General features: G+C 44.6%; 114 protein-coding genes and 1 pseudogene (2 of these 115 cut by a window edge). 50 read left to right on the top strand and 65 right to left on the bottom strand.

Going from position 1 to position 113,374, the window contains the following annotated elements:
• The 3 genes in view from ACXAGQ_RS18225 to ACXAGQ_RS18215 are tightly spaced (at most 31 nt apart) and all read right to left on the bottom strand, a layout consistent with a single transcriptional unit that may run on beyond the window.
• On the bottom strand, window positions 1–1,560 hold the 5' portion of the coding sequence (locus tag ACXAGQ_RS18225) for a carboxyl transferase domain-containing protein (RefSeq protein WP_475255739.1). Its footprint begins 45 nt before the window's first position; only the first 1,560 of its 1,605 coding nucleotides appear in the window; the start codon lies at window positions 1,558–1,560; its stop codon lies beyond the left edge, outside the window.
• A 9-nt stretch (window positions 1,561–1,569) separates the two neighbouring features.
• Window positions 1,570–2,739, bottom strand: a complete 1,170-nt coding sequence (locus ACXAGQ_RS18220; RefSeq protein WP_475255737.1) for an isovaleryl-CoA dehydrogenase — start codon at window positions 2,737–2,739, stop codon at window positions 1,570–1,572.
• Between the two features lie 31 nt (window positions 2,740–2,770).
• On the bottom strand, window positions 2,771–3,151 hold the full coding sequence (locus tag ACXAGQ_RS18215; protein ID WP_475255736.1) for a MerR family transcriptional regulator: 381 nt from the start codon (window positions 3,149–3,151) through the stop codon (window positions 2,771–2,773).
• A gap of 149 nt (window positions 3,152–3,300) precedes the next feature.
• Between ACXAGQ_RS18215 and ACXAGQ_RS18210 the strand changes: the two genes are divergently transcribed.
• The 7 genes from ACXAGQ_RS18210 to ACXAGQ_RS18180 all read left to right on the top strand — a co-directional run bounded on the left by ACXAGQ_RS18210 (window position 3,301) and on the right by ACXAGQ_RS18180 (window position 10,952).
• Window positions 3,301–4,500, top strand: coding sequence for a thiolase family protein (locus ACXAGQ_RS18210; RefSeq protein ID WP_475255734.1), 1,200 nt, complete (start codon window positions 3,301–3,303; stop codon window positions 4,498–4,500).
• Window positions 4,501–4,513: 13 nt separating this feature from the next.
• Window positions 4,514–6,022 carry a CoA-acylating methylmalonate-semialdehyde dehydrogenase gene (locus tag ACXAGQ_RS18205; protein ID WP_475255732.1) on the top strand — a complete coding sequence of 503 codons (1,509 nt, stop codon included), beginning with the start codon at window positions 4,514–4,516 and terminating at the stop codon, window positions 6,020–6,022.
• Window positions 6,023–6,045: 23 nt separating this feature from the next.
• Window positions 6,046–7,206, top strand: a complete 1,161-nt coding sequence (locus ACXAGQ_RS18200; RefSeq protein WP_475255730.1) for an acyl-CoA dehydrogenase family protein — start codon at window positions 6,046–6,048, stop codon at window positions 7,204–7,206.
• 25 nt (window positions 7,207–7,231) lie between these two features.
• Complete coding sequence (locus tag ACXAGQ_RS18195; RefSeq protein ID WP_475255728.1) at window positions 7,232–8,026, top strand: enoyl-CoA hydratase; 795 nt, start codon at window positions 7,232–7,234, stop codon at window positions 8,024–8,026.
• Window positions 8,027–8,088: 62 nt separating this feature from the next.
• A complete protein-coding gene (locus ACXAGQ_RS18190) occupies window positions 8,089–9,267 on the top strand; it encodes an enoyl-CoA hydratase/isomerase family protein (RefSeq protein WP_475255727.1) in 1,179 nt (392 codons plus the stop codon).
• The gene (gene mmsB / locus ACXAGQ_RS18185; RefSeq protein WP_475255725.1) at window positions 9,267–10,175 is read left to right on the top strand and encodes a 3-hydroxyisobutyrate dehydrogenase; all 909 of its coding nucleotides are present in this window, start codon (window positions 9,267–9,269) and stop codon (window positions 10,173–10,175) included. Before ACXAGQ_RS18190 ends, mmsB begins: the two co-directional genes overlap by 1 nt.
• An 18-nt stretch (window positions 10,176–10,193) precedes the next feature.
• A complete protein-coding gene (locus tag ACXAGQ_RS18180) occupies window positions 10,194–10,952 on the top strand; it encodes an SDR family oxidoreductase (RefSeq protein WP_475255724.1) in 759 nt (252 codons plus the stop codon).
• Between the two features lie 24 nt (window positions 10,953–10,976).
• Here ACXAGQ_RS18180 and ACXAGQ_RS18175 read toward each other — a convergent pair whose 3' ends face one another.
• The 4 genes from ACXAGQ_RS18175 to ACXAGQ_RS18160 all read right to left on the bottom strand — a co-directional run bounded on the left by ACXAGQ_RS18175 (window position 10,977) and on the right by ACXAGQ_RS18160 (window position 13,896).
• The gene (locus ACXAGQ_RS18175) at window positions 10,977–11,084 is read right to left on the bottom strand and encodes a 3-ketoacyl-ACP reductase (protein ID WP_475255722.1); all 108 of its coding nucleotides are present in this window, start codon (window positions 11,082–11,084) and stop codon (window positions 10,977–10,979) included.
• A gap of 105 nt (window positions 11,085–11,189) precedes the next feature.
• On the bottom strand, window positions 11,190–11,711 hold the full coding sequence (locus ACXAGQ_RS18170) for an NUDIX hydrolase (protein ID WP_475256622.1): 522 nt from the start codon (window positions 11,709–11,711) through the stop codon (window positions 11,190–11,192).
• A gap of 50 nt (window positions 11,712–11,761) precedes the next feature.
• On the bottom strand, window positions 11,762–12,811 hold the full coding sequence (locus ACXAGQ_RS18165; RefSeq protein ID WP_475255720.1) for a GGDEF domain-containing protein: 1,050 nt from the start codon (window positions 12,809–12,811) through the stop codon (window positions 11,762–11,764).
• 152 nt (window positions 12,812–12,963) lie between these two features.
• Window positions 12,964–13,896 carry an alpha/beta fold hydrolase gene (locus ACXAGQ_RS18160; protein WP_475255718.1) on the bottom strand — a complete coding sequence of 311 codons (933 nt, stop codon included), beginning with the start codon at window positions 13,894–13,896 and terminating at the stop codon, window positions 12,964–12,966.
• A gap of 455 nt (window positions 13,897–14,351) precedes the next feature.
• Here ACXAGQ_RS18160 and galE point away from each other — a divergent pair, with 455 nt between their 5' ends.
• Complete coding sequence (gene galE, locus ACXAGQ_RS18155) at window positions 14,352–15,368, top strand: UDP-glucose 4-epimerase GalE (protein ID WP_475255716.1); 1,017 nt, start codon at window positions 14,352–14,354, stop codon at window positions 15,366–15,368.
• An 86-nt stretch (window positions 15,369–15,454) separates the two neighbouring features.
• On the opposite strand, the gene ACXAGQ_RS18150 is transcribed toward galE, so the two are convergent.
• Window positions 15,455–16,072, bottom strand: a complete 618-nt coding sequence (locus ACXAGQ_RS18150) for a DUF2238 domain-containing protein (RefSeq protein WP_475255714.1) — start codon at window positions 16,070–16,072, stop codon at window positions 15,455–15,457.
• 88 nt (window positions 16,073–16,160) lie between these two features.
• Window positions 16,161–16,481 (bottom strand): hypothetical protein, encoded by a 321-nt coding sequence (locus tag ACXAGQ_RS18145; RefSeq protein ID WP_475255713.1) that lies wholly within the window; start codon window positions 16,479–16,481, stop codon window positions 16,161–16,163.
• Between the two features lie 484 nt (window positions 16,482–16,965).
• On the opposite strand from ACXAGQ_RS18145, the gene ACXAGQ_RS18140 reads away from it, so the two are divergent.
• Window positions 16,966–18,306: a DEAD/DEAH box helicase gene (locus ACXAGQ_RS18140; protein WP_475255711.1), complete on the top strand. Its 1,341-nt coding sequence runs from the start codon at window positions 16,966–16,968 to the stop codon at window positions 18,304–18,306.
• Between the two features lie 104 nt (window positions 18,307–18,410).
• Here ACXAGQ_RS18140 and ACXAGQ_RS18135 read toward each other — a convergent pair whose 3' ends face one another.
• From ACXAGQ_RS18135 to pdhA, 3 genes are read right to left on the bottom strand one after another with little or no spacing between them, the layout of a single operon-like run.
• Window positions 18,411–19,574: a dihydrolipoamide acetyltransferase family protein gene (locus tag ACXAGQ_RS18135; RefSeq protein ID WP_475255709.1), complete on the bottom strand. Its 1,164-nt coding sequence runs from the start codon at window positions 19,572–19,574 to the stop codon at window positions 18,411–18,413.
• Window positions 19,571–20,554 carry an alpha-ketoacid dehydrogenase subunit beta gene (locus ACXAGQ_RS18130; protein ID WP_475255708.1) on the bottom strand — a complete coding sequence of 328 codons (984 nt, stop codon included), beginning with the start codon at window positions 20,552–20,554 and terminating at the stop codon, window positions 19,571–19,573. Before ACXAGQ_RS18130 ends, ACXAGQ_RS18135 begins: the two co-directional genes overlap by 4 nt.
• On the bottom strand, window positions 20,547–21,635 hold the full coding sequence (pdhA, locus tag ACXAGQ_RS18125) for a pyruvate dehydrogenase (acetyl-transferring) E1 component subunit alpha (protein WP_475255706.1): 1,089 nt from the start codon (window positions 21,633–21,635) through the stop codon (window positions 20,547–20,549). The genes ACXAGQ_RS18130 and pdhA overlap by 8 nt, the downstream gene beginning before the upstream one ends.
• 381 nt (window positions 21,636–22,016) lie before the next feature.
• On the opposite strand from pdhA, the gene ACXAGQ_RS18120 reads away from it, so the two are divergent.
• From ACXAGQ_RS18120 to ACXAGQ_RS18110, 3 genes are all read left to right on the top strand, one after another.
• Entirely contained in the window at window positions 22,017–22,442 is a 426-nt protein-coding gene (locus tag ACXAGQ_RS18120; protein ID WP_475256620.1) for a hypothetical protein, read from the top strand.
• A gap of 183 nt (window positions 22,443–22,625) precedes the next feature.
• A complete protein-coding gene (locus ACXAGQ_RS18115) occupies window positions 22,626–23,012 on the top strand; it encodes a DUF6568 family protein (RefSeq protein WP_475255705.1) in 387 nt (128 codons plus the stop codon).
• A gap of 135 nt (window positions 23,013–23,147) precedes the next feature.
• A complete protein-coding gene (locus tag ACXAGQ_RS18110; RefSeq protein WP_475255704.1) occupies window positions 23,148–24,062 on the top strand; it encodes a cation diffusion facilitator family transporter in 915 nt (304 codons plus the stop codon).
• A gap of 737 nt (window positions 24,063–24,799) precedes the next feature.
• Here ACXAGQ_RS18110 and nagZ read toward each other — a convergent pair.
• Complete coding sequence (nagZ, locus tag ACXAGQ_RS18105; RefSeq protein WP_475255702.1) at window positions 24,800–25,804, bottom strand: beta-N-acetylhexosaminidase; 1,005 nt, start codon at window positions 25,802–25,804, stop codon at window positions 24,800–24,802.
• A 399-nt stretch (window positions 25,805–26,203) separates the two neighbouring features.
• Here nagZ and ACXAGQ_RS18100 point away from each other — a divergent pair, with 399 nt between their 5' ends.
• Window positions 26,204–26,683 carry a DUF1097 domain-containing protein gene (locus tag ACXAGQ_RS18100; protein WP_475255701.1) on the top strand — a complete coding sequence of 160 codons (480 nt, stop codon included), beginning with the start codon at window positions 26,204–26,206 and terminating at the stop codon, window positions 26,681–26,683.
• A gap of 73 nt (window positions 26,684–26,756) precedes the next feature.
• Here ACXAGQ_RS18100 and ACXAGQ_RS18095 read toward each other — a convergent pair whose 3' ends face one another.
• On the bottom strand, window positions 26,757–27,710 hold the full coding sequence (locus tag ACXAGQ_RS18095) for a precorrin-2 dehydrogenase/sirohydrochlorin ferrochelatase family protein (RefSeq protein ID WP_475255700.1): 954 nt from the start codon (window positions 27,708–27,710) through the stop codon (window positions 26,757–26,759).
• Window positions 27,711–28,045: 335 nt separating this feature from the next.
• On the opposite strand from ACXAGQ_RS18095, the gene ACXAGQ_RS18090 reads away from it, so the two are divergent.
• Together ACXAGQ_RS18090 and ACXAGQ_RS18085 are read left to right on the top strand one after the other, a co-directional pair.
• Entirely contained in the window at window positions 28,046–29,167 is a 1,122-nt protein-coding gene (locus ACXAGQ_RS18090; RefSeq protein WP_475255698.1) for an efflux RND transporter periplasmic adaptor subunit, read from the top strand.
• A 2-nt stretch (window positions 29,168–29,169) separates the two neighbouring features.
• A complete protein-coding gene (locus ACXAGQ_RS18085; protein WP_475255697.1) occupies window positions 29,170–32,322 on the top strand; it encodes an efflux RND transporter permease subunit in 3,153 nt (1,050 codons plus the stop codon).
• Between the two features lie 83 nt (window positions 32,323–32,405).
• On the opposite strand, the gene ACXAGQ_RS18080 is transcribed toward ACXAGQ_RS18085, so the two are convergent.
• Window positions 32,406–33,509, bottom strand: coding sequence for a S1 family peptidase (locus ACXAGQ_RS18080; protein ID WP_475255695.1), 1,104 nt, complete (start codon window positions 33,507–33,509; stop codon window positions 32,406–32,408).
• Window positions 33,510–33,835: 326 nt separating this feature from the next.
• Here ACXAGQ_RS18080 and ACXAGQ_RS18075 point away from each other — a divergent pair, with 326 nt between their 5' ends.
• Window positions 33,836–34,660, top strand: a complete 825-nt coding sequence (locus ACXAGQ_RS18075) for a DUF5718 family protein (protein ID WP_475255693.1) — start codon at window positions 33,836–33,838, stop codon at window positions 34,658–34,660.
• A 71-nt stretch (window positions 34,661–34,731) separates the two neighbouring features.
• On the opposite strand, the gene ACXAGQ_RS18070 is transcribed toward ACXAGQ_RS18075, so the two are convergent.
• Window positions 34,732–35,724 (bottom strand): lipid A deacylase LpxR family protein, encoded by a 993-nt coding sequence (locus ACXAGQ_RS18070; protein ID WP_475255691.1) that lies wholly within the window; start codon window positions 35,722–35,724, stop codon window positions 34,732–34,734.
• Window positions 35,725–35,931: 207 nt separating this feature from the next.
• On the opposite strand from ACXAGQ_RS18070, the gene ACXAGQ_RS18065 reads away from it, so the two are divergent.
• Window positions 35,932–36,780, top strand: a complete 849-nt coding sequence (locus tag ACXAGQ_RS18065) for a sulfurtransferase (protein ID WP_475255689.1) — start codon at window positions 35,932–35,934, stop codon at window positions 36,778–36,780.
• A 74-nt stretch (window positions 36,781–36,854) separates the two neighbouring features.
• Here ACXAGQ_RS18065 and ACXAGQ_RS18060 read toward each other — a convergent pair whose 3' ends face one another.
• Complete coding sequence (locus ACXAGQ_RS18060) at window positions 36,855–37,673, bottom strand: phosphate ABC transporter substrate-binding protein (protein WP_475255687.1); 819 nt, start codon at window positions 37,671–37,673, stop codon at window positions 36,855–36,857.
• A gap of 105 nt (window positions 37,674–37,778) precedes the next feature.
• The gene (locus ACXAGQ_RS18055; RefSeq protein ID WP_475255686.1) at window positions 37,779–38,648 is read right to left on the bottom strand and encodes a GGDEF domain-containing protein; all 870 of its coding nucleotides are present in this window, start codon (window positions 38,646–38,648) and stop codon (window positions 37,779–37,781) included.
• Between the two features lie 485 nt (window positions 38,649–39,133).
• On the opposite strand from ACXAGQ_RS18055, the gene ACXAGQ_RS18050 reads away from it, so the two are divergent.
• A complete protein-coding gene (locus tag ACXAGQ_RS18050) occupies window positions 39,134–40,789 on the top strand; it encodes an ATPase RavA domain-containing protein (protein ID WP_475255684.1) in 1,656 nt (551 codons plus the stop codon).
• Window positions 40,790–40,803: 14 nt separating this feature from the next.
• Entirely contained in the window at window positions 40,804–42,252 is a 1,449-nt protein-coding gene (gene viaA / locus ACXAGQ_RS18045) for an ATPase RavA stimulator ViaA (RefSeq protein ID WP_475255683.1), read from the top strand.
• 70 nt (window positions 42,253–42,322) lie between these two features.
• Here the strand turns inward: viaA and ACXAGQ_RS18040 are convergent, their stop codons facing one another.
• Window positions 42,323–43,414, bottom strand: coding sequence for a transporter substrate-binding domain-containing protein (locus ACXAGQ_RS18040; RefSeq protein ID WP_475255681.1), 1,092 nt, complete (start codon window positions 43,412–43,414; stop codon window positions 42,323–42,325).
• 287 nt (window positions 43,415–43,701) lie between these two features.
• Between ACXAGQ_RS18040 and ACXAGQ_RS18035 the strand changes: the two genes are divergently transcribed.
• Both ACXAGQ_RS18035 and ACXAGQ_RS18030 read left to right on the top strand, forming a co-directional pair.
• Entirely contained in the window at window positions 43,702–45,090 is a 1,389-nt protein-coding gene (locus ACXAGQ_RS18035; RefSeq protein ID WP_475255680.1) for an NfeD family protein, read from the top strand.
• Window positions 45,091–45,132: 42 nt separating this feature from the next.
• Window positions 45,133–45,903, top strand: coding sequence for a slipin family protein (locus ACXAGQ_RS18030; RefSeq protein WP_475255679.1), 771 nt, complete (start codon window positions 45,133–45,135; stop codon window positions 45,901–45,903).
• 75 nt (window positions 45,904–45,978) lie between these two features.
• Here the strand turns inward: ACXAGQ_RS18030 and pelG are convergent, their stop codons facing one another.
• Genes pelG through ACXAGQ_RS18015 form a run of 3 tightly spaced genes read right to left on the bottom strand, consistent with a single transcriptional unit; the run spans window position 45,979 to window position 49,607 of the window.
• The gene (gene pelG, locus ACXAGQ_RS18025; protein ID WP_475255678.1) at window positions 45,979–47,352 is read right to left on the bottom strand and encodes an exopolysaccharide Pel transporter PelG; all 1,374 of its coding nucleotides are present in this window, start codon (window positions 47,350–47,352) and stop codon (window positions 45,979–45,981) included.
• The gene (gene pelF / locus ACXAGQ_RS18020) at window positions 47,333–48,877 is read right to left on the bottom strand and encodes a GT4 family glycosyltransferase PelF (protein ID WP_475255677.1); all 1,545 of its coding nucleotides are present in this window, start codon (window positions 48,875–48,877) and stop codon (window positions 47,333–47,335) included. Before pelF ends, pelG begins: the two co-directional genes overlap by 20 nt.
• Entirely contained in the window at window positions 48,864–49,607 is a 744-nt protein-coding gene (locus ACXAGQ_RS18015) for a hypothetical protein (protein WP_475255676.1), read from the bottom strand. The genes pelF and ACXAGQ_RS18015 overlap by 14 nt, the downstream gene beginning before the upstream one ends.
• A gap of 28 nt (window positions 49,608–49,635) precedes the next feature.
• Here ACXAGQ_RS18015 and ACXAGQ_RS18010 point away from each other — a divergent pair, with 28 nt between their 5' ends.
• A complete protein-coding gene (locus tag ACXAGQ_RS18010; RefSeq protein WP_475255674.1) occupies window positions 49,636–49,791 on the top strand; it encodes a hypothetical protein in 156 nt (51 codons plus the stop codon).
• A gap of 12 nt (window positions 49,792–49,803) precedes the next feature.
• On the opposite strand, the gene ACXAGQ_RS18005 is transcribed toward ACXAGQ_RS18010, so the two are convergent.
• Genes ACXAGQ_RS18005 through ACXAGQ_RS17990 form a run of 4 tightly spaced genes read right to left on the bottom strand, consistent with a single transcriptional unit; the run spans window position 49,804 to window position 58,011 of the window.
• A complete protein-coding gene (locus tag ACXAGQ_RS18005) occupies window positions 49,804–51,150 on the bottom strand; it encodes a PelD GGDEF domain-containing protein (RefSeq protein WP_475255673.1) in 1,347 nt (448 codons plus the stop codon).
• A 42-nt stretch (window positions 51,151–51,192) separates the two neighbouring features.
• A complete protein-coding gene (locus tag ACXAGQ_RS18000) occupies window positions 51,193–51,717 on the bottom strand; it encodes a hypothetical protein (RefSeq protein WP_475255671.1) in 525 nt (174 codons plus the stop codon).
• A 30-nt stretch (window positions 51,718–51,747) separates the two neighbouring features.
• The gene (locus ACXAGQ_RS17995) at window positions 51,748–55,254 is read right to left on the bottom strand and encodes a tetratricopeptide repeat protein (protein ID WP_475255669.1); all 3,507 of its coding nucleotides are present in this window, start codon (window positions 55,252–55,254) and stop codon (window positions 51,748–51,750) included.
• Window positions 55,255–55,278: 24 nt separating this feature from the next.
• On the bottom strand, window positions 55,279–58,011 hold the full coding sequence (locus ACXAGQ_RS17990; RefSeq protein ID WP_475255668.1) for a bifunctional glycoside hydrolase/polysaccharide deacetylase family protein: 2,733 nt from the start codon (window positions 58,009–58,011) through the stop codon (window positions 55,279–55,281).
• A 353-nt stretch (window positions 58,012–58,364) separates the two neighbouring features.
• Here ACXAGQ_RS17990 and rlmF point away from each other — a divergent pair, with 353 nt between their 5' ends.
• Window positions 58,365–59,387: a 23S rRNA (adenine(1618)-N(6))-methyltransferase RlmF gene (rlmF, locus tag ACXAGQ_RS17985; RefSeq protein WP_475255666.1), complete on the top strand. Its 1,023-nt coding sequence runs from the start codon at window positions 58,365–58,367 to the stop codon at window positions 59,385–59,387.
• A 60-nt stretch (window positions 59,388–59,447) separates the two neighbouring features.
• On the opposite strand, the gene ACXAGQ_RS17980 is transcribed toward rlmF, so the two are convergent.
• Complete coding sequence (locus ACXAGQ_RS17980; protein WP_475256619.1) at window positions 59,448–61,079, bottom strand: electron transfer flavoprotein-ubiquinone oxidoreductase; 1,632 nt, start codon at window positions 61,077–61,079, stop codon at window positions 59,448–59,450.
• A gap of 155 nt (window positions 61,080–61,234) precedes the next feature.
• Here ACXAGQ_RS17980 and ACXAGQ_RS17975 point away from each other — a divergent pair, with 155 nt between their 5' ends.
• Together ACXAGQ_RS17975 and ACXAGQ_RS17970 are read left to right on the top strand one after the other, a co-directional pair.
• A complete protein-coding gene (locus ACXAGQ_RS17975) occupies window positions 61,235–62,008 on the top strand; it encodes an electron transfer flavoprotein subunit beta/FixA family protein (protein WP_475255665.1) in 774 nt (257 codons plus the stop codon).
• Window positions 62,008–62,937 carry an electron transfer flavoprotein subunit alpha/FixB family protein gene (locus ACXAGQ_RS17970; protein WP_475255664.1) on the top strand — a complete coding sequence of 310 codons (930 nt, stop codon included), beginning with the start codon at window positions 62,008–62,010 and terminating at the stop codon, window positions 62,935–62,937. The genes ACXAGQ_RS17975 and ACXAGQ_RS17970 overlap by 1 nt, the downstream gene beginning before the upstream one ends.
• A gap of 18 nt (window positions 62,938–62,955) precedes the next feature.
• Here the strand turns inward: ACXAGQ_RS17970 and ACXAGQ_RS17965 are convergent, their stop codons facing one another.
• Entirely contained in the window at window positions 62,956–63,918 is a 963-nt protein-coding gene (locus ACXAGQ_RS17965; RefSeq protein ID WP_475255662.1) for a LysR substrate-binding domain-containing protein, read from the bottom strand.
• Window positions 63,919–64,170: 252 nt separating this feature from the next.
• On the opposite strand from ACXAGQ_RS17965, the gene ACXAGQ_RS17960 reads away from it, so the two are divergent.
• The 3 genes from ACXAGQ_RS17960 (at window position 64,171) to ACXAGQ_RS17950 (ending at window position 66,521) form a co-directional block, all read left to right on the top strand.
• Window positions 64,171–65,577 (top strand): MATE family efflux transporter, encoded by a 1,407-nt coding sequence (locus ACXAGQ_RS17960; protein WP_475255660.1) that lies wholly within the window; start codon window positions 64,171–64,173, stop codon window positions 65,575–65,577.
• Between the two features lie 137 nt (window positions 65,578–65,714).
• Complete coding sequence (locus ACXAGQ_RS17955; RefSeq protein ID WP_317520101.1) at window positions 65,715–65,984, top strand: type II toxin-antitoxin system TacA family antitoxin; 270 nt, start codon at window positions 65,715–65,717, stop codon at window positions 65,982–65,984.
• Complete coding sequence (locus tag ACXAGQ_RS17950) at window positions 65,985–66,521, top strand: GNAT family N-acetyltransferase (protein WP_475255658.1); 537 nt, start codon at window positions 65,985–65,987, stop codon at window positions 66,519–66,521. It abuts the gene before it with no gap.
• A gap of 57 nt (window positions 66,522–66,578) precedes the next feature.
• Here ACXAGQ_RS17950 and ACXAGQ_RS17945 read toward each other — a convergent pair whose 3' ends face one another.
• A complete protein-coding gene (locus ACXAGQ_RS17945; protein WP_475255657.1) occupies window positions 66,579–66,995 on the bottom strand; it encodes an SPOR domain-containing protein in 417 nt (138 codons plus the stop codon).
• A 313-nt stretch (window positions 66,996–67,308) separates the two neighbouring features.
• Here ACXAGQ_RS17945 and ACXAGQ_RS17940 point away from each other — a divergent pair, with 313 nt between their 5' ends.
• From ACXAGQ_RS17940 to ACXAGQ_RS17930, 3 genes are all read left to right on the top strand, one after another.
• Window positions 67,309–67,692, top strand: a complete 384-nt coding sequence (locus tag ACXAGQ_RS17940; RefSeq protein WP_475255655.1) for a LexA family protein — start codon at window positions 67,309–67,311, stop codon at window positions 67,690–67,692.
• A 3-nt stretch (window positions 67,693–67,695) separates the two neighbouring features.
• Window positions 67,696–68,997: a Y-family DNA polymerase gene (locus ACXAGQ_RS17935; protein WP_475255653.1), complete on the top strand. Its 1,302-nt coding sequence runs from the start codon at window positions 67,696–67,698 to the stop codon at window positions 68,995–68,997.
• A gap of 125 nt (window positions 68,998–69,122) precedes the next feature.
• Window positions 69,123–69,374: a hypothetical protein gene (locus tag ACXAGQ_RS17930; RefSeq protein WP_475255651.1), complete on the top strand. Its 252-nt coding sequence runs from the start codon at window positions 69,123–69,125 to the stop codon at window positions 69,372–69,374.
• Window positions 69,375–69,446: 72 nt separating this feature from the next.
• On the opposite strand, the gene ACXAGQ_RS17925 is transcribed toward ACXAGQ_RS17930, so the two are convergent.
• The 4 genes from ACXAGQ_RS17925 to ACXAGQ_RS17910 all read right to left on the bottom strand — a co-directional run bounded on the left by ACXAGQ_RS17925 (window position 69,447) and on the right by ACXAGQ_RS17910 (window position 74,519).
• Window positions 69,447–70,397 (bottom strand): YeiH family protein, encoded by a 951-nt coding sequence (locus ACXAGQ_RS17925; RefSeq protein WP_475255650.1) that lies wholly within the window; start codon window positions 70,395–70,397, stop codon window positions 69,447–69,449.
• A gap of 146 nt (window positions 70,398–70,543) precedes the next feature.
• Window positions 70,544–70,867 carry a YdbL family probable chaperone protein gene (locus ACXAGQ_RS17920; RefSeq protein WP_475255648.1) on the bottom strand — a complete coding sequence of 108 codons (324 nt, stop codon included), beginning with the start codon at window positions 70,865–70,867 and terminating at the stop codon, window positions 70,544–70,546.
• An 18-nt stretch (window positions 70,868–70,885) separates the two neighbouring features.
• Complete coding sequence (locus ACXAGQ_RS17915) at window positions 70,886–71,101, bottom strand: YnbE family lipoprotein (RefSeq protein WP_475255646.1); 216 nt, start codon at window positions 71,099–71,101, stop codon at window positions 70,886–70,888.
• Window positions 71,102–71,204: 103 nt separating this feature from the next.
• The gene (locus tag ACXAGQ_RS17910; protein ID WP_475255645.1) at window positions 71,205–74,519 is read right to left on the bottom strand and encodes an intermembrane phospholipid transport YdbH family protein; all 3,315 of its coding nucleotides are present in this window, start codon (window positions 74,517–74,519) and stop codon (window positions 71,205–71,207) included.
• Between the two features lie 388 nt (window positions 74,520–74,907).
• On the opposite strand from ACXAGQ_RS17910, the gene ACXAGQ_RS17905 reads away from it, so the two are divergent.
• On the top strand, window positions 74,908–76,185 hold the full coding sequence (locus ACXAGQ_RS17905; protein WP_475255643.1) for an NRAMP family divalent metal transporter: 1,278 nt from the start codon (window positions 74,908–74,910) through the stop codon (window positions 76,183–76,185).
• 139 nt (window positions 76,186–76,324) lie between these two features.
• Here the strand turns inward: ACXAGQ_RS17905 and ACXAGQ_RS17900 are convergent, their stop codons facing one another.
• Both ACXAGQ_RS17900 and ACXAGQ_RS17895 read right to left on the bottom strand, forming a co-directional pair.
• Window positions 76,325–76,705: a hypothetical protein gene (locus ACXAGQ_RS17900; RefSeq protein ID WP_475255641.1), complete on the bottom strand. Its 381-nt coding sequence runs from the start codon at window positions 76,703–76,705 to the stop codon at window positions 76,325–76,327.
• A 392-nt stretch (window positions 76,706–77,097) separates the two neighbouring features.
• Window positions 77,098–77,955, bottom strand: a complete 858-nt coding sequence (locus tag ACXAGQ_RS17895) for a DUF4344 domain-containing metallopeptidase (protein ID WP_475255639.1) — start codon at window positions 77,953–77,955, stop codon at window positions 77,098–77,100.
• A gap of 231 nt (window positions 77,956–78,186) precedes the next feature.
• Between ACXAGQ_RS17895 and ACXAGQ_RS17890 the strand changes: the two genes are divergently transcribed.
• The gene (locus ACXAGQ_RS17890; protein ID WP_475255638.1) at window positions 78,187–79,083 is read left to right on the top strand and encodes a LysR family transcriptional regulator; all 897 of its coding nucleotides are present in this window, start codon (window positions 78,187–78,189) and stop codon (window positions 79,081–79,083) included.
• Window positions 79,084–79,375: 292 nt separating this feature from the next.
• On the opposite strand, the gene ACXAGQ_RS17885 is transcribed toward ACXAGQ_RS17890, so the two are convergent.
• Window positions 79,376–82,078, bottom strand: a complete 2,703-nt coding sequence (locus ACXAGQ_RS17885) for a bifunctional acetate--CoA ligase family protein/GNAT family N-acetyltransferase (protein ID WP_475255636.1) — start codon at window positions 82,076–82,078, stop codon at window positions 79,376–79,378.
• 139 nt (window positions 82,079–82,217) lie between these two features.
• Complete coding sequence (locus ACXAGQ_RS17880) at window positions 82,218–82,727, bottom strand: DUF2301 domain-containing membrane protein (protein WP_475255634.1); 510 nt, start codon at window positions 82,725–82,727, stop codon at window positions 82,218–82,220.
• 246 nt (window positions 82,728–82,973) lie between these two features.
• Here ACXAGQ_RS17880 and ACXAGQ_RS17875 point away from each other — a divergent pair, with 246 nt between their 5' ends.
• From ACXAGQ_RS17875 to ACXAGQ_RS17860, 4 genes are all read left to right on the top strand, one after another.
• Window positions 82,974–83,480 carry an SPOR domain-containing protein gene (locus ACXAGQ_RS17875; protein ID WP_475255632.1) on the top strand — a complete coding sequence of 169 codons (507 nt, stop codon included), beginning with the start codon at window positions 82,974–82,976 and terminating at the stop codon, window positions 83,478–83,480.
• A gap of 259 nt (window positions 83,481–83,739) precedes the next feature.
• Window positions 83,740–84,732: a D-alanine--D-alanine ligase gene (locus ACXAGQ_RS17870; RefSeq protein ID WP_475255630.1), complete on the top strand. Its 993-nt coding sequence runs from the start codon at window positions 83,740–83,742 to the stop codon at window positions 84,730–84,732.
• A gap of 119 nt (window positions 84,733–84,851) precedes the next feature.
• Complete coding sequence (locus ACXAGQ_RS17865) at window positions 84,852–85,010, top strand: YhfG family protein (protein WP_475255629.1); 159 nt, start codon at window positions 84,852–84,854, stop codon at window positions 85,008–85,010.
• A gap of 7 nt (window positions 85,011–85,017) precedes the next feature.
• Window positions 85,018–85,638, top strand: a complete 621-nt coding sequence (locus ACXAGQ_RS17860; RefSeq protein WP_475255627.1) for a putative adenosine monophosphate-protein transferase Fic — start codon at window positions 85,018–85,020, stop codon at window positions 85,636–85,638.
• A gap of 86 nt (window positions 85,639–85,724) precedes the next feature.
• On the opposite strand, the gene ACXAGQ_RS17855 is transcribed toward ACXAGQ_RS17860, so the two are convergent.
• Complete coding sequence (locus ACXAGQ_RS17855; RefSeq protein WP_475255626.1) at window positions 85,725–86,693, bottom strand: tyrosine-type recombinase/integrase; 969 nt, start codon at window positions 86,691–86,693, stop codon at window positions 85,725–85,727.
• Window positions 86,694–86,863: 170 nt separating this feature from the next.
• Here ACXAGQ_RS17855 and ACXAGQ_RS17850 point away from each other — a divergent pair, with 170 nt between their 5' ends.
• Window positions 86,864–87,244: a DUF3319 domain-containing protein gene (locus ACXAGQ_RS17850; protein WP_475255624.1), complete on the top strand. Its 381-nt coding sequence runs from the start codon at window positions 86,864–86,866 to the stop codon at window positions 87,242–87,244.
• A 60-nt stretch (window positions 87,245–87,304) separates the two neighbouring features.
• Here the strand turns inward: ACXAGQ_RS17850 and ACXAGQ_RS17845 are convergent, their stop codons facing one another.
• Together ACXAGQ_RS17845 and ACXAGQ_RS17840 are read right to left on the bottom strand one after the other, a co-directional pair.
• A complete protein-coding gene (locus ACXAGQ_RS17845) occupies window positions 87,305–87,820 on the bottom strand; it encodes an ATP-dependent zinc protease family protein (RefSeq protein WP_475255622.1) in 516 nt (171 codons plus the stop codon).
• Window positions 87,821–87,908: 88 nt separating this feature from the next.
• Window positions 87,909–88,514, bottom strand: a complete 606-nt coding sequence (locus ACXAGQ_RS17840) for an HAD family hydrolase (protein WP_475255621.1) — start codon at window positions 88,512–88,514, stop codon at window positions 87,909–87,911.
• 117 nt (window positions 88,515–88,631) lie between these two features.
• Between ACXAGQ_RS17840 and yciH the strand changes: the two genes are divergently transcribed.
• The 3 genes from yciH (at window position 88,632) to ACXAGQ_RS17825 (ending at window position 90,638) form a co-directional block, all read left to right on the top strand.
• The gene (gene yciH, locus ACXAGQ_RS17835) at window positions 88,632–88,955 is read left to right on the top strand and encodes a stress response translation initiation inhibitor YciH (RefSeq protein WP_475255619.1); all 324 of its coding nucleotides are present in this window, start codon (window positions 88,632–88,634) and stop codon (window positions 88,953–88,955) included.
• A 574-nt stretch (window positions 88,956–89,529) separates the two neighbouring features.
• The gene (locus ACXAGQ_RS17830; protein ID WP_475255618.1) at window positions 89,530–90,012 is read left to right on the top strand and encodes a phage protein; all 483 of its coding nucleotides are present in this window, start codon (window positions 89,530–89,532) and stop codon (window positions 90,010–90,012) included.
• Window positions 90,013–90,176: 164 nt separating this feature from the next.
• Window positions 90,177–90,638 (top strand): hypothetical protein, encoded by a 462-nt coding sequence (locus tag ACXAGQ_RS17825; protein ID WP_475255616.1) that lies wholly within the window; start codon window positions 90,177–90,179, stop codon window positions 90,636–90,638.
• 31 nt (window positions 90,639–90,669) lie between these two features.
• Here the strand turns inward: ACXAGQ_RS17825 and ACXAGQ_RS17820 are convergent, their stop codons facing one another.
• From ACXAGQ_RS17820 to ACXAGQ_RS17725, 20 genes are all read right to left on the bottom strand, one after another.
• Window positions 90,670–90,849, bottom strand: a complete 180-nt coding sequence (locus ACXAGQ_RS17820) for a hypothetical protein (RefSeq protein ID WP_475255614.1) — start codon at window positions 90,847–90,849, stop codon at window positions 90,670–90,672.
• Window positions 90,850–90,858: 9 nt separating this feature from the next.
• Window positions 90,859–91,017: a hypothetical protein gene (locus ACXAGQ_RS17815; RefSeq protein WP_475255613.1), complete on the bottom strand. Its 159-nt coding sequence runs from the start codon at window positions 91,015–91,017 to the stop codon at window positions 90,859–90,861.
• Entirely contained in the window at window positions 91,017–91,589 is a 573-nt protein-coding gene (locus ACXAGQ_RS17810) for a hypothetical protein (RefSeq protein ID WP_475255611.1), read from the bottom strand. Before ACXAGQ_RS17810 ends, ACXAGQ_RS17815 begins: the two co-directional genes overlap by 1 nt.
• On the bottom strand, window positions 91,586–92,047 hold the full coding sequence (locus ACXAGQ_RS17805) for a chemotaxis protein (RefSeq protein ID WP_475255609.1): 462 nt from the start codon (window positions 92,045–92,047) through the stop codon (window positions 91,586–91,588). Before ACXAGQ_RS17805 ends, ACXAGQ_RS17810 begins: the two co-directional genes overlap by 4 nt.
• Window positions 92,048–92,165: 118 nt before the next feature.
• Entirely contained in the window at window positions 92,166–92,501 is a 336-nt protein-coding gene (locus ACXAGQ_RS17800; RefSeq protein ID WP_475255608.1) for a hypothetical protein, read from the bottom strand.
• A 1-nt stretch (window position 92,502) separates the two neighbouring features.
• On the bottom strand, window positions 92,503–92,925 hold the full coding sequence (locus ACXAGQ_RS17795; protein WP_475255607.1) for a hypothetical protein: 423 nt from the start codon (window positions 92,923–92,925) through the stop codon (window positions 92,503–92,505).
• Window positions 92,925–93,131: a hypothetical protein gene (locus ACXAGQ_RS17790; protein WP_475255606.1), complete on the bottom strand. Its 207-nt coding sequence runs from the start codon at window positions 93,129–93,131 to the stop codon at window positions 92,925–92,927. The genes ACXAGQ_RS17795 and ACXAGQ_RS17790 overlap by 1 nt, the downstream gene beginning before the upstream one ends.
• Window positions 93,128–93,280 carry a hypothetical protein gene (locus tag ACXAGQ_RS17785; protein WP_475255605.1) on the bottom strand — a complete coding sequence of 51 codons (153 nt, stop codon included), beginning with the start codon at window positions 93,278–93,280 and terminating at the stop codon, window positions 93,128–93,130. The genes ACXAGQ_RS17790 and ACXAGQ_RS17785 overlap by 4 nt, the downstream gene beginning before the upstream one ends.
• A complete protein-coding gene (locus ACXAGQ_RS17780; RefSeq protein ID WP_475255604.1) occupies window positions 93,280–93,555 on the bottom strand; it encodes a hypothetical protein in 276 nt (91 codons plus the stop codon). The genes ACXAGQ_RS17785 and ACXAGQ_RS17780 overlap by 1 nt, the downstream gene beginning before the upstream one ends.
• 11 nt (window positions 93,556–93,566) lie before the next feature.
• On the bottom strand, window positions 93,567–94,400 hold the full coding sequence (locus ACXAGQ_RS17775; protein WP_475255602.1) for a major capsid protein P2: 834 nt from the start codon (window positions 94,398–94,400) through the stop codon (window positions 93,567–93,569).
• Between the two features lie 249 nt (window positions 94,401–94,649).
• On the bottom strand, window positions 94,650–96,038 hold the full coding sequence (locus tag ACXAGQ_RS17770) for a hypothetical protein (protein ID WP_475255601.1): 1,389 nt from the start codon (window positions 96,036–96,038) through the stop codon (window positions 94,650–94,652).
• The gene (locus tag ACXAGQ_RS17765) at window positions 96,038–97,069 is read right to left on the bottom strand and encodes a hypothetical protein (RefSeq protein WP_475255599.1); all 1,032 of its coding nucleotides are present in this window, start codon (window positions 97,067–97,069) and stop codon (window positions 96,038–96,040) included. Before ACXAGQ_RS17765 ends, ACXAGQ_RS17770 begins: the two co-directional genes overlap by 1 nt.
• 111 nt (window positions 97,070–97,180) lie before the next feature.
• Window positions 97,181–97,840, bottom strand: a complete 660-nt coding sequence (locus tag ACXAGQ_RS17760; protein ID WP_475256618.1) for an ATP-binding protein — start codon at window positions 97,838–97,840, stop codon at window positions 97,181–97,183.
• 2 nt (window positions 97,841–97,842) lie between these two features.
• Window positions 97,843–98,325 (bottom strand): hypothetical protein, encoded by a 483-nt coding sequence (locus tag ACXAGQ_RS17755; protein WP_475255598.1) that lies wholly within the window; start codon window positions 98,323–98,325, stop codon window positions 97,843–97,845.
• A gap of 24 nt (window positions 98,326–98,349) precedes the next feature.
• Window positions 98,350–98,802 carry a hypothetical protein gene (locus ACXAGQ_RS17750; protein WP_475255596.1) on the bottom strand — a complete coding sequence of 151 codons (453 nt, stop codon included), beginning with the start codon at window positions 98,800–98,802 and terminating at the stop codon, window positions 98,350–98,352.
• Complete coding sequence (locus ACXAGQ_RS17745; protein ID WP_428647254.1) at window positions 98,795–98,962, bottom strand: hypothetical protein; 168 nt, start codon at window positions 98,960–98,962, stop codon at window positions 98,795–98,797. Before ACXAGQ_RS17745 ends, ACXAGQ_RS17750 begins: the two co-directional genes overlap by 8 nt.
• A 13-nt stretch (window positions 98,963–98,975) precedes the next feature.
• On the bottom strand, window positions 98,976–100,634 hold the full coding sequence (locus tag ACXAGQ_RS17740; protein WP_475255595.1) for a rolling circle replication-associated protein: 1,659 nt from the start codon (window positions 100,632–100,634) through the stop codon (window positions 98,976–98,978).
• The gene (locus tag ACXAGQ_RS17735; RefSeq protein ID WP_475255593.1) at window positions 100,634–100,924 is read right to left on the bottom strand and encodes a hypothetical protein; all 291 of its coding nucleotides are present in this window, start codon (window positions 100,922–100,924) and stop codon (window positions 100,634–100,636) included. The genes ACXAGQ_RS17740 and ACXAGQ_RS17735 overlap by 1 nt, the downstream gene beginning before the upstream one ends.
• The gene (locus tag ACXAGQ_RS17730; RefSeq protein WP_475255591.1) at window positions 100,917–101,468 is read right to left on the bottom strand and encodes a 3'-5' exonuclease; all 552 of its coding nucleotides are present in this window, start codon (window positions 101,466–101,468) and stop codon (window positions 100,917–100,919) included. The genes ACXAGQ_RS17735 and ACXAGQ_RS17730 overlap by 8 nt, the downstream gene beginning before the upstream one ends.
• Window positions 101,465–101,701 (bottom strand): hypothetical protein, encoded by a 237-nt coding sequence (locus ACXAGQ_RS17725; RefSeq protein ID WP_475255590.1) that lies wholly within the window; start codon window positions 101,699–101,701, stop codon window positions 101,465–101,467. Before ACXAGQ_RS17725 ends, ACXAGQ_RS17730 begins: the two co-directional genes overlap by 4 nt.
• A gap of 138 nt (window positions 101,702–101,839) precedes the next feature.
• On the opposite strand from ACXAGQ_RS17725, the gene ACXAGQ_RS17720 reads away from it, so the two are divergent.
• The gene (locus ACXAGQ_RS17720; protein WP_475255588.1) at window positions 101,840–102,100 is read left to right on the top strand and encodes a helix-turn-helix domain-containing protein; all 261 of its coding nucleotides are present in this window, start codon (window positions 101,840–101,842) and stop codon (window positions 102,098–102,100) included.
• Between the two features lie 174 nt (window positions 102,101–102,274).
• Window positions 102,275–102,733: pseudogene (locus ACXAGQ_RS17715) on the top strand (helix-turn-helix domain-containing protein); the annotation flags it as partial.
• 148 nt (window positions 102,734–102,881) lie between these two features.
• On the opposite strand, the gene ACXAGQ_RS17710 reads toward ACXAGQ_RS17715, so the two are convergent.
• Complete coding sequence (locus ACXAGQ_RS17710; RefSeq protein ID WP_475255587.1) at window positions 102,882–103,838, bottom strand: trypsin-like peptidase domain-containing protein; 957 nt, start codon at window positions 103,836–103,838, stop codon at window positions 102,882–102,884.
• Window positions 103,839–104,867: 1,029 nt separating this feature from the next.
• Here ACXAGQ_RS17710 and ACXAGQ_RS17705 point away from each other — a divergent pair.
• Both ACXAGQ_RS17705 and ACXAGQ_RS17700 read left to right on the top strand, forming a co-directional pair.
• On the top strand, window positions 104,868–105,020 hold the full coding sequence (locus ACXAGQ_RS17705) for a hypothetical protein (protein WP_475255585.1): 153 nt from the start codon (window positions 104,868–104,870) through the stop codon (window positions 105,018–105,020).
• A 113-nt stretch (window positions 105,021–105,133) separates the two neighbouring features.
• The gene (locus ACXAGQ_RS17700; RefSeq protein ID WP_475255584.1) at window positions 105,134–105,490 is read left to right on the top strand and encodes a TraR/DksA family transcriptional regulator; all 357 of its coding nucleotides are present in this window, start codon (window positions 105,134–105,136) and stop codon (window positions 105,488–105,490) included.
• Between the two features lie 175 nt (window positions 105,491–105,665).
• Here ACXAGQ_RS17700 and ACXAGQ_RS17695 read toward each other — a convergent pair whose 3' ends face one another.
• The gene (locus tag ACXAGQ_RS17695; RefSeq protein ID WP_475256616.1) at window positions 105,666–105,902 is read right to left on the bottom strand and encodes an NUDIX domain-containing protein; all 237 of its coding nucleotides are present in this window, start codon (window positions 105,900–105,902) and stop codon (window positions 105,666–105,668) included.
• A 415-nt stretch (window positions 105,903–106,317) separates the two neighbouring features.
• On the opposite strand from ACXAGQ_RS17695, the gene rpoS reads away from it, so the two are divergent.
• Complete coding sequence (gene rpoS / locus ACXAGQ_RS17690) at window positions 106,318–107,196, top strand: RNA polymerase sigma factor RpoS (RefSeq protein ID WP_475255583.1); 879 nt, start codon at window positions 106,318–106,320, stop codon at window positions 107,194–107,196.
• A gap of 501 nt (window positions 107,197–107,697) precedes the next feature.
• The gene (locus ACXAGQ_RS17685) at window positions 107,698–108,234 is read left to right on the top strand and encodes a YceB family lipoprotein (RefSeq protein ID WP_475255581.1); all 537 of its coding nucleotides are present in this window, start codon (window positions 107,698–107,700) and stop codon (window positions 108,232–108,234) included.
• A gap of 73 nt (window positions 108,235–108,307) precedes the next feature.
• Here the strand turns inward: ACXAGQ_RS17685 and ACXAGQ_RS17680 are convergent, their stop codons facing one another.
• A complete protein-coding gene (locus tag ACXAGQ_RS17680) occupies window positions 108,308–108,601 on the bottom strand; it encodes a hypothetical protein (protein ID WP_475255580.1) in 294 nt (97 codons plus the stop codon).
• A gap of 219 nt (window positions 108,602–108,820) precedes the next feature.
• A complete protein-coding gene (gene chrA, locus ACXAGQ_RS17675) occupies window positions 108,821–109,966 on the bottom strand; it encodes a chromate efflux transporter (RefSeq protein WP_475255578.1) in 1,146 nt (381 codons plus the stop codon).
• A 336-nt stretch (window positions 109,967–110,302) separates the two neighbouring features.
• On the opposite strand from chrA, the gene ACXAGQ_RS17670 reads away from it, so the two are divergent.
• Window positions 110,303–111,229, top strand: coding sequence for a LysR family transcriptional regulator (locus ACXAGQ_RS17670; protein WP_475255577.1), 927 nt, complete (start codon window positions 110,303–110,305; stop codon window positions 111,227–111,229).
• Window positions 111,230–111,495: 266 nt separating this feature from the next.
• Window positions 111,496–111,888: an OmpA family protein gene (locus ACXAGQ_RS17665; protein ID WP_475255576.1), complete on the top strand. Its 393-nt coding sequence runs from the start codon at window positions 111,496–111,498 to the stop codon at window positions 111,886–111,888.
• Between the two features lie 34 nt (window positions 111,889–111,922).
• On the opposite strand, the gene ACXAGQ_RS17660 is transcribed toward ACXAGQ_RS17665, so the two are convergent.
• Complete coding sequence (locus ACXAGQ_RS17660; RefSeq protein WP_475255574.1) at window positions 111,923–113,032, bottom strand: 1-acyl-sn-glycerol-3-phosphate acyltransferase; 1,110 nt, start codon at window positions 113,030–113,032, stop codon at window positions 111,923–111,925.
• Window positions 113,033–113,305: 273 nt separating this feature from the next.
• Between ACXAGQ_RS17660 and ACXAGQ_RS17655 the strand changes: the two genes are divergently transcribed.
• Window positions 113,306–113,374, top strand: partial view of a hypothetical protein gene (locus ACXAGQ_RS17655; RefSeq protein WP_475255573.1) — the beginning only. Its footprint extends 615 nt past the window's final position; 69 of the gene's 684 nt are visible here — the first part of the coding sequence; it begins with the start codon at window positions 113,306–113,308; its stop codon lies beyond the right edge, outside the window.

Raw genomic sequence — 113,374 nt, 5'->3', positions numbered from 1 at the left:
TTGGCTTGCATGCAACGCTCTACCAACGATATAGCGAGTGTCTCGTGGGTCGATGATGCCGTCGTCCCAAAGCCTGGCACTGGCGTAGTAGGGCGACCCTTGCTGCTCATAGAGTTCACGAATAGGCTGTTTGAATGCTTCTTCGTCTGCATGGGTCCATTGTTCGCCTTGCCGTCGTTTGTTGTCTCCGTTTACCTGAGCCAATACCCCTGCTGCTTGCTCGCCGCCCATCACTGAGATCCGTGCGTTCGGCCACATCCACATCATGGTAGGGCTGTAGGCGCGGCCGCACATGCCGTAGTTCCCGGCACCATAGGAGCCGCCGATTATGACGGTGAACTTTGGGACATCAGCACATGCCACCGCCATGACCATTTTGGCTCCGTGTTTGGCAATACCTTCTGACTCAAGCTTCTTGCCAACCATAAAACCAGTAATATTTTGAAGGAATAATAGGGGGATTTTTCGCTTGCAGCATAATTCGATGAAATGGGCACCTTTTTGTGCTGATTCAGAAAACAGGATACCGTTGTTGGCCACTATCCCCACTTTCTGGCCATAGATATTGGCGAAGCCGCATACCAAGGTTGTTCCATACAAGGCTTTGAATTCATCGAATGCAGAATCATCGACAATTCGGGCAATGACTTCTCTAACATTAAATGGTGTGCGCAAATCGGTACCCACAATGCCAAACATTTCGTCAGCAGGATAACGTGGAGCCGCTGCGGCTTGATCCAAAGGCGCAAAAGAAGAGAGGCAGCAGCTTGCTAATGCTTGCCTTGCCAGCTCCAATGCGTGCTGCTCATCATTGGCAAAATAGTCGGCAACCCCAGATGTTTTACAGTGGACATAGGCACCACCAAGTTCTTCTGCGGTGACGACTTCGCCGGTAGCCGCTTTTACAAGTGGTGGGCCGGCTAGAAAAATAGTGCCTTGTTCTTTGATGATGATAGAGACATCAGCCATCGCTGGGACATAAGCTCCGCCTGCGGTGCAAGAGCCCATCACAACCGCAATTTGCGGAATGCCTTTGGCGGACATTCTGGCTTGGTTATAGAAAATACGGCCGAAATGATCACGGTCGGGGAACACATCGGCTTGATGGGGCAAGTTGGCACCGCCAGAGTCGACAAGATAGATACAAGGAAGGTGACATCGTTCGGCAATTTCTTGTGCTCTGAGGTGCTTCTTTACTGTCAGAGGGTAATAGGTTCCCCCCTTTACGGAGGGATCATTGGCCACCACCATGCATTCAATCCCTTCAATGCGGCCAATACCAGCAACGATGCCTGCACATGGTATCGATTCAGCGTAGACATCCCACGCCGCAAATTGACCTACTTCAAGGAATTCACTGTCAGCGTCCAATAGTGATTGAATCCTCGATCTTACAGGCTGTTTGCCTTTCTCTTGTTGCTTTTTATGTGCGTTGGCACCACCGCCGAGTTTTATGGCTTCAATATTTGTCTGCAGTTTATCGACAACTTCGGCCATATTTTTGTAGTTGTTAGCGAAAAATGTGTCATCTCGATTGACTGTCGACTTAATGATTGCCATTTCCTTTCCTTATTTAGATTCCTCGAAAAGCTCGCGTCCAATTAACATTCTGCGTATTTCAGATGTGCCAGCACCGATTTCGTAGAGCTTGGCATCACGGAGCAGCCGGCCTGCTGGAAACTCATTGATATAGCCATTGCCCCCGAGTAATTGGATTGCATCTAGTGCAAGTTGAGTGGCCAATTCTGCGGCATATAAAATGACACCAGCCGCATCTTTGCGGGTTGCTTCGCCACGATCACAGGCTTGAGCAACGGTATAGACATAGGCACGGGCAGCGTTGGTTCGGGTATACATATCAGCCACTTTGGCTTGGACTAACTGGAATTCGCCGATTGAGCGGCCAAACTGCTTTCTGTCATGCACATAGGGCAAAACGAGATCCATACAGGCTCTCATGATCCCTAGCGGCCCGGCGGCGAGGACGACACGTTCGTAATCCAACCCGCTCATCAATACTTGCACACCTTTATTGAGGTCACCGAGTAGGTTGTCCGTAGGGACGATACAGTCATTAAACACCAGCTCACAGGTGTTGGAGCCACGCATGCCGAGTTTGTCGAGCTTTTGGGCATGGCTGAAGCCGGGAAGCTGTTTCTCTATAATGAAGGCCGAGATACCGTGTGAGCCTGCATCCGGAGCGGTTTTTGCGTAAACAACAACCGTATCGGCATCAGGGCCATTGGTGATCCACATCTTGCTACCATTAAGGACGAAGTGGTCACCTTGGTTATCCGCCTTGAGCTGCATACTCACCACGTCGGAGCCTGCATTGGGCTCGCTCATTGCCAACGCGCCAATATGCTCACCACTGATCAGCTTTGGTAGGTATTTGGCTTTTTGTGCACGGGTACCATGGCGGTAAATCTGATTGACGCAAAGGTTAGAATGGGCGCCATAACTTAACCCGACAGACGCTGAAGCGCGGCTTATTTCCTCCATGGCGACCACATGGGCAAGGTAACCCATATCTGCTCCACCATATTCTTCACTGACCGTGACACCCAGCAACCCCATTTCACCCATTAATGGCCATAGGTGATTGGGAAACTGATTGTCTTTATCGATGTCTGTGGCTAAAGGGAGAATAGCTTGCTCTGCAAAGCCATTAACTTGCTCCCGAAGCATGTCAATGGTCTCACCTAGGCCATAATTTAAAGGGGTGAAGCTATCTTTCATAAGCGCTCCAGTCGTCGAGTTTGGGCTCGTATTATTCGCCAGGGGATTGGGACTTCAGCGCTTGATGGCATCTGTCCTTGGCAATTTGAAGTTCAGTCATCACGACATTGATATCTTCAAGCTGACGTTGCAGGGCCGCTTGCTTGGTATCAATGATGATGAGCATTTTATTGAGCTGTGAAGAGCTTTGGTTTGTGTCGTACAAATCAAAAAGCTCTCTTATTTCAGCCAGGGAAAATCCCAGCCTTTTGCCTCGTAAAATGAGCTTGAGCCTGATTTTATCGCGGCGATGGTAAACCCGGGTGCTGCCTTGCCTTTGGGGGTGGAGTAATCCCACATCTTCATAGAAACGGATGCTTCTGGTGGTGATGTCAAATTCTCTGGCTAACTCGCTTATTTTGAACGTTTCCACCTTGCTTTGCCCCCAATCTTAGGTAATGGCTTCACAGCTGCAATGTGTATTAGAGTTGTTTCTTAACGTTTACGTAAATGTTAGTGCTATGCTTACGTAAACGTCAAGAAATCGCCTGCAGAGATAGAGCACACCAAGAGGGCTTTGTTATGAGTAAGGAAGTGTGGGTCATCGCGGCAAACCGTACACCTATAGGTAGTTTTCAAGGAGAGCTATCGTCACTAAGTGCTTCCGAGCTGGGTAGTGTGGCCATCAAAGGCGCATTACAGCATTCCGGTCTTTCGGCAGAAATGATTGATGAAGTATTAATGGGTCATGTATTGCTCGCCGGCTGTGGTCAGGCACCAGCAAGACAGGCTGCACTAAAAGCGGGTATTCCAGAAAATATCGGCTGTACCACCATTAACAAAGTGTGTGGCTCCGGCATGAAAACCGTCATGTTAGCCCACGATGCGATTTTGGTTGGAACCAATCAAACGGTGGTAGCGGGCGGTATGGAGAGCATGAGTAATGCCCCATACCTGCAAAGCAAAATTCGCTCAGGTTTACGATTGGGCCACAGCACCTTGCACGATCATATGTTCCTCGATGGCTTGCAAGATGCTTATGAAGGGGATCTGATGGGTGTCTATGCCCAGAAGATAGCCGATGAGCGCCATTACACACGCCAGAGCATGGATAAATGGGCGGTTAAATCCGTCGAGCGTGCATTGATTGCTCAGGAGCAAGGTTGGTTCGAAAGCGAGATTATTCCCGTTAAAGTGGAAAACCCGATGGGGGATGTGGTTGTTAGCCGGGATGAACACCCAAACGAAATAAACCTCACCAAATTACCCGTTTTACGCCCAGCGTTTGCTGAAGGCGGCACGGTAACAGCGGGTAATTCTAGTTCTATTTCCGATGGGGCTGCAGCGCTTATTTTGATGGATGGCGATCTTGCCAGGCAGCAAGGGCACAAACCATTAGCTGTTATTTCGGCGCATTCAAGCCATGCCCGTGCTCCGTCGGAATTTACTATCGCGCCTGTATACGCCATTCGCCAGTTATTGGATAAGCTCGCCTGGTCGCCAGAACAGGTAGATAGCTGGGAGTTAAACGAAGCCTTCGCGGTGGTAACTCAAATTGCGACCAAAGAGCTGGGCATAGACCCTGAGCGAGTCAACCCTGACGGTGGTGCTTGCGCCTTGGGTCACCCCATTGGTGCGAGTGGGGCAAGAATTATCGTTACCTTGATCCATCGTTTGAACCGGTTGCATAAGAGCATCGGACGCCCGGTTAGAGGTATAGCTTCGTGCTGTATTGGTGGTGGGGAAGCGACGGCTATTGCCATTGAGGTCGGTAACAAATAAGTGAGGGGCAGATATGAACGATGCAAATCCTATTTCTCCTGTTCCGCTGTATATCAACGGAGAATTCGTTAGCTCGTCATCTAATCAATGGATTGAGGTGACTAACCCTGCAACCAACGCCGTTATCGCTAATGTTCCATGTGCGAATGAATCTGAACTAGAGTCGGCTATTTCCAGCGCGGGTGCAACTTTCAAGCAATGGAAAGAAGTACCGGTACCCGAGCGTGCCCGTCTGATGTTGTCATATCAGCAGTTATTAAAAGACCATCATGATGATCTGGCGAAGCTGCTTTCCAGTGAAACCGGCAAAAATTTTGCTGATGCTAAAGGCGATGTCTGGCGCGGGATTGAGGTGGTGGAACAAGCAGCCAATATTGCCAACTTGATGATGGGTGAAACCGTTGAGAATGTTGCCAGTGATATAGACAGCTACTCTTTGATCCAACCGCTTGGGGTGTGTTGCGGTATTACCCCGTTCAATTTCCCGGCAATGATCCCTCTATGGATGTTCCCGATGGCGATTGCCGCGGGTAATACCTTCGTCCTCAAACCGTCAGAGCAAGTTCCTTTAACAGCCATGCGTCTAGCTGAACTGTTTGAACAAGCCGGGGCGCCGAAAGGCGTACTGCAAATTGTTCACGGTAGCAAAGAGCAAGTGGATTATCTGCTGGCACACCCAGAAATTCGCACCATATCATTTGTCGGCTCAGTACCCGTTGCGAAGCATATCTATCAAACCGGCACTCAGCACCTTAAACGGGTTCAAGCGTTTGCTGGGGCAAAGAACCATATGGTGGTTATGCCAGATGCCAACATGGATCAGGTTGTCAATCACTTGGTTGGCTCTTCGGTTGGCGCTGCGGGGCAGCGTTGTATGGCGATCTCGGTTGCTGTGCTGGTAGGTAATGCCAGTGAAATTATTCCTGAATTAAAAGCAGCGATGCAAAAAGTCAAACCGGGTGTATTCGATGATAGTAATGCAGCGTACGGACCATTAATCAGCCCAGCCGCTAAGCAACGTGTGCTTAACCTTATTGAACAAGGTAAGCAGCAAGGTGCCACCTGTGAAGTTGATGGTTCACATTGTCAGGTAGATGGCTACCCAGATGGTAATTGGTTGGGACCAACCTTGTTTAGTGATGTGTCGACGGATATGGCGATTTACCAGCAGGAGATCTTCGGCCCCGTACTGGTATGTATTGCCGTCGAAACCCTAGACGAAGCAATTACCTTAATAAACAACAACCCTTATGGTAACGGCACATCTATTTTTACGGCCTGTGGTGCGGCGGCGAGAAAATTCCAGCATCAAATTCAAGTTGGCCAAGTGGGGGTCAACGTGCCGATCCCGGTTCCTCTACCTTTCTTTTCATTTACTGGATGGAGAGGCAGCTTTTATGGTGATTTGCACGCTTACGGAAAACAAGCAGTACGGTTTTACACCGAGACCAAAACGGTGACTGCACGCTGGTTTGATGAAGACATTCCTGACGGGCCAAATATGACCATACACCTTCGCTAAAGAGCCTTTGATAAGGAGCTGATATGGATTTCTCGTTGACAGAAGACCAACGCGCCTTTGCTGATGCCGCTAATCAGTTTTCACAAGACAAACTCGCCCCAAATGCAGCCTTGTGGGATGAAAAGCAAACCTTTCCCAAAGACGTACTCAAAGAAGCCGGCGAAATGGGATTTTTAAGTCTGTACGTCCCTGAAGAGCATGGCGGCATGGGGCTTCCTCGGTTGGATGCCTCCATCATTTTTGAACAGCTCGCGATGGGCTGCACTTCAACGACAGCCTATATGACTATTCACAATATGGTGTCGTGGATGATAGCCAGTTTTGCTTCTGATGAAGTCAAACAACAGTATTGCCCGTTGCTGGTTACAGGAGACCGCTTGGGCTCCTATTGCCTGACAGAAGCGAATGCAGGATCCGATGCCGCTTCCCTGGCAACGACAGCAACAAAGCAAGATGGAGATTATGTGCTTAGGGGAGCGAAAGCGTTTATCTCTGGCGCGGGGGATACCGATGTCTTGGTTGTGATGGCAAGAACGGATATCAACCAAAAGGGCGCATCAGGTGTTTCGGCTTTTGTTGTCCCAGCAAATGCCAAAGGGATTAGCTATGGGCGTAAAGAGCCCAAATTAGGTTGGAATAGTCAGCCGACCAGAGCTGTGACCTTTGATGATGTTCGAATACCGACTAGCCATTTACTTGGCAAGGAAGGCGATGGTTTTAAGTTTGCAATGAAAGGGTTGGATGGAGGCCGGATCAATATTGCAACCTGCTCAATTGGTACTGCCCAGCAGGCGCTAGACCAAGCTATCCAGTATGTGGGCGAGCGAAAGCAGTTCGGTGAAAAATTATCGGATTTTCAGTCGGTACAGTTCAAGCTTGCAGATATGGCAACTGAGTTGGTTGCAGCCAGGCAGTTAGTGCGTTACGCCGCCTATCAGCTGGATCAAAAATCACCAGAGGCGACGGCTTACTGTGCAATGGCTAAGCGGTTTGCTACCGATGTAGGCTTTAAAGTCTGTGACCATGCCCTGCAGCTCTATGGTGGCTACGGCTACATCAAGGAATACCCGCTAGAACGCTACTTCCGAGATGTCAGGGTGCATCAAATCCTAGAAGGCACCAATGAAATCATGCGGCTCATTATTGCCCGCCGGGTACTCAGTGAAGGCTGCCGACTCCTTTAATTGCTTAACAAGAGGGATAGACCTCATGTCAGACCAAGCTAACTCAGAGAATGTCATCGACGTTGAAATAAGTGGCCACACTGCCGTTTTGACCATGAATAACCCACCAGCCAATACCTGGACAAAAGAGAGCCTTAACCTTCTCAGGAATACAGTGCTTAAGCTTAATGAGGATAAGGCAGTTTATGCACTGATCATTACTGGGCAAGGGGAGAAGTTTTTCTCTGCTGGTGCGGATTTAAACCTGTTTGCTGACGGAGACAAAGCGGTTGCTTTAGGTATGGCGCAGGCATTCGGTGAGGCTTTTGAAACCCTGAGTCAGTTTCGCGGGGTATCCATTGCTGCCATTAATGGTTACGCCATGGGGGGAGGCTTAGAAGTCGCTTTGGCTTGCGATATCCGTATCGCAGAAGCACATGCGAGCTTGGCATTGCCTGAAGCAAAAGTTGGGTTATTGCCCTGTGCGGGTGGGACTCAAAACCTGACTTGGTTAGTCGGTGAAGGCTGGGCAAAACGGATTATCCTTTGTGGAGAAAGAGTGACGGCGTCACAGGCTTTGGAAATCGGCTTGGTTGAAGAAGTGGTGGCGTCAGGCCAGGCACTGGAGTGTGCACGACAAATGGCAAGTGATGTCGAAAATCAGTCTCCGTCATCAGTGACAGCGTGCAAGGCGCTTATTCAAAATTGCCGCCATTCTCCATTGACGCATGGCTTGGTTAAAGAACGTGAGCTATTTATGAGGCTTTTTGACACAGAAGACCAAAGCGAAGGGGTGAACGCTTTTTTAGATAAGCGCAAACCTGAGTGGAAGAACCGCTAATAACGAATAATTAGAGGCGCTTTACAAGTTTTAGGGGAATTTACAAGTTTAAGGGGAAGAAGATGTCAGGCATGGTAAATATCAGGGAACTTGATTGCGGTGGCGGGCTCAAGTTTGGTGTGGCGGAACTAGATAATCCCGCATCTTTAAATGCACTTACTTACGAGATGTTGGTCGAGCTGAATGAGGCACTTCGCCATTGGCAGGATGATCATAATATTGTTGGTGTTGTGATCCATGGCGTAGGTGATAAAGCCTTTTGTGCGGGTGGGGATGTCAGGGCGATGTACCACGTTATGCATGAGGCAAAGTCTTCTAAACATCCTGATAGTAAGTTCCATGCAATTGGCTATTTGACGGATTATTTCACTGTTGAGTATCAGACTGATTATCTCATTCATACCTATAGCAAACCTGTCATTGTATGGGGGCAGGGGATCGTGATGGGGGGCGGCATTGGGTTATATATCGGTGCAAGCCACAGGATCAGCACCCCGACGACAAAGCTTGCTATGCCAGAAATTAGTATTGGCTTATATCCTGATGTGGGTGGCACTTGGTTCCTTAATCATTTGCCGCAAGGCGTAGGCTTATTCCTTGGGTTAACAGGGGCAACCGTTAATGCCACCGATGCGCTTGCCTTGTCGCTGTCAGAGCATATTTTATTGCCAGAGCAGAAAGCAGCACTTTTCGAAGGCCTTCAAGCAATGAGCTGGGAAGATGTGGAACCACACCAAGGTGTGACTGAGCTGCTCGAACAACTCGGCAAGAAAGCCATGTACTCACACCCAAGTAATGAGCTGATACCGTTTTTGCCGGCTATTCAATCAGCTTGCCAATATGGGTCTTTATCGGAGATCTACGACCAAATTCAAGCCATGGCTGAACCCGTTGATGAAGGGGAAGGAAAGTGGCTGAGAAGGGCAAAGCAGACGCTAAAAGAAGGGAGCCCTATCACGGCTCATATTTGTTACCGTCAACTCACTCAATTCCATTATGAATCGTTGGCTGATTGCTTCAGGCTCGAATTGACTTTATCTGTTCGCAGCGGAGAGTTGGGTGAATTCTATGAGGGCGTTAAATCTCGGCTCATTGAGAAAACTAACCAACCTGAATGGCTCTTCCCTAATATCGACAGTGTTGACCCTGCAGTGATTGATACTTTGTTTACCCCACTGTGGGCGGATAATGAACACCCGTTATATCGTCTGGGTCTTGATGATTCACTTGAAGGAGCATAATGATGAATATTGCTTTTATTGGTCTTGGCAACATGGGCAACCCAATGGTGTTGAACTTGCTCAAAGCCGGTTGTCAGGTGTCAGTGTTTGATATCAATACCGCAGCGGCAGAATCATTGAAAGCTGAAGGCGCATCGGTTGCCAGTACCATGGAAGAATGTATCAAAGGGGCAGAAACGGTGATGACTATGTTGCCAGCAGGCGAGCATGTCAGAGCGGTTTACCTTGGCGAACATGATGGTGGTATTGGCTTGCTGCGAATGGTTGATGAAGGCACTTTCCTTATCGATTCATCCACAATTGATCCGGCTTCTGCACGGCTGGTGGCCCAAGAAGCGCATTCCAAAGGGTTTGAATTTGTGGATGCACCGGTATCTGGTGGTGTCGCTGGGGCGCAAGCAGGGACACTGACCTTTATTGTTGGAGGTACGGAAAATGGTTTCAAGCAAGCGCAAGCTGTATTGCAGTTTGTCGGCAAAAATATCTTTCATGCCGGTAAGGCGGGTGATGGGCAGATGGCGAAGATTTGCAACAATTTGATGTTGGGGATCTTAATGTCAGGCACTTGTGAAGCATTGAGCTTGGGTATGGATAACGGATTAGATCCCAAAGTGTTATCAGAGATCATGCTACAAAGCTCAGGCCGTAACTGGGCGCTGGAACTCTATAACCCATGCCCGGGAATTATGGAGAAAGCACCTGCTTCGAACCAATATCAGCCAGGGTTTATGGCTAAGTTAATGCTCAAAGATTTAGGTTTGGGGCTGGAAGCTGCAACAAGCAGTCAATCGCCCATTCCTATGGGGACGCTAGCCCGTAATCTATATGCTTTTCATAACGCGGAAGGAAACGAATTAAAAGACTTCTCTAGTTTGTTTGAGTTTTATCGCAAGCAATCGAAAGAATAATTGCGACTGGGGGGATATATGGATTTAAAACAGAGTGTGATTGCCATTACTGGTGCAGGGCAAGGGCTTGGTCAAATGATGGCAATAAGTTTGGCACAGGCTGGTGCCGATCTCGCGTTGATTGATATGAATGAAGACGGACTGCATGAAACTAAACAGCAGTGCCAAATGCTCAGTGCCAAAACATTAACTTATTTGGCTGATGTCACTCATGAGCAGCAAGTCATCGCGGTGTTTGAAAATATCATGGAGGACTTTGGCCAGCTTAATGGCTTGGTAAATAATGCTGGGGTGCTGAGAGATGGGCTACTGGTTAAAGCCAAAGATGACATCATAGAGAAAATGTCTCTTGAGCAGTTTTCAACCGTCATGGATGTCAATGTCACCGGGACATTTCTATGTGGAAGGGAAGCTGCCGCTAACATGGTAAAAGCGGGTAGCCATGGTGCAATCATCAATATATCTAGTGTCGCAAGAGCAGGCAATATTGGACAAACCAACTACGCAGCATCAAAAGCGGCGGTTGCAACAATGGCCGTTTGCTGGGCGAAAGAGCTTGCTCGTTATGGTATTAGAGCTGCTGCTATTGCGCCAGGAGTGGTAGAAACAGCGATGGCAACGCAGTTAAAACCTGAGGCCATCGAAAGGCTCAAATCTATGATACCGGTTGGTCGTATGGGAGAAGCGAGCGAGATAGCCCACGCCGTAAAATATATCTTTGAAAATGATTATTTTACTGGACGTGTACTAGAAATTGATGGTGGTATGCGGATGTAGCGGCCTTAAAAATGAGTATGTTGCTTAAGGACCATAAAAGAACACAAATAGCGCCATGCCACCGCCAATAACGAACATTAGCATTGCAACAATCGAAGCGAACTTGTTGAGAAGTGAAAAGAGTTTATTCATAGCTGGCATCATCATAAGAATGTAATTGACAGCAAGATGCCACAGCTAACAGAAAAATGCGAGAGCGCATTATTGTTAGTAATGTTTCATTACAATTCGCTAGGCTTATGTAGGCAAGAGACCCATAGCCTGAAGCTTGAGGAAAGCGGCTAATGTCTTGGCGTCTTTTATCTCGTTTTCGGCGACTTTGCTGAGAAATTCTGCCGGTGTCATTTTGACTACCTCGATAACTTCGTCATCGTCGCATTGTGCTTTGCAAGGCTTAAGCATTGTCGCTAAGAATAAATACTGTACCTCGTCACAGAAACCGGGGACAGGGAAAAGCTCACCGAGGTTATGCCAATGTCGGGCACTCAATTGCGTTTCTTCAGCCAGTTCACGTTGAGCGCAGCCTAAAATATCTTCATTGCTTTCCAGTGTGCCGGCAGGGAACTCTAGTATCCAATCCATAATCGCGGGACGATATTGGTTGAGCATAATTAAATTACCTGCCTCATCAATAGGCACGATGATCACCGCTCCTGGATGTATGACGGTGGTAAATTCAATTTCTCTCCCATCGGGCAAAGTGTGGCTAGATTGTTCAACTGAGAAACATTTCCATTGGCAAAGGGTTTTTGTTGTCATCATTTACTACCCGTTTTATATGTGCTGCTAGTGTATACCCAAGTGCTTTGTCAGCCGATCGCAATTTGATCCTTGCCCCAGTTTTTTGCCCGAAGTAGGGCGCTGTCGGCTTTGATGTAGTCGAGGCTGAAGTTCTGGTATTCAACTAATGTTAGGCCAATACTCATTGTGACCGAAATTTGTTTTTCATTTTCAAATTCTAGCTGCCAGTTTTTAATCTCTTGTATAAGTTTCAAGGCAATGCCTTCAGTTTCTGCTTGCGAAGTGTCAGGCAAGAGCAGGCAAAACTCGCCACTCCCCATGTGCGCTAAGCTATCTGCAGGATTAAGGTGTTGCTTTAGGTACTGCGACACCATGATGAGGATCTGATCACCGACGTCTAAGCCAAACCTATCATTAATGTCTTTCAGCCCATCAATATCAACAAGCACTAGGGAAAAATCTTTCAAATAGCGGTTACAACGATAGGCTTGGTGAAGGTATTGCTCTTCTATACCTTTGCGATTGAGCAAGCCGGTAAGGAAGTCTGTTTTTGCAGTGACCTTTACACGGTTAATGGCTTCATTGCGATGCTGAGCCAGTAAATAAGCCATCACAAGTACCATTGCGTAGGCACTGATGTTTTGTAGTGCTTCGTTTATCTGAAGGTGTTTTTGAATATATTCCTCGGCACTCATGGCAACGTAGTACAAACCGAATAGTAAGCTATACCAACAAGCGTATTGGTGCCTCAGGGTAAAAAAGCACAGTAATGGGATAGTGAGTGCGATGGTGTTGTTTAGCAGGTTGGGACCATCGGTATAAAATCCGTAGATACAATTGGTTGTGGTGTAGATTATGAAAAGCCAGATGAATAAGCGTGGGCTTTCATAGCGTTTGTTCAATGACGTTAGAAGTTGGCAGAGCACGGCACCAGCAAGAGCTTGGCTTGTGAGCCAGAGGGATCCGGTGGCAACGAAATAGGAAAAAGCAATGATAAGAAAAATGATGCCGGCAACGGGAAAGAGAATGGATAGCTGCCTTTTAAGCGTTTCTTTGCTTAGCTCGATATAGGCGTGATTATTTGATTGTAATTGGTGGCTCTTAAAAACCATAGTCATGGTAGAAGGTTATCCCTAGGTAAAGCAAATATCCAGTCAATACGCAACCGTGCGCATTGACTGGGTTAGCTTAATAGAAGGTGAGAACCCTGTCTAATTTTTTATCGAAAAAAATGTAATTAATTGATCTGTGATAATCCTAGCTTGTGTTATTAACTAATGAATATTTTCAGTAGTTTAGTCACCATGTCCGGTTGTTCATTTGTAACGCCGTGTGCTGTTTCTGGTATCACAACAAGCGCCGAATTTAAGTGTTTGCTTAATGCGACACCACTCTTGAGGGGGAAAATTTCATCGCTATCTCCCCAAATCAGCATGGATGGTGGAAAGCTGGAGGTGTTTGCTCCGGCAATTCGGGCTCTATCGTCAACAAGTGATTGTATTAATTTCTCTTTTTCTTTTTTGTATGGGGAAAAATAGCTGCTGTATATCTGATTGGCGACAAAATCAGGCATTTTTTGCGGCTCATAGAAAACATGGTCGAATAGGCGCCTGACTTCATCGCTATTGTTCGGGACAAAAAGTTGCTCTGGCTTCTCTACACCAGCCCTTAAACACAGTTCATTAAGATCTGCATCGCTGAATAGGGGGCCGGGACTGGCAATAATGACACCTTTCTCCACTCGTTCGGGTTGCATCATCATGTTATACGTAATGAAACCACCATAGGAAATGCCGGCAACATTGACTTTGTAGATATCTAGCACATCAAGTAATTGCCAAATAGTGTTTGTTTGCGTTGTCAGGTTGGGGGGACCCATGCTGTAAGACTGGCCAAACCAAGCAAGATCAGGAGCGATAACACGGTAATGTTTGCTTAGCTCAAGCATTTCCTCTTTCCAGGTCGCGACTGCGGTTCCACCAAAACCGTGGATCAACAGCAAAGGTTTGCCCGAGCCGCCAACCCAGTATTTAAGTTGCCCACCTTCTTCCAGGCTTAGGGTGTGCTCTTGGAAGCCTTGGGCATATAGTTGGTCGTGGTCGTGGTTTTCTTTCCATTGCACCAACTCACAACCGTTAAGCATCAAGAGTGCAAGGAATAAGGTAATAAACTTAATCAATTGGCGGTTTAAATGCGCGCGCATGAGAACTCCTCCATCCCCAGTAATTTTAACAAAATTATTATACGCTGTTTTATTGCCGCTTGTAGTATACCCAAGCTACCTCAAGGTGCGGACTTCAGAGGGGTGCCAGCGCATTCAATACAAGGCGAAGGTTTGCAGGAATGGCACTCCCTTTCAAAAAGCTTCAACGAAGTAGTGAATGTGCTGACACCCTCCCGAAGGGCGAGTTTTCTAAGCTTATATCTCGCGTTATTGTTTATTGATTTAGAGCCGCTAGATGTTCAAAACAATGCCTTGTCTATAAGCTTATAAATTCTCGCTGAATATGCATCTTGAGGTTGCTTGGGTATAAAAATTATTGCTCGCAAATTGCACATGTAATGTGATCCTTGCTTTATTTTCCAGATGGTTATGATACTTTATGCCCAGTTTAACTAAGATTGTTTGAGTAAATCCTCACTCAAAGGGAGAAAAGCATGCGAGTTCTCGTCACCGGTGGTATGGGTTACATTGGCAGCCACACTTGTGTTCAGATGATTGAAGCAGGTATGACGCCAATCATTGTCGATAACCTATACAACAGTAAGAAAACAGTATTGGCTCGAATTGAAAAGTTGACGGGTGTTACTCCAGCATTTTATCAGGGCGATATTCGTGACCGTGCCTTCCTTGATAAGGTTTTAGCTGAAAATGATGTGGAATCGGTTATTCACTTTGCTGGGTTAAAAGCCGTGGGTGAGTCAGTAGAAAAACCGCTGGAATACTATGATAACAACGTTCACGGAACATTGGTGCTCGTTGAAGCTATGCGTGCAGCTGGTGTGAACAGCTTGATCTTTAGCTCTTCGGCTACTGTTTATGGCGATCCGGCGAGTGTGCCTATCACTGAAGACTTTCCTACGAGTGCGACCAATCCATATGGCCGCAGTAAGCTGATGGTCGAAGAGTGTTTGACCGATATTCAAAAAGCACACTCAGAAATGAGTATTACTCTATTGCGATACTTCAACCCGGTAGGTTCGCATCAAAGCGGTGAGATGGGTGAAGACCCGCAGGGTATTCCAAATAACCTGATGCCATTTATCTCTCAGGTCGCTGTAGGCCGACGTGAGTACCTGTCTGTTTTCGGTGATGATTACCCAACAGTAGATGGTACCGGTGTGCGTGATTATATCCACGTGCTTGATTTGGCAGATGGCCACTTGGCAGCTTTGAATCACAAAGGTAAAGAAGCTGGTCTGCATATTTATAACCTTGGTACAGGTAATGGCTTTAGTGTGTTGCAGATGGTTAAAGCCTTTTCTGCAGCTGCGAATGTTGAGGTAGCATATCAAATTGCCCCGCGTCGCCCTGGTGATATCGCAGAATGCTGGGCAGATCCGGCCAAAGCGAAAGCTGAATTGCATTGGGAAGCAACACGTACCATTGAAGATATGACTGCAGATACTTGGCGTTGGCAGTCTGCTAACCCAACAGGTTATCCAGACCTATAATCTGATAGGTTGATACAAAATCGATGATAAAGAAGCCTGCTAAAAGCGGGCTTCTTTATACATGAACTAGTAGGCGTTTCATTTTCTTATTCAGACGGTTGTGTATCAATCTGGTAAGGCTTGACGATATGAAAGAGCAACAAACTAGCGATTGCGCCAAGTGTATCCATCAACATATCTTTTTGTGCGTCCCAGATATCTCCTTGGCTGCCGAGAAACTCTATACCAGCATCACCACCGGCTAGGGCTGCATACCACCATTCAATAATTTCGTAGCCAGCCGCGATGGCCATAATCGTTGCTAGGGCAAAAATAGTCGCCACAAAAGGTTTGCAATGACCCTTGCGAACCATGAACTCAGCAATTGGAAATGCATAAAGGCCTATCGAGAAGTGCGCAACACGGTCGAAATTATTTCGCTGGGAACCAATCAAATCGTTAAACCAATTAAAAGGAACATTGGAAAAGGTGTAATGGGCACCTATGGTGTGAAGAGCCATCCAAATTGCAATCAGGATGTAGGCAGTGTTAGAAAACTGGAAAAAGCGATAGGTAATGAGCAAAGGGGCTAGGATCAGAACCACCGGAATGATTTCCGCCAGCCAGACATCCGGGAACACAGGATTTAAGCCAGACCAAATGATGATCAGGGTGACAATCACAAAAGCTGTGGTAGGTATGGCATGGCTACGAATTTGTGTCATTAATTCAGTATCCTACATGAGGGGATCTTTTCTGAAGGTTAGCACAAGAAAGGTGCTGAAAACTGAACCGATGGCTAGTTCATATGGCTTAATCCAAAGTAGCATTTTCGTTAACCCGCTGTAGGGCTGCAACTGCGGTTTCGAGTCTGGCTACACAGTCCTCGTAATATAAAGTGATTTCAGCAATTCCACGGCTTTTCGGTGGTGACTTAAGTTCTATATCTGGCTTTCCAGTCTCGATGATTAAAAAACGGTGCTTATGTGCCAACTCGCCAAATCTTGATTTGGCAGCCATTAGGCGGCGTTGAGTAAAAGACTGCTTTGGCCTACCAGGATTGCGTTTTTTTCTTTCGGCAGGCTCAAGTACCTTTTCTAAAAGGAATTTTTTCCAAGGCGTTTCGGTTTTCATCGGCTTCATTTCTATGGGGTTGTCGTTGCTTGGGATATAGGAGCGTCCAAGCTAAATGAAACGGCAGAATGTGTGTAGGTCATTTTGCGACAAGTGATAGCGATGATGAAAAAGCCCCATGCGAGAAGCAGGAATCTCGCATGGGGGTAACCCAGTAAGGTCAATACCCATAGAGAGCTCATGGGTAAACAATATGGCGCAAAGAAACTCCTTGTTGCGCACATGGATGTTTTACCTATGCTGATGAGGTTATAACAGGTCATTTAGCGACAAGTTTCGCTGTTTGACAGTCAGTGACAGGTGTCACTGCAGGTAGACAAGGGTATCTTTATGAAAAGGCAATAAATCTATACCAATTAGGTGCTAGTGATTTGAAATGTGGTATAATGACCAGCTAACCAAATTTAGCACTGTGTGATTACTGTCACACAGGCTTGAACTGTATTATTCTTGCTCATAGTTGGGCAATTACCGGAGCATCACTTTGCAATTTAACGATCTTGGATTAGACCAGCGCCTGATTAAAAAACTTCACCATTTGGCGTTCGATAAACCAACTGAAATTCAAAAAGCAGCAATCCCTGTTGGTCTTCTAGGCAAAGATATCTTGGCCTCGTCAAAAACAGGTTCTGGTAAGACACTGGCCTTTTTGTTGCCAGCTATGCAGCGTATGTACCGTAGCAAACCATTTACCCGTCGTGATCCCCGTGTGTTGGTTTTGACGCCGACCCGTGAGCTTGCTAAGCAGGTATTTGCTCAGTTGCGTACTCTGAATGCAGGTACGCCATATGACGGTGCGTTGATTGTCGGTGGTGAGAACTTCAACGATCAGGTGAAAGCGCTACGCAAAGACCCAATGTTTGTGATTGCAACACCAGGCCGTTTGGCTGATCACCTAGAACACCGCAGCACATACCTAGATGGTCTGGAAATGCTTATCCTTGATGAAGCAGACCGTATGCTTGATCTTGGTTTTGAAGCTCAGCTACGTCGTATCCATGAAGCCGCTAATCACCGTCGTCGCCAGACCATGATGTTCTCGGCAACACTGGATCACACAGATGTTGTGAATATTGCGAGCGATATGCTGAATGCGCCAAAGCGTATTTCAATCGGCCACTCTGCTGAAGAGCACACCGATATCACCCAGCGCTTTTTCCTTTGTGATCACCTAGATCATAAGCAAGCTCTACTGGACAAGGTTCTGGAAACTGAAAACTACAACCAGATGATTATCTTTACGGCGACCCGTGCAGATACCGATCGTCTGACCAATGAGCTGAATGAGCGTAAGCTGAAAGCGGTTGCCTTGAGTGGTGATATGAACCAGACGCAGCGCAACGCAATTATGAGCCAGTTCGAGCGTGACTGTCATAAGATCTTGGTCACAACCGATGTTGCATCACGTGGTTTGGATATCGAAAAAGTCTCCCATGTGATCAACTTCGATATGCCTAAGCATGCTGAGGAATATGTTCACCGCATCGGTCGTACTGGCCGTGCGGGTAACAAAGGTGACGCAATCTCTTTGGTTGGCCCTAAAGACTGGAAGAGCTTTAAAAACGTTGAAGCTTTCCTACAGCAGTCAATTAGCTTCACGACTATTGAAGGCCTAGAAGGTAAGTTCAAAGGCTTGAAACCTGCGCCGAAGAAGAAGTTCACTAAGAAGAAACCGACTTCTGCGAAGCCAGTGGCTAAGAAGACTCAAGATAAGCCACAGGCTAAGAAGAAAATGGATAAGCGCTTCTACGACAACATGGCTGTAGGTGACAACGTCTTTATTCCTAAAAAGAAAAAGCCTGCTAGTCCATCAGCAGAAGACTAATACATGCTATAGCTAAATCAACACAGGTTGTTTAGAGCTGCTTAAATAGTGAAAATGCCAGTCACAGACTGGCATTTTTTTCGTCTAAACCAAGTGAAAAGATGTTAAACGGACGGTTGTTGCAGGTGGTTGACCAGCGCTTTTACAAACCTTGCGGCTTCACCACCTGTACAGGCTCGATGGTCAAAAGTCATAGATAGAGGTAAGACTTTGACGGCTTTAACATTGCCGCTGTCGAGAACTAATTTTTCGATGATCCTTCCCGCGCCAATAATCGCTACTTGGGGCGGAGTCACAACAGGTGTGGCATAGATCCCTGCGATTGCACCAAAATTGGATAGGGTGATGGTGGCATGTTGGAGTTGCTCGCGGCCAATCTTACGTTCGCGGATACCTGCAACGGTTTTATCCACCCATTGCCGGATACCCTTGTTGCTGTATTCATCAGCATGCCTTAATACGGGGACATAAAGGCCATGTTTACTGTCTACCGCAATGCCTATATTGACTGTGTGATGTAAACAGCGGGTCATGGTTTCTGCGTCAAACCATGCATTGAGGGCGGGTTCCGCTTGGCAGGCATCGACAATCGCTTGAACTAGGCGGCAGGTAATGTCTTGTTCAGGTAGCCATAGGGCAAGGCTTGCTTCCTCAGTAATAGTGACAGCGGCAATGTTGTGATGAGATTCGGCCATGGCTCCCACCATGGTACGACGGGCGCCTTTGAGTACTTCCGTACCGGGTAGCTGTTTGTCACAGGCATTATAGACATCGCTATCAAGGATGACGCCATCCGGGCCGCTACCTTTAATCGCATTGAGGTCAACGCCCAGCTTTTGCGCAAGTAGCCTTGCAGAGGGCATGGCGCTTAATGGGTGCTCTTTATTTTCTTGATGGGTGTTTCCTACCCAAAACTCATCGACATTGATGTCGTGGCTCTCATTCGCAACAGTACCCACGACAGTGGCTGCGTCAGATTTTTGCTGTTTGATTTCTTTTGATGACGTTGATTTAGTTACCTTCATTGAGGTGGTGGACTCTTCAATCTCCAACAATAAACTGCCGATCCCAATGACATCGCCTGCTTCCCCAAAACGGCTAACAATGGTGCCGCTATATGGGGCAGGAACCTCGACTGTGGCTTTGGCTGTTTCTACGGTGAGTACGACCTGGTCGACTTCGACATAGTCGCCGATATTGACATGCCACTGTACAATTTCAGATTCAGCTAACCCTTCGCCTAAGTCGGGTAAGTTAAATGATTTCATTTCCACCCCTCCACTAGCGATTTCGCTGCATCAACAATGTCATCTTCCTGAATCATAAAATAATCTTCGTTACGGTAATAAGGCATGATGGTATCAGTGCCAGTAACGCGTCTAGGTGGTGCTTTTAAAAGGCACATAGCTTGTTCAGATACTCTCGAGATTATCTCTGCACCTACACCACACGTTTTGCAGGCTTCATGGACAACCAGTAGTCGCCCTGTTTTTTCGAGAGACTTAATGATGGATGCCATATCAAGTGGTTTGATAGTGGCCAAGTCTATCACTTCAGCTTCGATTCCTATTTCCGACAGAGCTTGAGCAGCTTGAAGTGATTCAACAACACATGCCCCCCAAGTTACCAAAGTAAGATCACGGCCTTTTCTTAATGTGAAGCAAGTATTGAGTGGCAAAGCCTCACCATTGTCGACAACGTTGGACTTCACCGTACGATAAATTCGCTTTGGTTCAAAAAACATAATGGGGTCGTTGCTTCTTATTGCTGCTAGCAACAACCCATAAGCCCGCTGTGGCGACGACGGGATAACAACACTAAGGCCAGGTACATGGGTAAATAGTGCTTCAACACTTTCTGAGTGGTGCTCCGGTGCGTGGATACCACCACCAAATGGTGCCCGGAAAACGGCAGGGCAGGTTAAGCGACCCCGGGTACGGTTTCTGATCCTTGCCGCATGGCATACCAGGTGTTCCATGGCTGGGAAAACAAAACCTTGGAATTGAAACTCAGCCACAGGGCGCAAGCCCTGGGTTGCCATACCTACTGTGACACCACCAATTAGGGCTTCAGCAAGCGGCGAATCAATGACACGTTTACAGCCATATTTCTCTTTTAAGCCAACCGTTGCCCTGAACACGCCGCCGTTATCGCCGACGTCTTCACCCAATACAACAACACTTTGGTCATGGGCCATTTCGTAGTGCAATGCCATGTTTACGGCATCTAGGAGGGTGATTTCAGCCATGGCGGCCTCCTTGCATACGCATTGCCTTGTTGATGATGTTGTCTCGTTGGGCCAATAAATCTTCGCTGAGTTCTTCATACAAGAAATCAAAGGCAGACTCCGGGGCTTGCGGTGTCATATTGATGTATTTCTCAACGACTTTTTCTATAACTTCCTTGCAGTGTGCCAGCCAATTTTGATCATCTTGCTCAGACCATACGCCTTGTTCGGTGAGGAAAGTTTTTAGGCGTTTAATTGGTTCGTATTCCCATGCTTGCTGGAGCTCATCGTCACTCCGATAGCGAGAGGCATCATCAGCGGTCGTATGATCACTCAGGCGGTAGCTAACGGCTTCAATTAAGGTGGCACCTTTGCCTTTTCTGGCGTGATCTAACGATTTGGCTACGATATCGAACATAGCCACGACATCATTCCCGTCGACTGTAATACCCTCGATACCAGCACCTTTGGCTTTGTCAGAAAGTAATTCTGCGCCGCATTGAATGGAGCGGGGTACCGATATCGCCCATTGGTTGTTGTTTATCACGAATACCAGTGGAATATTCCAGGCTCCGGCACAGTTTAAGGATTCGAGGAAGTCCCCCTTGGATGTCGCACCATCGCCACATGTCACCAGAGCGACTTGGTGGTTACCTTGGATTTTCAAAGCAGCGGCTACACCCACTGCATGGGTACATTGTGTGGCAATCGGTACACAGAACGGGAGATCTTTACAGGGGCTATCATCAGGTGAAAAATCGCTGCCGCGTTCGTCACCCCCCCAATATTGAAGGTTTTTCTCCATTCCAATCCCTCGTGCCCACAAAGCAGGTAGGTCACGGTAGTAAGGGATAAAAACATCAGATTTTTTTAGCGCGCGGCCAACAGCAATACCAATTGCCTCTGACCCAAGATGAGAAGGGTATGTCCCTAATTTGCCCGTACGCTGCAGGGCGACTGCTTTGTTATCGTATGTACGGGTTAATACCATGTCACAATAGAAGCCTTTCAGGGTTGTTAAATCAGCCCATTCAGGAAGCGGATTAACCAACTTACCGCGATGATCGATGAAACGATGCATCGGCATAGCCAGAACATTCATCGTTAGCTCCTTCTGGTGCTGCCTCAAATGAGGCGGACAGCAAATACAGAACGTGCCATAGAAAGTGGGGTTGGAGTCGTTAGTGTGTCAGGCAGCGTTCAATAGTACTAAGTGTAATCAAATTGTTAACATTCGCAGGTGGTCGTTTTTGTTGGGGTAGTAAACTTATCGGTACACCTGATTGATTTGTCAGTAAGAAGATTTCGAGACGATTGTTTTAGTGTTAAGACCTCGCCAATATATCCATCAGCCCTTTATCAAATCGCACATACTTAGCTTGCAGGGTCACATACGGCTGCGGTACAGCTCATGAATAGGCTGGGTTGCGGAAACGTCATTAATGAGGGCTTTTACATGAAATGGTATAGCAGCTTGGCAGCAATGATTGTGATGTCAGCTTGTTCTTCTCAGGCGAATGTCAGTGAGATAAGCCAGCAAAAAAGCCAGTATATTCAGAATGAGTGCTATGCAAATGAAGGCAGCTCGCTAAACGATGATTTCAAATTATTTATGAGTAATCGCCAAGAGGAACTGGGTGGTTTACGCGCCTCACTCAGTGATGAAAACTACCAACAGCTTGACTACGCCTTGAATCACTTCGTGACTTATTGGGAGGAACTCCAGACAGAACGCAATGTTGCCTGTGAGCAACATGCCACTTGTGAGTTCATTAAAATCAAGACCCCATCTTTGCAGGCAAATAATGAGTTTTGTGACGGCACAGACTTTGAGTACAGCGTGAGTAGAGCGAAAATAATTAACTTTTTCAGTGATATAGAGCGTTTGGAGCTCCAACAGAACCCTTGAGTTTCATTAGCGGTCATTGCCATTGCGTCTGCATCATAGCGCCAATGATGGTGTCACAACCCACACTTCGATTTTGAGTGTCACCGAAAATAATCTCTGCTAATATCCGCCATTTCTACCCTAGAGCAAAATGAAATGGCTTCCTTTTCTATCCAATGCCCCCACTGTAAAAAGTCCACATCGATGTTTATTCAATCGCTATCCAATACCGTCAAATGTGAGCACTGTACTAAGCCTGTTTTAGATGGGCAACCGGTAGAGGCAGATGCTAAGTCATTAGACAAAATCATTAATTCGCCTGTGCCCGTCATTGCGGTGTTTTGGGGAGATAACTGTACGCCATGTAAAGCATTCAAACCCATAGTGGCTAGAGTGGCTAAAGAAATGACAGGTAAGCTTCGTGTTGTTTTGGTGAACATAAATAAAAACAGGATTTTATCGTCAAAATATCGTTTACGTGGTGTGCCAACGACAATTGCGTTCAAAAAGGGGCGCCAGCAAGCCGTTCTTAACACAGCTTTACGCAAAAATGAGCTATCGAAGTGGCTGTCAGAGTCATTATCAATTTGATCACAAAAGTGTAACTGTGCTAAAGGTATAGTGTAGCTAGATGTTTGTGAGCTATCTATACAACCCAACCGAGCAGTTTTTCACATAAGGCTGCTTAAAAATCAATCCTAATGACAAAATGAAGAGGAGGAATTTATGGCTACTAGCCGTAAAATTAGTAAGGAGCGTTTAGCGCTGAAATTATCCCTAGCTGGTACGGTTGTTCTGTCCTCGCTAGGTATTGGCTATGGGTTATATGTTGGATCCAATGCCATTTTGCTAGACGGCATGTTCTCCTTACTTAGTATGGGTATGACAGGGTTAAGTATATATACCGCTTACCTTGTATCCAAACCCGACGATCAATATTTCCAATTCGGATATGCGCACATTGAACCGTTAATCAACGTCGTCAATGGCTTGCTCATCTTACTCACATGTATGTTTGCCTTTTTTAGTGGTGTGCAAACCATTGTCAACGGCGGCCACGAGATTGTACTGGAGCATGCAATTTTTTATGCAGTGCTTTCAACAATTTGTTGTTTTTCTATCTATTTTACTGAAACTTATATTGCTAAAGCTGAGCAATCAGAGTTGGTAAGGGTAGACTCACAAGAATGGCTCATCGATGGCATTTTGAGTGCGTCAATTTTGGTCGGTTTTATCATTGTGATGATCTTAGATCATTACGGCTATTCTCAGTGGAATCGGTACGTTGACCCGATTTTGGTCTCTGCGTTATCACTTGCAGCGGTTGTTCTACCAATCAAGGTGCTACGACGTAATCTTAGGGAGGTGCTGCTGGTAGCCCCTCAGGATGATGTTCAGGAGAGTGTTGACCGTGTCATTGCTAAGCTGTCTAAACAATATCACTTTGATGACTATACCCACCATTTTGCAAAGACAGGCCGACAGTACGATCTTGAAGTGAATATTCTTGTGAAGGACGATACGTACTGGACAACGAAACGTCAGGATAAGATCAGGCTATTACTTTGGGAGGCTTTGTCTGATGAGCTAGGGGATACCTGGCTATCCGTCAGCTTTACGGGGCAGGCAAGGTGGCTCTGATAGGCATTCTTCAGAACTTTTATCTGCAAAAGGGCGGTAATTGCCCTTTTTTTTCTGCATAAATAAATATTTCCAATTATCCTCATACTAATAACTATATCTAATCTGGAGTGAGAAAAATTATAGCCAAAAATATTCTGGTTATTACGACCTTTTCACCGCAAAATAATCATTAATTCATCAATAAAAGAGTGAATGGCAAGCGTAGTGTACGTTACTAGGATGAACTCGTTTCTTAAGTTTCTGTTTTTAAGTAATTTTTATAAAATGAAATGTAATGTTATGTCTTGGTTTACATGCAACTAGCACGAATATTATGCAAACTTTTTAGTGCATTTTTTGTTCTGTTGGGGTATCTTTTCCCCAGTCTAAAAATTGCTTCTAGGTTTAGTGGTAATCTTTAGACTTACAGGCTGCATTTAGGTGCAAAACGTATTCACACATTTAGATAAATCATAGGTTTATGTGACAATGGAAACATTACTGGTTATTGCTTTCATCATTGGTGGCTTCTACATTATTTGCAGAGAAAAGAAGAAATGTACCAAGGAAGTTGATTACTCTCGAGACTCTTTATAATTCATATTTTTAATAGAGTAATCTGCTGGTTTTTAGATGTTGCCAGTCCATCTAGCTATTTTTAACATAGCGCAGATAACTAAATCGCCCATATATTATTCTGCATCTAATTGATGCACTAAAATATAGGGCGATTTTTGTATCTAATAAACAAACGGTTAAGCTTGTTTATCTAACCATTCATTACGTAATCGAGTGATACGCTTTTCAGTTTCTTGCCATTTCGATGTTTTGATTAAGTCGCGGTATTCGCCAGTCGGTTTTTTGCAAAGCGATTCAAGTAATGGGACTTGTGTCTGAGGCAGACCATCTAATGCTTCAATAGCTCCTTGGCGGTTGTTACACAGTAACACCATATCGCATCCAGCTCGCTGAGCAGCAATCGCTCGTTCGCTGTAGTTACCCAGTACGTCAGCTCCCTTCATATTTAGGTCATCAGAGAAAATAACGCCCTTGAACCCTATATCTTCGCGAAGAACCTGTTTAAGCCAGTAGCTCGAGCCGCTTGCTGGTGAAGCATCGTAGTGATTGAAAATTACGTGCGCTGGCATCATCGCATCAAGAAGCTTCGCTTCGATCAAAGATTTGAAAACGGTCATATCGAGTTGCTTGATATTGTCACGAGGGTCAACAGGTGTCTCGAGATGAGAGTCAGCAATAACACCTCCGTGGCCAGGGAAGTGTTTACCTGTTGCTGCCATGCCAGCTAATTTCATGCCTTTGATAAATTCGGAGGCATACTGGATAATTTGCTGCGGATCATCAGAAAACGCTCGGTCCCCAATCGCTTTGCAGTCAAAACCTAGATCTAATACTGGGGCGAAGCTAAGATCGATATCCATCGCGAGCAGTTCAGCGGCCATCAGCCAGCCGCCATCATAAGCTAAGGATTTACCCTCATTACTTTGGGCAAAAGCTTTGGCTGGTGGCAGTAAAGTAAACTCATCACGGAAGCGCTGAACCCGGCCGCCTTCTTGATCGACAGTAATAAGGAGAGGGCGCTTTGCCGTATTGCGGATTTCCTTTGTCAGGGCGCGAAGTTGTTCACGGTCATGGTAGTTACGTGCGAAAAAAATAATCCCACCTACGGTAGGGTGTTGGATGATCTCGCGATCTTCTGCATCTAGCTCATAGCCAGCCACATCAAGCATCAGAGGACCCATGGAATCTCCTTACGGATTTTATCTAATAATTACAACCAGATAATTATGCCCTATATTCAGGGATTACCATACTAAACACGCTTAATTATAGAGAAATTTGACTCACTATTAGCAAAGCAGCACCTTTTAGCTGGAACGATATGCAAATACACCTTTTGCCTAGCAGTCAGGCATTTTGTTTCCATATGGAAACATTGAGTTTTGTAATGGATTGCATTGAAAGTGGTTATCATAATGTGATGTCTTTAGGTGGCTGATAATTAACAATTAAATTGGTGGCTCATATTTGCCTTGAATGTAATGGATGCTTATTACATTAAAATTGTGATCAAAAGCACTTTAATGTATTCGTTTGTTCCTTAAACTGTTTCCTTAACAGTCCAATTAAGGAAATGAAAGATGTCTACCTTGGTCGCTATTGCTATTACAACTGGAATTCTCTCAGGGATATGGGGATGGGTTGCCGTATCGCTCGGTTTACTAAGTTGGGCAGGTTTCCTCGGCTGTACGGCATATTTCGCTTCCCCAAAAGATGGACTAAAAGGGCTATTGTTGAGTCTGGCAACCACTATGAGCGGTGTTTTCTGGGCAATGGTGATTATCCATCTATCAACTTCAGTAGGTATTGAGATCATTGGGTATGTCATTACCGCAGTTGTTGCTTTCTTAATGTGTGTTCAGGCTAAGCAGGCGTGGTTGAGTTTTATCCCCGGTACATTTATTGGCTCTTGTGCAACCTTTGCTGCAGCTGGTGATTGGCAGCTGGTAGTGCCTTCCTTAGTTGTGGGTGTTGTCTTTGGCTATACAATGAAGGCGTCAGGCTTGTGGCTGCAACAAAAAATGGCTAAGCCTGAATCGAGACTTGCGACAGCTGAATAAACGCGATATTAAATTATAAAAAGCCGCATTAGCGGCTTTTTTTGTTTATGAACAATTGGTTATAGGTATTGGGTTACAGGCAAGGAACATAAATGCCGTTGAACTCTTCAATAAATGGTTTCAGGCAAGAAGCAGCTTGTGACTTTGAAGATAGAACACATACCCTTAGGCCTTCTTTTAACAGGTGTTCTATCTGAGCTTTTAACGAATCTTCATTATATGGCTCGCGATCGGCATCTCGACGGCATAAATCGACAAAAGCATCATCAGCGCCTTCCAAGCTATTTGCTTTACCAGGGTAGAGTACAAACTCCGCCTGCTGCATTAGGCGTAATGCTTTCAGCGTCAGCATTTCTGTCTCTGTGCCTGTTTCAATCAAATACAAAGCCGCCTGTGGTTCTTGGTTGTACTTGAGAAGTTCGACAAAGACTTCTTCGAGATCTTTCTTCGTTTTGGCTTGTTCAACAGCCGCATGGCGGAAAAACATTTCCCAGAATTTACGCCTTTCATCAACGGTCGAAAAAGTCTCTTTAATCCGCTCTCGTTGTTCACCTGCATAACTGGCAAGCAGTGATAAGTTATGCGGGAGCTGTGTTTCCAGTTTTTCCCGTAGGTAACGGACGAGTACCGGAGAAGCCCCACCACTTGATACGGCAACCTGAATTGGACTTCTATCGATCATCGAAGGGGTAATGAAGTCACAGTAGTCTTTATCATCGACGACATTGATCCAGATACCCAAATCAGTCGCATCTTGATGAACTTGGTGGTTTAGCGAAGGGTTATCCGTTGTTGCCCAAACTTGATACGCACCCATAAGGTCACTTTTTTCGTAGGACTTATTTTTCCAATGAATATGACCGTTGTTTGCTAATGTAGCTAAATGGTTGTGCAGCTTGGGCGATATAACAGTGATGGATGCGTCAGCTTTGCGCAATAAGTCAACTTTTCGACAAGCAACTTCTCCACCTCCTATAACTGTTACTTTTCTTTGTTTTATAGAGAGGAAAATCGGGAAATAGTCCATATTAGTTATTCTTTCTAGGTATATCTGCTTTCTCTAAGTCACTGACTTGTAGTGATATCTTTTTCTCGCTACTATGAAAACACAAATATATAAGGTTTGAAATAATTTGAAACACTTGCTTGGTAAAAATGTTTCAATACACATAACTGTTCAGCTTGGATTAAAGGCATAATGCTAGTTTATGCGAACTATAATGTTAGTTTTTTTTGAAACCTTAAATAACCTCAAATTACTCTGATTTCATTCGAATGATTAATCATTTAGCGATATCCTTAGTGATTGAATATAACAAATTTTAAGCGTAGTTTTTACATAAATTTAAGATGGTCGGCAATATGAATAAAAAACTTATGATAGCGACACTGATAAGCACGAGCTTGCTTGTTGGTTGTGGCGATAAGTCGTCTGGTCAAGCGGGGGGAATGGTCCCACTGGTTGCAGTACAACCTGTCACTGTAATTGATTACCAACAGGGGAAACAATTTGTTGGTAGGACTGAAGCAATTGAAGATGTGGCCATCACAGCTCAAGTTTCAGGCTACCTTAAAGCGCGTTCGTTCAATGAGGGTGAGGTTGTACAGCAAGGACAAGTCTTGTTTGAAATTGAGCCTGCTGCATATGAAGCGCGTGTAGCAAGTGCTGTTGCTGCAATCGCCCAAGCTGAGGCGACATTACAGCGTGCAAACCTGGATTGGAAGCGTGGTCAAAACCTTTTGCCTAAGGGCAGTATTAGCCAATCTGAATTTGACCGCCTAACTGCTGAAAAGCTGAGTGCTGAAGCACAGCTTAAATCAGCCAATGCCCAGTTGAAGGCTGCAGAAGTTGATTTGTCATTTACTAAGATCACCGCACCATTTACTGGCCGCATCAGTGATAGCAAAGCCAGTATTGGTGATCTTGTCTCGCCAAGCTCGGGTGTATTAACCACACTGGTTAGCCTTGATCCAATGCAAGCCTCTTTTAACGTGAGTGAGCGTGAGCGTCTAAACCTAGGTATCGATAGCCTAGACGGCGCAGGCGAAGGCCAGGGCGATGTCGAAGTTGTATTGACGCTGACTAACGGCAAAGAATATAGCGAGCTAGGTAAAGTTGACTTTATCGGTAACCGTATCGATCTTCAGACCGGTACCATTGCCATGCGTGCTAGTTTTGCTAACCCAGAGCAATCTCTGCTTCCTGGCCAGCATGTTCAAGTTTTCCTTCGCGAAAAAGAGCCAGTGAAGCGCATTGTGATCCCTCGCCGCGCTGTTCAAAGTGATTTGGAAGGTGATTTTGTTATGGTGTTGGCTGACGAGAATGTTGCCGAGCGTCGTAATGTTGTTCTTGGTCCACAAACTGAGCATGGCATCATCATTGCTGAAGGTATCAACGATGATGACGTTGTAATGACCAAAGGTCTTCAGCGTGTCCGTAACGGTGTGACAGTCCGAGTTGAAGAAACAGGGGCGCAAGAGTAATCATGCTAAGTCGCTTTTTTATCCAGCGCCCTAAGTTTGCGCTGGTCATTTCGATAATTCTGACACTGGCAGGTGCGATAGCCGTACTTAACCTGCCTGTGGCTGAATATCCAAAAATCAGTCCACCGTCGGTGGGTGTAACCGCTTTTTATTCTGGTGCAAGTGCCGAAACCGTTGAAGAGGCGATAGCCGACCCGATTGAAGCATCGGTCAATGGTGTAGAAAACATGATCTACATGTCTTCTAAGAGTGCCAACGATGGTTCATATAACTTGAACGTGACCTTTGATATCGGTACCGACCCTGATATGGCACAGGTTAACGTTCAGAACCGAGTTTCACAGATCGAGTCCAAGCTGCCTGCGGAAGTACGTATGGTAGGTGTAACGGTTAAAAAACGTTCGCCTGACTTGCTGATGGTACTTAACTTCTACTCACCAGACGGTAAGTATGATGACCAGTTCCTGATCAACTACATTAACCTAAATGTTAAAGATCAGCTGGCACGTGTGACGGGTATCAGTGAGGTTAACGTAATCGGTGGTGGTGAATACGCTATGCGTGTTTGGCTAAACCCTGAGAAAATGGCCAACCTGAACCTGACAACCTCTGATGTCAATGCCGCGCTTTCTGAGCAGAACGTTCAGGTAGCAGCAGGTCAAGTCGGTGCAGCGCCTTACAATAACCCTCAAGAAGTGCAGTTTAACCTCGTAACCAAAGGCCGACTACAGACTGTTGAAGAGTTCGAGAACGTGGTTCTTCGTGCCAACAACGATGGCTCTATGGTTTACCTGAAAGATGTGGCACGTGTAGAGCTGGGTAAGAAGTTCTACAGCGGTAACGGTATGTTCCGTGGTCAGGATGCTTCTATCGTTGCGCTAAACCTTCAGTCCGATGCCAACGCACTGGAAAGTGGTAAAGCGGTCATGGACTTGCTTGAGCGCTTGAGCGTCGACTTCCCTGAAGGCATGGAATACGAGACCAGTTACGATACAACCTTGTTCGTTGCTGAATCTATCAAAGGTGTTGTAGTTACATTGATTCAGGCCATCTTGCTGGTAATCGCCGTAACATACATGTTCCTGGGTAGCGTACGTTCGACTTTGATCCCGGTTGTTGCGATCCCTGTATCGCTTATCGGTACATTCGCTATCATGCTGGCGGCTGGCTTTACGATCAACACTGTGACCTTGTTCGGTTTGATACTGGCTATCGGTATCGTGGTGGATGATGCGATTCTGGTTATCGAGCAGGTCGATACCAACATGAAGCGCGATCCAAGCCTGACCCCGGCAAAAGCGACGCTTATTGCGATGAAGGAAGTAACCGGTCCGATTGTGACTTCAACGCTGGTACTTCTTGCGGTATTCGTTCCAGTTGCCATGCTGCCTGGTATCACCGGTATTATGTATCGTCAGTTCGCACTAACGATTTGTATTTCGGTAATTATTTCTTCTATCAACGCATTGACGCTTTCACCAGCACTTTGTTCGCTAGTGCTTAAGCAGGGCGGTGGTAACACTGCACGTTGGTTCGAAGTATTCAACCGTGGCCTTGAAAAGGTAACCTTGAAATACGGCGCCATTGCTGGCTTCATGGTTCGAAAAGTTACACTACTAGTGACTTTCTTCGTACTTGCAGTTGGTGCGGTAACTTTCCTATCGAAAACAACGTCAACGGCGTTTGTACCGACGGAAGATAAGGGTATCTTGCTGGTTAACGTACAGCTACCTGACTCGGCCTCTTTGTCCCGTACTGAAGAAACCACAATAAAGCTCCAGGAAATCCTAGCTGACGAACCGGGTATTGAAGGTATTACGGTAGCAAACGGCTATGCATTCATGACTGGTGCGGCAGCCTCAAACGGTGCGTCTCTGTTCATTAAGTTGAAAGACTGGGATGAGCGAAATGCAATGGAAGGGGATCACTCATCGTTTGCTATCTCGAACCGTGTGAATGGCCGAGCAGCAATGGAGCTTCCAGAAGCGATTGTCTTCGCTATGGGTGCACCAGCAGTACCAGGCATGGGGGCGGCTGATGGTTTCGAATTTGTACTTGAAGATACCTTGGGCCGAAGCCGTACAGATCTTGCCAATGTTATGGGTGAAATGATCCAGGCTGCCAACCAGCAACCTGAAATACAATTTACCTTCAGTACATTCCGTGCAAACGTACCGCACTACTACATTGATGTTGACCGTGTTAAAGCTAAGCAGCTGGGTATTCCGCTAACGGAAATCTTCCAGACGCTACAGGGTAACCTTGGCTCAATGTATGTGAATGACTTCACTCTATACGGTAAGAACTTTCGTGTAACAGTACAGGCAGACAGTGACTACCGTGATGGTCTAGATGCACTACAGCGTTTCCATGTCCGTTCATCTTCAGGCGAGATGATCCCGCTAAGTACCATTACTTCGGTCGAGCAAGTGTTCGAGCCAGATGTTGCATGGCGTTACAACATGTACCGTTCAGCGGTTATCCAGGGCAGTCCAGCACCGGGTTACTCAAGTGGTGATGCGATTGCGGCGATGGAGCGCGTTGCTGCTGAAGTGCTTCCACAAGGATACCAGTACGAGTGGACAGGTATGGCTTATCAGGAAGTTAAAGCGGGTAACCAAGCTATCTATGCATTCGCGCTAGCACTTGTGTTCATCTATCTGTTCATGGTTGCTCAGTACGAGAGTTGGAGTATTCCGCTTGCGATTATCTTGGTGGTACCTGTAGCAACATTGGGTTCATTCTTGGCACTGGCAATGACGGGCACACCGCTGAACTTGTATGCTCAGATAGGTCTGGTTCTGTTGATTGCGCTTGCAGCTAAGAACGCCATCCTGATTGTGGAATTCGCCAAGATTGAGCGCGAAGATAATGAGTTGGATATCGAACAGGCAGCGGTACGCGGTGGTAAGCTGCGTTTTCGTGCGGTAAACATGACCTCGTGGTCATTTATCCTAGGTATTCTTCCTCTGATCTTTGCAAATGGTGCTGGCCACATCAGTCAGAACTCCTTGGGTATCTCCCTAACCGGTGGTCTGTTGTGTGTATTGTTGGCAGGTACTTTCCTAATTCCTGGTTTCTTTGCACTGGTACAGCGTCGTCGTGAGAAGTTCCATGGTGGATCAACCAAACTGATTCCGCTTGATGAGGAATAACTTGGTGTAGTAATACCAAGTATCAAATAAAAGCTCCCAGTGATGGGAGCTTTTTTTATGGTTAACCGATTACTGCTTGTAGGTTACAAAGTTTTACGACGCAGCAAGGCGAGGGCAGTCAAGCTAATCAAGCCTGACAGTGGTAGGCTGCCGCCACCGCCAGAGCTTCCTTTTCTGGTTTTGTTATCTAGTTCTTTAGCGAAAGGGTTTATGTTGAAGTCTGACGTAGGCTGTGCAGCCAAAGTTAAGCCAGTTTGAGCTTCAATCCATTCATAATAATGTGCCAGCTCGGTATAGAGACCATTTTGCTGAGCATTGGGGTTGCCAGCTTCTTTTTCATGGCAGTAGGGGCCATTACTGGTTACGCCGATAACACGCAATCCAAAATCGCTGTTACCAGCTTTGGATGGATCTTGCCAGACTAGCGGCCCGCCAGAATCACCACGGCAAACATCTTTCTTTACATCAGGATCGCTGCTATCTGCACAAACAAAATGCGACTCTTCAGACAGTGGATAATGGCTTGCATTACATTCGCTCATCGGGATGCCGCCTAACTTAACAAACATGAGCTTATCGGGTTGATCAAATTTGGGTTCCGTATACCCCCAGCCTGAGGCGATAAGATTTGGTTCTGAATAACCGCTGCTGTTCCAAGTAGCAACAAATTGATCGTTTGCTGTCTTTTGTTCATGAGGTGTCGCCAGTTTAATTGGCTTTGCGACATCAAGCATTGAGCGATCCACTTTAAGCAAAGCAATATCATGATCTAGTGCACTATTGAGAAAATACCCATCATGGATTTTCACATCAACAACGGTAAATTTATACCTGTCATCTAAATCATTAGCATTGCCAGAACTGTTCTTAAGGATATCAACCCCGGTGACTAGCGTGCCACTCATTAAAGGGCTGATACAATGTGCGGCGGTAACAGCCCAATAGTCGCTAATAACCACTGCACCACAGCCCGATGTAATAATATGGGTTCCATTCACTAGCTGAGGAGCTGTCAGTAAAGCGGCTTGCCATGGTAACAGTAAGTCAGCGGAGGGTTGGGTAGCGGACTCGCCATTAAGTATTTTTGTGTTGATCTGAGGTTCTTCGGCGTAAGCCGATGTTGCCAAAGTTGTAGAAGCAAATGCAACTGCTAAGCTGATCGCGACTGGTGTGAAACGATTCTTCATAAGATCCTTGTAATTTTTCTTTTAAGCAAAGTTAATGAGCTTACAATAAATGATAGTGAGCAAAAAATTTTCACTCAAAATGCTTCTAGCGTACTAATGCACATTGTTTTTATAATGGGTATGTTAATTATTTTCTATCATTATTCCAATCAAAAAATTGCTTTGTGTGATATTGGTCTTCGAGTTCATATGTTTGCTTGATGGATTGGGGATGTCAAAGGAGAATCTTGATCTAATGCAAACCCTTGCCATCTACTGTTCGTGATTGTTGGTGCCTCACGTTATACTGGGTTCTGATATTTAGCATTAACAAAGGGTTGCAGTATATGCCTTATAAGCACGTGATTGGTTTTGGGGTGGCGGGTAATTTTGCTGGTCACCTAGAGCAGGCTGGTGAAGATAAAGACTTTTTAGCCGTTGAAGTTAAAGAAGCTGTTCAGCCAAAGGCCATTTTTCCATTTTATGTCCCATCAGATAAAGCAGGGTTCCTATCAACTTACCCATTATCTTCTGATGCTATTATTCCGCCTAATGATGCTGATAACCTGCAAATCGAACCTGAAGTAGCGCTGATTTGTGATCTTGAATATCATGACAATCAAGTTGTGGCGATAAAACCCACCGCTTTTGCTGCCTATAATGATTGCTCAATCCGCAAGCCAAATGCGAAGAAGATCAGTGAAAAGAAAAATTGGGGTGTCAATACCAAAGGTATTTCATCTCAAGTGATTACTGTCGATAACCTAAGCGAGGGTGGTAAACTAGACGATTTCCGTATTGCGAGTTTCCATAAGCGTGGTGAAACGATTACGCGTTACGGTGAAGATAGTCCAGTTGTGGGTTATAGCTACTTCCATGAAAAACTCCTGAACTGGATTGTTGATCGCATGAACAACCAACAAGATGTTGGTCCGACGGAGAACATTGCAGATTTCCTTGCTGAAGCGGATTACCCGTCACAAGCTGTCATCAGTATTGGTGCGACACGCTATACAGAATTTGGTGAGACGACTTTCTTGAAGTCTGGCGACACCAGTATGGTTGTGGTTTATGACGGGACGGTATACAGCCCAGAAGAGATCACTGCAATGGCTGAAACGCAGACCTTTAAAGAGCAGGGTATCTCTGCTCTGGTTCAATCTGTCGCCTAGGTTTAAGAATAGATTTAAAAAAGCACTGTGAAAACAGTGCTTTTTGTCATATCGCTTGCCTATTATTTTGATCAAAGGCGCCAGAATACTTCCAGTGAGCCGTTGGAGTTCGTGCGATGTTTAGCCTCTTTGAATTCAGCAGTATTGGTTGCAAAGCTTAAACTTACCCCCCACTTGGGCTGGTAGTACACACCACCTAGCACAGCGGTTGCCTGCCAATGTTCTACCTTGGTATCAGGGACTTCGCTAGGGCGATCTCCATCAATGGTAATGTCGTTGAGTCGGTAACGACCTTCAATTCCGGTAAAAAGAAAATAACCCGAAGCGTTTGATGACAGCACGCCGACATCAACAAAATTACCCGGTGAGAAGCCGGTTGTCCCGAAGCTGCCTGATAAGCTCTTACCCCACCGAGCTACACCACCTACAGCAAGCTCACTTTGGTAGTTACCGACATTTATGCGTCCTACACCACTTAAGTCATAATCATCCATCAGATAGGCTTGTTGGCGGGTAATCAAGCGGTGACCCTGGTAGCCTAAATTAAAAACAAGTGTGTTTTCTATTTGGTAGTCCCAGCCCATTGGCTCGTCGGAACCCACAATATCGTGGATAAATTTTTGGCTTTGCTCTGCAAATGAATTAGGGCCCACCACACCGAACATAAAACTGAATTTATCGACAAATGTCGGTGTGTATTGATAAGCACTAGACTCCAGGAACAATAAACCAGCATATGGACGTTCGTTTTCAGGCGGCTCTATAGATTCAATGTCTTCAGGGGTCCACATTTGCTGGCCAAGGGTTAGGCTCCATCCTTGCTTGGTGTTATCTTTCAACGGCAAGTATCGACTGACTTGACGGATCGGTGTTGGAGCCGTTTCAGCAAGGTCTGATGAAAAAGGAGAGTTGTACTCGAGGAATACTCCGTTGGTGTAATTCTGATCTGCTCCTACAATGCCATCATTGTCCATAGAAAATGAATAGCTGGCTGAGTTGTAAGCTGTTGCGATGGGAGCAAAGATAGACAGATAAGCGAAAACCACGGGGGAAATTTGTTTCATTGATAATCCTTTGGTACAACAAGCAGGATGAAAGGAGTACGGGTATGCCAAACGACTTTGTTGCTATCAAGTAAAAATGAATTGAACACAATGTCTATTCTCATCCATGTATTTGCTCATGATATCTAAAGGAAGGGATTTATCGCTAGCGGTTTTATCGAATAAGCGTAAATGTTTGTGAATTATCGATTTGTATAAGGAAAAGGAATGTCAGCAGTCAAACTTACATCACCGATAGTGTCGGTTTCTTGGTTAGAGCAGCATTTGACGGATGCTGATTTGGTTGTGCTTGATGCGAGTTGGTTTTTGCTCGGTTCGGATAGGGATGGTTCTACCGAGTGGCAGGAGAAACGTATACCTGGCGCCCGTTTTTTTGATTTCGATAAAAAAATTGCTGAGCCAGCTGCGGCTTTTCCTCACATGCTGCCTGAGCCTGCACTTTTTTCACGCGAGGTAGAGAAGCTGGGCATATCAAACGACAGCATCATAGTTGTCTACGATAGCCAAGGTATGTTTTCTGCGCCAAGAGTGTGGTGGATGTTTAGGGCAATGGGGCATCATCAAGTCGCAGTGCTTGATGGCGGGCTTCCAGCTTGGCTCGCGGCCTCTTCGCAATTGGAAGCAGGTGAGGCGCCAGCTATCAAAGCCGGCAAGTTCGAAGCACAATACCAGCCGCAATGGACGGTTGATGGTGATGCGCTGATGCAGCAGCTTGGTGCTGCTGATGTACAGGTTTTAGATGCACGCTCTGCGGCAAGATTCTATGGTACTCAGCCTGAGCCTCGGCAAGGTGTGCGGAGTGGTCATATGCCAAGTGCCAAGAGTTTGCCATTCGGCCAGTTGCTAAAAGACGGATATTTTTTGCCGAAAGATCAATTAGAGCAGCGGTTTGATGCGGTGAGTGAACCTGACCAGAGGTTAATCTTTAGCTGTGGATCTGGAGTGACTGCTTGTATCCTCGCATTAGCAGCAGAGCTTGCGGGTAGAAAACACCTAGCTGTTTATGATGGTTCTTGGACAGAGTGGGGCTCAACGTATAAGTATCCGGTTGTATAAAAAACAGGCACGGTGCTTGCCCACCGTGCCTGTCCATTGTGCCTTTCATTGATTATGCCTCGGGCTGAAAGGAGTTAGTCGATGACGGACACATAGCCGCGAGCTTCAATCAGGGATTGTCCTGGCTTAGACATCACATAATCAACAAACTGTTTCGCATTGTCAGCGACTTTCTTTTCTTTATATAGCATCAAGAAAGGACGTGAAATTTGGTACTTGCCAGCTTCTAGGTTATCAAGTGTTGGCGATACGCCCTCGAAATCCAATGCTTTAATGGAGTCGTCAACCGAGCCCAGTGAGACATAGCCAAGCGCATGCTTATTGCGTGAGACTAGGCTTTTCACCGTGCCATTGGTATTAACAACAAGTACTTGCGGGTTAATATCAGATACCGTTTGTCCTTCGATTTGCTGGGTCAGCCCCATAAAATCTTCGAATGAAAAACGGGAGCCTGATGCATTTTCTCGGCTGACTACTGCGATTTTAAGGTCAGGACCACCCACTTCTTTCCAGTTAGTTATTTCACCGTGGTAGATCTTTTCAACTTGAGCCTTATTGAGGTTTGCAACTGGATTTTCTTTGTGGACAACCAAAGCGATACCATCATGGGCAATGGTGACTGTGGTAATATCCGGGTTTATCTCTTCTGTTTTCAGGTAACGTGAACTCATCCCTAAATCAGCGACATCCTTTTTGACTGCAGTGATCCCGGCTGAAGAACCGATTCCCTGCACCTCAATCTTGGTATTACTGTGTTCGGCAGAATACGTTTCAGCTAGTACTTCTACGATATGGCTGGCGGAAGTAGAGCCTGTCACTGTGATTGTATCGTTAGCATGTGCTGAGCAAGCAATGCTGGCAATAAGGGCGCAAAGCGCTGTTCTGGTAAGCATTTAATCTCTCCAATTAAACCAGAAAAGGATGGCGGACATCTTATTACGGCTTTATGACATTAATGTGAAAAATCTACATATAAGGAGAAAGGCGCTATTAATTTTTTATACGTAAGTCCTTCGTTTATTTTGTTTTTCTTGGTACATCGCCTTATCTGCTTTGGCAAGGATCGAGTCTGGATCGCTCAAATTACCGGGATAATAGGGTGACAGCCCCAAGCTGATATCAAAGTTGTATTGGGTTCGGGTACGGTTAGACGCATCTAATAACGCGCTTATCCAAGTTTGGCATAGTTCAGGGTCATCAGAGGGAAGCAGAACGACAAACTCATCGCCTCCGATCCGGTAAATATGGCTGCCCTCAGGCACCGTTTCCACAATGTCATTGGCAATTGTGACAAGGACTTCATCACCACATTGATGGCCAAAAGTGTCGTTGACCTGCTTGAAATTATCTAAATCTATGTAGGCCAACAATCCCCTTTGCGTATTAATGGCCATGTCGTCAAACCGGCGGAATAGGGCGCGGCGGTTTTCAAGGCCAGTTAAGTCATCCTCAAGGGCTAAGCGTGTGAGGCTTTTTTCAAGCGATTGCGAAACATCAACTTGCTGGTGCAATTTGGAAATTAAAGTGCGATGAATAGCGAGCATTTTAATAAAGCAAAAGCAGATAAGAAAAACACCAATATGAAGAAAAATGTCATCACTCGAATCAATTAGCCAATGATCATTTAATTCTGGTATTTCATCGAGTAAATCAGCGGTAACGCCAATAGCATAAGTACCCAGTGCTAATTTCATCCACCCACGCATCTGCGTATCCATGTCTTCGCGAAGTAACATGAAAATTAATACTAGAGTCAGAACAGAAACAACAATATCGAGTTTGCCGCTGGAAGGGACGAGTGCTGACAACAAGACGCCGATGCAGACGACGACAGTTAATCGGGTGGGTAATTTAGAAATTGCGCTCATAATGAGTTTTTCGTGTTATAGCAGTTTAATAATATCTTTACAGAGATGTTTGGCTCTAACAAAGGGTTTTATGGCTTAGGCATAGAATTCAAAGTACGGTCATTACTTTTTTATTATGAAATGTGCCAATGGGTTGTTATTGACACTTTAGCCTAATGAATTAAACAAATGGGACTAAGCAACTGGCCATCGTACGTATATTTGGTGTTAGAAACAAATAAAATCCCATTCAAACTAGCAATATTGTCATGAATAGTGCGCCTTTTTGTAGTCATTGGATAGTTTTGAATCTTTATGTTCGTTTTGTTAATCCGATCGCATTTATGGAAACAAAGATTGAGCTCTGGTGGCAGATTAAACTCTTTGATATATAAAGGGTGTAACAAAATATTTCAGTTTACAATATTGTAACATTTAATGGTTTGTGTCTATCCTCTATTTAAGTACGAAAGTACAGGGATATGACAATGTAAGAGGTCGGAAATATGCTGACAATGGCGAGAAAAGCGCAGCCTAATAAAGCGCTTGTTTCTGAAAGGATTCAGAAATTAATCAAAGCGTTATCTAATGGTGTATACGAGCGAGAAGAGACAATCAAACTGTGTCTTCTAGCGGCGCTTGCCGGCGAAAGTGTGTTTTTGCTGGGGCCTCCAGGTATTGCCAAGAGTTTGATCGCTAAAAGGCTGATTCAAGCTTTCGATAATAGCCAGTTTTTTGATTACTTAATGACCCGTTTCTCTACCCCTGAAGAAGTATTTGGTCCTCTTTCTATCCAGGAATTAAAAGACAACGGTAAGTATGTACGTTTAGTTGATGGCTATTTGCCGACCGCACAAGTTGTTTTCCTTGATGAAATCTGGAAAGCCGGTCCTGCCATTCTTAATACATTGCTAACCGTTGTAAATGAACGAACTTTCAAAAATGGGCAAGAGATACTTCCGGTACCAATGCGTTTATTGGTGACAGCATCAAATGAGCTTCCAGAGGAAGACAGCGGTCTAGAGGCGTTATACGACAGGATGCTGGTGAGGGTGTTTGTAAACCGTATCCAGGAAAAGCAAAACTTCAAAGCCATGCTTATGGGAGAGGGGCCTACGATTCAGGAACTCGAACCGGGCTTGGCAATTACTGATGAAGAATATGAAGACTGGCAATCACATATCGAAGATATCAAGTTGTCAGAAGAAATCTTCGAAAAAATCTATCAGCTAAAAAGCATGATCGAACAACGCGCCGAAGGCTCGGATCATATCGACGAACATGACAGCGAGCTATATATCTCAGATCGCCGCTGGAAGAAGTCGGTAAGGTTGCTGAAGGCAAGTGCTTTCTATAATGGCCGTGATGCCATCAATCCACTCGACTTGCTCTTGTTGCAAGACTGTATGTGGCATAGCCCTGAGTCCCGCCATGTTATTCGGGATATTGTCAGTGACTTCGCGGTAGAGAAAGCGTTTGAGCAAGAGTCGGCACAGATTAATGCCACTGAAGCGCAAGCAATTATTGACGATGCTAATGCTGAAGTTGCCAGTGAACTGGCAGTGAGCCTAAGTCGTGAATCCATGATGCGTAAAGAATGGTTTAAGTGTGATCTTAGTGGTGCGAAGCGTTATACCATTAACCACAACACACGCATGATTAAACTGGTTATGCTGCAGCAAAACCCGTCTGTATCAGAGCAGGAGAACGGTGATAGTCGTTGGGTGTATGTTGATGGCGATGATTTTGAAAAGAAAATCAAAACAGGCCAATGTGATGTTTATGGATATGTCAACAAAAATGTCCACCTTTGCCGACTACAGTTCGAAGTGGACGCCGAGCAGCGTCTGGTGATCAAAGATATCGCAAATCGATCTGTGTTAGTCGGTATCGCAGGAGAAAAAGGGATTACCCAGGAGCAACAAGCTCATTGGGTAGCAATGGCAGAGAAAGCATCCTCGAAAGTAATGGACGCCGAGCATAACCTAAAAGTTTCTCGCAGTAGCTTCCATGGGGCACTACCACATAACTTTATCGACCCTCAATTACCAGAGCGGATTGAGCAGAGTTTATCGCAAGCAACGGATTCAGTGCATGACCTGAAAGTAATGGTTGATAAAAATGTATTCCGTATCAGTCATATGACTGAATATTTTGCTTAGCGGGAGAGTTGTGTATGCCAGTTTCTGAAGTTTTGAACTTGGCGATGATGCTATCTGAATCCGGTATTATCGACAATGCTGTGCAGGAATTAATGATGCAACAGCAATTGATAATTGCCGCTGAATCAAACCCCGGTATTAAGTCAGCGATGAAAAAGCAAATTATGAAATGGCGAGGTCATGCTCAAAAACGCATGACCAATATCAGCGTTGAAGAGCGATTTCATCAAGAAATAGAGCTTTACCAACAGGTTTGCCAGTGGGAGGGCGATTATTTCTTTGAGCATGTTGATGAGGTGGTTAAACAGTTAGAAGGTCACTCATCGTTTTATTTTAAAGCAAAAACCTTGCTTGAATGTGATCATCAAAAGCATAACCCGATGTTCCAAAGCTATTTCAGTAGCCAGTGGCACAAGTACTTAACCCTTGCCTTGACCGAAGCACAGCAGATTGAATTGGAGCAGCATAAGGAGAAACTGTTAGCAGATTTATACCAGCGCATTGAGACTATGCAGTACATGGAGTCTGTGACAGAAGCGGGTGATGTAAAGAAAGCAGGGCGGTTATGGGATATGGCCAGGGCGAAGCTAACAAAAACAGACGTTAGTACGCTGAAGAACATGGCGCATTTCCTAAAGAAAAATAGCGGCTTGAAAGAGATAGCGGAAAAGTTAGGCCGGATGGCCAACGAGGTCGATGACCCGAATAAGGAGAGGGTGCGCGCTGAAGATTTAAAAATGGTCGAAGAGCAGAGCGATAACGTGACGGACGATATCGTCGGTATTCATGAAAGCGACGATTTATCCAAGCTGCTTCCTAATGAAGCGATGTTCTTGGCCTACCCGGAGCTGGAGGTTGTTTTCTACAAACATTTAGTTGATAAGCGCCTGCTGAATTACAAAGTGCAAGGGGCGCAGCGAAAGTTGCGCCGTGTAAAAGCATACAAGCGGCAGACAAAACAGGTAGAGCAAGATAAGGGGCCTTTTATTGTCTGTATCGATGCTTCTGGCTCAATGACTGGATTTCCTGAGCAATGCGCCAAAGCGCTAGCTTATGGCTTGATGCAGATTGCCTTAGCTGAGGATCGTGATTGCTACGTGATTATGTTTTCTACTCAGCAAATAACCTACGAGCTGACTAAACAGGATGGGCTGAGTGAGGTACTCAACTTCCTCTCTTACTCTTTCCATGGTGGTACCGATCTCGGCCCTGTGCTCGATCAGTCCATTGAGTTGATGTTGAGTGAGAAATACAAGAATGCAGACCTGATTGTGCTTTCTGACTTCATTGCACCTTCTCAGCCGGAGGAAATGACGAAACGGATTGCAAAGCTTAAAGAAAATAAAAACCGCTTCCATGCTGTTAATTTATCCAAATATGGTAACCCTGAATTGATGACGGTATTTGATCATTGTTGGTCATATCATCCTTCAAAATTCGGACGTTTATTTAAGTGGAAGTAACCACTTTTAACAAAATTAACTACACTGTTTTAGTTGTCTTGGCTTTTGGCGCTCATATGAGCGCCTTTTTTTATTTATCAGCAAAATATTTATTGAGCGTTTGCTGCCATTCTGGGCTATGCCTGATTTTTAATAGCGCTCGGTTTAGTTTCTCTCTGTGAGGGCTGTTATTCTCTATCACCAAGCCGTAATTTTGTTTTTCAAACTGATAAGGCAATACTGATAATGACTCATATTTCCCTTCTTCTTTAGCCTTTTTGATTAAGTATTTTAACACCGCATCATCAGCAACAATGGCCTCCACTTCGTCATTATTTAGCGCTTCAAGCAAGTCATTGGTTGATTCATAACTGCGGTGAACAATACTATGACTGGTTAATAAAAGTGATGATGTTGATTTTGCTTTTGCCCCAACCGTTAGATTCGCTAAATCGTTAGGCCCCTTGATATCACTGCTTATTAAGCCGAGCGTGAATGTACTGGCAAGAATTGCGGTGATACTTGCAATGAAAAAAGTGGTAAATACAGCCAAAAGAACAGTCAATACCCTGCCGGTAAGGGTTTTGAACTCATAATAATTGAAAGGGCCTTTGGTAATGAATAGAAGGCCAAGAATAAACCCTTCAACAAGTTGTGCGACTTTTGAACGCATGGAGTAAAGTTTGTCATTCACTCTGTGCTCAAGTAGGTAATATATACTGCCGACAAAACCTGCTGCGATAAATGCAATACCAAGCACCATCCAAAGTTTTGTATTGGAAAAGATATTTTTAATAGATGATAGATATCCTTGCTGTTTTACAGCAATAGCCAAATGCGTTTCATAGAAAGAGTGGGAGAAATCGAGCACTTCTTCACGTTCGGGTGTGATTGAAATACAAGACACGCCGATGTTAAGCGTATTGTCACTGACTTGTTGCAAAAGCTCTCCAAGCTCATGATGGCTATAGTTATACTCAACACCTAATTCGAGAGCGATCTGTTCCCAAAGGTAGATACTTAACCCTGAAGGGGGGGATGACTCAGTCTCGATAACAAAGGGAGGGCAGTGATAGGTGCCCACATTGACAGTGGCGTTACTGGCTGCAGAGGGAAATGACATTGGTATGAGAGAACTGAGAATAAGCCATGTATACAACAAAACGTGACGCACTGTTCGCATAGGGTTATCTCACTTAGCAGAGAGCGTTGTAATTGTTCTCAGTTAATTATAAACCTCATGAAAATTTCACAAGCCTGTCATCTAAGACAACGCGCCATCCTCCCTTTGATCTTCTGCCTTCTGTCAAAAATGCTTTCCATTTTTAGCTACCGTGACTGCAAAATTGGTTAGTCAATGAAGTCAATGAGCTATGCTTATTAACAAATTGGTAAATACCTTAAAGGATACCGATGGCTGGGTGCGATGCATCTAACTTGTGGTTCATCCAGCAGTGGCGAGGAGGGTGTATGAAAGTGTTGGCTGTTTTTGCGGCACTCTGCATTTGGTTTTTCAGCCAGCCAGTTTTGGCACAAAACGTATGGGTGATTGAGATATCCGGCGGGATAGGGCCTGCAACCAGTGACTATATTTCTCGTGAAATAGAGCAAGCACATAAGGAACAAGCAAGTTTTATTGTATTGAAAGTCGATACACCCGGAGGTTTGGATACCTCCATGAGAGATATCATCCGAGCTATAACAACTTCACCTTTGCCGGTAGCGACTTGGGTTGGGCCTGCCGGGGCGAGAGCTGCTAGTGCTGGTACCTATATACTGTTAGCCAGCCATGTTGCAGCGATGGCCCCAGGTACTAACCTTGGGGCTGCAACACCCGTCTCTTTGACTGCGCCAGGGGGGAAGGATGACGATTCTGGTGGTAACCCCTTTGCACCGAAACAAGACAAAGAACCAGAAGCCTCCGATGACGACAAAGAGCCACAAGAAGGTGACAGTGAAAAAGTAACGGCTAAAACGGCAATGGAAAAGAAAGTCATTAACGATGCCCGCGCTTATATACGAGGTCTGGCAAAACTCCATGGCCGAAATGAAGAGTGGGCAGAAACGGCAGTCACTGAAGCGGCAAGTATTGATGCCGAGAAAGCCCTCGAGCTAAATGTGATCGATTTTCTGGCATCAGACCTTGACGCACTAATCAGCCAGTCTAATGGGCGTACAGTAGTCATCAACGGTCTCGAAGCCAAAATTGAATTGGCTAATGTGGCGTATATTGAGAGAGAGCAGGACTGGCGCTTCAAGCTACTTTCTGTGATAACCAACCCCAATGTCGCATATATATTGATGTTAATTGGTATCTACGGCCTCCTTTTGGAGTTCTACAATCCTGGCGTCGGGCTTCCTGGCGTGTTAGGCGGTATTTGCTTACTACTGGCTATGTACTCCCTACAAATGCTTCCCGTCAGCTATGCTGGCCTAGCGCTGTTATTGCTGGGTATTGCACTCATGGTAGCGGAGGCGTTTAGCCCGAGCTTTGGCATACTGGGCCTTGGGGGGATTGTCGCGTTTGCGCTTGGCTCGGTGATGCTGATGGATACCGAAACGCCGGGCTATCAAATCGCTATCCCTTTGATTGTCGGGCTGACAGTTGTTTCCGCTGTATTTACTTTTGTCATTCTTAGTCTGCTGCTCAAAGCTAGGCGTAAGCCTGTGACGACCGGTATGGAAGCTTTACTAGGGCAAGAGGCGGTTGTAGTAAGTGGTTTCCCTGGTACCGGGCGTGTGCTGGTGGAGGGAGAAATATGGCAAGCCAACTGCGAAGTGCCACTTATTAAAGGTGACAGGGTCACCGTGGTGGAGATTAATGGTCTCTGCCTAGAGGTCAATCAGCGTTCAAAGTAATCCGAATGTGCGTGGTATAACCCTTTTAAGAAGGACCAGAATATGATCACATACTCATTAGCAACGATAATCGTTTTGGTATTCGTGCTTATTGTTAGCATGTTCAAGGTGCTCCGCGAATACGAGCGTGCCGTTGTATTTTTACTCGGTCGATTTTACCAGGTAAAAGGACCGGGCCTGATCATCATTATCCCTATCATTCAGCAAATGGTACGAGTTGATTTGCGGACGATTGTACTCGATGTGCCTACCCAGGATCTGATCACCCGCGATAATGTGTCAGTAAAGGTGAATGCTGTTGTCTATTTCCGAGTGGTAGACCCGAAAATGGCGATTAATAATGTCGAAAATTACCTTGAAGCCACCAGCCAATTGTCACAAACCACTTTGCGCTCGGTATTAGGGCAACATGAGCTTGATGAGTTGCTGTCAGCCCGTGAAGAGCTGAACAAAGATCTACAGGGGATCTTGGATCAGCATACTGATAATTGGGGGATCAAAGTCGCCAACGTAGAGATCAAACATGTTGATCTTGATGACAGTATGGTGCGCGCGCTGGCACGCCAAGCTGAGGCGGAGCGTTCCCGGCGTGCCAAGGTTATCCATGCAACCGGTGAACTTGAAGCTTCAGCAAAATTACGTGAAGCGGCAGAAGTGCTAAATCAATCACCCAATGCGGTGCAATTGCGCTATATGCAGACATTAACAGAAATCGCGAACGATAGGACGACAACAATCGTGTTCCCTATGCCAATCGATTTGGTGGATAATTTGACAGATGTGATGGCATCAGTGAAGCGGAAGGGTGATTAACCCTGCAAGGGAGTGAAGAAGATTAAGCGCCCCTCAAAGGTTTTACGCAATGAGACGGGCGCATTTAGTTTGGAATTAAGAGCGCTGCAGCATGAAGGTTTGATATTCGAGATCATCAAATTGGCTATCAAGCATGACAAGCCCGATGATAGTGGTCACAAGCATCGTTACGGCAAACCCATAGCCATAGAAAACCGGTCCCATGTTGATACTGACATGGGCCAGGATGAAGTTGCCCACTGCCATTAACAGTGTTAGGAGAAGCGCTGAATAACGTTTATCGAGGTAATACATCACATTGAGTATGGCCATGACCAGCACCTGCAGACTGACGCCGACCAAGTCGACATAAAGCAAGTGTAGGTAGGAGAGGTCAATGTTTAAAAATGCCAGAATATCTTCTGCCCAAAGGATAAGTAGTGCGAGTGTTAGTCCTTGGACCTTGAATATTTCATAGATACTTTGCTGGCATGCCAGTACCATTTTATCTTTTAGCAGATAAATCGACTCTAGCGTTGCGCCTTCACGGACAGCATCGTAGAACTTCAAACAAGCATCGGCAAAATCCGTTTCCATCCGAAGCATGAACACTGCCATTCCTGGCACAATCGCCAAATAAGCAATGAAAATCGGTAAATCATAGATATACGATGCTCGGAATACGTCGATAACTTGGTGTGACGTCTCGTCGCGGAACCAAAACACAAACTTGTCGAGCCAAACCCCCAAGTTATAGAGGAAGCCACAAAAAATCAGTGAGAAAAAGGTTTTCTTACGGTTCAAAAACTCAAAAGAGACGAGCTCATTGGCAGGAAAGTCTCGGATCACGTGATAGAGGAAAGCGAAAGTTAGAAGGGCTTGGCAGAAGCAAAATATGACCAATAGCCCTAGTAGCCCAAACGACGGCAAGTAAAGGCTCAGCAGCACCATCAGACCATAACTAAACATCATGGTGATAAAGATTCGGTAGTATTCCTTCATCCCGCTAAGGAAAATAATAATCAGCCACTGGTTACACAACAAAATAAATGAAGTGAAGATGGCGATTTTCTCTGCAGGAGTGATCATCGGGCTAATGGCAAGAACCGCACCGCCTAGTACAGCCCCTATCATGCTGGTTACCAACATCGAACCGAGTAAGTTTGGGACGATCCTGTGATCTTGCTCGGCAAATAACAAGTCTGATATAAAGCGGGTTAACAGCAACTGGAAAAGCCCACTGATAATTAATGAGCCAGCCATCAGATAGGTGACAATGACCAGAAATTGGACAATGACATAGGTAGGAAAAACCACCCCAACGCTGATAATACCTATGGTTAACAAGGCAAGTATTGACAGTACCCAGGGCCCAGAGCTAATTAAACCCGCCAAGCCATAGGCTTCAAGCATGGAGAGAAGGGAGTTTTTCTTGAGAATTTTCCGTAATTCAAATCCGATCCCGGCCACTGATTGCCTCCTTGTATAAACTACGGTATGCACCGTACATCATAGGTTCATCGTAATAGCGTTTGACCCTTACCCGGCCAATATCGCCGGCTTGGCGCCATTTCTCATCATCAGCAAGCACCTTGACGATTGCTTCAGCACCATCTGTCGGGCTGGCAATGGGGATGATCTCGCCGGCTGAGCCTATATTGGCATCTTCTCCTGCCGCGCCATCGATAATTTCCCGGCAGGCACCCACTTCAGTCGCTATGCAAGGGATCCCTGCAGCCATGGCTTCAAGCAACACCAAGGGTTGTGCTTCACTAATGGAAGTCAGCATCATGACCCCTAACTCTGGCATGATTTCCGCCACGTTTTTGCTACCAAGCATTTTGACGTTTTTTTCAAGCCCTAGGCTTTCAATCAGTAGTTCGCATTCTCGGACATATTCTTGATCTTCTTCAGTTGGGCCAATAATCCACCCTTCGAGTGTAGGAAGGGTTTCGATTGCACCTCGAATAGTACGGATGAAGGTTTTTATATCTTTGATAGGAACCACCCGGCCGACTAAGCCAACAACTAAGGGGGGGGTGTCAGGACGTCGTTGATACGCCTCTTCAAAGCGCTCGGTGTTGATGCCATTAACGATTACCCGTGTTCTGTCAGTAGGTGCGCCGTCAGTATGCTGGCGCTGCCTATTCCCCTCAAACAATGCCACGATATGATCCGCTTGGTGGTAGGCGGATAAACCAAGCTGCTCAAAAAATTGGATCCAAGTTTTGCGGGTCGTATCCATGCCTTTATGCATAGAGATATCGATTTGACTGTGGGTATCCTTGATCCATGTGGCCTGTGAGAGATCTATTTTCCGTTCTTTAGTGTAAATACCATGCTCAGTAAGGATAAAAGGGCTCTTGGTTTTTTCCCGGCTCATTGCTCCTAAAAAACCGGCGTAGCCAGTAGATACACTATGGAACAGTTTTACTTTCGGAAGCTGTTGCGAAATGCGAGATAATACGAATAAGGGTTGGTATATATTTCGATAAGTCCAAAAATAGTCCACAAACGACTGTCTCGGTGCCGAGGCCAAGTAACGCTCGGTAAGTACTTCCCAAGATGCCCGGCTATAAAGAAAATCCACCAAAGTCAGATTGTTGTCTGTATTTAGGAATGAAGAGACTTCTGACAATAACTGTCCTGGAATAGGCTCGTTTTTTTTCTCGAAGTAGGAAAGAAAGCGATTCCAAACACTAAATAGTTTTCGTTTTCCTTTCCGGGTTGAAGGTTTAAGGTGGCCTTTGTCTGATAAAAGATAATGCACCTCAAATCCTACGACATTATCTGGAAACTCATAAGCCGGCTTATCATAAAAATCTGGGTGCCCGCCCAGAAATATTAAGTGGAAGCGATATTCCGGTAAGCCGCTAATTATCTGGTGTACCCAGCTTGATACGCCGCCACGAACATAAGGATAGGTACCTTCTAACAGTAGGCAAACATCTACTTCGTTACTGTCGATGTTAGATTTTCGCTTAAACCATTCCATCCCAATACTCCTTTATCTGACTCAACTTGTTGCCTTTTTGTTCTGGGAAATATCCAATATAAGCTTTGGCCGTTGGGTAGTCGCCAGCAATATAGGCAGCTTCTGCAAGATAAGGAGCGACTTGTTTAATGAGTAAGCCGCCATCCATTGCTGCCTTTAAAACCGGTACGGCTTCAGTGGGCCGCTTTTGCTCTAGTAGTACACGCCCTAAAAGTAGATTCGTTGAAGCAGAAGGTTTGATAGTGCTCGATTGGTTGAGATAATTTTCAGCTTGCTCCAAATAGTGGTTGCGTAGGATGCCTTCTGCAATACCCAGGTAACATAACTCCCAATATTGCTGTGCGATGTCAAATGCCTTGGATGCAGAGGGTTTATTTTCAAACTGTCGCTTTGATAAAGAAATAGACTCATTGATTTGTGTTTCAATGCTTTCCAAGCAAGCGTATGCCAATAATCGTACGTCATCGGTTAAATCTTTCAGGGCTAACTGCAATAGTGGTACTGCATGTTGGCGTGGCAAATTGCGGATAGCACTGACAGCTATTAACCGGCGCTCGGGATCTTGGTTATACAGAAGGATCTCCCTTAAGGCGCCGGAACCGAACTGGGTGCCGATAACCTCTCCGGGACTTTGGGGAAGCTCACTTTTCTCGCATTCTTGCCAGGTAACGTTGGATTTCTCTCTTGGCAAATAGAGTGCGATTAATAAAGAACAGCTAGTGCCTATCATACCGACAACCGGTAATAGGTAATTAAAGATGAATAGGAATGAAAAAGAACTGACTATCGGTGTTTTGTATTTCTTTGGCAGGATCAGCCAGCAAAGCCCAGAAAAACTAAGGCACGACAATGCATGTACGCCTGCGACAGCTAGCCAAAGACTTAGAGACATTGACTGGGTTGAGATAATGTAAAGGCCAGAGCTTTCAAAGGCTATGGTCTGAAGAAGTAGCCATGTCTTCATCGTACGCTCCAAGCTCATCCATTAGTTTTCTGATTTCAGGCCTATCTGTCGACATCGACAAAGGCCCAACGATATCAATATCTTTGACGTTATCTCCTAGCTGGTCTTTGAGTAGCTCTTTTAACCTGACGATATATTGCTGGGCATCATAGGCTGTTGTTAGGGGGAGTAATACGGTAAGGGCGGCTTGTCCTTGTTTCGTTCGGCATGACCAGTAGACATCAGCTCCCCGGCGATAGCTGATGGTGTTATCAAGTTCTTGATGGTGCCGGCCTTGAGAATCAATACAAACAACGACTGAGCTATCGGCACCATAATGGCGCTTGTTGTAACCGGCTCGCTTAAGGTAATCCATGAAAAGATCACTTTGATGTGGTTGTAAGATAGGCGTAATAATTTCATTACTTAACAGATCAGCGGCATAATTTGCCACCAATGCCAGTAAGGCAACATTCGCAGGGGTGAGCATGAAAAATTTGGCATTCTCGGCAACGATCGCTGCCTGTAAAGTCCCTTGGGTGTCCATCAAAGGGATACAAAGTTGATACCGTGATTGGTGTACTTGGTTTGCTTCAAGTTTGGCAGGAGACAGGAGCTTTTTGGTTTCCAGCATGTCGATTAACATTGCGTCACTTTCTTCGAGAAGGTGATGATCCCCCAATGTTGCAGCGGGCTGCTTCTCGAATTTTCCACCAGAAATCTTATAGATACCGGCGACCTCGATCCCACCGATGTCGGCCATTAAGTTGAGGTAGGGCTGGCCAAGACATTCCAATCGATGCTCGGCATGTTTGGCTGCGATTTTATGAAGCGCACTGATGCTAGATCGCAAGCTGACTGTTTGACCTGCAGTACGTTGTTCTAACTGGTCGTGTGAAACTTTTAATAGATGGTAGTTTTGCGTAAAGCTATCTAGCTTCTGTGCCATGTACAGATGATCAAGAATGTGTTTCTTGTTGATGTTATGCCAGTAGTCATGAAATTCTCCCGCGATCATTGCGACCATGATGGTACCGATAGCTAAAGAAAGCGGGTAGTAGTCCAACATGCCGGAAGCATTCATTATGCTGGCAAGTCCAGCCGTGGTGAATAAAGCGCAAATAAAACCTTTAGCGAAGCCGTAACGCAAAGCGATAAGGAGAGGGCCAAAGAGTGGCCAGAAAAAGTTATGCTCGGTGGATGTAGGCGCTAAAGAATCTGACTCTATCCATACATAAATGGAGAGAAGAGCGACCACAAGGGTTTCGAGCCACACATAAAGACTTCGAGAAAACCCGAGAAAAGCTTTGTTATTGGTTTTCTTATCCATAAAAAACAACCATCATTTATCAGCGAAACAACCGTTCAGAGATTAGTCAACTTGCGGAGCAACATTTAGCCCACTAAGTAATTCTTCAATGACAATGTGTCCGGTACCGCTGACACTTTCCCGTCCCCAACCCCCACGACTGCCAGAAGCTTGCCAGTAGGTTGTTCCACTCTTGGCGGATTTAACTTCTAGCGTGATGCCAACAGCAGGCTCGCCATCAAGGCCACTTTTATAATGCCACTCTTCAACAGAGCCGGTGATCACATAGTCTACTGGCTGTGTCGCAAGCCATGCTTGCGCTTGTTTTTGCTTGGCTGAGTCATCCAGAATACTTTGCAAGTCATTGACTGCGGATGGTGGGTATTTCACTGCAATTATGCCTTTGGCAAACAGCTGAGAGCTGAGAATTTGCTCGGCCTTTTCAGCGGCGAGCGGGGTACTTGAGTGATTGTACATTGGCATAATGGCCCAGCGACTTTCTGCTGGGAATTGATTGCTGTCTGTTACTTGGTAGCTGCTGCAAGCACTAAGTGTTAAAAGGCTGGCTAGGGTAAGTATCTTTTTCATCACGGTCATCCTTGTTAAATTCGCTACAGGCTAGAAACCATAGTAATAGCCTAATGATATTTTTAACGACTCATCGCCATTTCTGTCTTGGCTCTGCCAGTCTGTACTTAAATAAAGCTCATCATTGCCGAAGAGCCGCCAGCCCAAGCCTGCGCTTAATGTGACGTCAACTTGTGAGCTCGAGAAGTTGTATCCCAGCGAACTATCAAACCAATATCTTGGTGATGGCACTGTGGCTCCTGGTTGACCAGGTTCTCCATGCCATACTCGCTGACCAATGCCGACGCGTTGGTATTGATCTTCAATGAAATCGCTGCTGACGAGCGGCGTGCTTTCGCTGTGCCAACGGTTGATTCCATTTAATGGGTCATTGCTGAGGTTCACGTCCTGCATGGTAACGTCGGCATAGACCTGCCATGCAGGATCGGCGAAGAAAAACCGCTCTGCTACGCGTAGGTTTAAGTCCCAGCCTTGGCCTATTTCATCATCAAACCGGGTGGAAAGATCATGAAGGTTAAATTGAAAGGCAACGGATTCTCTTGCTGTCGGCTGGTAGGCAAGGTTGAATCCAAGCCAGTTGTCTTGACCTGCAATATTGAGCAAATCACTGGCTTCGATATGGCTGTTGAGGCCAAAACGGACACCAAGCCGTAAGTAATCATCAACGGCAAATTGGTATTCACCATTGAAACCGAGCCTTTGGTCACCGACACCGTCAGCAAGGTCAAACCCCATAGCCCAGTAACTTTCACTCATTTGGCGCTGGTAGCGGCTCCGTAAGCGAAACTCATCATCAATACCCGTATTGGATAATTGATCTGGCGCACCGGCCTTTTGATGATCCATACCAAGCCGCCAGTTGCCGTGATAATGCGGTGAGTAATAATCTAAACTAGATCGCTCAACATCCCAGTGTGTGATTTGGGTGTGTTGTGCCCGGATACTGTGTGTTTTCGATGGGTGTTGGAGTACATGTACCCGGCGCAGCTGATTTTCAGCCGTTTTATCTGCCATTTGTCCAACATTGGACTGACCGTGTTGCCATGCCTCTTGGTGTTTTCCTACAAATTGCAATGCAACGTTTTCATCGGCTTTGGGTAAGTTCACCGCGCGGGCTAAAATCTTTTCGACCTCCACGCGATCCTTCTGTTGAAGTGCCAACGAGAGCTGCTGCCATTCAGGGATCTTATATTGGCCAAGTGCAGTTCTTTGTTGCCAGAATAAGATCTTTTCACCGTGGTTATAGGCCAGGTAGTTGCCATACAATTCACCCACCGTATTATCGGACGGGTTAGACAGGGTGTTATCTTCAGTTAATTGAAAGGCTATACGTTCACCAACTAGCATTCTAACGAGAGCGCGATAACTGATGTCGCCATCCGGTAATGCAAGCAACTCATCCGTTTGATTTTTGAGCAACCAACGACGTAGTTGATACGCTTTTTCACCATTGCCTTGTTGCTCGAGTAATTGTGTATAATTGAGTAAAACTGATGGCTCGGGCGAGCTATCGCTAAGGAGTAATTGCCGATACCATATGTCTGCATCTTGGTTGAATCCAAGTTGCTGGCTGGCGCTGGCAAAAGCTAGCCACAGGTCGCTATCAGCAGCCATAACCGGCTTGTACTGAAGGTATATTTGTTCAAGCGTTTCTTTATCGCCTTCGTTGAGGGCGAACCAAATCAAGTTACCGACCGCCGAAGAATTGAGAGGGTCTAATTGCAAAATAGCCAAATAGATTTGCTTAGCGTGCTCTGCTTCACCTTGCCATTCCGCCAACACCGCCTGGTAAGTCAGCATTTCGAGGTTCTTCTCGAAGCCCGGGTTCTGTTTGGCTTTTCCTATTAGCTCTTCCAGTAAATCTACATCCTTTAATTCCACAGCATACCTAGTAGCGGCGAGGAGCAGCTCAGGGTTTTGGTTGTTGTCATAGAGGGCTAATAGTTCCACTAATTTAGTTTCATTTAGTGGCGACATCACGTTGATATAGCGGTAAATATCAATACTGGCACTGGATCGCGAGGCTAGTTCTGATTGTGATATAACAGATACATTACGATTGTTTGTTTCCCAGGCCAGTGAAGAAATAGCCTCAAGATAGTCCTCGTCAGCTTGCTGCCAGCCTGTCGGGTTGATCAACGTATTTAACGCCAACTTGGGCTGGTTCAACATAATATGGGCGTTGGCAATGCGTTCAGCTTCGATGAAGTTAAGAGAGCGCCTTTGTTGAAGTCGGTTACCATAACGTATCACGGACCGATGATCGCTGCGGTAACTGTACAAGCGGGTGGTGTGGCTCAATAAATCTGTATCATAAGGGCGTTTTCCTAGTAATGACAGCAGGCTATTAAAAGCGGCAGGTGTCCCTTCACCTTTTTCGAGCGCATTAAGCCAATCATTGTATTCTGACGGGTAGATATAGTTATGAGCAGCCAGTTTTTTGAAAAAGCGGCCTTCATTTAGAATATCGCCAAGCGCCTTCGATTCTTCAATACCGGCTCGAATGTTCTTTGCGCTTGGGTTTAAGGAAACGAGCTTAATGCTGGTCGATTGTGCTTTGTGGATCTCACTTTTCCAGCGGTAAATTTGATGTAGCAATACGTAATCATATTGGCTGGGCGAGACGCTTATCGCTTCTAATAACAGCTCCTCAGCCAAAGCCAGATCGCCGATGGAAATAGCGATTTGTGCCGTTTGTCTATAGAGCTCTCCCGTTGGGGCGATGGTCAACAAATGCCGAGAAAGAGATATGGCTACATCAAGATTGCCAATTTCTTTTGAGTGGGCGATACCCGCAGCGAGAAATTCAATATCGTTATATAATTCCCCTCGGTAACTAGCAAAAAAACGGCGACTAAGCTGCGGTTGACCGCTTTTCAGCATTAGGTCAAATAGCTTATGTGCATTATTTAAATCTTCAAACTCTCTAAATGCATCAAGTTGCACTTTTAGTGAGCTATCATAATCTTCGGTTTGCAATGCGAGTGAAACCAATTCGTCATAGGAAGTTTCACCACTTTGCTGATGAGGATAGAGATAACTGAAGCCTTTGTCAGGCATCGAGAGAGATATAGCCGTATCAGCAAACCTACGAGCTAACTCAGCCTCTGGTACATAATTATACTTTCCTAACAGGGCTAACAGAGCATCATGTGCCTGCTGTTGTTGTTCTGGGTGATCTAGATAAGTCTGTTCTAACAATAAGCTAAGGTAACGACTAATTGCTTCCCAGTCGTCTTTACCTTCAGTTGTTTTGAGGATAGTTTCAAGCAGGGCACTCGCATCTGTCAATTGTCCTGTTACAGCATAGTTATCGACAATTTGCTTAATAATTTCACGGTTTTCCGGGTCTTCATTGTAAAGCTGCTCTAAGAAAGCAAGGGATACTTCCGGTGAAGAAGAACGGGCAATAAGTTGGATAAGCATTGATTTAGAAGGCGCAACTAACCACAACGCCCATAGAGAGGTTGCAGTTAACACCCCAAGGGTGAATTTATTGATGAGCCTAATCCTTGGCTTATTCTTATCTTTTGCCATCGCTTATTGACTATTCCCTTCGTTTTACATCATTTGACACTGCAAGGTGCCTGAGAGTAACCCTTTGCTTGAGCTCGATAGCTGTATTTGCCCATTGCCTTTGGGCGAGGCCTTCAATTTAGTGCCAGAAACACTTTGGCAACGCTTGGCTCCGTTGACCACCATCTTAAGGGGCATATGGCTTGAAACAGACCAATTGATGGTATTGCTATCTACTTCCCACGTTACTAGCTTGCCATTAGCACTTTTGAGGTACAGCTCGCTTTTTGGACTGCTTACTATTTCAAACCTTGTTTTCGGTTGTTTCAGGATCAGAAAGTTACCATCTGGCCCTTTATTCCAACCCGCTAGCTCATTACCTTCTGGGTAGCCCAATGTTTCAGGAAGCCGGATGCTTGCAACACCGGTACTGGTTACTTGCCACTGCCCATCCAGAGTTTTGGCTATGCCGGTTTCGTACAGGGCTCTTGCTCTTTTGGCATACTCGCTCAAATAAAGCGGTGTCGTTTGCTGCGCTATTGCCCAGTCATAAACCTGTAATAAGCCATTGAGTGATGCCGGATAAGCACCTGAGTACATATGATAGTAAATACTAATACTTTTTAAACGCCGTGGGCTGCCTAATATTTCAAAGGTTTCAACCGCACGCCCATAGCCATCGTGGTGTTCAGTCCATAAATTGGTGTAGAGGTTTTCATTTAGTACAGGGGCGTAGACTTGAACGGCGGATGGATACCAGGCAATGGTCGGCGAAACTTGAGTAAAGTTACTATTGCCTCGAACTACATAAGTGTTTCCACCATTAACGTTGAGAATATTGGCATCTTCAGCAATGGAGAGGATTTCTTCAGTCGGATCAGCGCGCCCAGACCATAACAAAAGTTTAGCTTTTTTGTCCTTAGGGGCCAGCTCTTTATTTATGTAGTTTATTGAGCCCAAAATCTCGTTGTAATAATCCACGGTATAGTTGGGGATCGGAAGGTTGTCTCCATACTGTTTAGTTTGGATGTTGGCCGAGAAGTCCCAGAAGAACGGATGGCTAAAGGTATGCGAAGCAATTTCAATGTTTGGCAGACGGAAAATGTCTCGGGCAATGGCTTCCATTTTGTCACTTTGTTCTGGGTACAAACCACGCTTGCCTACTTCTCCTTCAATCACTGAAACTGTTTGGGGGATATCATATTTTTTAAATACATAGTCATTGAGCACTTCGGCCGTATAGGGTTTGCCCGGGAACCAAGCTTTTGACGGGAAGCCATCGCCATCGACGTGGCTGGTCAATATACGTAGTCCTGATTCTGTGGTTGCATCTGCAGCAGGTATCGGGGGTAAAGGAAAAATCTCATTGATCAGCCGGAAAGGATCAATAATCCATGTCTCGCTATTATTGGCAAGAGCCATTACTGGGAAGGGTGACAAGGCTGCGCCTCCCCACGGTGCTTTGAACAAGACAGTTGTCGTTTGGCCGTTTTCATTACCAAAAGTAATCTCACTGCTGACACCAATTTGTGTTGGTTGCCAAATAGTATGTTTTTCAAACAGGCTGAAAGAAGCGGGATAGAATTGTTTTGTCCAGCTGTGACCTTGCACTTGAGTGATATTGCCTGAAATTTCCCCTTTGTTGGCGATACCTAGCTTGGATAATAGAGATTGATTAGTTGGCAGCGCATTGAGAAATAAAACAGGGCGTTTGCCCATTAGAGAGTTAATCCAGGTTTGAAGCGCAGGCACCTGTCTATAACTTGATTCTTCTAACCAGAAGAAGAAACCAGCATAACGGCTGATATCAATATTATTGAAATTGGTTGTGCGCACATCTACACATTCTGGGACGTAACCATAATATTCAATGGGCATCGACATCATTCGGTGACACTGTGACGTCACCATGCGGCCAAATTGACTGTCGTAGAAACCGAGTATGCGCTTTGCAATCGGCTCTACAGTACTGATACCGAATTCATACAGTAATCCGTCGCTGATATACGGCGTATACCCTTCATCAATTAAACGTTTGGCCGCTTGTTTTTGAGCTTCACGATTGCTGGCGGGGAGGTAGTCGATGACAATCGCCTCGACACCAGATTGCTTCACTTCATTTAGCTTACCGGTAAGCCACGTTCTGTCTGATTCCGGCACAAGCTGATAGCTGTCAGTTACTGGGTCGTAACTGTTGTACATTGATTCGGCGGCTAAGGCGTAAGGTTTGAATGTGAGCTTCTCAATGACCTCAAAACCACGGTTAAAAATTAGCAGCGGCTTTTTAGGAAGGGCATTTAAACCCTCAAGAATTTTGCTTAGAGCGGCTTGCTGGTTTGTTGCTTCTTCGGGAGTTTTAGCAAACAAGGTATAGCTATCGAGCGTGTCGAGAAATATGCCGTCAAAACCGCGTTCAGAGAGCATAACGGATTGCTCGAGAAGATAGGTTTGCCACCCCTCTGCCGCCAAGTCCATCACATGACTGGACCAGTTAGGATTGATAAGCGGAGATAGCCCTTGCAGTTTCTCAGGTAGTTTATTGCCGTCGTACTCTCCAACACTGAGATAGGCGAAAACCAAAGTATCAGCTTTTTGCAGAGTAGATATTTGTTTATCTGAAATTAGAGATGGTGTTACCACGACACGGTCGTAGTTAATCAACTCACGCACTGAATCGATATTGTTGTAGTAGAAAGCAACGGACTGGCTACCTTGGGCCGTACCCAAAGGAATGATGAGGAGCAGTAAAATGATACATGTGCGTTTGATGACATCCATAATCAAGCTAGTCCTTTAACTGTACAGTCCTTAGTAGCATTTTTAATGCTCCACATGTAATAGTAAAGTTAAGATTATGAAAATGTACAATTTATAATGAAGTTGTCACGAAATCTTTCTGTGTCAAGTCTCATATTGTTAGTAATCTTAGTTTCACAGGGCGAATATTAACCAAACCCTGTAAGTTTGTTTCCGTTGCAGAACCCAAAATATGTTGGAGGTATCGCGTTTGGTGAGGCAGGGCAACAATAGTTTTGGCAATTTTACATCTGTGGTTCCAAGGGGACTGAGTTTCGCGTAGGATACTTTTCCTTTTGGCCTAAGGCCGAGCAAAACACTGTATAGAAAGCGATATGTCACATAAACATAAGCAGAAAGCGCCAAGCAAGGGACTGCACCCACGAAACCCTCATCGAGCCCGTTATGATTTCGACAAGCTGATAAAAAGCTGTCCGGAGCTATCGCCGTTTGTTGAAAAGAACCCTTATGGTGACTTATCGGTTAACTTTAGTGATCCGGCTGCGGTAAAGATGCTCAATCGCGCGTTGCTGAGCCATTTCTACTCGGTTTCATATTGGGATATCCCTGAGGGATTTCTTTGTCCGCCTATCCCTGGCAGGGCGGATTATTTGCACTATATCGCTGATTTGTTGGCTGATTCTAACGGAGGCAACATCCCCAAAGGAAAGACTGTCAAAGGTCTAGATATCGGCACAGGTGCGAATTGTGTGTATCCTATTATCGGCCACCGTGTTTATGGTTGGCAGTTTGTCGCAGCAGATATTGATCCTAGCTCGATTAAATCGGCCAAATTCATCGTTGATGCTAACCCTTCGTTGAAAGGGGGCATTCAGTGTCGCCTACAGAAAAATCCAGATCATATTTTTACCGGTATGATCAACGACAATGATCTGTTTGATTTCACTTTATGTAATCCTCCGTTCCATACTTCTCTAGAAGAAGCGATGGCAGGTAGTGCCCGTAAGGTGAAAAACTTAAAAGCTAATTCAGACAAAAAATCTGGTTCAGACAAAAAATCCGGGCAATTTAAGGCTTCCAAAAACAAAAGCGTTAAGCCAGTACTAAACTTCGGTGGTCAAAAAGCTGAACTTTGGTGCCCGGGCGGAGAAGCGGCATTTATCAAACGGATGATCAACCAAAGTGCAGAGAAGGCCAACCAATGCTTTTGGTTTACGACTTTGGTATCGAAAAAAGACAACCTGTCGTTAATCTATAAGCAACTGAAAAAGGCAGGGGCAGTTGATGTCAAAACAATAGATATGGCACAGGGGCAGAAGCTGACGCGGTTTGTGGCTTGGACATTTTTATCTGTTGAGCAACAAGCGCTGTGGCGAAAGACCCGCTGGGTGAAATAGCTGCACGCCTGTATGGGCAGCCCCCAAGAATAATTGTTTAAACGGTAGTGCTGTCCCTCATTACATGTTGGGGTAATTTGGCCCGCCCCCGCCTTCTGGTGGAACCCAGGTAATATTCTGCGAAGGGTCTTTAATGTCGCAGGTTTTACAGTGGACGCAGTTGGCGGCATTGATTTGAAATGCCGCTTTTCCGTCTTTTTCTATTATTTCATACACCCCCGCAGGGCAATACCTCTGGCTAGGTTCATCGAAGCGCTCTAGGTGCAAGTTGATAGGAATTGAACTATCAGATAGATGCAAATGACAGGGCTGGTTTTCCTCATGCTGCGCGCCGGAGAGAAAAACGGATGAGGGTTTATCAAAGCTCAACAGGCCATCAGGCTTTGGATACGCAATAGGCTGGTGGTCGCTAATGGGTTCGAGGCACGCATGGTCGGGTCTGTCGTCTTTGAGTGACCACTTGAACGTTTTTTTAAACCACTTTTGTTCGATAGATGCCAGTGTTCCACCGATTAAGGTGCCAAAGCGGTGGATCTCAGCACCGAAATTGCGCGACTCGTGTAATTCTTCATATAGCCAAGAGTTATTGAAGAATTTGTCATACCCTGGTGTGGTTTGATGAAAGCCTTGCTCTAATTCATGGAAGACAGCTTCAGCCGCAATTGTGCCGGATTTCATTCCGGTATGACTGCCTTTGATTTTAGCCATGTTCAATGTGCCCGCATCGCATCCTATCAACACCCCCCCTGGAAACTGTTGCCTTGGTAATGAAGAAAGGCCGCCTTTGGTAATGGCTCTCGCGCCATAGGCAATACGTTGACCGCCTGCCAAATGTTGGCTGAATAAGGGGTGATGCTTGAGTTGCTGGAACTCATCAAACGGGCTGAGGTAGGGGTTGTGATAGTTAAGGTCGACAATAAGACCAACAGCGATTTGATTGTTTTCCAAGTGATACAAAAAACTGCCGCCATTAGTGCCGGTTTGGCTTAATGGCCAGCCCACACCATGAATAACATGACCGGGTTTGTGGTGCTTAGGGGGAACTTCCCACAGCTCTTTGAGCCCAAGTGCATAATGCTGTGGTTGTTTGCCGTGGTCGAGATGAAACTGCTCAATAAGTTGTTTACCCAAGTGGCCGCGTGAGCCTTCGGCAAAAATCGTATATTTGGCATGTAGCTCAATGCCAGGCTCAAAAGCAGCTTTCTTTTCGCCATGTTTATCCAGCCCCATGTCTTTGGTAACAATACCTGCGACCATACCTTGGTTGTTATACAGAACCTCACTGGCTGGAAAACCGGGGAATATTTCGACACCAAGGGCTTCAGCCTGTTTGGCTAACCAGCGGCATAAAATTCCTAGGCTAATTACAAAATTACCAATATTCTGCAGGGTTTCGGGGACAAGCTGTTCAGCAACGGTAATGTAGTTGAATTGGTTGGTCAGGTAGCAGAACTTATCTTCAGACACCGCGGTATGTAGCGGTGCTTCCATCCGCTCCCAGTCAGGGAATAACTCATCCAACGCCTTGTGTTCAAACAGCGCACCAGAAAGGATATGACTGCCTACTTCAGCGCCTTTTTCAACAACACATACTGACAATTGAACTTCATTTTCGTTTGCTAACTGCATTAACCGGCAGGCGGCAGAAAGTCCGGCGGGGCCAGCTCCTACAATCACAACATCAAATGACATGCTTTCTCTTTGCTGCTCTGAACTCATGCTTCAATCCCTAGTAGAACGGCGCATTGTTAAAATATAGTCCAGTTGACGTAAACGTAAACTCAACTAGGCTCAAAGAATAAATCAATTGCAAGGCTGAAAAGTCTTGGTTTGATAAGGAAGTGCCTGTGAAAGTGTATGTTGCGATAAAGCGTGTTATCGATCCTTACGTAAAGGTAAGGGTGAAAAATGATGGCTCTGGTGTGGAAACCGCCAACGTAAAAATGTCGATGAACCCTTTCTGTGAAATTGCCGTCGAAGAAGCAATTCGCCTCCGTGAGGCAGACCATGCTGACGAGGTGGTAGTCATCTCTGCTGGCGAAGCGTCTTGTCAAGAACAGTTAAGAACCGCCTTAGCCTTGGGTGCTGACAAAGCAATACATATTGAGTGTGACGCTGTCACTGAGCCTCTATCAGTGGCAAAACTGCTTGCGGCGGTGGCTAACCGGGATCAGCCTGATCTATTCATTTTGGGCAAGCAATCCATTGATACGGACAACAACCAGGTAGCACAAATGCTCTCGGCATTGCTTGGATACCCACAGGCTACATTTGCTTCAAATGTTGATGTTGTGAGTGACGGTGTCACGGGTGGTGCTCAACGAACACTAAAAGTCACCCGTGAAGTCGATGGCGGGTTAGAAACATTACAGCTTGTGTTACCTGCGGTTGTGAGTACGGATCTTCGCCTTAATGAGCCGCGCTACGCTTCGCTACCGAATATTATGAAAGCCAAGAAAAAGCCATTGGATATCATAACCCCTGACGAATTGGGTGTGACCATAGAAAACCATCAGGAAGTGCTTGAGGTAATGGCACCGGCACAGCGTGCTGGCGGGGTGAAAGTGAACTCTGTCTTAGAGCTTGTCGATAAACTAAAAAATACTTCAAAGGTGATCTGATGATAGTACTTGTAATTGCAGAGCATGATAATCAGCGCCTATCAGGTGAAACGCTTAAGGCTGTTGGGGCGGCATATTCATTAAATTTGCCTATTGAAGTATTGGTAATGGGTTACCAGTGCCAGACAGTTGCCGATGAAGCGTCATGTATCAATGGGATCAGCCGAGTGTTGGTGGCAGACAGTGCTATTTACCAGTATCAGCTAGCTGAAAATAGTGCCACGCTGATCACCGAACTTGCTGCCGATCATAGCCATATCATTGCACCTGCAACGACATTTGGTAAGAACCTGCTGCCGCGAGTAGCTGCTTTACTTGATGTGGGGATGCTGTCTGATGTTATAGCGATTGAAAGTGCTGACACCGTGGTCAGGCCGATATATGCGGGGAATGCATTAGCCCGGGTCCGCTCTAAAGACAGCAAGCTGCTGATGACGACACGTGGATCGGCGTTCGAGGCGGCTAAAATGTCAGAGAGTCAGGCGGAGCAAAAGCCACTCGACATCGTTATTGCAAATGCGTTGAGTGAGTTTGTCGAGCGGCAGGTATCTGAAAGTGAAAGGCCAGAGTTGCCCGCTGCGCGTGTTGTTGTCTCTGGAGGCCGCGCTTTGGGGAGTAAAGAGAATTTTGCTTTGATTGAGCAACTGGCTGACAAACTCGGTGGTGCAGTGGGAGCCTCAAGGGCAGCGGTAGATGCTGGTTTCATATCGAATGATTACCAAGTTGGCCAAACGGGTAAGATAGTTGCCCCTGAACTGTATATTGCTGTGGGGATTTCCGGTGCTATTCAGCACCTAGCCGGAATGAAAGATGCCAAGGTCATTGTGGCAATCAACAGCGATCCTGAAGCGCCTATCTTTGAGATCGCAGACTATGGTTTGGTCGGGGACTTGTTTGAAATCCTGCCTGAGCTTATTGAATCGGTGTAAACGTGTTTACCGAGCCTCTTAATCTATAATCTTCCAGCCGTGCAGCTCAGACATATGAGTGAGCGCGGCCCAATCTTTCTTCTCTTCTTGTACCATCCACTCAATGAATTGTGAGACGGCGTCACCTTTGCTGACTGTTTGATAGTAATACTGCCAGGTACTGTTGGTGACAATAGTTGCCTGGGTAGGTAACTTTAAATACCCCTGCTGTAATTCATGCACGACTAGCATCAAGTCTGTGATGGTTACTCCTTGTCCGGCAAAGCAGGATGTTAAAGCCATATCAAGTGTATTAAAGGTTAAGCCATCTTTATTGATTTGATCTGTCCGGTCATTGCGAGTGAGCCATTCACGCCAATCACATTGGTCAGACGTTGGATGCAAGCGCGGGTAGTTGGCAATCAGAGCATCGACAGAGATGGGTTCGTCAGTTTTGGTCAATAACTCGGAGTAGACAGGGGCGAGATATTCTTTTCTGAAAAAAGTGGGTATATTGGTGCTTTTGCTAATTTCAGGCACATTATATATCGCTATATCACAGTCATCTTCTTCCAACTGCAACAGTTCATTGCTGTGTCCCATACTTGATGACAAGACGATATTGATATCAGGATAGAGTGATTTAAAGGAATGCAAACGAGGGATCAACCAACGTACTGCAAAGCTCATGGCAACTTGTACGCGTAATGTACCTGTTTCCTTCGCTTTCAACTGGCGTATGGTTTGGTTCAGTTCGCTATATTGGCGGGTCAGCAACAAAGCGACTTCTTTTCCTTGAGCAGAAAGCTCCAAGGCGCGATGGTGCCTGATAAACAGCGCAAATCCAAGTTGCTCTTCTAACTGCCTGATTTGCCGACTTACTGCACTTTGCGTCACGTTTAATTCTTCAGCGGCCAGCGTGAAGCTAAGATGCCTTGCTGAAGCTTCAAACACCCTGAGTCCATTCAAAGAAGATGGCAGTAAATTGTGTCTTTTTTTCATTGTCAGCCTCGTGAGGGAAGAAAAATGCTTCAAGAACTCTCTTGCATGAGTTTTATGAATGCTAAGGTACTATAAATGTCGTTTGAAACACAAATTGGGAAAACTTACATTAGTAGTATCTCAACAGTTTGATGGCTGTATCGCACTTTTAGCTTACTTTTCTTGTTAGAAACTACATGTTGTAGGCCGCCTTTTCTGCCATCCCTGAGATCCTTGTCTGTTTTGCAATGCTTTAGTGTTTCGTGGTGAATAATGAAAAAATTAATCAGCCTGGCAGTACCGCTAATTATTTCTCAGCTGGTTGCTCAATTATTGGTTTTTACCGATGTGTGGATGATGGCTCAAATGAGTATCCTTGCTATTGCTGGCGGGGGGCTTGGTGCGGCGGTGTATTCAATTGTCTTTACGGTTGCGGGCAGTACCGTCGGCTGTGTGGCCAATTTAATTGCTATCGCATATGGCAAAAGGCTGAAAGATGTTGAGAAAGGGGATGCTGAAGTCAGCACTTCTCTTAAGAGTGGCTTATTGTTATCGCTGATTTTAACCGTGACGCTGCTGCCTATCTTCTTTTGGATGGATGGTTTGCTTAATGCGGCCGGCCAGGATCCAAACGCAGTTGTATTGGCGGTGGATTATTTGGATGCCTTGAAGTGGGCAATGCTGCCAACTTTGGTCTTGCTCGTCTTGCGTAGTTTGGTCAGTGCGTTTGGCGATACCCGCTCTGTTATGGTGATGTCCATTGTGACGGTTATTCTCAATGTGCCGCTGAGTTACTTGATGGCGTTCAAGCTCGATATGGGCCTCGCAGGACTTGGCTACGGTACAGCATTGGCAGCGTTCATTGTGATGCTGGGCTACGGCTACTGGGTGTTTACTCGTAACAAGTACCGTCACTACAATCCTTTTGCCAAATGGCATGAATACCGTATCGGTATCCTTGTGCCTTTGTTGGCCATTGGCGTGCCTATCATGATTGCCACCTTGATGGAGCATGCACTGTTCTCAACAGCAGCCTTGTTGGCTGGTACGCTCGGCGCAGTGTCATTGGCCATTCACCAGATTGCGTTACAGTGCCTTAACTTGTCTTGGAACGTCGCTTTTGGCTTGTCTCAAGCGGCCTCTATCTTGGTCAGTCAGCATGTTGGCCAGCAACAGCCTGCCATGGTTAAGCGTTATGCCAAGCATGGCTTGTTGCTGGTCACGGTGACCAGTGCAGTATTTGGCGCATTCTTAATCGCAAAACCAGAGTTCTTGACTGTTGTCTTCAACGTTGAAGGTGATGCGCTAGCAGAAGAGCTTGTTGCAGCTCTGCCAAGCGTGATGATTATGGTCGCTGCTTGCTTTGTCGTAGATGCCTGGCAGTTGGCTGCCATTAGCATTCTTCGCGGGATGAAACTGGTGAAAGCACCAACGGTAACTACAGCTATTGGCTACTGGCTCATCGGTTTGCCATCGGCGTGGGTTTTGATGAACCTATTTGGTTTGGAAGGCGTTTGGGGCGGATTGGCGGTTGGACTCGCTGCCACTGGTCTGATGTTGTTGTTTATCCTGCTACGTGAACTTCGTAAACTTGAAAGCAAGTATGCGCATAGCCATGAAGGCTACAGCAATGAAGATCTCAGTACTAACGATCATGGCGCTGCGGTGATTTCTTCTTAATGGCGATTAAAAGCTAGCGAGTGTGTCTAGCACTTGCGCAGCAAACCGTACGGAAAAGTTCCGTACGGTTTGCCGTGTAAGCGGTCAAAGGTTATACTCTATGTGTACGGAAAATTTCCGTACTTATGGAGGTTATTATGGCAACAGCCCGACTAGACTTGCGTTTAGATGAAGAAATAAAAGCCAAAGCCGAAAAAGCGTCAGCGCTGCTGGGGCTGAAAAGCTTGACGGAGTATGTGGTTCGTCTTATGGATGAAGATGCCACTCAGGTGATTGCTCAACATGAAAGTATCACCGTTGATGGTGATGTGTTTGACCGGTTTGTTGATGCTTGCGATAAAGCCAAAGCACCGAATAAAGCGTTGCTCGATGCAGTAGACTTTGCGGAAGAGAAGGGCTTTAAGTAAGTGAGTTGGTCAAAAGAGTTTATCGAGCTAGATAAAAAACAGCATGATCGTACTTCGTTTGACTGTGGCGAGCCGGAGCTAAACACCTTTATTCAAACTCAGGCGTCAAAACATATGCAGGCAGGTATTAGCCGGACTATGGTATTACCTGCCTTACTTCCCCTGCCAAATCAAAAATTGCCTATCTGCGCTTTTTACAGCATTGCCCCTAGCTCGATATGCCGTGACACCTTACCTGCGGCGATGGCTAAAAAGCTACCCAAGTATCCTATACCCGTATTTTTACTCGCCCAATTGGCTGTCCATCATGAGTACCACGGAAACGGTTTGGGGAAAGTCGGCTTGGTGAAAGCCTTAAAGTATTTATGGCAGGTTAATGCTCATATGAGAGCCTATGCGATAGTGGTTGACTGTTTGAGCCCAGAAGCCGAATCCTTCTATACCAAGTATGGTTTTGAAGTACTATGCGAACATAATGGCCGGGTGAGGATGTTTATCCCGATGCAAACGGTCGGGCAGTTGTTTGAAGGACGCTAATCGCATAGCCATTAATGAAGTACAAAAAAGCCGGAATGATCATTCCGGCTTTTTGGCTTATCGCAAACGAAATACGTCGGTTTGCTGGTCACTTTTAACTTCAGCGAAGCTTCTAATGAATGGCCCTTGTTGACGAACCGCTTCTGGCAGGCGATCGATCACTGACTTCGCTTCTTCTTTTGTTTCGAAATCACCGTAAATGACGGCATACCAGCGTCCACTCTGGCTTTTCTTCCAGTTAACCCAAATTGGCTGCTGACCCTGGATATGGTTGATGTAATTTCGAACGTCAGCCTGACGCTCTTCAGTCAGAGCCAGTACCTGGATGGTAAAGCGTTCTGGGTTTAGGTGGCCATAGGCTTCTTCAGTAGTCATTTGACCAATGCACTGGCTTTCGGTGTGTGTGTGTGTATTTTCAGTTGTTGAACAGCCGGCTAATAGAAGCACAGCTAACATTGCAAAAATTTTTTGCATTAAAAACTCCTTGGATAATCCCTGCTTTTTCATTTTTATAAGCGACAATTTTATCAACATTAATGAGGGGATGTTGGTTAATACGTGATGATAAAAGTGCGTTTGTCGAAGATGGCAGCAATAGTTGTTGAAATTATCGCCACTGGTTTTAAGCCCGTCAGCACAATTATGCTAGGTGGTTGAAATTGTGTATAAATTGGCTGAATTGATTGCTCAAGCTTCAGTTGTCCCAAAAGTTAAAACTAGAGTGTGACTATTCTAACTATTTTTTATTATACTGTATATATGCACAGTATAATTAAGAGCAGTGGAAATGAAGGTATTTCCTTACTTTATCGAGGGGGTGAAATGTGGTTTCCCTTCACCTGCGGATGGTCATCAGGAAGAACTCGATTTAGAAAGCTACATGGTTCGAAATCCGAATGCGACTTTTTTTCTTCGGGCATCGGGCGACTCGATGACAGGAGCGGGTATCTATGATGGTGACTTGTTAGTCGTTGACCGGGCTGAAGCTGTGGTACCGGGGAGAATCGTCATCGCTAGAGTGTATGACGAGTTTACTTGTAAGCGTCTCGTACGCCATGAGCAGGCTTGGTGGCTGGTTGCAGAAAACCCTCACTACAAGCCATTTCCTATGCCAGAAGATTCTGAGATCTTCGGTGTGGTAACGCGTAACGTGCATAATTTACTGGGTTAAGCGATGGCTGCATTAGACGGATATCGTGATCAGGTTTGGGCACTGGTAGATGCGAAGAGTTTTTACTGTGCCTGCGAGCAGATGTTTGATCCCAAATTGGTCAACAAGCCATTGGTTGTTCTTTCCAACAATGATGGCTGCTGCGTTGCGTTGTCACCGGAGGCCAAAGCGCTAGGTATAAAGCGTGGTGCACCGTGGTTTAAAATAGAGCGCGAAGCCCGCAAGATGGGAGTTGAGGTAAGAAGCTCAAATTACACCTTATATGCTGACATGAGCCGTCGGTTCATAGAAGAGCTCCATCGTTTCTCACCCCATGTTGAACAATACTCGATCGATGAGGCTTTCGTCCGCCTTGATGGCTTCAATCTGGATGGTTTGACTCAATACGGCAAAGAAATCAAGGATACCATCTATAAGCACTTGGGGTTGCCTGTCCGGGTTGGTATTGGGGCAAGTCCAACTTTGGCAAAGCTTGGTAACCATGCAGCTAAGCAATATGAGCAAAGGGTTGAAGGTGTCATTCAGATCGATAATGAAGAACGCCGGAGATGGCTACTTGAACGCTGCACTGTTCAGGAGATTTGGGGAGTTGGCGCTAAAACGGCAACGCGATTGCAAACAAGTGGCATTACCAATGCTTTGCAACTATCGGGGCAAAATCCTGCAGATATGCGTCGGCTGTGGAATGTTGGGCTAGCCAGAACGGTACTTGAACTACAAGGTGTTTCCTGTATCGACCCCGGGGATATCGATGAGAAGCGAAAGCAGATCTTGTCTAGCCGTAGCTTTGGCTCAGATATCAGTGATTTGAACGATTTGAAGTCAGCCCTTGCTTTTCATTGCCAACGGGCTGGGGAAAAATTACGGCGGCAGCAGAGTCAGGCTAATGTGGTTGGCGTGTTTCTTCGTACCAACCGATATAAGGACTTGCCGCAACATAATATCAGTAGCGCCAGGGAGTTGATGTGCCCGAGCCAGGATAGCTATAGATTTCTTGATATTGCTTTGGAGCAGCTCGAGTCTATTTATCGTCCGGGTTATGCCTACCAGAAGATCGGCGTCATTCTAGACGGGTTAACCAATTCAAATAATGATCATTTCCAATTTGATATGTTTGATACCAGTGCCTTAGATGAAATGAAACGAAGAGAGCTGATGGCTATTACCGATCAGATGAATGCCAGGTTTAAAAACGGCGTTAAGCCTGCCTCGGTGATCGGTTCGACCAATTGGCATATGCGCCAAGCTTTTCGTTCCAATCGCTGGACAACCCGGCTCGATGAACTGCAAGTTGCAAAGTGTTGATCTTTCCCGAGCGACTTGGGTACATATAACAAATCTGAATGTTATAGAGTGAAAGCGAATTTCTGAATGCGGACAATTAGTTAATAATTATCTCAGTCAATTACTGAAAGATGGGAGGTATTAGCGTGTTTGTCTGGATAGGGATTGTCGCTTGCGTTTTGTTCACATCATCATTTACCTCTGGGCTATTCAGTGCAATTTTAGATTTTGCTGCTTTTTTGATTATCCTATGCTTGGGTGTAAGACGGCTGAAGCAAAGTAATGCGCAAGCAAACAAAGAAGCTATTCAGTCGAATCCTGTCTTGGACGACACTGAATTTAATGAAGAGCTCAAGCAAATCAATATCAACTCGGAGCGAATAGATATTACACCGTAACGAGGCTAAACAAGCCGGCAACCCGCAACTGTCTAGGAATAAGACGGTCGTTGCGGGTAGTGCTTTGTAGGTTTAATTGACCATTTGGATATAGGCTAGCGAGCCCCCGCCGATAGCCACCCACAGTGTTACACCTAGTAGCAGCGGCTGAAATCCGGCTGCACGTAGTTTTGCGATGGTAATGCCTGAGCCAATTAAAAATAGGCAGACTACCAAAACACGCTTAGACATGTTGAAAATCGCTGAGTAAAACGGTTGGAAATCAGGTAGTAGGTAAGCAACCCCAATAGCCAAGCAGTAGAAAACAATAAAAAAAGGCACACCAATCTTTTTGCTGTTGCCCTTAAACATCAAAGCACTTAAGAAAGCGATAGGGATGATCCACAGCGCCCGAGCCAATTTCAATGTCGTGGCTGTTCTTAAAGCCTCATCTCCATATGCCCCCGCAGCCCCGACTACAGATGAAGTGTCATGTATGGCAATTGCGGCCCATGTCCCAAATGCATGTTGGCTCATTTCAAAGAAATGGCCTATTACAGGGAAGATAAATAAGGCAATTGCGTTAAGCACAAATACAGTCGCTAATGCCAGTGATGTTTGGTCATCCTTAGCGTTAATTGCAGGAGCAACAGCCGCAATGGCGCTTCCGCCGCAAATTGCAGTGCCTGAAGCAATAAGGTGCCCGGTTTTCTGGTTAATCCCCAACAGCTTAGTGAGTATATAGCCGAGCAACAAGGTACAGAAAATGGAAGCAACGATAAGTCCGAACCCTTGCTTACTTGCTTCGATGGCTTGATCCAGCTGGATACCAAAGCCTAGGCCGATAATGGAATAGGAGAGTAGTTTCTTGGTTAGTGCTGCCAGGTTAAATTGGCTTGGTACCCATCCAAAGGTCGCCAAGGTAAAGCCCAAGACTAAAGCAATGGGCGAGCTGACAACGGGGAACAGGCATAACAACGCTATAGCAATGAAAATACCGTCGGTCTTGGATAGTTTATTGAAAAATGAATGAACTGCGGGCATGGGTTATAAAAATGAGAAAGTCGTCGCAGGAGTATATGCGCAAAGCGCTGTAAGGATAATTATAATATTTTTATTCCGGGGTTAAGATTTACTTAACACCTAGTTCAACAGAGATTTACGGAGTGAGCTCATGGCTAAACGTAAATCTATTTCTTGATCCACTTACCTGATGAGTCTTGATAGTAATTTCCCGGAGAGGTGCGCTCAATGGCCTTTTTGTGGGCGATGTGACCGACTTCTTTGACAGTCAAGCCATGTGAAACAGCTATTTTTTTGAAGGTGTTGGTTCGGCGGTTGTTCACTTCGGAAATCAAGCTCCTGACCTGCTGAGACGGCCGAGCAGTGACGGGGGCGATAAGTCCAGTGTTTGCTTCACCCACAAGGCCTTGGTCTTTAGCCTGTTGAAGATCGAGAGCAATTGCACTAAATGCGAGGAAGAAAGAAAAGAAGAAGAGCAGTATTCGCGTCATGGCATACTCCCTGCCAACTCAAAAGACATCATCATCATTAAACAGCTCATCGATTTCCTTATCAACTTTAATACGAATTTCGTGTTCTATTTTGACGTTTAAATTAACTTCTATCGGCTTTTCTGAAGCGGTAACTTGTACCGTGGGTGTACAGCCTGATAGTGCTGTGAGTGTCAATACCGAAAGCATGGCGATAAAAATTGGTATACAAAACAGCTTAAGTTGGATATCCATTGGTTACAACCTTTTGTGGACCTAATACCTATATGCCTTAATAAAAAGGCAGTGATGTAGGCACGTCCAGCCATTTGATTTTTTAAATTTCAAGCGCAAAATGCTACTTATCCACACCAATCTGCTTTAAGAACATATTTTCCAGCTTAGATGCATTTATCATATTTAGCGTCTTTAGTAGGGCTGGAATGTTTTCTTCTATGCTGAGATTCAGGTTAATCGGACGACCCGACAAAACATCAGGGTTTCGCCCCTTAAACTGTGATCTAGCACTCAATTGTCCTTCTTTAGAATAGTCTAGATTAATGTTGAGCGAGTGGTAGTTATAATTTTTGAGAATCTTACTCACAACTAACAAGCTATTCTCTCCAGCGGCTTCCACATTCTGATCGATGGCGGATCCTTCTTTGTACTTTAGGATCCCGCCAGGATAGCGGGCATGAAGACGGCCCCCCTTAATCACGGGTGCATTGCCTTCTAGGCCAAAGGGCAGTATTCCATCAACGGTTCCTGTCATTTCTATATCTTTTGCTTCTACGGTTTCTATCAATTTTTCTAGCTTCAAGCCATGCACCCTAATTGGGTTTGCCGGTATGTCTGACAGAGAGTCGCTAATGACATTATGCAGGCTTATATCTCCCCCAAGCAGGTAAGCTTTGGCCCTGTGCAGCTTGTAAGAAGGCGTAAAAGTATCAAACTCAATGAGGGCGTAGAGGTTCTCTAATAATATGCCAGCATGTAAGTAGCTGATATGAAAGCTTATTGGTTGATGAGAACGAAATCCATGATTGGAGGCGTCGACGGTTAGAGACACATTGAGGTCAGCATAATGGATGTCATGTATATAGCCACTTAAGTTGTGTGTATAGAGGCCAATTTTCCCTTTCCATTGTTTGTCCTTAATCGTTATCTTTGCATCGAAACCTAGTGAGCCTGCATAGATATCGTGGTCGACCGGAAGTTTGGGCAGATAGAACTTCTTAAGCGATTGCTTGCTGGAGAATGGAATATCATTACGGTGTAACTCAATATTGGCTTGCTGCTGTGGTATCAAGTACTCGATGGTATAGACGAGTAATTTTGTGTGGCGTTTATTTAAAATGTCGCCTTTGAACTCAGTTCTGTTAGGGGTGATTGCCATAATCCCTTCAGTCATGATCCCTGGAAGGCGCTGGTTATTTTGATTCAAGGAGAGGTGGGCTTGATACCCAGATTTCAAGAGCAAGTTTGATTCGTTTCCGGAGAGCCAATCGAGGTGTAAATCAAAGCCTGAAAAGACAGAAGAAAACTTACCGCTGTAGCGCTGTACGGGTAATTGACCGATATTTTTTTCCCGCCTTATCGATGCAATTTCTGCTTCTGATGAATCTTCTGATGTGATTAATTTCAACGCTGAAAGGTTGTCTGCATTTACGACTATGCTACTGCCACTATCTGCCAAAATGGATAGTGCAGTCGTCTTTCCTTGCTTGAAAAGTTGCTGCAGCCGGATTATCCCAGCCGTTATGTTTATGCTATCTGCATTTGCTTCAATCCACTCCCCATGGTGTTGAATATTTATTTTTTCAATGTCGATGGCTGTGCCACTTAATTTCAGTTCAACCTTGTTGTCTGTCCACTCACCTGACAGCGTCGATTGTAGCTGGCTGTTTTGAACATTAATTGTTGGGCTGGGAAACAATTGTGGGATCACCGCGTTGATATTACTTTTTGCGTGACACTGTAATGCTGTATTGCTACTGAGGAAAGGTATCTGGCATTGTAGGAGAGAAAAATCGATGTTGAAGTCATACCCGAATTTCTCATTTCGAAAGTGCAGCTGCTCACTACTCTTATCTAGGCCTAACGCGATATCGCCATCATGATAATCCGCATTAAAGGTCAGTGCTCCATCAGTGCTGAGTTCAAGCAAGGAAATAGCAGAGTTTGAATTCTTTTTTGGGTTCATTACCTTATGATGGAAGGCAAAGCGGTTGAGTTCGACATTAACCTTTTCCGGCAAGGTAACTTCTAGTGAATAACTCGCACGCTCAACATCTCTAAAATGAAAGGGATCCCCATGCTTGGCTGAGCTTTTATCCTTGAAAGCTAGTGATGTTTGCTTAGCTGAGATAATAATGGGCTTGGTTAACTCTGCGCTAGGAATATCATAGAGCTTCAGGCGATCTGTGAGATCTTGGGTTCGCTTAAATTGTGCTTCGCAGTGAAACAGTTTGGGCAACGGGCTGATGAAATTGATATCAGCTTTGCAGTCAAGCTTATTGCCTTTGGGGCCTACAACTGTCCCAGTAAAGTCTGCATCGTTCAGTGTACGGTGTTTGATCAATACATTGATATCGTATGGGTTGTCTGGGCCAAGGGCTTTACCTTTCAAGTGTAATTTGGCTTGTTTATCGGGCCTGTTTTGGCGAACCCTGGGGGTATCCAGTACAAGTTTTGCATCCATGATGAGGTTGCCATAAGTGAAATGGCTTACTTTTAGGTGTTTAAGCGGAAGTTGGGCAAGATTTGCGATGGCATGGCCAAGGTGTAAACCTTCATGTGTTTGATCGGGTTTGTCGAGAAACTCAGGGAGATCGGAAGGCTGTGCAAAACGAAGCTCTTTTGCCAGTAACCGCATACTCTGAGTCGGTTGGTTCAGATCGACAGTTAAGGCGATGTCATGTCCTTGCTGCTCGAAGCCTTTTAATTCGGTTGCCCATAAGGGGGTGAGTTTCTCGATATGGACAGCAAGTGGCGTTTTGTTTTGTTGCCAGCTAAGTGAAAAATGGCCATTGCTGAACCCGATTGGGTAGGTGTTCTGGCCAATGTCTTGTGGCAGGAAAAGCTCAAGATCCGTTGAGCCTATGATACCAGTGAGGGTAACGAATGGCTCAGTGGTGAGGACAAGCTGTAAATCATTTACCCGCTGGGGGATGTGGCTACCAACAGTGTTTTCAATGTCGACAGAAGCCTGCTGGCTATGGGCACTGAACACATAGGGTGCTGAAAGATCGGTTAAGTTAAAGCTTATGTCGTTGAAGGTGATGTCTTTAATCGTAACGCCATGTGGTTTTATCGCATTTTGAATATCTGGCGATAGCCGCACAACGGTATGGGGAGACACCAAGCGCCAAGAGGAAGTTGATATCGCACTTTTATCATCAGAAAAATGCTCAAGCGATAACTGCCTTATGGTGATTGCCGTTTTGTTTACCGCAATTGATAGCTCGTCAATTTGAATGCGCTTGCTAACATGGATGCCAGATATAGCATTTATCTCAATGCCCTTGGAAGCTAGCCAGGGGGGAATGAACACGGCCAGCATTATAATTGCGAAGACAATAAAGAACAGGCCATAGATGAACATGCGCACAAACCGATAACGGCCGGGCTTAGAGCGCGTTGGGTTGTTCTTGGTGCCTACAGCATTATTCATATGGCTTTTTTATCTGACCAACATAATAGTAATGTGACATTTCTAAGCATAATCGCTAGCGAGAAAGTTGTGATAAATATTGGATAAATCAAGCACTTCAAGATGAAAATTGATGCGGTTGATTCTACTGCGTGTGAGTAAATCTGCCCATCTAGTATAAAATTTTGCCATTTACTGAAGTTGCTGAAATCCTGTGATTTTTTTATTGTTTTTTTGCGGTGCTTTGCCTGATATCACTGATGTTTGGTTGTCATATATTGATGCTTTCAACTGCATATAAGCCCAAAAGTAGACGAATCAGCTAACTGGTTGTTTGCGGGAGGTTGATTATTTGTGACAAAACTGAGACAAAGTGAGGACAATAATAGAAAATCATCAGGATGTGATTATGTCAGAAACCTCTCCAGTACAGCCATCTCCCTCGGGATCACTCTCATTGGGTAAGTTATTACGCTCTTTAGGCCCAGGTGTAATGATGGCAACGGCAGCCGTCGGTGGCTCTCATTTAGTGGCTTCTACCAAAGCCGGTGCTATATACGGCTGGCAGCTTGCCGCATTGATTTTGCTGGTAAACCTTTTGAAATACCCATTTTTCCGTGCCGGCGTTCAATACACAATGGGAACAGGCAACAGCTTGGTTCAAGGGTATGACGGTATGGGGCGCGGTTACCTGTGGGTGTTTACAGGACTAAGCTTGATCTCTGGTGTGGTGAATACGGCAGCCTTGCTATTGTTTAGCGCAAGCTTACTGGGGTATTTCTTGCCATTCAGCCTTTCGCTGCCGGTATTATCGGGCATTGTTGTCGTAGCTTGCTTGGTTATTTTGATGGCCGGCCACTACAAAGCACTCGATGGCCTTTCTAAGATCATCATGACAGTGTTGGTTATTGCAACACTATCAGCCGTAGTGATAGCTGCGGGTAAGGGCAGCGTTGCGCCAGCGGATTTTGAAGCGCCTTCTGCATGGTCAATTGCCTCGATTGGTTTTATCGTTGTTATGATGGGCTGGATGCCTGCACCGATTGAAATTTCATGCCTGACATCACTGTGGCTCAAGAGCCAGCGGAAAGAGCAGCAGGTGACCTCCGAGTCCGCACTGTTTGATTTTAATGTTGGCTATATTGGTACTGCGGTACTTGCGATCGTATTCCTTTCTTTGGGGGCGTTGGTATTGCACGGTAATGGAACCGAGCTAAAAGCATCGGGTATTGGTTTCTCGCATCAACTAGTCAGTATGTACGCATCAACAATAGGAGAGTGGTCTCGTTATTTGATTGCCGTGGTCGCTTTCTTTTGTATCTTCGGCAGTACGATTACCGTCATTGATGGCTATGCCCGTTCATTAGCAGAAGCACAGTCTCTGCTTCAATCCAAACCATTAGGCCAAAGGTCATACCACAATGGCTGGATGGTGTTTATTGCGGTTTCAGCAATGGGGATCATTTTGTTCTTTAGCTCTGCTTTGATGCCAATGCTTGATTTCGCCATGGTATTGGCATTCATGACGACTCCGATTTTCGCATTGCTCAACTACCAGCTAGTGTCTAAAGCAGATCTACCTGTGGCTCTTCAGTGGTCGAAGCGAATGAAAGCACTGTCTTGGGTTGGCCTAACATACTTGTTTGGGTTCTTGGCCGTATTCATTTGGTGGAAATGGTTGATGTAGAGTTCAAAAAAAAGCCGGATACAGACAGGACGTAGGTATCCGGCAGATTCCATGTTGGTGTAGGGCTATCGCATTACTCAACGCTCTAGCCGTCTCACGTTATTATTATTAAAATTCTTTCTACCCGCCTACTTACTGCCTATATCGTATTAACCAGAGCAGCATCATTATCCCGTTCACTGTTTGAATCTTGAGGGCTAACACCTTGTTCTTTGTTAGCCTGTTCTTTGTTAGGTACTGTGAGCTCGTGGTTTAGCTGCTCGATTCCTTCTATAAGTGCATGACGAACATGTGCTGTTTGACCTGCTTCAAGAGCATGTAATGCTCGGAACAGGGTCTTTTGAAGTTCGGTGACTTGTTTGTTGGCATGATCAAGCTCAATAGAGCCAAGAGAGATAAGGTCGCTAATTTGTTTTGCTGAGCCCGAAGATGATGTTGAGAGTTGATTCGAGATAATTTGTGAAGTGCACAGTTTTAGGTAAGAAAGGGTCTGACTGAGTGACTGTGAGGTTTTGTCCATCGGAATACTCCTTGAAATTTCATCCAGCCTCAGGGCTCATGGGCATGAATGATGTCCGTTATTGATAAGCGTTAAATTGAACAAAAGCGTTGTACGGTTGTTGCGGCTCTTTTAAATTCAATCTAATTCAGTGTGAATTTTGAGAATTTGGCTCAGATCAATTTGTAGGCAAAGAAGGGTTTGCTTAGATAGGGTTTTAGTCGTTTTTATGACTAACTTATCACAATGGTATGAAATTTTACCGGGGAAATACAAAATGTTTTGAATTTATATTCTGTGGCGTGAATAAAGCGTGTTATGAAATTTCAGGCAATGCCTGGGATGTATCATTACACGCTAATTCATGATATTTAATCGCCGTTGCTATAGCGACTAGTCATTGCGGCTAAACGTTATTGTTTGAAGTAGAACTGCCAGCTAGCAGTCACTCGGTCAAATTCTTCGATACAAATTTCCTCTCGCTCAGTTTTGATTTCAGAGGCCAAGTTAGAAAACAAGGAAGTATGTTGCTCTGGGTTACTGCCATAAATTAAACACATGCTGTAGTAATATCTTTGAATGTCTAAACTGTGTTCATCGATAAAATCGAGATCATCAAAACTGTCTATTTGCTGATCTTCAATGGCAAACAGTGTGGCGGCGTGTACTGCTTGTGTATCGCCATTTTCAACATTGTTGAGCAAGAGGACATTAGCAAAGCTGTCTGCTGCATCTTCCTCTTTGCCAAGTATGGGAATATTGTTCAGTTCAATAAAGGCATGCCCAACCTCATGGAGAAGCGTATGCAATAGCGCAGCATCACTGGCTTCATAAGCATATATTGAATTGCCAGCTACTTGATTATCGCCATTTAACGCCGCTTCGGATGAAAAGTTATCAAGCATTTCACGCCAAAATGAATAAGGGATGTCTATTTGATTGAGCTCAGGATCAAACAGCGGCCCGTCCATTGCGCCGAAAACGATATTCACGGGCTGTGGTAAATCAATAACCGTCTCAGTGAGTTCTTTTACGGTTTGAAGCGCCTCTGACTGTTTGATGTCCTGAATTGTCTGCTTATCCATTTGGCTGAGGCTAGGAATGAAAGTAAAGCGAACGGAAGGCATCTCGCTGCTTATTACAAAGCTTGGGATAAGGCCGATGATAACCCATACCATAAGGTAGGAATTACGTAGCCATGCGATGTTATTGAAGCGACTAGTTCTGTGGTGACAGTTTTTGAGGAGGCAGGGATAGAGGTGCTTTTTCATACTTTATCTTTGAATTACCGTGAAATATTACAATTATGATACTCAATGCTATGCGTTGTTTTGTGTAGCTTTGTAATAGAAAGTATGGGCTACAAACAACCTCAAGAGAATGATATTTCTACCATATGGCTCATTTATTAGTGATGTAGTGTAGATTGCTAGTGACGTCCAATCCCATATGTGTGTATGCTAAATCTATTATGGCAAGATAAATAAAAACAAGGAAAAAGGGTGAACAAGCTATTGTCTTTTGAAGCGTTGATGGTGCTAGATGCGATTGAGCGCCGGGGAAGTTTTGCAGCAGCATCGGAAGAGCTTGGCAGGGCACCTTCGTCATTGAGCTATCAGGTTCAGAAGCTCGAGCAGGAGTTGGATCTTGTTATTTTTGATCGTTCTGGTCATAAGGCGGTATTTACTAAGGCCGGGCAGCTACTCCTTGAAAGAGGAAGGATGTTATTAACTGCTGCCGATGAGATGATTGCTGATGCGAGTGCTTTGGCACATGGCTGGGAGCTTGATATCACCATTGCATACGATGGTTTGGTAAAAGTGGATGCTTTGTTTCCACTGGTTGAAGGGCTTGCTCAGCAAAGCAAAACACGAGTTCGTTTCCAGGAAGAGATATTGGCAGGTTGCTGGGAAGCATTAGCACAAGACCGGGCGGATATTCTTATTGCCCCGGCACCGACTGTGGCGCCACCTGAAGTAAAGATTCAAGCGCTTGGCACTATCGATACTATTTGGGTTGCCCATCCTGACCACCCAATACACAATCATAAGTACCCTTTGGATCCCGTTATCAGAAAACAATACCGTGGTATTGCCGTTGCTGATACCGCCCGTAATCTACCTCCGATGACTTACAACATTCTTGATGATCAGCCGTTATTAACGGTAACGTCTATGCATGACAAGCTAATGGCGTTAAAGGCTGGGCTTGGTGTAGCGACGATGTCTTATAGCTATGCGAAAGAGGCCATAGACAATGGCGAGCTGGTGGTTATAGGGGACGATCCTGTTCATGAACTGGAATTGGTTCTTGCATGGAATCGAAGCCAAATGGGCAAAGCGAAAACGTGGTGCATCCAGCATATTGCTTCATTGTGGAAAAAGCAGGCAGCGCGCTAACCCTAAGTGATAACTCCTAGGTTGGGGTAAACATGATTGGCGGATGATAATGGCTGTGTGTTTTTTGTACACTTCGTCTGTGGCTGGCGTAAAAAGGTAAGTAGGAAAACTCATGGGTAATATCATGCAACCTCCACGATAGGAGGATGCATGAAATTGAAAACGACTGTTCTAACAGATGATTTTGATCACAACGAGTATTTGAAAACCTTTATGGCCGATCTCCAATTTGCTATTGATGAGCAAGATTGGGATGTTGCTGTTGATTTTGCCCAAAACTTATTGGCTACGGTCATCGTTCTGAAGGAAGAAGAGGCAACAGCATCTCGACAATTCCATCTTCCATCTGAATATCGATCTCGAACCCAACTTTTTGAGCCAGCATGATCATACCTCGGTTAGAGGGCATGGTCATGCCAGTAATACGTTTAAGGCCAGCTTCTCTGCAATAGCGGATGATCTTATTCATCAAGATACTACCAAGGCCGATTCCTTTCAGATCCGAGCGCACAAGGATGGCGAACTCGGCTTCAATATTTTCAGGATCTGACAGCGCGCGCGTAACCCCTATAATCCTTTCCTCTGTTTCCCCTTTGTCATTGGTTAATTGTTTAACTGCAACAAAGGCCATTTCTCGGTCGTAATCAATCTGGGTCAAATTTGCCAGTGCTTCATGGTTTAGCTCACCGACATCCGAGAAAAAACGCTTGTAGAGATCATCAACAGAAACATTTGAGATAAATTCAGCATGCTGTGGTTCATCCTCGGGCAAAATGGGACGCAGCATAATATGTTCGCCATTTTTCAAGGCAACATTTTCTTCGAGCTCTTTGGGGTATGGGCGAATAGCCAAACGTTCCTGCCTGTTACTATTAAACTGACGTATTGTCATAGAGGCATCGATGACGGTCATTTCATCGCCGGTTGCGAGCAACGGATGGATATCGAAGGACTCAATCTCTGGGCAATCGATAATCAGTTGTGACGTTTTTACTAATAGGCGACACAGCGCGGGAATATCAATTTTATCCGGTAGATTTCGTTGGGTGATCTTGCCTGTTTTAATAGCATTGATGACCATATAACGGGCTAGCGCCATATTTAGCGGTGGAATACCGACTGCTGCATTTTTATGGATATCCCAGTCACCGGCATCTTCGCCCAATAAAATGACGGGGCCGAAGATACTATCATTGTGCACCGATAGCCTGAGCTCTTGGGCGCCGGCACGTTTTGCCATCCGCTGCACTAACAGGCCATCGATCCTCGCATTTGGGTATTCCAGTGACACTCGATCCAATATTGCTTGTGCGCCGTTGGCGACTTCATCTGCCGTGCGTAGATAGAGAAGAACGCCATGAACCTCTGACTTATGGGGGATATCCGGCGAACGTAATTTGACTGCAACAGGATAGCCAATTTGATTGGCGATATGTGCTGCTTCCGCAGGGTCGCTGGCAATCCAAGTTGGCAGGGTATTGAAGCCGTATGCTTCTAGGACAGGCCGTACATCGTGTGTTTCTAACTGGGTGACACCTTGTGCAAGAAGGTGGTTGACCACGTCATGGACATGTTTCGGGTTCGCTTTTGTTTCTCCGAAAGAGACAGGTGTCTCCATCAATTGTTTTTGGTTTCTACGGTACTCAACTAAATGCATGAAGGCTGACACGGCACTTTCTGGTGTTCTGTATGCTGGGTAACCGGCCTCGGTGAAAATTTTGCGGGAAGCAATAGCTTCGTCTTCGCCAGCCCAATTGGTCAAGATATTGAATTTTCGTGAGCGGGGGTGGTTATTGAGTACTTCAACTAAACGCTTTGCCGTTTCGTTTCCATGTGCAATGGCTGAGGGCGAATGCATTATTAACAGGGCATCAAAATCATCACTATCTAGCAGGATGTTGACAGCTTGTTCATACCGTTTGATATCGGCATCACCGATGATGTCAATAGGATTAGAATTAGACCAGCATGAAGGTAATATCGCTGATAGTTTGCTGGTGGTTTCTTCACTCAATTGTGCCAGCTTGCCCCCTCTGTCCGCCAGGGCGTCTACAGCCATAATTGCAGGTCCACCGCCATTGGTTAATATCGCGAGTCGCTCACCACGTAATGGTACAGAGTGGGCAAGGGTTTCAACGGCTGCGAACAATTCATGAGTATTGTTGACTCGAAGCATACCAGAACGGCGTATCGCTGCGTCATAAACCGCATCTAGCCCAGCTGGTGATCCGGTATGTAAAAAAGCTGCGGCACTACCTGCTTGCGTTCGGCCGCTTTTCACCACCAAAATGCGGCGGTTACGCGCAGCTGCCCGAGCTGCCGACATGAACCGTCGAGCATCTTTGACAGAATCAATATAGAGCAAAATGGCTTCGGTTTTGCTGTCACGACATAAATTGTCCAACAGCTCAGCGAAATTGATGTCACAGGCATCGCCGAGTGAGAGAAATGTGGAAAAGCCGACATTTTTGTTTTTGGCCCAATCGAGTATGGTGGTACAGACAGCGGCTGATTGGGAAATAAAAGCAATGTTCCCTTTGTTGGCAGCGATAGGAGAAAACGAAGCGTTGAGATTAATCCAAGGGAGAATGAGCCCCATACTGTTAGGGCCGACCAAGCGCATATTATACTGGCGGGCAACATCAAACATTCGCTGTTCTTCTGTTTGTCCGCCTGATTCAATATTTGCCATTCCCGCTGCCAAAACAATAGCAACTTTGACGCCTTTCTCGCCAAGTTGACGAATGATCTCAACATTGCGGTGAGCATTGGTACAGACAATGGCTAGATCTGGCACTCTGGGAAGTGAATCAATTGACGGGTAGGCGAGTACCCCAGCAACGGCATCATACTTAGGAGTTACAGGCATGATGGGTCCATGAAAAGAACCTGACAATAGGTTTCTTATTACCACATTGCCAGCCCTGTTCGGGTTGTCTGAAGCCCCGATCACGGCAATTGACTTAGGTTTTAGGAGTTTGTCCAATCCGTCCATATATCACTCACTTTGCCATTACTTTTTACTGAGTGTAACTAAAGCAACAGCGACTTTCTGACTAAAGTGTGTGAGCTGTGATCAATGCCTAATATCAATGGATTAGGGGGTGTGGCAGATCCTTTGCCACCATGAAAATTTAGATCTGATATTTGGTTTTATCGCCGATGTCGTAATGCATTGGCATGCGCCATTTAGAGAATGCAGCCACAGCAAGTAAAATTGCGCCTGTCATACTGAATACAATACTGATTTGAGTGTTATCGAAGACCAAACAAAACCAAAAGCCGGCTAATGCAAGGGGAGTAAGCAGTAAAACTTTTAGCTGGAAACAGAAGTACTCTTTTATCGCCAAAGCGCTGAAGGAAAACAATGCGGCGCCTAAAGCCAGCGGCGGCCATAAACCGGCTAATTGCCAAGTCACAGCAAAGAGCGCGCTACCAAGGATAAGCCAGCGGAAACGTTTGTCGTAAATATGCACGGTAGTGGTAGCAATAATTGCAGCGATGATAAGTGCATTGGTACCAGTTTCAAACTCCCAGGCAAGGATTGACATAATTGCGGAAGCAGCAGTAAGCGCACTTCGATATAGAATTACCGTCAACTTATCCAGATTGTCTAAATTGCTCTGAATATGTGGGTCGGCCATGATGAACTCCAATAAAATAGAAAAATACAGATATACCCATATACCAAAGTTACCTCAAGACAATGCCTAGTCTATAAGCTTAGAAATTCTCGTTGATCGAGCATCTTGAAGTAACTTGGGCATATATAGTACCTTTAATTCCTGTGATATAGGGCATGTTGTTATTGATCTAACATAAACTTAGGCTTGAATGGTGGTATATCCGGCGGCAAAATGTCATTAGATTTTTTGTCTGGCAGAGAAATAATGAAAAAACTAGCCGTATTGGCCGTTGCTGCGGTGATTTCAGGGTGTGCATCTGGTCCTGAAACAACAGAGATAATATCGTCTTCAGCCGAAGAGGTCATTCAGCAGGAACCACTTGAATCAGAAACATTGGCCAAGTTAGAAGAAGAGAGCACTGTTCAAGAAACAGTGACAGAGGTAATAAAGAAAGCGGCTGAACAGAGCAATGATGCGGGCTCTGATGTTTCGAAAATGGGCTACTCAATACAGGTACTCGCGTTAAGCCACAATAAAGGCTTTATTACGTATATGAACAAGCTTCCATCTGACAAACCCGTTTGGACTAATGAGAAGCAGCTTAACGGTGTTCCTTGGTTTACCTTACTGTACGGGCAATTTGAAACCCGGGAGCAAGCACGACAAGCCCTTGATGCATTACCGAATGATGTCAAAACTTATGGGCCTTTCATCAGAGACCTCGATGAAGTGAAGTCATCCCCAAGCCCTAAACTCACCCGGTTGAACTGATCTTGAGCAAATCCACAGCGATGTTCAAAAAGCAGCCTCTTATGGCTGCTTTTTTACAATACTGACAGGCTGTACGGTGTATTGTGAGTGTTGTATTCTAAAAATGTTACTCAGTAGTGCTTTAGCCTAAACAAGAATCGGGGTAAATGACTGTTGATTGTAAAAATCTTGAAAGAAACGGCTATAAAGATAGATATGAGGTGCAATAGTCACCTTTTTTTTATTACTATTAAGGAAGAATTTTACACAAGGGATGATAATGAGCTCAATCCACGTTTTATTACTCTGTGGCGGTGGAAGCGCCGAACACGAAGTCTCTCTAGTTTCTGCAAACTATATCGAACAGCAGCTCAAGCAGATTGACGACATTACCTATACCCGAATAGAAATGAAATCTGATGGTTGGTTCAATAGCCAATATCAGCTTTGTCACCTAAATCTTGACCGCACACTCCATCAAGGTGAAGAAAAACAGAAAGTGGATTATGTGATCCCATGTGTCCATGGCTTTCCAGGTGAAACGGGTGACCTTCAGTCTTTCCTGGATATGGCTAAGTTGCCTTACTTAGGCTGTGGTGCTGAAGCGAGCACAAACTGTTTTAATAAAATCACCACGAAATTGTGGTTTGATGCATTAGATATTCCCAATACACCTTATGTCTTCTTAAGTGAAAACAATGAACTATCCCATAAAGAAGCGGAAGAAGCTTTTGATAAGTGGGGTAAGGTCTTTGTGAAGGCGGCATGCCAGGGATCATCGGTTGGTTGTTACCGTGTCACTGAGAAGGAAGCATTAGCAGAAGCAGTGAATGCTGCGTTTGGCTATTCTGAACAAGTGCTAATCGAAAAGGCTATCAAGCCGCGTGAGCTAGAGATTTCGTCGTATGAGTACGAAGGGGAGCTAGTTATCACTAAGCCTGGTGAAGTCTCTTGCCCGGACGATCAATTCTATACATATGAAGAAAAGTATAGCGCTGACAGCCACTCAACAACGGCTGTCGAGGCAAAAGGCCTGACTGAAGCGCAAATCGAAGACATTCGTGAATATGCCCGTAAGGCGTTTGTTCATATGAAATTGAAAGATTTGTCTCGAATTGACTTTTTCCTGAGTGAAGATGGCGAAATTCTTCTTAATGAAATCAATACCTTCCCAGGTATGACACCGATTTCTATGTTCCCTAAAATGCTTGAGCATCATGGCCATACATTTAAGGGCTTTTTAGAACAAGCAATTAAAAATGCAGTTCAATAAATGAAGCCGGGTTTATCCCGGCTTTTTTCAACCCTCTGTAAACTGGCTATACTTTTGATAAGTACGCCAGCGAAGATAACAATTATGAGGCGACACGGGATTGAATGTTAACGGATGATATGAAAAAGCAACGCTTTAAGCAGTTGCAAGCGAGAAACTACCGGGCCAGTTTGCGCCTTGAAGGGATACATATAGAAGTCGATGAATGTGATAACCCGGAAAGTAAAATGGCAGAAACTGAACATATTAAAAAATTAAAAGGGCAATATGCCAGATAGGTATGACGTGGATAGGGATCCGGATTGTTATCCCAACAGTACGGTTCTGATAAACCTTCTTAATATTCGGGATGAAGATGAACTCGAATCGGCTGAGCGAGATTTCACTCGAGTTCGAGCGAGCCACTTTGAACCTGATTTTGATAACTTCACTTTTAGCTACCTCAAGCAAATCCATCAAACACTGTTTCAAGACCTGTATCCTTGGGCTGGGAAACAACGAACCGTTGATATCACAAAAGGTGAAACCCGATTTTGCCACTGGGAAAATATTGGGCGGGAAACGAATAAGCTACTTGATGAGTTAGCAAAGCAAGATTATTTGTGCGGACTTAACTTAGCTAGCTTTATTGATAAGGCATCATACTTTTATTGTGAGTTAAACGTCGTTCACCCATTTCGGGAGGGAAATGGGCGGGTACAGCGGATCTTTTTTGAGATCCTAGCAATCAATGCAGGTTACGAAATATGCTGGGAAGGAATTAAGCTGGAAGAGTGGATTGAAGCAAATCAAGCAGGTTACTTCGGCAATATGGAACCATTACAAAAACTGTTTGAACGCATTACTACTCCGATCAACTTAAATACAGGATATACAGAGCATTGGACTGATGAACCCAAACGCTAATGTTTTCTTAAACCCTAGCGCACTATAATTTTACATTTGCTAATCTGGAACAAAACATCGCAAAGACAGAATGCCAATTACTACAGCTACTCCCAGGGCTTTTTCTTTATAAACTTAGCGACTTCTTTATCGTGTCTATCAGTATTACCGACATACTGAGCCGGCATCGCTGGGCTTTTCCAGCGGCCTTGTTCTTGTATCTCAATAATAGATAGACCAGCATCAGATAAATCTTTCGCAGCGCCGACGCGAGGGGACTGACCAGAAAAAAGAGCTGCACTACCTAGACCCAACTCATCGCTCGCGCGACGGAAAATACGATAGATAGATGAATGGTCTAAAGGTTTGTCTCCGATATTACTGTGCCTGTCGATACGCCTGAAAACAAAACTGCTTTCAATCATACCTATAACCAACCATCGTTGTAGGGCTTTAGATGCTATGCTGCTGAGTGAAATTGTTGTTTCATTCACATCTAAATCTATTAGCCCTGAGCTATGAATGAATAAATTTTCGACTGAAAGGGCGGCAAGCTCACTGCGTTTTAGCATGGCTTCAAACATCACTGCCCATATAGCTAAATCTCTGATATCCTTGGGCTTTGTAGATAACTCAAAGCTATCAATCAATTTCTGTAAGTGTTCGTCACGGAAAGGCACAGCGTTTTGATAGTCGTCGTGTTTTTCTAGTTGCTGCTTTTTCATTGCCAACCTGATTTCCGCTTTAGCACATGGATCGGGTAAGTTATGGCATCGATGGATAAGAGATATAGTGACAATGTAACGTTTAAGGCTGGCTAATTTGCGTACTTTAGCCATTTGCTCGATGTATCTATGGACTGTATCCGGTTTGGCGGGAAGTGGCGGGATATGCTCTGAAACACAGAATGCTAAAAAATTATTCCAGTCATTCTTAAAAGAAATAAGTGTATTCGAGGCATATTTACCATGAGCCAACTTATCAAGCGGCGTTATGGACTCTAAAGGTTTATTAAATTGTTGAATGCTTATTGAGCAGTCTGAATCATTCTCAATCGGCGGAATGTTTTTTGCCATAATATAATCCCCTGACGCACTATAATTTATTATTGTTCAAATTATAATATAGAATACGACGCATATCATATATAATTGAAGACATGTAACAAATTTGAGCCTATCAAGCAGACAAACAGAGTGTTTGATGCTTATATTTAAAATAATTGATGATAATGATAAGGTTCATAATGGCTCAACCACACGAGGCAGAAATGAAAAAGAGACTGTTCCATAGAGGCCACAATATCGAAAATGCCTCAGGAGCACCAGATGGTTGGAAAGCAACTATCAATGGAAAAACCGTTATCAATAAATTGACCCTGGTAAAGAAGAGTATTGATTGGTGGTATGACATGCAAACATTCATGCCACCTGAAAAGTTCATCGTTTCAGGTGCAACTGAAAAGAGCGAACAAAAAGTTGAAGAGTACAAAGGCTTTAAACTGATCAATGACAATGGGGAGCCAAATGGCTGGTACGTCATTTTAGGAACCAAGTTACTGAAAGGGTCTCCAGTTGCAATCAAACAGCATCTTGATTTAGTCATCGCAAAAATGCAAAAGAAGTAACAAGTAATAGATAAAAGAACGCCCAGAGTAGGGCGTTCTTTTGTGGTTCATCTATTAGTACTAGTCATTTTCATCAAGCTTTTCAACATCGACTAAGTAATCACCCTCAAGCCAATTTCGTCCAATAAGCAGCTTGTATTCAAGTTTACTTCGGTCTCGAAGGTTTACTGCTACCGTTTTATGCTCGCCGTTCCAACCTAAGTCCATTTTTACAGCGTACCGGCGTTCTACACCTTGCGCGTTACGGATTTTACTGACTTTGACGATTTTTCCTTTGTAAGTGGCTTCTTCACCTTTTTCATTGAGCGAAGTAAACTCGACCGTATGACCCAAGTGGTCACGCATGTTGTCGCTATCGCTTTCCTCACCAATTACTTTAATATCTTTGGCATGGATAGATGTTGTCGCAGCGCCGGTATCGATACGGGCGAGGTAATCAATGTCTAAGTTATAGACTTTAATGGTTTCGACTTGACCTACAATCGATTTCGAATCGTCACTTTTTGACTCAGCCAAGGCAAGGTTTGAACCCATAACAGAGAATAACAACATTGCTGGGATAAAAAGTCTTTTCACGAAAACTCCTGACTATTAGGTACAAATTAAAGGCAATATGCCATTTTTATGATGAACGTTAAATGAATTTCATCGTATAACGAAAATTCTAGTTAATTTTTAGCAAATTACGAATATCTGAACAGCTTTGTTGAGGTGATTTGAACTGGTAAACCTTAAAGCCCATCTCTTTGGCAGCTTCAAGGTTTTTCGGATGGTCATCAATGAAAAGCGATTCGCTTGGCTCAATATCAAACCGCTGGCAAAGCAATTCAAAAATTTCAGCTTCAGGTTTTATCGTAAGCTCTTTTCCAGAGACTAGGCCACCATCAAAGAGTTGATATAGGCCATGACGTTCATTTAACTTTTCAAAGAAAGCACTGCTCATATTCGTGAGAAAGTAAGCAGAAAGGTTGAGGCTGAGTACCTGGTTGACTAAGTCATACGTTTCTTCAATCAGATGAAGGTTGCTTTGAATATGCTCGAAGAAGTCTTCCATTCTAGATTCAGGCAGGTTTACCCGGGCAGCACACCGTGGAATAGCTTCGGCCATCAGCATGGTTCCACGATCAAGAGATAACCAGTCCGGGTGCTGAAGAACATGTTCAAGTAGTAGAGCCTGTTCGTCCTTGGAATCTGTAAAGGTAGAGACGATTTTTGCAGGGTTCCATTCGAACAGCACAGCACCAAAGTCAAAAATTACGTTTTTAATCATAACTGTTTCCGTTACAGTACCTATTATTGATAGTATTCTGGTTCAGGTGATATTCAAATGTGAAATCGCAAGATAGTACCTGGTTCACAGATCCAAGAAATTAAACGAGATTTTCCCATGAACGACAATAGCCGCTTGGTATTTTCAACAGAAAATGGCCGTATTAAAGAAGACAAGCCAACAGCACAGCGTCCTAAGGGCGATGGTGTTGTGCGCATTCAACGCCAGACAAAAGGTCGCAAAGGTAAAGGTGTTTGCATTGTAACGGGCTTAGATCTTGAAGATGCACAACTTAAGCTATTAGCTGCTGAACTGAAAAAAGTATGTGGCTGTGGCGGCTCGGTTAAGGACGGCAACATCGAAATCCAAGGTGATAAGCGTGACGTAATCAAAGCGGCCCTTGAGAAAAAAGGCCATACCGTGAAGCTTGCTGGCGGTTAATTATCTATTTTCGCTAATGCCTAGAACCAAGCCCTGAGCATCTCTTAGGGCTTTTTATTAGATAATTTTCACGGTAGCAAACTGACAAACGCATCCTGCGAAAGGCATTTTGCTTACCTGCAAATTATCTACTTTATGGTAAATCGGCATTATGGTTAAATCAGTGCGAAGTGACAGTGTAATAGTGTGTGCAATTTCAATTTTCCTGAACAAGAGGAGGGTTACGATAGGTGTGTTTTTAAACCTATATGTTGATGGTATTACTTATATACACCTTATTTAACATAATATACATAATGCGTACTGAGGGGTGTTTTTTTAACATCTGATTTAGGACATTTGTGTCGGCCTAGAAACTTCACTTTAAGGAGTCTCAAAATGTATTGGAAACAGTTAATTAAATCAAAACCTCCTTCTTTTTATCCCTTTCAACTTTCAGTACCGTCTTGTGCCCACAAACGCTCGGTTACGTTCGGTTGCCGTTGTTGGCTAGGTATTATCGGCGTGCTCTATCAACCTGCGTTTGATTAATCGGAAATAACTTTTATAAACGATAAATTTTGCGAGGCACATCATGCTACATGAATCCTTCGTCAAGCTGTTCTGGCGTCACTTCGATAACATTGCCGAGGCTTCGGCTTGGTTCCACGTCCGTCCCATCACGGTCAAACGTTGGCTCACGGGAAAAATAGATGTTAACCCGATGGCTGAGAAACTTCTTATCATCAAAGCCCGTGGCTATCTGCCCGATGATACCCGCTGGCAAGGTTTTCGGGTTGATGAAGACCGCTGCATCATCATTACCCCCGAAGGCCGCCAGTTCAGACCCAAAGAGCTGGACTCTTGGGCGCTTCGTTTTGATCGCTACCATGCCTTGTGCCGAATGTACGAATTGGACTATGTCCCGGTGCGAACCAATGACGTGTCGCCTTTGCCGTTCCGTGGTGGCCGCCGTATTAAGCAGCCCCAACAAGAAACTGTTTCCAAGGACAAAAAGAAAGCGTGTCGAAAAGCTAGGGAAAAGCTCAACGCCCGGCGAAGCGCATCAGCTCCTTAGCCTTTGTTCAGGCGTAAAAAAGCCCGCGATTGCGGGCTTCTTTCTTCTATTCAATATAAGCATGACTTAGCGCTTTCATGCTTATATTGAATACCTTCCAGCACTATTAGATAATTGCTATTGAACAAACCATTTTGCAATCTATCGTATTATTAGTGGAGCATATGAAAAAAATTCTAGGATTCTTTGTAATTTTATTCTTTTCAACACAAAGTGTTGCAGAAGGTTTACCTTTGCTTGGATGGTCTGATGGAACTGAAGTATCTTTCAAGGAGGAACCCAATGAAGCCTTGATAGCACGGATTGATCATAATGATTTTGGGAAGAAAACCTTTATTATTTTTCAAATACAAAGCTCAAAAGATGCATGTACACAAGATACAGGTCGAAGTGTCTTACGTATTAATGGTACAGCCGTAAACTTTAACTATGAATGTGAGCATCATGATGGAAAGTTAATCCACCTCTATTACCCGCATTCTGATGCTGGAGCTGAACATATAATGAATCAATTCCGCCAAAAAACTACTGTTTCAATCAATGGCCCTAAGTTTAAACACAGTCATAAAATCAATGCTATAGGCTTCACTGATGCTTGGAATAACTTTGGCGGTGATGCTTTATAGTTAACATGTGAAAAATAGGTCTACAACAGGCCTATTTTTCATGACTTTGCCACTCAAGCTTCATGATACGCTTATCATGTTGAGCAACCATCTTCTTTAACTCATCCAATACGGATTCATGTGCCTTTACTGAACGAAACAACAAATAGCAGATGATCAATGTTGGTGGTGTTACCCCCAGTTCACTGAACAATTTGATCAGCTCTCCCACATAAGCCCCCTAACCTTTTTCCTTGCGAACCGTGTCGAATAAGCCGATAAGCATCGCAGCAACCATCGGAATTGTGCCGCCAAGTTGCGCGCCAGATTCACCGATTGTCACGGTGACCAGTTCGCTATTGCCTGTCAGCAACCCCGCGGCTGCACTGCCGAGAAGCATCAATTTAGCTTGCGAGCTAAAATGCCGTCACCACCCACGGGTTTGGTTAAAAGTGGCGTCGTTGCATAGACTCTAACCGCCTGACCACTCTCAAATTTCACTCGTGGTAGCTCTGTTACCGCGACTTGTTGCCCTTCAGCCAAAGACACACTTGGCAGTTGTGACACGGTCACGGATTGGTTTGGTTCTAGCTGCATCTTGGGCAATTGCGATACGATTACCGCTTGGCCATCAACTAATGCTACTCTCGGCAATTGGCCTATATTGACCTGCTGGTTAGGTGACAGGGTCACTGCTGGCATTTGGGTAACGGTGACCTGTTGCCCGTCAGTTGGTGGGATGTATTGGCCGTACCCACAAATTATGCTGACCTCGCCCGCTTCCCCCATGTTCTCGACGGTAATACGTCCGGTTAAGTCCGGGTCAAGGATCTGCGCCCCTGCTTCAAGTCGGTAATCGCCACGCTCGGTGGTAATAACTACACTATCGGGACACGATTCAACATAGAGAAACTCACCAACAGCGTGGAATTGCGAACGTTGGCGCGGTTGCATCACTTGGTAAAAGTTCATCGTTTACCTCCAAGCATAATGATCGCCATAAAAGTCATCACCAGACCGACGACAATGGTCATTTGCCGACTTGTTGACACCTGTCCGCCATCAGATTTCATCCCGGCTAAATCTTTGAGCGTCTCCAAGTTCTCAGTGTTTTGAGCTGCTTGGTTTCCTGCTAGCCCAGCGATCATTTGCAGGTTTTCATGGTGGGCCTGACTAACTTCATCAATTGCATTGCTGCTTACTTCGGCATTAAGCAGCATGGCGTCACTACCAAACTGCAAAGCGCCCTCCAATGAATCTCGACCAAAGTCCATAGCTTCACTGACTGAGCTTTCCCCCATTGCCAATGCAGCTTCGGTTACATCAGCCATGCTCCAAAGCGCCTCTTCTGTCACATCGGCATTACTGAGCAATGCCAGCTCTGACAAATCAGATGCCCGTTGCATCGCGCCGTGGTCGGTCATGGTCATCGAAACGCGAACATCGGAATCATTGACACACCAAGGTTATCGCCATCAATCGCATTTTGACCGCTAGTATTGGTGTTAGTGGTGGTGTTTGAGCTGGAACTGCTTCCTCCCTTACCCATTAAGACCTCCGTAAACGGCTAGCTTTGCTTTGGCTAGTTGTGCGTAGTTCCGAAACACCTTCACGCCTTGCCAAATTCCCTTGTGCGCTTTTGGCTCCGCCGCTAGCACTACCACCCGATTTACCTCGGAAGTTTTCGGCTAATGTTGGGCGGCGAGCTTTACCATTTCGTGTAGGTCGAGCGGTGACACGTGACGGCTGTTTGCCCGAGCGGCGAGAACGACGTTCAGCACTACTACTGCCTGACGGTGTTTTAGCTGTTGGCCTTGATGCTTGGGTTGTTGGCTTTTTGGTTGCCGCTGCTTTGTTAGCACTGCTTTTTGACGCTTTACCCATCTTATGATCCCTCAATCTCTAGTTGATGGACGGTTTCTTTGGTGTTGTCGAACTCCCTAACTTGTTCAACCTGCTTGAAACCAAATGCCCCCAAAATACGCCGCATCCCTTTGCGGTAGGTATGATAGGAAATGGCCGAATAGCCGCAGTCAGCAACGCGCTCGATAATATGGTTTGCAGCATCAACCAAGCCTTTTCCGGTCATCGCAATGATGTGGTAGCGGTTGTCTTGAATGCGGCTGATAAACCACAATTTGATCCCCTTGCCAGTCAGTAGGTAGAAACTGGCTTCCTTGGCACAGACCATTGATTTCACTTCATCAAATTCCGCTTTTGGGGTATCAGAACCCGCAAACGCAGGTTTGATTAGCTCCAAGTGGGCGTGGAAGTCTGGTGCCGATGGTCGAATTAATCGAAAGTGCATTATCGGCCTCCTTTTAACAGAAACCACAAAGCAACGGCACCGATACCAACAAGTAACCAGTTGGGCAGCGAACTGCTACCCATACTGATCCCACCGACACGCAACGCCGAATCATTTTGGCTATGCACACCCGATGGACCTGCCGAACCGCCGCCCGCATTAATCGGCATACTGCCGGAATTAGTTAGACCGGGAATATTCATCATGCTTTCTTCCCTGTCACTATGTCATAGAGCCATAGCCCCATGACCACCGCCGCCAGAATGCGCACTGTTCGCCCGACTTTTTCGCTGGTAAACATGCCAGTAGCAAAACCAACGGTTCCCGCCAGTAGCGGCCAAAATAGTAATGGCATTATTTCCCCCTAAGCAGGACAACCAAGGCCAACACCACCATACCGCCACCCATCAACATCATGGCGGTGTTGTTCTGGGCCATGGTATAAATCGGCTGACCTGTCGGCTGCTTTGCTGGCTCTTGGTGTTGCGGTGTGCGGTTTTCTTCCGGTGCTGCCGAGGCGACTTTTTCTGCCTCGTTATCGAACCAAGAATTTAACCAGGCTTCACCACCATCACTGGCTGTATCCCAAATTCCACCCAGTGTTTCACCTACGGAATCAAGTAGACTCATTGCGCGCCTCCTTAGCCCTTGGTCGGCAATGCGTTTACCTGCTCAACGGCTTCGATGATCACCGGTACGCTACCGACTTCTGACTTATCCAGCTCAAAAGCCAATTGGCTGCGGGCGGCAGTATTCAACATGCCATCAGCACCAAAGCCATAACGGATGAAATCAAGGCTGAACCATTCAGGGTTTTGCTCTTTCTTGGCCTGCGCCAAGTCATACGCGTTATCTTCTTTGGTGACGTTCATTTCTTCGAAGCTGTCACGCAATACACGAACACGATCAATTGAGTTATCAAGGAAATGAATGCGCTTGAGGTTCAGTGCCGGACTGCGCTCGGAAAAATCAAACGGCGTGCGGCCTGTTGCCGAGGCAAACCAAGTCAGCTCATAGATTCGCGGCATGTAGTAACGCACCGATTGTGCAGGTAGCACATGAGCACGTGCTCGGATACTTGGCGCAGTGGTTCCGGCAGGTTTTGACTTGAGGGTGATATACACAAACCAGATTTCCCCGGCCAAGGTGACAAGGTCGGTTTGGCGTACACCAATCTTGGTGCGCAGCGTGGCATCACCAAACGAAATGACATAGCGCCCGTCTTGGGCGTAGTTCTTGCGGTGGGTTTGCAGTTTAACCAGCGTTTCGCCAGTCACATTGATTTTGGCCGAACCGTTCAACGACACTTCGACACGTTCAATGTCGCTCGGGTCGGTAATGTCCGTAACCAGTTCAATGCTGTGATACGTCGGGCCAGATACCAGACGCAGTGACGCACGGTTGCCCCAACCTACACCCTCAACCGGGTCTAGCTCTTTGGGACGTGGTGCGAATGGGGTTTGCACTAATTCCATAATGCTCCCCTTAACCGATCGCGTCTTCAACGGCATCAACATTGTTCGATGCCCAGACAACCGCGCCAGCGACCATTAACGCGATCACCCCGGTGATCACATAGCCCTTAGTTTTTGCACTCATGATGTTTGCTCTCTGTTGGTTAACAAAAGTTCCCCATCAGGAAAGCAAGTGATTTGGTTTTAAGGCAAGCACAAAAAAGCCCGCTAAGGCTATAGGTTAGCGGGCATAAACTATTGTGAAACAATTCAAATTATGTGCAAATAAACAGGCAAATTTACAAATTTTTCTTTTGTAAAATAGAAATACCAAATTAAAACAAATGCTAAAGCAAAAACAGAATATGAAAGTATTTCAAGTTTCTTACTTTCAGACAAAGTGATTGCATTCGTTAATGACTTTGAATTAAAAAAAGCATCAATTTCATCAGGGCACAACAACATTTGATTTCTTTGTTTAATTTCATCTAGAACATCTTGTTGATGTTTAACAATAGTCTCCAATTCTTTTTTATTAAAAAAAACAATCAAAGTTGACACAAATAAAAAAAGAGAAGATAGCAAGCATACATGCAGAGAAAAAAGGTTAACAATTTTACCCTTATCAATTGCTGTGAATACAAAGATAGAAAAGAAATAAGACATTGTTACAAATAATGTCTGTTTAACACCACTTCGACTTTGATAAATAGACTCAGATATTTTATTACACTGTTCAATAATTGAGTCTGAAACTTTATTTCTTATCTCTAGATAATTTTCGAAGTCTTCTCTTAAATGAATCTGATATAGTGATGATAAAGATGCTAAGATGCCATCATTAAATGCTAGCTTTATATTTCTAGATTTAGATATCAGTTGGTTGACTATACCAACCTTCACAACATACTTTTCATCATTGTATGACCATTTGAAAACATTATATATGCAATCTGAATTATCAAATAAAAAGTCATCATCTTTACCTGATAGGTCAAATATAACATCACCTTCAAAGTGGAAAATACATTTTCTTTTGTTTAAGTTAAAATCTTTGGATAATAAAGAAAGGCAGATTATAGACCTAAGCTCCTTAAAGTACTTAATCAAAGATTCATTCAATGTCATATTTGATAAAAAATCGAAAAAACAAGGCTTCAAGTCAACTTTTGCAAAGTCAATATAATGGTTACTTCTATTTTCTAGAACTTGTTTTGATGATGTATGAATATTATAACTCTCAAAATCTATATTATTCTCTTTGAGGTTAATCTCAGAAATATTTGATGATGTAATTTTAAGCCAATCTCGTAACTGCTCTAGATAGCTTACTTCATTCATCGATTTAATAAATGTATCTGAGCATAATATAGATATAGCAGTATCAGTTGTTTTATCACACTTTAAAGTTAGGTTAATATACTCATTGCTGTAAAAAAGTACATCTATACTAACAACACATGACTCTAGCTCATCACTATTATTAATTGGATAAGTGTCATAGTGTTCTTTGCCAATGTATACAAGACAATCTTTTGTATTGAACTCACTGGTTTCAGCCAAAAAACTATTTATGACTTCCTTAAACTCAACCTTACTCACATTATTAAAGGATGATTCATAAAATTTAAGGCTTTCTTTTTTTGATAGTTCCATCATCAAATATCACGTTCATCAAACTCGTCTAAGCCAACTTTAGTATCAATAACAAGATAATACTTGTTCTTTATTTTTGTTTTGAAAACTTTATCTTTGACACTTCCCTTTGTAATTAATTCCATACCTTCATCTAACTTTACTACTTTTTTAAAGTGCTTTCTGACGTCTTCAACAACAATGTTAAACTGACCATCCAGCTTTGCTTTTTCTTTGCATTTTATTATTTCTTTAACCACTAACTCCATTTTTACTTCGGTAACTCTAGGGCTATATGACTCAATGGTATTTTTAATGAAGTCATCGAAATTAAAAACTTTATTAGTCGAAAAATAGCCATTCATGCACTCGACTAAGTCATTAAAGTCAGTCTTAGACTCTTTAAATACAGTTCTTTTTATGGCGTCTTTAAATATTGTGTAAGATTTTTGAGTGTTAAGACTATCTTTTTCAACTGGCGTGGACATGAGAAACTTCTCATACCAAAAAAGAGAAATCTTACCATTCTTATCACTCAAATATATAACATCTTCTTTTTCACCTGATGAATCAATGTTAATCAAACAGCTTTTCAATATTCCATTATCTTCAGGTAATCCAGTTTTTAACTCAAAGCTTCCTCTGGCAAAATAATTTTCAAAGTCAAGTTTTGAAATTATAAATGAATCGAGATTTGAGTTTTTAATTCTAGCTATTATGAATGTTCCATCTTTAACTGTTTTGTTTTCAGCAGTTGATAACTGAATGGCGATAGAATTTGCAACATCTTCATAATTTATATGTTCACCAGAAAGTAAGAGATCAACATACTGAGACACCAGTGAGTCTTTATTAAAATTATAAGCCTGAGATGACTTACTAGAGTATGTTAAACGGCACACCCTTACTAGAAAACTAAGAAGTTCTTGTTTTTTACTGATATCAATGTCAGCTTTTTGATAACCACCATCTGCTGTTGTTTCAAAAATGAATAGTTGCTTTATTGGAAAGCTATCTTCCTGTGCTTCTGTGTTTAAATTTAAGGCTTCAGACATAATAAAAAATCACTAACAGTTTGTTTTGCAGTGAATTCTATACCTAGGCGTCCACTAAAACAAACACAATTGATGATTTTGCTATCAACACGACAAACTTCTGACACCTTTTTACCACTGCAGAACACCAAGCTTCCAGTCCTTTCCATCTTGCAAAACATACTCTAGCTTTTTTAGTTGAACTATCTCGCTTGCCGGTATCCCCGTCTTTTGCTGTAAATACCGTGCGCTATCATCAGCCTTTTGCATCATCACACACGCGAACTGGCAGTTATCAATGATGGTCTTCGATACTTCCTGCCCACGCTGGAACATGTTAATCGAGTGCAGGCCAAACTTGCGCCCTAGCCTCAATATTTTGCCGTGGTAGCCCGTGGCTTTGCCTGAGGTGCTGGTATGCTCGGCCACTTCTTCACAGATCACCTTTAGTGGCTTTTTGTGCTTACCGTTCCCCATGCCCCACACTACCATGCAGAACTTATCAAAATCGTCTTCGGTGGTTTCGTGGTTTGGGTAGTAGGCGATCTTAAAACCTTGGTTGGTTTTGCGCCCTGCAATCAAGGCGGCGGCAAAGGCTTTCAATGTGGCATAGCTGCGAACCTGACGCCCGGCTAGCTTACCTTCGTAATCGCCCAGCGGGTCAAAGATAGCGACTTGGTCGGTGGGTTTGATAAACAGCTTTTTGGCTGCGGAGGTTTTCCCGCAGCCAGACATACCAACCACATAGACATGATGATTACTCAGCGTATTGTTTTGGTTGATAGGTTGCAGTTTCAAGCGGCCTCCTGCTGATTATCATCATTAGCGGCTTGCTTGGCCTTTTTAGCCAATTCAATATCTTCCACTTTGAGGCTACGAACCTGCATATAGCTAGATAACCCGAGCATACCAATTGCAGCAACGGCCATGATTTCATCCATGTGCTTAGCCAACCAAGGCGGCGGATTACCGCCATATTTCACAATCAGTGGTGCTATCTTTTCGGCTACGCTTTCGGCCTGTTTCGGGTCAAACTCAAACCGTGGATGAACCATGGTTTTCATGGTCTGCTCGATAGTCATCAAGCCCACAAACACCATCGCGCCAGCGGCTTGGGTTTCTAATTCTTGTTGCTGCACTTGGGTATCGGCAACGGTCGGATCAAAGTCTTCATCCAAGCTGTTGATGAAGTCTTTTTCATCTTGCTCGTTGTGAGTATCAAGCCCTTTATTGATATTTAGCTCGTCATCATTGGCGGCTAGTTGTTCGGTTTCCATATCGGTTCTCTCGGTTAGTTTTGGTTAAAATCGGGCTATCATGCCGCCAGTGAGTGCACCAAGCACAACGCCCGCTATGACTGACTTCCAACCTGATACTTTCGCATCCGGTTGGGTTTCATGCTCGGGTTCGGTTGGGCTTGATTGCGGTTTATCTTCGGCTACGACTTCTACTATTTCGGTATCTAGCTCGGTTAATTCCGGTTCATTATTCGGTTCCGCTTCAAGTTCCGATTCCACGACTGGTGCGGGTTGTTCGGCTTGGTGCAGTGCTTCGATACTTGGGTAATGCTGTTCAAACCGAGACTGCCAGTATTTTCCGGTTTGTTGGTTGGTACCGCAGTCGTCACAAATCGCATATAGATACTTGGCGCGTTTGCCCCTTGCCCGGTGGATGGTGCGGACATTGCCGCACTCACACCGATTAACTCCTTCGACCTTGTTGGCCGACGCACGAACGGGCATTGATTCAGCCATGTTTCCCCCTTTGCTCTAGTTCCATCAGTTTGTTGTTTACACCTTGCATCCAGACCAGCACCAAACGGAGCGGTGACATGATTTTGCCTGCGAACGGGTTTTTCTCCGCCTTGGATACTTCGCCCTTGAGTTGGTCTGTGATTTGGTTCAGTTCTTCCATTTGATAGCGTCCTTTACGCAGCTAATTGCTGATTTTGATACCATTCGAGATCAGCTTTAGCGGCTGACACATCGAGTTCGGTGGGTTCTTCCCTGTTTGAAGCAAGCGGGTCATTCAATACTGATTTCCAGTAGGCCTGTTTGAGCAAAAAACGTTGGTACTGTTGGGTGTATTCTCGTTGGGCTATTGCTCGGGCTTTGGAAACGTTTTGCTGATAATCGAGATCATCATCTTTGGGCAGCATGGACCATCCTCGGGCACCTGCTGCCCAAAGCAGAAAATCATAGGCTTTGTTTTCGGCCTGTTCGCCTTCGAATGACAAACAGAACCGGTTCTTAGTGCTGGCATGAATGCCGCGCTGTTTGATTTGGTTATTAATGGCTTGTTGTTGGCCTTCAAGCCGGGTAATTAAGGCGGTCAGCTTTTGGATAGCGGCCTTGGATCGTTGGGCTTTTTTGGCAATGGCTTTGGCCTTAATAGCGCGTTCTTTTTTCTTATCCAGTCGGGAAAGGCTGCGCTGTAGTGGCTTTTTCCAATGCTCTAACCGATAGCCACATTCTTTGATGATCGCGGCCATGTTATGGGCTTCGAAATTAGCTAAACAATCCCAACCGGGGGCACGGCTACAACGAGCAATGTTATAGCGGTTGCCTTTGATTAACCCTTGGTCGGCGTTCTCACCTTTGGCGGCATAGCCAACAGCCTTAATGATGTAAGAGCCAGCCGCTTTCGGTTGGCGGATTCGCTCCAAGTGGGCGAACCCGTTACCCCAAATGTTTTCCAATCGTTCAGACCAGGCTTTGAAATATTGCTTATCCACTTTCCAGTTCATGATTAAGTGGACGTGCGGATTGGGTTCACCATCATCATTGGCCGGACACTCAGCTACCCAGATGTAATGGAATGGCTCGGCAATGCCATCGATTTCAAACGGTTCGCCATCAGAACAAATGCCGTGCCAGCCACGCTGGAACATCTTTTTGATGCCATCAAGAAACCGCGACACTTCACGGCCTAGCGTGGTGTCACCACCAAAGATGGCGTTGCGCTGCTCGGTGGTAAAAGTCAGGGTAAGAAACGTGGTAAACCCTTCTTCACAAGCAGCAACATAGGCGCCCGACTCGAAAATTTTGGTGACGGCACGTTGGGTTAGTTTTTCGGTGTAGCGCTCGCCGCTTTGTGGGTCTGGCGCATCACCCGGACGGGTTTGGGTATGGTGCAAAATGCGGTAACTACCCGACCATTCACGGTGCATGAGCCGAACGGTTGATAAACGCTTATCCGCAGGCGCATCAGGAAGATCATACAGGCGGTCATGGTTGTAGTGAGACTCAGTGCTTTCCAGTTCGACATCACGGCGCTGTGCCTTGCGTAGCCTGCCCATACGGCTGGATAGATTAACCACTTTCTGGTGTGTCGGACTTTTGCGCCCTTGGACAAGCCTATTGTCTCCGTCACTACGTGCCGCCGCTTCGCGGGCGTGTTTGGCGATCGTTTTGGTGCGCACATAGTGAAGTTGGGCAAACTGGTTGAGTTTTTGCTGTTCGTGTTTTAACCACTCGCCAGAATTGGAACCAAAAAAACCAGCTTCATGGCTGGCAATATTCTTTTTGGTAATGTCATGTGGCTGGACGGCGCCAGCCACATACAAGAGATCGTTTATGGGGAGCATCAAAGCCCTCCCATTTCGGTTACAGCTCGCCGGAACGCTACATAAATGCGGCGAAATTCGGCTGCATCATTTAGAAAGAACGCGGCTCCTTCTTTATCGCCCAAGCGTCGGTGGTGCTTCACCATTTTCATAGAATGCTGCCACTCAACAAGGGCATGTTTCGACATGAAGTCGGCAGTTACAGGTTTATCCAATGGGATTGCAACTTCATGTAACGGCATAGAAGAAACCGCCGCCCCCAACTTGGGGGCTTTGGCTGCTTGCTTAGGGATAAGGTTTAAATTAGTCATGGCTACCTCCGAGCTGCTCATTAACCGCAAGTAATAATCTGCGTGTAATTTCACAGTCTGCCATTGCTCGGTGGGCTTTCAAGTCAGTAATATCAATGCCTTGCTGAATTGCGGCGTTTGTCAGGCTTTGCCATTTAAAGTTGCCGTGGTGTTCATTCCACTCACCAAAAAACTCAGCGTACCATTCCATAACGCATTGGGTTTTAAATGGCAGAAAATCAATACCGTAACGCTTGAGGCTTTGCCGGATTAAGCGAACATCAAAGGCGGCGTTATAAATCAGAACATCTCGCCCTTTGACGGCTTGGGCAAGTTGCTTGTAGACAATTGGGAACGTAGACGCGCCAACCAACATACGGTTAGTAATGCCATGGATTGCCATTGCTTCGCCGGGTACTAGTTGGGCTGGCATCACCAATGTATCTAACAATGGTTGACCTGTTTTGGCGTCCATCACCGATAGTTCGACGATTTCAGCGTCGGCATACAAGCCTGTTGTTTCAGTATCTAAAATGACTGCGTTATCTAAGCAAATAGGTTTCATCGGGCACCTCCTGCCATCAAATCACGGTTGTGTTGAAAGACGGCTAGTTGCTTGAGGTACTGCCGCTGCTCAGCAGCGCGTTGTTTGGAGGTTTTAAAGCCAAACTTCTCACGAAGTTGGCGAACGGTTTCGAGAGATCTTTTTGTCAGTTCAGGTTTTGGGTCAATACAGCCAGCCATATCTGGGCAGGGTCGATGTATTGGGTTACGGCTAGTTATGTTTGAGTTATCCATTTGCTAGTATCCCTATAAGCAAGAATGTGCATACAAGTATTAGCAAGATAAATCTTCATATCAAGACGCCCCTTACTATGGGAATCGTCATTTTGATCGCCTAAACTTTAACAAGTTGCGCGTATGGGAAGCCTTTGAATGACTTACACAATTGAATTAATGGATATGGTTAAAGCCAAGTATAAACTAGGCTCTGACTATCAATTGGCAAAGAAACTCAACGTAACTGGTGCTAGAGTCAGCAACTGGCGTTGTGGTAAAAACTCAATGGATTGGGATATTGCCTTTCAAATCGCTGACTTACTAGAAATAGACGATCAAAATGTCGTCTATGGTTTGTTAAAAGACAAATATGAAAACCCGCGTATTATCAATGTTTTAGATGAGAAAACATCCTAAATATCGCAGCTAGGTATTCTTTATACACTTTACCACACTATACATAATGCGTACTGAAGGCTGTAGCCACAAAGCTAAAGTGTCTCTTTTCTACAAAGTGAAAATGTCCTGTTTTTCCTATGTTGATCAGATCCTGTCTGATCTGTGTGAGATGAACTGAAGATGTTGGTAACCATGAATGATAAAGAGATTTTACGCCTGAGTGCTATCCGCGATGTGTGTGAACACCGTATTCGTCGTTCCGATGCTGCACGTATCCTTTCACTCAGCGTTCGCCAGGTACAACGTTTAGTGACACGTTTCCGTAAATCTGGCGCCGCTGGTCTTGTCCATCAACGCCGAGGCAAGCCGTCTTCGAATAAAATCAACGACAGCATTCGTTACCGTTGTTTGAGTTTGCTCAATCTAAAATACCCTGACTTTGGTCCAACGTTAGCCCACGAAAAAAACAGCGAGCATCATGGCATTTCAATTTCATTGGAGACGTTACGCCAATGGATGATCGCTGATGGTCTTTGGGTTCCCCATACCAAACGCAAGCCGCGAGTTTATCAGCCTCGTCATCGCCGTGATTGTTTGGGTGAGCTGGTTCAAATGGACGGCTCCGACCATGACAGGTTCGAAAGTCGTAGCACTTAACGTGCCGTGGTGTAAGTCGAATAAGAAGATAAAGAAGAAAACATGCCGCAAAACCAAGGAAAAACTCAATTCCCGGCGCAGTACATTGGCTCCCTAGCCTTTGTTCAGGCGTAAAAAAGCCCGCGATTGCGGGCTTGATAAATTAGGCTTCATTCAGGCAAACTAATGGTACAGCAAATTGCTTACTCTTCTCGGCAATCTTCGAAGGTGGTAGCGACTTTTTATCTGAAGTTGTCTTGTAGTCAATATTGGATTCGTTCAAGAAAATACTGAACATCGAAGACTTAATTGACTCTTTATCATCTTTAACCAAGCCAATAACTGCACCATTTTCCGCAATTACCGGTCCACCTATGTTTCCTTGATCAACCGCATTAGTTGTTTCCATAAATCTGACATCGTTATCGCTTCCAGACACGGAGCTAATAATACCGTCAGTGATTTTTCCTTGGTATGTTGGTGCCTTTGCTTTCATACCATTTGATAATGGAACGTAGCCGTATGTGTACGCACGATCACCTTGTATAGTTTGTTTATTTAGACTGATTGTTGCATAAGATTCATTTGGCGTTAGTGCCTTAAGGATGGCAATTTTATTTGCTTTATCGACACTGACAAGCCTAGTTTCAAAGAGTTGACCTGAGCGTTCATAGTTGATTTTTGCACAGCTATCGATCATGTCACTTGTAGTTAAAATATTGATATTATTTACAAAAAAACCAGCCCCTTTTTTATTGATATTAGCTTTATAAACAGTACCTTGAGATATGATATTGTAGTTGTTGACCGTAGAGTTGGTAGAAGGTGGTGCAATTGGTGCTTGAGACGTAATTGGGCTCCCATTAACTTCCGTCACACTGCAATTATTACCACCTGAATCAACACAAGTTTTCTTCGCAAGCGCAATTGCTTCGGATGTTGTTGGTGCCCCCCAAGCTGCGCCTGCTACGTTATTTGTACCGATAGCAAATGCTTTATTATTTGGCTTCGCTCTATGCTGGTTGTAAAGGTTATCCGCGCTACTTACCGTTGTTTGGCATCCTGCCATCAAAGCTACCGACATTGCTGCAATGCCAAGTTTAAATGATTTATTGTTCATTATTATCCACGTGAATATATGAGTGTTACTATAAAACCCTATGCATTTTAACGTGATAATATCATGTTTAATAACGATAAAATGTGGTAGTTATCAATATACCCCGGCTTTTTCATTAAACCATTCAAGCTCGAGGATATGTTTTTTCATGATGAGCTAACATCTTCTTAAGCTTCTCCAATATGGATTCTTGTTCCTTCATGAAGGAAACAATAAATAGTAGATGATCAATGTTGGTGTTACCCCAATTCACTGAACAATTTGATCGGCTCAACCATGCAAGCCCCCTAACCTTTTTTCTATCTAACTTTGTCGAACAAGCGGATAAACATGGCTGTACTACCAAGTAACATCTAGCCAGTCTTGGTGCTGGACTGTTTTAAATCAATCATAACCATCCTTTTTTTCGTAGAAATTTGAGTGTATAGGCGTCAATAACAACTCCTGATACGCTGAGTGCTATCGAAGTCGTTGACGAACTGAATGTAATGCAGATTCAGTTCGTCAGCAGTGTTGCCTTTAATGGTTTTTAATTAGTTATCCATTGAAGTGCTTCGCAGTTTGTAACCTTGAGCGTTTAATTTGCACCTGGTTTCGCGCATAGTTTTGTCAAACGTGACTAAGCGCCTTAACTACAAATAATGCACTTAATATTATTCTTATTTTTGTTCTTCGTGAGCTCTGTTAATGCGGCGAGTGTTTCGGCGTACCAACGTAAGTTCGCTCATTTGCCCTGTACAGGAATACAAGGCGTGTTGACTGACATCGATACTAAATATGAGTATGTAAACAAGCGGAAGCAGAAAGAGTATGACAAACAAATCATTCCGTTGCAGCGGTTGAAAGAGAAAAAGAAATGCTATCGTAAAATGTACTTATAGCTTCATCCACAGTTAACCCTCCTGCCCTGTTTTAATCAATACATCTTATCGTCACAAGCAGAAAATCGATTAGTCGCAAAGTACGATCTTTGATTTAATAGAACCCACAGGTAATTCTAATCTTATTGTTAATAAACAAGGTGTTATAATGTTTTCAGTAGACGATCGTGTAGTGGCGACTAAAGGTATTGAGCTTGGTGAAATGGTTGTTACTGGCCTAAGCAGTGGCGGCTTTTGGGTACATGTCAAAGTCGATGGTATGGATCTGACTTACCCTGCTCGTGATCTAAAGAAAGCATAATTATTGCTCTCCAATGGCATTCTTAAAGGTAGCTTCGGCTGCCTTTTTTCGTTTTAGAACTCCCTACCTATACTTACCTTATCGACAAAATATGTAAAGTACCGGAGTTGTGTATGACCATAGCCTATCACCCTGATTCCGATTTAGACGACGATAAGTTGAAGCTGCTTCATGATGAATTGCTAGAGAAGCGCGACCACTTTAAGGAAGAGATCATCAAACTTAACTTGGTCATATCCAAAAAGGATGATTGCTCGGTAACCGATGTCGCTGAGGCCGCTAATATTCGGGAAGAAGCCGACAGAGCGATGGGGCTAGTCGATCAATACAATGATACGCTGATTCAAATTGAAAAAGCACTAGCACACATGGCATATGGTACTTATGGAGTAAGTGACAAAACCGGTAACCCTATCCCATTCGAAAGACTGAAAATTATCCCATGGACATCAACCTGTACTGACGATTAGTTCAAAATCTTGAGCGATTCACCTCTATAGGTTCTGAATGGGAATTTCTAAATTTGATGAAGGGTTTTGATTGATAAAATATTTCCAAACGTGCTCGTAAAATTTCGCTTGATTTGGAAATGCAGCTAATTGGATGGCTTGTTGTAAGGTACACCATCGATACTCAGTGTGCTCGTTATTGAGCACTACATTTTGACCAGGTTCGCAGAACACCACAAAGCCTGTAGCGATGTAAATTTGTTCGGCTTCTGGGTAGTAGAACTGTTGTAGGTAAATCTGCATGGTACAAGTTAGAAGGCGTTAACTGTGTCTCTTCTTTCAATTCCCTTAACATAGCCATCCAGGCCGTTTCATTGTGTTCAATATTACCTGCAACGTTACACCAATAATTCTGTACAGATCTTTTTAACATTAGCATCATGAAATGTTGATTAATTTGGGTAACTACCACCCCAGAAACCAGACTAGCATTAACGTCCATGATACCCCCACAGATACAGTTTGTAATACTGTCGACCTCATATTTACTATAAATTTTATGTTTACATAGTCAAATTGAGAAAGATATATGTGCACAACATACTGATAAGTTGGGCAATAATGTAGACTTGTTCTATTATCAGATGTAACAGTGAAAGTATTAGCTATCTATTGTTTTTCATGCAACAAAATCACCTTTGTCAACACCGTAATGCAACACAATCTTGCTTTTATATAAAAACACGTCATTCCTCAATGGCATATGCATACCGATCATGATAGTGTGGACATGTAACAAATTAAACAAAGATATAACATTTAGGGTTTTCATTGTTAGGGGTTAAGATATGGATATCAAATCACAAGAACTAAATAATGGTTTCGATGCTGATGTTATTCATCTGTATCTGCAAGAAATCGCGCATAAACCGTTGTTGTCAAAGCAAGAGGAGATCCTGTTTAGTAGAAAATGCTTGAGAGGTGATAAGTTTGCCAAGGCGACAATGATAGAAAGCAATTTGCGATTGGTCGTAAGTATTGCCAAGAAGTACCGTAACAGTGGTATGTCTCTTAGTGATTTAATCGATGAGGGAAATATCGGTTTAATTACGGCCGTAGAGAAATTTGATCCAGAGCGTGGGTTTAGGTTCTCTACTTATGCTACATGGTGGATTAAGCAAACCATCGAGCGTGCAATTCATAATCAAGCACGTACTATCCGTCTTCCGGTACATGTCTCCAAAGAGATCAACACTATTTTGCGTACCCATAAGCAACTTATGAAGACGACAAACCAGGAGCCAAGCCAAGAGGAAATCGCGGCAAAACTAGAACGCTCTGTTGAAGATATTTCAAACGTACTTGCTTATGATGCGCCTGTTGTCTCCATTGACCAACAAATCTCGGATGATTCGGGTTCGCAAACAATTTCAGCCTTTATAGCTGATGATGACGGTGTGAAGCCTGAGAAAGAGTTGGATAAGCAAGATATCAGCAATCTAGCAATTGCTATGCTTGAAAGTTTAAACGAGCGGGATCGTGAAATTCTTTGCCGCCGCTTTGGACTGTTAGGTTACGAAGCACAAACATTACAGCAAGTTGCCGATGAGGTTGGACTTACCCGTGAGCGTATTCGCCAACTTCAAGTAAGCTCTTTGAAGAAGCTTAAGAATACACTTAGCCGAGAAAACTATGACCTTGAGCTGCTGTTTGCTGAAACAGCATAGCTAACACTATAATTAAGCCCTCTCAATAAGAGGGCTTAATTTTTTGTAAATCATAAAACAGTTATTTCATCCCCTTCCGATACAGCTTCAAACATCCACGTCATATCATATCAACATAGAACTCCTGGCTTTATATTGTCTTTCCATTGCTAAGAATTTGCTCCAATATGGAAGGCTCAATATGAAACTCATAAAACTTTGGTTACTACTTATAACCGTTTTCTTATTATCTTCAGAATCACCGCCGGTATCGGCCACCCAAAAGAAGCATGAGTGCGCTAAAGTCCAAAAGAAAATCAGTAAAATACAAAAGAAAATGCGATCCGGCTATACGGCAAAGCAAGGTGAAAAATACCATAAGCAATTAAACGAACTCTATAAAAAGGAGTTCAAATTCTGTTTTTGAGTGGTATAAACACATCTTGATATCTCGGATGTGAGCCTTTGATACAGATTTCTTCTGATAGTCTTTACAGATTGGTACTGTCAGAGGCGTTAACGTTGAAAATTCTCTATGCCCTATTTATATCTGTTGTTCTATGCTCTTGTGCGAGTTACAGCGTAACTGAGCAGGAGATCCAAGACTATCTTGATGATAGGAGCGGATTTGAAAGAACCGTTGGGATTAAAGGACTTGCGTACGCCAATGTGAAATTTGACAATGTTAAAGTTGGCATTGGGAGAGTTGCAGGTGATCGTGTTAACCTTGATGCAGATTCAGTCGCACAGATTTCAATACAAGGGCAAAAGCCTCAGAATTTACAAATCAAAGTAAGTTTTAGTGCAGTCCCCTACTATGATAAGGAGGAAGGCGCGATTTTCCTCAATGACTTGAATGTAGAAGATATAGACATTCAACCCAACGATTACAATCTACCAAGTAAGCAGTTGTTATCACCTATAATCGAAATGGTTGGACAGTATATTTTAACCCGGCCGGTATACCGGTTAAGTGATGAAGACTTCAAGCAATCAATGTTGAAAACAGCAAGACCAGAGCTTTTGATTAAGAATCATGAATTGGTCATTCAGATATAAAATTCAAAACACGATAGACACTACAGTATTACAATGTCTATCGTGTTGAGAACCCACCCAATAATGAAAATGACTAGAGACCCTTTCCTTGCTCAAGAAAGTTTGTCCCAGCAGCTTCATCAATAATATGAATCGCACGCTCTGTCTCAAACGCCTTTTTCATGGCTTCCGCAGCATAGTTTTTGATTGTTGCTTCATGTGAGTTCACAAAAACATAGATAAACAGTGCCAAACCGAACAAAGCGGCGATTACTGCTAACACAGTTCGTTGAACTATACGTTTTTCTGATGCCCTAAGTTCTTTTTCAAGTATTTCGATAACATCATAATTTGTAAGGTTTGGCCTTATTTTTCTTTGAGTTTTCATATGGTTAATTCTGACCAATTAGTGATGATTCCTGTGTGCTACTGTATCAGTAGATTCTTAACTTTACCTTAATCATCTATAAACATCCTTTATAGCGATTATTTTAGATAGAAATGATGTTTGAAATATGAATACAATTAAAAAGTTATAATGCGTTAGAGCAGATAAAACACACAGCTAAAGAGCTGTGTGTTTTAAGATTAGAACTAATACAACCTGTTAGATAAGTGATTGATAAGCTACAAATAAAAGTATCAAGCCCCACACTGGAATATTACGATACTTCAATAAGTAGAAGCCAATAAGCACAGCCACCACATCAAGTACTGAACCAATTGAGGTTGAAATAACAGGCTTTATAAATGCACTTCCCAGAAGGCCAACTACACAGGCATTAACCAGCAAAATCGATTCTTGTAGACGCTGATGCTTAAACAACGCACTCCAGGCCGGCAAGAAGGCAAACAACAGTAAACTACCAGGTAAGAACACTGCAATTGTTGCCGACAAACTTCCAATGAATGGGCTGCCACCAATCGTGGATGCGCCTAAGTAACTCGCCATGGTAAACATTGGGCCTGGTACTAACTGCGCGGAAGCATAGGCACTTAAAAAAGTATCTGGCTCAACCATCCCTTCCATCATAGGCTCAAGAAGTGGAAGAACAACATGACCACCACCGAATACGAAACTACCAGCCTGATAGAAAACATTCACAAGGTTCAACAACTCAGACTGTCCAGCTACCAATGGCAAACCGAGCAATAAGATGACAAACACACTAACGATACCAAGATGAGGCTTAATCATCGGTTGACTTGGTAGCTCAACGTTCTTGAGCTTTTGCGATGACAACACGAAACCAAGAGACGCGGCCAACAAGATAGGAACAATTTGACCAAGCAAACCTGAAGTCAAAAAGACACTTATCGCTGTGGCTATCGCAACTGCGGCCGTGAGCTTACTAGTGATGTTCTTCTTCACCATCCCCCACATTGCATCAGCAACAACGACAACAGCCAGGAGTTTTGCAGCTTGAATCACTGTATCAATAATAGGAACGTCATTGTATTGCTGGTTACCGATAGCCAATACAGTCAACAATATAAAGGACGGTAAGGTGAAACCAATGAATGCTGCAAGCGCACCTGCATAACCTGCTTTCTTAAAACCAATATACATACCCAACTGGCTACTTGCTGGGCCGGGAAGAAACTGACAAAGCGCAACAGCGTGAGTAAAGTCTTGATCAGACAACCACTTCTTGTTTTGAACGAACTCTCGTTGAAAATATCCAATATGAGCAGCAGGGCCACCGAAACTATATAGACCTAGCAGAAAAAACTGCCACATGACTTTAAACATAAAACCTCCTAATGAGGCCCAGATCATATCGTCAGCGCCGTGATTAATAAAATCGTTAAACTTAATCCAACTCATCGATAGTACTAATCTTAATTAAATCTGTTCAAATACTGGCAGTTAAGTGTTTGGTCTGTCTTGATTTTCTATCGTTTACCAGTATGGATGATTATCCACTGCTGTGAACAATAAGTACTCGTGGTGTTGCACATCTCTGTTTTAAACTTTTACTACAGGTTGATCTTGATGCTATGTATCTGCCACAAATGGCGCTCTATCATTCTCCCCATTTACGTTCAGTGATATAATTCCATAGTTAACATGAAGTTGGTCTTAGCTATGCTAGAAAATCTGCAACAAATGGTGATCCTTGCAACCGTTGGCCATGAACAAAATTTCACTCGGGCTGCGGAGCGTCTTGGTATTTCTAAATCCCAAGTAAGTAAACAAATTCGTTTCTTAGAAGAACGGCTCGGTTGTCAACTTGTGCAACGGAGTACTCGAACGGTGGCTTTAACTGAGATTGGCCTTCAATATGCAGAATATGGCCAGCAACTCTTAGATACCGTCAATGAAGCAGAAGCCTTAGTTGCAGGTTATCGAAATGAGATTAAAGGTGTATTGCGTATTGGTATTGCGCAGTCATTTGGCAATTCTCACATCACTTCTGCACTGGCAGAATTCCAAAAAGAGCACCCAGGGCTTGAACTTGAGGTAAGTTTGTTTGACCACCGCCCTAACCTATTGGAAGAAGGATTTGATTGCTGGGTAGCCATTCATGAGCATCCGCCTGAAGGCATGGTCGCCCGACGACTTGCAGATTGCCATTTTGCTGTTGTGGCCTCGCCTGGTTACATCGAAGAAAACGGTGCGCCAAAAGTACCAGGAGATTTACGCCAGCATAACTGTATCACCTATCAAAGCCGTGAAAGGAAATACATCAACTGGGAATTCACAAGAGACGGCGTCAGGCAGTCCATTCGTGCACGGGGTAATTATAGAATTGACAATGCCCCTGCCGTTCTTGATGCTGCTATGTCTGGGCTTGGCGTTGCGTACTTAGCGACTTACCTGATCACCGATGAGCTTGAAACCGGCAAACTTGTACAGCTACTTCCTGAGTGGAAGGCTGACGTTGAGCTGCCTATTTATGCTGTTTATCCTCGACGTAAATACCTTGCTCCCAAAGTACGATCCTTTATCGATTTCATGGCAGAGCGGATGTCCGTTCCTCCTTATAGAACACCGAATCCTATAGCCCATTGATCTTCCATAGTATCTTATTTTCGCAGTTGTGATTCGGTCCAAATCAGCTAAACCTAACATATATGACTTCATTATTAGGTTTAGTTGGTTTGAAAACTCTCGTATCTAATCTCTGCCATTATATCTGCCGCACAGTACTGCTTTTATTTACATTGTTAGCTCTAGGGTGTGGCAACGGAAGTGACAGCGTCACCGACTCAACACCATCAACTGCTCCACAATCAACGGGTAGTAATACTAATGTCGTACCCAATGCGCAGATTCTATTGACTGAGTTACCAGAACTGCGAACCACGGTTTATTTTGATGCTGAAAGTTATGAATTAACGCCAGATGGGCTACTCCTGCTAGATCCTATCGCCGTAAGATTACGCCAGCATCCGGATAGCTACGTCATTGTCGTGGGTCATGGTGATGACTTCCCGGGTGAAGATGACAATGTAGGGTTATCATATGAACGTGCATTTACGGTGGCTATTTACATCTCATCGGTATTCGGTGTTGAAGAAGAGCGTATTCAAATTGTCTCTGCAGGAAGCACAGAACCATTAAGCTCAGGCTCCCGAGCTGTCGATAAGCAGCGTAACCGGCGGGTTGAAGTGTTATCTCCGAAATCAATAGTAAGAACACTTAGTCCCACTAATGATGCAAAATTCTAGTTATAAAAAAGCAGCCCTTCAGGCTGCTTTTTTATTAGTGCTGTTTTTTTTGCGCGGGTATCGCGTACATCTGCTTTAGAATAGCAACAACCCCTTCTGGCAGGTCGGCAAACTTTTCTTGGAACCTTGCGATTTCATTATCATTAACCGAACTGTCATCCAGCCCAGCAGCAATATAATTTGCAGGGAATAGGTGGTAGTTGGTTGTGATTTGACGATCAATTTCTTCCGCTAAAGATTCAGGAGTATCAAAGCCTGTACCAATAACATCACCGAAGCTAACGTGGATTCGACGTTTCTGGCCTACGATACCTTGAATAATACTTTCTATATCTTCAAGCTCGCCTTTTTCATAGCTGCCTTCTGTTTGCTTTTGGTAAAGCTCTTTAGCCTTAGCGATATCACACGGGTCATTCTCATAAGAAATTGCCACAGGCACGATATTTAGCTCTGCCATGTATTGTGAAAACTCTACCTTTTGCTTACGCCCGTCCATGTAGAACATCTTGAGGATTGCAGGATCAGTCTTGTCATTACCGTCTTTCGCACGTCCCTCTTTTTGGGCAATCCATATGGAATTACCCGTTTCTAAAGAGTGGGCAATATAATTCGAAAGCAGGCCTAATGCTTTCATCATTTCGCGAGGCCCTTTTGCCGAACGCTTTACAATAAAGCTCTTGTTCAACCGCATTAGCTCAGTCGCACACGGCTTTTTAAGCAAGTTATCACCGATAGCGATACGAACGGTATTGAACCCATTATTGAACAAGCACCAGTTCACCATCGCCGGGTCCATAGCTATATCTCTATGGTTAGAAACGAACAGATAGGACTTGTTAGAATCAAGCTTATCAAGGCCAGTAAAAGTGACGCCGTCACAAGAATGATCAATCGTTGCATGCATATATTTGGCAATTTGGCGCTGTACATCATCAACGGTCTTGATATTCGACCATTTGCTTATTAAAAAACGCTTGATCAAAGGTGTAAGCAACCAGCCAAACACACCAGAAAGCTGAGGAAATCGGTAGTTTAGAATGGCATTAATGAATTCTTTGTCGTTAACTAGACGCTCAATAGCCCCGCTGACTTCGTCGTCATTATACGGGCGAATTTCTTTGTAGATATCGTTATTAGACTGCACTGTAATGCTTCATAAGTTAGAAAAACTGCGACATTTTACGCAAATTTATGTGATTTACCCAATGACATACCCCAAACAACATAATGGTTGGAGGTCTTACCAGGTAAAATTGGCTCAATTTCAAACACTTTAGCCTTTCTGCCCTGCAAAGTCTGCCTAACTGCTAGCATTTCTAGCCAAAAAAACATCATTTATCTGTTATTATCATCCGATCAGTTGACGCTTACAATAAAAGCGAACAACATGTGTCAGCTAATTTGCTAGAGATTTACTATGAAACAGGCTATCGATTATTCACTTCATCAACAAACTTTTTTAGACGTCGGTTCTAGGAAAAAAAGC

The organism is Photobacterium sp. ABD4_091 (assembly GCF_056160145.1).
Note: the sequence above shows the minus strand (reverse complement) of the source record. Positions and strands in the feature narration are given on the sequence as shown.

Excerpts from the sequence above, each read along its gene's own strand:
- ACXAGQ_RS18220 (WP_475255737.1), bottom strand. The coding sequence starts at position 2,739 with ATGAAAGATAGCTTCACCCCTTTAAATTATGGCCTAGGTGAGACCATT.
- ACXAGQ_RS18210 (WP_475255734.1), top strand. The coding sequence starts at position 3,301 with ATGAGTAAGGAAGTGTGGGTCATCGCGGCAAACCGTACACCTATAGGT.
- ACXAGQ_RS18205 (WP_475255732.1), top strand. The coding sequence starts at position 4,514 with ATGAACGATGCAAATCCTATTTCTCCTGTTCCGCTGTATATCAACGGA.
- ACXAGQ_RS18200 (WP_475255730.1), top strand. The coding sequence starts at position 6,046 with ATGGATTTCTCGTTGACAGAAGACCAACGCGCCTTTGCTGATGCCGCT.
- ACXAGQ_RS18195 (WP_475255728.1), top strand. The coding sequence starts at position 7,232 with ATGTCAGACCAAGCTAACTCAGAGAATGTCATCGACGTTGAAATAAGT.
- ACXAGQ_RS18190 (WP_475255727.1), top strand. The coding sequence starts at position 8,089 with ATGTCAGGCATGGTAAATATCAGGGAACTTGATTGCGGTGGCGGGCTC.
- mmsB (WP_475255725.1), top strand. The coding sequence starts at position 9,267 with ATGATGAATATTGCTTTTATTGGTCTTGGCAACATGGGCAACCCAATG.
- ACXAGQ_RS18180 (WP_475255724.1), top strand. The coding sequence starts at position 10,194 with ATGGATTTAAAACAGAGTGTGATTGCCATTACTGGTGCAGGGCAAGGG.
- ACXAGQ_RS18175 (WP_475255722.1), bottom strand. The coding sequence starts at position 11,084 with ATGAATAAACTCTTTTCACTTCTCAACAAGTTCGCTTCGATTGTTGCA.
- ACXAGQ_RS18170 (WP_475256622.1), bottom strand. The coding sequence starts at position 11,711 with ATGACAACAAAAACCCTTTGCCAATGGAAATGTTTCTCAGTTGAACAA.
- ACXAGQ_RS18165 (WP_475255720.1), bottom strand. The coding sequence starts at position 12,811 with ATGACTATGGTTTTTAAGAGCCACCAATTACAATCAAATAATCACGCC.
- ACXAGQ_RS18160 (WP_475255718.1), bottom strand. The coding sequence starts at position 13,896 with ATGCGCGCGCATTTAAACCGCCAATTGATTAAGTTTATTACCTTATTC.
- galE (WP_475255716.1), top strand. The coding sequence starts at position 14,352 with ATGCGAGTTCTCGTCACCGGTGGTATGGGTTACATTGGCAGCCACACT.
- ACXAGQ_RS18150 (WP_475255714.1), bottom strand. The coding sequence starts at position 16,072 with ATGACACAAATTCGTAGCCATGCCATACCTACCACAGCTTTTGTGATT.
- ACXAGQ_RS18145 (WP_475255713.1), bottom strand. The coding sequence starts at position 16,481 with ATGAAAACCGAAACGCCTTGGAAAAAATTCCTTTTAGAAAAGGTACTT.
- ACXAGQ_RS18135 (WP_475255709.1), bottom strand. The coding sequence starts at position 19,574 with ATGAAATCATTTAACTTACCCGACTTAGGCGAAGGGTTAGCTGAATCT.
- ACXAGQ_RS18130 (WP_475255708.1), bottom strand. The coding sequence starts at position 20,554 with ATGGCTGAAATCACCCTCCTAGATGCCGTAAACATGGCATTGCACTAC.
- pdhA (WP_475255706.1), bottom strand. The coding sequence starts at position 21,635 with ATGAATGTTCTGGCTATGCCGATGCATCGTTTCATCGATCATCGCGGT.
- ACXAGQ_RS18120 (WP_475256620.1), top strand. The coding sequence starts at position 22,017 with ATGATTGTGATGTCAGCTTGTTCTTCTCAGGCGAATGTCAGTGAGATA.
- ACXAGQ_RS18115 (WP_475255705.1), top strand. The coding sequence starts at position 22,626 with ATGTTTATTCAATCGCTATCCAATACCGTCAAATGTGAGCACTGTACT.
- ACXAGQ_RS18110 (WP_475255704.1), top strand. The coding sequence starts at position 23,148 with ATGGCTACTAGCCGTAAAATTAGTAAGGAGCGTTTAGCGCTGAAATTA.
- nagZ (WP_475255702.1), bottom strand. The coding sequence starts at position 25,804 with ATGGGTCCTCTGATGCTTGATGTGGCTGGCTATGAGCTAGATGCAGAA.
- ACXAGQ_RS18100 (WP_475255701.1), top strand. The coding sequence starts at position 26,204 with ATGTCTACCTTGGTCGCTATTGCTATTACAACTGGAATTCTCTCAGGG.
- ACXAGQ_RS18095 (WP_475255700.1), bottom strand. The coding sequence starts at position 27,710 with ATGGACTATTTCCCGATTTTCCTCTCTATAAAACAAAGAAAAGTAACA.
- ACXAGQ_RS18090 (WP_475255698.1), top strand. The coding sequence starts at position 28,046 with ATGAATAAAAAACTTATGATAGCGACACTGATAAGCACGAGCTTGCTT.
- ACXAGQ_RS18085 (WP_475255697.1), top strand. The coding sequence starts at position 29,170 with ATGCTAAGTCGCTTTTTTATCCAGCGCCCTAAGTTTGCGCTGGTCATT.
- ACXAGQ_RS18080 (WP_475255695.1), bottom strand. The coding sequence starts at position 33,509 with ATGAAGAATCGTTTCACACCAGTCGCGATCAGCTTAGCAGTTGCATTT.
- ACXAGQ_RS18075 (WP_475255693.1), top strand. The coding sequence starts at position 33,836 with ATGCCTTATAAGCACGTGATTGGTTTTGGGGTGGCGGGTAATTTTGCT.
- ACXAGQ_RS18070 (WP_475255691.1), bottom strand. The coding sequence starts at position 35,724 with ATGAAACAAATTTCCCCCGTGGTTTTCGCTTATCTGTCTATCTTTGCT.
- ACXAGQ_RS18065 (WP_475255689.1), top strand. The coding sequence starts at position 35,932 with ATGTCAGCAGTCAAACTTACATCACCGATAGTGTCGGTTTCTTGGTTA.
- ACXAGQ_RS18060 (WP_475255687.1), bottom strand. The coding sequence starts at position 37,673 with ATGCTTACCAGAACAGCGCTTTGCGCCCTTATTGCCAGCATTGCTTGC.
- ACXAGQ_RS18055 (WP_475255686.1), bottom strand. The coding sequence starts at position 38,648 with ATGAGCGCAATTTCTAAATTACCCACCCGATTAACTGTCGTCGTCTGC.
- ACXAGQ_RS18050 (WP_475255684.1), top strand. The coding sequence starts at position 39,134 with ATGCTGACAATGGCGAGAAAAGCGCAGCCTAATAAAGCGCTTGTTTCT.
- viaA (WP_475255683.1), top strand. The coding sequence starts at position 40,804 with ATGCCAGTTTCTGAAGTTTTGAACTTGGCGATGATGCTATCTGAATCC.
- ACXAGQ_RS18040 (WP_475255681.1), bottom strand. The coding sequence starts at position 43,414 with ATGCGAACAGTGCGTCACGTTTTGTTGTATACATGGCTTATTCTCAGT.
- ACXAGQ_RS18035 (WP_475255680.1), top strand. The coding sequence starts at position 43,702 with ATGAAAGTGTTGGCTGTTTTTGCGGCACTCTGCATTTGGTTTTTCAGC.
- ACXAGQ_RS18030 (WP_475255679.1), top strand. The coding sequence starts at position 45,133 with ATGATCACATACTCATTAGCAACGATAATCGTTTTGGTATTCGTGCTT.
- pelF (WP_475255677.1), bottom strand. The coding sequence starts at position 48,877 with ATGGAATGGTTTAAGCGAAAATCTAACATCGACAGTAACGAAGTAGAT.
- ACXAGQ_RS18015 (WP_475255676.1), bottom strand. The coding sequence starts at position 49,607 with ATGATAGGCACTAGCTGTTCTTTATTAATCGCACTCTATTTGCCAAGA.
- ACXAGQ_RS18010 (WP_475255674.1), top strand. The coding sequence starts at position 49,636 with ATGAATAGGAATGAAAAAGAACTGACTATCGGTGTTTTGTATTTCTTT.
- ACXAGQ_RS18005 (WP_475255673.1), bottom strand. The coding sequence starts at position 51,150 with ATGGATAAGAAAACCAATAACAAAGCTTTTCTCGGGTTTTCTCGAAGT.
- ACXAGQ_RS18000 (WP_475255671.1), bottom strand. The coding sequence starts at position 51,717 with ATGAAAAAGATACTTACCCTAGCCAGCCTTTTAACACTTAGTGCTTGC.
- ACXAGQ_RS17995 (WP_475255669.1), bottom strand. The coding sequence starts at position 55,254 with ATGGCAAAAGATAAGAATAAGCCAAGGATTAGGCTCATCAATAAATTC.
- ACXAGQ_RS17990 (WP_475255668.1), bottom strand. The coding sequence starts at position 58,011 with ATGGATGTCATCAAACGCACATGTATCATTTTACTGCTCCTCATCATT.
- rlmF (WP_475255666.1), top strand. The coding sequence starts at position 58,365 with ATGTCACATAAACATAAGCAGAAAGCGCCAAGCAAGGGACTGCACCCA.
- ACXAGQ_RS17980 (WP_475256619.1), bottom strand. The coding sequence starts at position 61,079 with ATGTCATTTGATGTTGTGATTGTAGGAGCTGGCCCCGCCGGACTTTCT.
- ACXAGQ_RS17970 (WP_475255664.1), top strand. The coding sequence starts at position 62,008 with ATGATAGTACTTGTAATTGCAGAGCATGATAATCAGCGCCTATCAGGT.
- ACXAGQ_RS17965 (WP_475255662.1), bottom strand. The coding sequence starts at position 63,918 with ATGAAAAAAAGACACAATTTACTGCCATCTTCTTTGAATGGACTCAGG.
- ACXAGQ_RS17960 (WP_475255660.1), top strand. The coding sequence starts at position 64,171 with ATGAAAAAATTAATCAGCCTGGCAGTACCGCTAATTATTTCTCAGCTG.
- ACXAGQ_RS17955 (WP_317520101.1), top strand. The coding sequence starts at position 65,715 with ATGGCAACAGCCCGACTAGACTTGCGTTTAGATGAAGAAATAAAAGCC.
- ACXAGQ_RS17945 (WP_475255657.1), bottom strand. The coding sequence starts at position 66,995 with ATGCAAAAAATTTTTGCAATGTTAGCTGTGCTTCTATTAGCCGGCTGT.
- ACXAGQ_RS17940 (WP_475255655.1), top strand. The coding sequence starts at position 67,309 with ATGAAGGTATTTCCTTACTTTATCGAGGGGGTGAAATGTGGTTTCCCT.
- ACXAGQ_RS17935 (WP_475255653.1), top strand. The coding sequence starts at position 67,696 with ATGGCTGCATTAGACGGATATCGTGATCAGGTTTGGGCACTGGTAGAT.
- ACXAGQ_RS17925 (WP_475255650.1), bottom strand. The coding sequence starts at position 70,397 with ATGCCCGCAGTTCATTCATTTTTCAATAAACTATCCAAGACCGACGGT.
- ACXAGQ_RS17920 (WP_475255648.1), bottom strand. The coding sequence starts at position 70,867 with ATGACGCGAATACTGCTCTTCTTCTTTTCTTTCTTCCTCGCATTTAGT.
- ACXAGQ_RS17915 (WP_475255646.1), bottom strand. The coding sequence starts at position 71,101 with ATGGATATCCAACTTAAGCTGTTTTGTATACCAATTTTTATCGCCATG.
- ACXAGQ_RS17910 (WP_475255645.1), bottom strand. The coding sequence starts at position 74,519 with ATGAATAATGCTGTAGGCACCAAGAACAACCCAACGCGCTCTAAGCCC.
- ACXAGQ_RS17905 (WP_475255643.1), top strand. The coding sequence starts at position 74,908 with ATGTCAGAAACCTCTCCAGTACAGCCATCTCCCTCGGGATCACTCTCA.
- ACXAGQ_RS17900 (WP_475255641.1), bottom strand. The coding sequence starts at position 76,705 with ATGGACAAAACCTCACAGTCACTCAGTCAGACCCTTTCTTACCTAAAA.
- ACXAGQ_RS17895 (WP_475255639.1), bottom strand. The coding sequence starts at position 77,955 with ATGAAAAAGCACCTCTATCCCTGCCTCCTCAAAAACTGTCACCACAGA.
- ACXAGQ_RS17885 (WP_475255636.1), bottom strand. The coding sequence starts at position 82,078 with ATGGACGGATTGGACAAACTCCTAAAACCTAAGTCAATTGCCGTGATC.
- ACXAGQ_RS17880 (WP_475255634.1), bottom strand. The coding sequence starts at position 82,727 with ATGGCCGACCCACATATTCAGAGCAATTTAGACAATCTGGATAAGTTG.
- ACXAGQ_RS17875 (WP_475255632.1), top strand. The coding sequence starts at position 82,974 with ATGAAAAAACTAGCCGTATTGGCCGTTGCTGCGGTGATTTCAGGGTGT.
- ACXAGQ_RS17870 (WP_475255630.1), top strand. The coding sequence starts at position 83,740 with ATGAGCTCAATCCACGTTTTATTACTCTGTGGCGGTGGAAGCGCCGAA.
- ACXAGQ_RS17865 (WP_475255629.1), top strand. The coding sequence starts at position 84,852 with ATGAAAAAGCAACGCTTTAAGCAGTTGCAAGCGAGAAACTACCGGGCC.
- ACXAGQ_RS17855 (WP_475255626.1), bottom strand. The coding sequence starts at position 86,693 with ATGGCAAAAAACATTCCGCCGATTGAGAATGATTCAGACTGCTCAATA.
- ACXAGQ_RS17850 (WP_475255624.1), top strand. The coding sequence starts at position 86,864 with ATGGCTCAACCACACGAGGCAGAAATGAAAAAGAGACTGTTCCATAGA.
- ACXAGQ_RS17840 (WP_475255621.1), bottom strand. The coding sequence starts at position 88,514 with ATGATTAAAAACGTAATTTTTGACTTTGGTGCTGTGCTGTTCGAATGG.
- yciH (WP_475255619.1), top strand. The coding sequence starts at position 88,632 with ATGAACGACAATAGCCGCTTGGTATTTTCAACAGAAAATGGCCGTATT.
- ACXAGQ_RS17830 (WP_475255618.1), top strand. The coding sequence starts at position 89,530 with ATGCTACATGAATCCTTCGTCAAGCTGTTCTGGCGTCACTTCGATAAC.
- ACXAGQ_RS17825 (WP_475255616.1), top strand. The coding sequence starts at position 90,177 with ATGAAAAAAATTCTAGGATTCTTTGTAATTTTATTCTTTTCAACACAA.
- ACXAGQ_RS17815 (WP_475255613.1), bottom strand. The coding sequence starts at position 91,017 with ATGCTTCTCGGCAGTGCAGCCGCGGGGTTGCTGACAGGCAATAGCGAA.
- ACXAGQ_RS17810 (WP_475255611.1), bottom strand. The coding sequence starts at position 91,589 with ATGAACTTTTACCAAGTGATGCAACCGCGCCAACGTTCGCAATTCCAC.
- ACXAGQ_RS17805 (WP_475255609.1), bottom strand. The coding sequence starts at position 92,047 with ATGACCATGACCGACCACGGCGCGATGCAACGGGCATCTGATTTGTCA.
- ACXAGQ_RS17800 (WP_475255608.1), bottom strand. The coding sequence starts at position 92,501 with ATGGGTAAAGCGTCAAAAAGCAGTGCTAACAAAGCAGCGGCAACCAAA.
- ACXAGQ_RS17795 (WP_475255607.1), bottom strand. The coding sequence starts at position 92,925 with ATGCACTTTCGATTAATTCGACCATCGGCACCAGACTTCCACGCCCAC.
- ACXAGQ_RS17790 (WP_475255606.1), bottom strand. The coding sequence starts at position 93,131 with ATGATGAATATTCCCGGTCTAACTAATTCCGGCAGTATGCCGATTAAT.
- ACXAGQ_RS17785 (WP_475255605.1), bottom strand. The coding sequence starts at position 93,280 with ATGCCATTACTATTTTGGCCGCTACTGGCGGGAACCGTTGGTTTTGCT.
- ACXAGQ_RS17780 (WP_475255604.1), bottom strand. The coding sequence starts at position 93,555 with ATGAGTCTACTTGATTCCGTAGGTGAAACACTGGGTGGAATTTGGGAT.
- ACXAGQ_RS17775 (WP_475255602.1), bottom strand. The coding sequence starts at position 94,400 with ATGGAATTAGTGCAAACCCCATTCGCACCACGTCCCAAAGAGCTAGAC.
- ACXAGQ_RS17770 (WP_475255601.1), bottom strand. The coding sequence starts at position 96,038 with ATGATGGAACTATCAAAAAAAGAAAGCCTTAAATTTTATGAATCATCC.
- ACXAGQ_RS17765 (WP_475255599.1), bottom strand. The coding sequence starts at position 97,069 with ATGTCTGAAGCCTTAAATTTAAACACAGAAGCACAGGAAGATAGCTTT.
- ACXAGQ_RS17755 (WP_475255598.1), bottom strand. The coding sequence starts at position 98,325 with ATGGAAACCGAACAACTAGCCGCCAATGATGACGAGCTAAATATCAAT.
- ACXAGQ_RS17750 (WP_475255596.1), bottom strand. The coding sequence starts at position 98,802 with ATGGCTGAATCAATGCCCGTTCGTGCGTCGGCCAACAAGGTCGAAGGA.
- ACXAGQ_RS17745 (WP_428647254.1), bottom strand. The coding sequence starts at position 98,962 with ATGGAAGAACTGAACCAAATCACAGACCAACTCAAGGGCGAAGTATCC.
- ACXAGQ_RS17740 (WP_475255595.1), bottom strand. The coding sequence starts at position 100,634 with ATGCTCCCCATAAACGATCTCTTGTATGTGGCTGGCGCCGTCCAGCCA.
- ACXAGQ_RS17735 (WP_475255593.1), bottom strand. The coding sequence starts at position 100,924 with ATGACTAATTTAAACCTTATCCCTAAGCAAGCAGCCAAAGCCCCCAAG.
- ACXAGQ_RS17730 (WP_475255591.1), bottom strand. The coding sequence starts at position 101,468 with ATGAAACCTATTTGCTTAGATAACGCAGTCATTTTAGATACTGAAACA.
- ACXAGQ_RS17725 (WP_475255590.1), bottom strand. The coding sequence starts at position 101,701 with ATGGATAACTCAAACATAACTAGCCGTAACCCAATACATCGACCCTGC.
- ACXAGQ_RS17720 (WP_475255588.1), top strand. The coding sequence starts at position 101,840 with ATGACTTACACAATTGAATTAATGGATATGGTTAAAGCCAAGTATAAA.
- ACXAGQ_RS17710 (WP_475255587.1), bottom strand. The coding sequence starts at position 103,838 with ATGAACAATAAATCATTTAAACTTGGCATTGCAGCAATGTCGGTAGCT.
- ACXAGQ_RS17705 (WP_475255585.1), top strand. The coding sequence starts at position 104,868 with ATGTTTTCAGTAGACGATCGTGTAGTGGCGACTAAAGGTATTGAGCTT.
- ACXAGQ_RS17700 (WP_475255584.1), top strand. The coding sequence starts at position 105,134 with ATGACCATAGCCTATCACCCTGATTCCGATTTAGACGACGATAAGTTG.
- ACXAGQ_RS17695 (WP_475256616.1), bottom strand. The coding sequence starts at position 105,902 with ATGTTAAAAAGATCTGTACAGAATTATTGGTGTAACGTTGCAGGTAAT.
- rpoS (WP_475255583.1), top strand. The coding sequence starts at position 106,318 with ATGGATATCAAATCACAAGAACTAAATAATGGTTTCGATGCTGATGTT.
- ACXAGQ_RS17680 (WP_475255580.1), bottom strand. The coding sequence starts at position 108,601 with ATGAAAACTCAAAGAAAAATAAGGCCAAACCTTACAAATTATGATGTT.
- chrA (WP_475255578.1), bottom strand. The coding sequence starts at position 109,966 with ATGTTTAAAGTCATGTGGCAGTTTTTTCTGCTAGGTCTATATAGTTTC.
- ACXAGQ_RS17670 (WP_475255577.1), top strand. The coding sequence starts at position 110,303 with ATGCTAGAAAATCTGCAACAAATGGTGATCCTTGCAACCGTTGGCCAT.